106 protein-coding genes, 3 tRNA genes, 1 other RNA gene, 1 pseudogene and 1 riboswitch (2 of these 112 only partly in view) are annotated in these 115,343 nt (G+C 42.0%); of the genes and pseudogenes, 67 read left to right on the top strand and 44 right to left on the bottom strand.

Annotated features, from left to right (window positions below):
* The 8 genes from IHV77_RS05250 to priA form a co-directional block, all read right to left on the bottom strand.
* On the bottom strand, positions 1 to 436 hold the 5' portion of the coding sequence (locus tag IHV77_RS05250; protein ID WP_194813047.1) for a dialkylrecorsinol condensing enzyme. The gene continues 476 nt to the left of window position 1, outside the view; 436 of the gene's 912 nt are visible here — the first part of the coding sequence; it begins with the start codon at positions 434 to 436; the stop codon falls past the left edge of the window.
* Complete coding sequence (locus IHV77_RS05245) at positions 436 to 1,704, bottom strand: beta-ketoacyl-ACP synthase (RefSeq protein ID WP_194813046.1); 1,269 nt, start codon at positions 1,702 to 1,704, stop codon at positions 436 to 438. Before IHV77_RS05245 ends, IHV77_RS05250 begins: the two co-directional genes overlap by 1 nt.
* Before the next feature lie 86 nt (positions 1,705 to 1,790).
* On the bottom strand, positions 1,791 to 2,522 hold the full coding sequence (fabG, locus tag IHV77_RS05240) for a 3-oxoacyl-ACP reductase FabG (RefSeq protein ID WP_194813045.1): 732 nt from the start codon (positions 2,520 to 2,522) through the stop codon (positions 1,791 to 1,793).
* An 8-nt stretch (positions 2,523 to 2,530) separates the two neighbouring features.
* On the bottom strand, positions 2,531 to 2,989 hold the full coding sequence (locus IHV77_RS05235) for an ApeP family dehydratase (protein WP_194813231.1): 459 nt from the start codon (positions 2,987 to 2,989) through the stop codon (positions 2,531 to 2,533).
* Complete coding sequence (locus IHV77_RS05230) at positions 2,986 to 4,206, bottom strand: beta-ketoacyl-ACP synthase (RefSeq protein WP_194813044.1); 1,221 nt, start codon at positions 4,204 to 4,206, stop codon at positions 2,986 to 2,988. Before IHV77_RS05230 ends, IHV77_RS05235 begins: the two co-directional genes overlap by 4 nt.
* A 27-nt stretch (positions 4,207 to 4,233) precedes the next feature.
* Positions 4,234 to 4,662, bottom strand: coding sequence for a hypothetical protein (locus IHV77_RS05225; protein WP_194813043.1), 429 nt, complete (start codon positions 4,660 to 4,662; stop codon positions 4,234 to 4,236).
* A gap of 110 nt (positions 4,663 to 4,772) precedes the next feature.
* Entirely contained in the window at positions 4,773 to 5,552 is a 780-nt protein-coding gene (gene ftsN / locus IHV77_RS05220; protein WP_194813042.1) for a cell division protein FtsN, read from the bottom strand.
* A gap of 77 nt (positions 5,553 to 5,629) precedes the next feature.
* Positions 5,630 to 7,822: a primosomal protein N' gene (gene priA, locus IHV77_RS05215; protein WP_194813041.1), complete on the bottom strand. Its 2,193-nt coding sequence runs from the start codon at positions 7,820 to 7,822 to the stop codon at positions 5,630 to 5,632.
* Between the two features lie 97 nt (positions 7,823 to 7,919).
* On the opposite strand from priA, the gene trmB reads away from it, so the two are divergent.
* The 9 genes from trmB (at position 7,920) to IHV77_RS05170 (ending at position 15,720) form a co-directional block, all read left to right on the top strand.
* The gene (trmB, locus tag IHV77_RS05210) at positions 7,920 to 8,660 is read left to right on the top strand and encodes a tRNA (guanosine(46)-N7)-methyltransferase TrmB (protein WP_194813040.1); all 741 of its coding nucleotides are present in this window, start codon (positions 7,920 to 7,922) and stop codon (positions 8,658 to 8,660) included.
* Between the two features lie 281 nt (positions 8,661 to 8,941).
* Entirely contained in the window at positions 8,942 to 9,286 is a 345-nt protein-coding gene (locus tag IHV77_RS05205) for a YggL family protein (protein WP_194813039.1), read from the top strand.
* Between the two features lie 220 nt (positions 9,287 to 9,506).
* Positions 9,507 to 10,028: a ferredoxin-type protein NapF gene (gene napF / locus IHV77_RS05200; protein ID WP_194813038.1), complete on the top strand. Its 522-nt coding sequence runs from the start codon at positions 9,507 to 9,509 to the stop codon at positions 10,026 to 10,028.
* Between the two features lies 1 nt (position 10,029).
* On the top strand, positions 10,030 to 10,320 hold the full coding sequence (locus IHV77_RS05195; RefSeq protein WP_194813037.1) for a chaperone NapD: 291 nt from the start codon (positions 10,030 to 10,032) through the stop codon (positions 10,318 to 10,320).
* Between the two features lie 56 nt (positions 10,321 to 10,376).
* The gene (napA, locus tag IHV77_RS05190) at positions 10,377 to 12,860 is read left to right on the top strand and encodes a nitrate reductase catalytic subunit NapA (protein WP_194813036.1); all 2,484 of its coding nucleotides are present in this window, start codon (positions 10,377 to 10,379) and stop codon (positions 12,858 to 12,860) included.
* Between the two features lie 113 nt (positions 12,861 to 12,973).
* A complete protein-coding gene (napG, locus tag IHV77_RS05185; RefSeq protein ID WP_194813035.1) occupies positions 12,974 to 13,777 on the top strand; it encodes a ferredoxin-type protein NapG in 804 nt (267 codons plus the stop codon).
* Positions 13,777 to 14,640 carry a quinol dehydrogenase ferredoxin subunit NapH gene (napH, locus tag IHV77_RS05180; protein WP_194813034.1) on the top strand — a complete coding sequence of 288 codons (864 nt, stop codon included), beginning with the start codon at positions 13,777 to 13,779 and terminating at the stop codon, positions 14,638 to 14,640. The genes napG and napH overlap by 1 nt, the downstream gene beginning before the upstream one ends.
* A 5-nt stretch (positions 14,641 to 14,645) precedes the next feature.
* Entirely contained in the window at positions 14,646 to 15,089 is a 444-nt protein-coding gene (locus IHV77_RS05175; RefSeq protein ID WP_194813033.1) for a nitrate reductase cytochrome c-type subunit, read from the top strand.
* A gap of 13 nt (positions 15,090 to 15,102) precedes the next feature.
* Positions 15,103 to 15,720 carry a cytochrome c3 family protein gene (locus IHV77_RS05170; RefSeq protein WP_194813032.1) on the top strand — a complete coding sequence of 206 codons (618 nt, stop codon included), beginning with the start codon at positions 15,103 to 15,105 and terminating at the stop codon, positions 15,718 to 15,720.
* A 140-nt stretch (positions 15,721 to 15,860) separates the two neighbouring features.
* On the opposite strand, the gene IHV77_RS05165 is transcribed toward IHV77_RS05170, so the two are convergent.
* Complete coding sequence (locus IHV77_RS05165) at positions 15,861 to 16,289, bottom strand: Lrp/AsnC family transcriptional regulator (protein ID WP_194813031.1); 429 nt, start codon at positions 16,287 to 16,289, stop codon at positions 15,861 to 15,863.
* Between the two features lie 142 nt (positions 16,290 to 16,431).
* Between IHV77_RS05165 and IHV77_RS05160 the strand changes: the two genes are divergently transcribed.
* Entirely contained in the window at positions 16,432 to 17,490 is a 1,059-nt protein-coding gene (locus tag IHV77_RS05160; protein WP_194813030.1) for an ornithine cyclodeaminase, read from the top strand.
* Positions 17,491 to 17,609: 119 nt separating this feature from the next.
* The gene (gene nhaC / locus IHV77_RS05155) at positions 17,610 to 19,010 is read left to right on the top strand and encodes a Na+/H+ antiporter NhaC (protein WP_194813029.1); all 1,401 of its coding nucleotides are present in this window, start codon (positions 17,610 to 17,612) and stop codon (positions 19,008 to 19,010) included.
* A 138-nt stretch (positions 19,011 to 19,148) separates the two neighbouring features.
* On the opposite strand, the gene IHV77_RS05150 is transcribed toward nhaC, so the two are convergent.
* Complete coding sequence (locus IHV77_RS05150; protein ID WP_194813028.1) at positions 19,149 to 20,222, bottom strand: TrmH family RNA methyltransferase; 1,074 nt, start codon at positions 20,220 to 20,222, stop codon at positions 19,149 to 19,151.
* A gap of 140 nt (positions 20,223 to 20,362) precedes the next feature.
* Here IHV77_RS05150 and pssA point away from each other — a divergent pair, with 140 nt between their 5' ends.
* The 3 genes from pssA (at position 20,363) to tgt (ending at position 24,228) form a co-directional block, all read left to right on the top strand.
* Positions 20,363 to 21,730 carry a CDP-diacylglycerol--serine O-phosphatidyltransferase gene (gene pssA, locus IHV77_RS05145; protein WP_194813027.1) on the top strand — a complete coding sequence of 456 codons (1,368 nt, stop codon included), beginning with the start codon at positions 20,363 to 20,365 and terminating at the stop codon, positions 21,728 to 21,730.
* Between the two features lie 90 nt (positions 21,731 to 21,820).
* Complete coding sequence (gene queA, locus IHV77_RS05140) at positions 21,821 to 22,912, top strand: tRNA preQ1(34) S-adenosylmethionine ribosyltransferase-isomerase QueA (RefSeq protein ID WP_194813026.1); 1,092 nt, start codon at positions 21,821 to 21,823, stop codon at positions 22,910 to 22,912.
* A 149-nt stretch (positions 22,913 to 23,061) separates the two neighbouring features.
* On the top strand, positions 23,062 to 24,228 hold the full coding sequence (tgt, locus tag IHV77_RS05135) for a tRNA guanosine(34) transglycosylase Tgt (protein ID WP_194813025.1): 1,167 nt from the start codon (positions 23,062 to 23,064) through the stop codon (positions 24,226 to 24,228).
* 67 nt (positions 24,229 to 24,295) lie between these two features.
* On the opposite strand, the gene IHV77_RS05130 is transcribed toward tgt, so the two are convergent.
* Positions 24,296 to 25,771: an aldehyde dehydrogenase family protein gene (locus IHV77_RS05130; RefSeq protein ID WP_194813024.1), complete on the bottom strand. Its 1,476-nt coding sequence runs from the start codon at positions 25,769 to 25,771 to the stop codon at positions 24,296 to 24,298.
* Positions 25,772 to 25,963: 192 nt separating this feature from the next.
* Between IHV77_RS05130 and IHV77_RS05125 the strand changes: the two genes are divergently transcribed.
* The 8 genes from IHV77_RS05125 to acrB all read left to right on the top strand — a co-directional run bounded on the left by IHV77_RS05125 (position 25,964) and on the right by acrB (position 35,268).
* On the top strand, positions 25,964 to 26,476 hold the full coding sequence (locus tag IHV77_RS05125; RefSeq protein ID WP_194813023.1) for a hemerythrin domain-containing protein: 513 nt from the start codon (positions 25,964 to 25,966) through the stop codon (positions 26,474 to 26,476).
* A 10-nt stretch (positions 26,477 to 26,486) separates the two neighbouring features.
* Positions 26,487 to 26,702 carry a sulfurtransferase TusA family protein gene (locus tag IHV77_RS05120; protein WP_194813022.1) on the top strand — a complete coding sequence of 72 codons (216 nt, stop codon included), beginning with the start codon at positions 26,487 to 26,489 and terminating at the stop codon, positions 26,700 to 26,702.
* Between the two features lie 275 nt (positions 26,703 to 26,977).
* Positions 26,978 to 27,271 carry a preprotein translocase subunit YajC gene (gene yajC, locus IHV77_RS05115; protein WP_194813021.1) on the top strand — a complete coding sequence of 98 codons (294 nt, stop codon included), beginning with the start codon at positions 26,978 to 26,980 and terminating at the stop codon, positions 27,269 to 27,271.
* Positions 27,272 to 27,294: 23 nt separating this feature from the next.
* Positions 27,295 to 29,145 (top strand): protein translocase subunit SecD, encoded by a 1,851-nt coding sequence (gene secD / locus IHV77_RS05110; protein ID WP_194813020.1) that lies wholly within the window; start codon positions 27,295 to 27,297, stop codon positions 29,143 to 29,145.
* Positions 29,146 to 29,159: 14 nt separating this feature from the next.
* On the top strand, positions 29,160 to 30,134 hold the full coding sequence (gene secF / locus IHV77_RS05105) for a protein translocase subunit SecF (protein WP_194813019.1): 975 nt from the start codon (positions 29,160 to 29,162) through the stop codon (positions 30,132 to 30,134).
* A gap of 230 nt (positions 30,135 to 30,364) precedes the next feature.
* Complete coding sequence (acrR, locus tag IHV77_RS05100; protein WP_194813018.1) at positions 30,365 to 30,934, top strand: efflux transporter AcrAB transcriptional repressor AcrR; 570 nt, start codon at positions 30,365 to 30,367, stop codon at positions 30,932 to 30,934.
* Between the two features lie 34 nt (positions 30,935 to 30,968).
* Positions 30,969 to 32,165: a multidrug efflux RND transporter periplasmic adaptor subunit AcrA gene (gene acrA, locus IHV77_RS05095; protein WP_194813017.1), complete on the top strand. Its 1,197-nt coding sequence runs from the start codon at positions 30,969 to 30,971 to the stop codon at positions 32,163 to 32,165.
* A gap of 16 nt (positions 32,166 to 32,181) precedes the next feature.
* Positions 32,182 to 35,268: a multidrug efflux RND transporter permease subunit AcrB gene (gene acrB, locus IHV77_RS05090; protein WP_194813016.1), complete on the top strand. Its 3,087-nt coding sequence runs from the start codon at positions 32,182 to 32,184 to the stop codon at positions 35,266 to 35,268.
* 129 nt (positions 35,269 to 35,397) lie between these two features.
* Here the strand turns inward: acrB and IHV77_RS05085 are convergent, their stop codons facing one another.
* Positions 35,398 to 36,171 (bottom strand): M48 family metallopeptidase, encoded by a 774-nt coding sequence (locus IHV77_RS05085; protein WP_194813015.1) that lies wholly within the window; start codon positions 36,169 to 36,171, stop codon positions 35,398 to 35,400.
* A gap of 138 nt (positions 36,172 to 36,309) precedes the next feature.
* On the opposite strand from IHV77_RS05085, the gene mtr reads away from it, so the two are divergent.
* The 5 genes from mtr (at position 36,310) to tsf (ending at position 40,718) form a co-directional block, all read left to right on the top strand.
* Positions 36,310 to 37,566, top strand: coding sequence for a tryptophan permease (gene mtr, locus IHV77_RS05080; protein ID WP_194813014.1), 1,257 nt, complete (start codon positions 36,310 to 36,312; stop codon positions 37,564 to 37,566).
* Positions 37,567 to 37,653: 87 nt separating this feature from the next.
* Positions 37,654 to 38,424 (top strand): class I SAM-dependent DNA methyltransferase, encoded by a 771-nt coding sequence (locus IHV77_RS05075; RefSeq protein ID WP_194813013.1) that lies wholly within the window; start codon positions 37,654 to 37,656, stop codon positions 38,422 to 38,424.
* Complete coding sequence (locus tag IHV77_RS05070; protein ID WP_194813012.1) at positions 38,421 to 38,840, top strand: ACT domain-containing protein; 420 nt, start codon at positions 38,421 to 38,423, stop codon at positions 38,838 to 38,840. The genes IHV77_RS05075 and IHV77_RS05070 overlap by 4 nt, the downstream gene beginning before the upstream one ends.
* A 168-nt stretch (positions 38,841 to 39,008) precedes the next feature.
* The gene (rpsB, locus tag IHV77_RS05065) at positions 39,009 to 39,731 is read left to right on the top strand and encodes a 30S ribosomal protein S2 (protein WP_194813011.1); all 723 of its coding nucleotides are present in this window, start codon (positions 39,009 to 39,011) and stop codon (positions 39,729 to 39,731) included.
* A 135-nt stretch (positions 39,732 to 39,866) separates the two neighbouring features.
* A complete protein-coding gene (gene tsf, locus IHV77_RS05060) occupies positions 39,867 to 40,718 on the top strand; it encodes a translation elongation factor Ts (protein ID WP_194813010.1) in 852 nt (283 codons plus the stop codon).
* A 56-nt stretch (positions 40,719 to 40,774) separates the two neighbouring features.
* Here the strand turns inward: tsf and IHV77_RS05055 are convergent, their stop codons facing one another.
* Positions 40,775 to 42,337, bottom strand: coding sequence for a phosphoethanolamine transferase (locus tag IHV77_RS05055; RefSeq protein WP_194813009.1), 1,563 nt, complete (start codon positions 42,335 to 42,337; stop codon positions 40,775 to 40,777).
* Positions 42,338 to 42,469: 132 nt separating this feature from the next.
* On the opposite strand from IHV77_RS05055, the gene pyrH reads away from it, so the two are divergent.
* From pyrH to IHV77_RS04970, 17 genes are all read left to right on the top strand, one after another.
* Positions 42,470 to 43,183, top strand: coding sequence for a UMP kinase (pyrH, locus tag IHV77_RS05050; RefSeq protein ID WP_194813008.1), 714 nt, complete (start codon positions 42,470 to 42,472; stop codon positions 43,181 to 43,183).
* Positions 43,184 to 43,328: 145 nt separating this feature from the next.
* Positions 43,329 to 43,886: a ribosome recycling factor gene (gene frr, locus IHV77_RS05045; RefSeq protein ID WP_194813007.1), complete on the top strand. Its 558-nt coding sequence runs from the start codon at positions 43,329 to 43,331 to the stop codon at positions 43,884 to 43,886.
* Positions 43,887 to 44,072: 186 nt separating this feature from the next.
* A complete protein-coding gene (gene ispC / locus IHV77_RS05040) occupies positions 44,073 to 45,269 on the top strand; it encodes a 1-deoxy-D-xylulose-5-phosphate reductoisomerase (RefSeq protein ID WP_194813006.1) in 1,197 nt (398 codons plus the stop codon).
* Positions 45,270 to 45,296: 27 nt separating this feature from the next.
* The gene (gene uppS, locus IHV77_RS05035; protein WP_194813005.1) at positions 45,297 to 46,016 is read left to right on the top strand and encodes a polyprenyl diphosphate synthase; all 720 of its coding nucleotides are present in this window, start codon (positions 45,297 to 45,299) and stop codon (positions 46,014 to 46,016) included.
* A 12-nt stretch (positions 46,017 to 46,028) separates the two neighbouring features.
* Positions 46,029 to 46,895, top strand: coding sequence for a phosphatidate cytidylyltransferase (locus IHV77_RS05030; RefSeq protein ID WP_194813004.1), 867 nt, complete (start codon positions 46,029 to 46,031; stop codon positions 46,893 to 46,895).
* A gap of 9 nt (positions 46,896 to 46,904) precedes the next feature.
* The gene (rseP, locus tag IHV77_RS05025; RefSeq protein WP_194813003.1) at positions 46,905 to 48,233 is read left to right on the top strand and encodes a sigma E protease regulator RseP; all 1,329 of its coding nucleotides are present in this window, start codon (positions 46,905 to 46,907) and stop codon (positions 48,231 to 48,233) included.
* 30 nt (positions 48,234 to 48,263) lie between these two features.
* On the top strand, positions 48,264 to 50,657 hold the full coding sequence (bamA, locus tag IHV77_RS05020) for an outer membrane protein assembly factor BamA (protein ID WP_194813002.1): 2,394 nt from the start codon (positions 48,264 to 48,266) through the stop codon (positions 50,655 to 50,657).
* A 102-nt stretch (positions 50,658 to 50,759) separates the two neighbouring features.
* The gene (locus IHV77_RS05015) at positions 50,760 to 51,371 is read left to right on the top strand and encodes an OmpH family outer membrane protein (RefSeq protein ID WP_194813001.1); all 612 of its coding nucleotides are present in this window, start codon (positions 50,760 to 50,762) and stop codon (positions 51,369 to 51,371) included.
* A gap of 12 nt (positions 51,372 to 51,383) precedes the next feature.
* Complete coding sequence (gene lpxD / locus IHV77_RS05010; protein WP_194813000.1) at positions 51,384 to 52,409, top strand: UDP-3-O-(3-hydroxymyristoyl)glucosamine N-acyltransferase; 1,026 nt, start codon at positions 51,384 to 51,386, stop codon at positions 52,407 to 52,409.
* 140 nt (positions 52,410 to 52,549) lie between these two features.
* Positions 52,550 to 52,954, top strand: a complete 405-nt coding sequence (fabZ, locus tag IHV77_RS05005; protein WP_194813230.1) for a 3-hydroxyacyl-ACP dehydratase FabZ — start codon at positions 52,550 to 52,552, stop codon at positions 52,952 to 52,954.
* Positions 52,955 to 52,969: 15 nt separating this feature from the next.
* Entirely contained in the window at positions 52,970 to 53,758 is a 789-nt protein-coding gene (gene lpxA / locus IHV77_RS05000; RefSeq protein ID WP_194812999.1) for an acyl-ACP--UDP-N-acetylglucosamine O-acyltransferase, read from the top strand.
* 102 nt (positions 53,759 to 53,860) lie between these two features.
* Positions 53,861 to 55,033 carry a lipid-A-disaccharide synthase gene (gene lpxB / locus IHV77_RS04995; RefSeq protein WP_194812998.1) on the top strand — a complete coding sequence of 391 codons (1,173 nt, stop codon included), beginning with the start codon at positions 53,861 to 53,863 and terminating at the stop codon, positions 55,031 to 55,033.
* Positions 55,026 to 55,619 (top strand): ribonuclease HII, encoded by a 594-nt coding sequence (rnhB, locus tag IHV77_RS04990; RefSeq protein ID WP_194812997.1) that lies wholly within the window; start codon positions 55,026 to 55,028, stop codon positions 55,617 to 55,619. Before lpxB ends, rnhB begins: the two co-directional genes overlap by 8 nt.
* 9 nt (positions 55,620 to 55,628) lie before the next feature.
* Positions 55,629 to 57,485 carry an SLC13 family permease gene (locus IHV77_RS04985; RefSeq protein WP_194812996.1) on the top strand — a complete coding sequence of 619 codons (1,857 nt, stop codon included), beginning with the start codon at positions 55,629 to 55,631 and terminating at the stop codon, positions 57,483 to 57,485.
* A 13-nt stretch (positions 57,486 to 57,498) separates the two neighbouring features.
* Positions 57,499 to 58,095 carry a molybdopterin adenylyltransferase gene (gene mog, locus IHV77_RS04980; protein WP_194812995.1) on the top strand — a complete coding sequence of 199 codons (597 nt, stop codon included), beginning with the start codon at positions 57,499 to 57,501 and terminating at the stop codon, positions 58,093 to 58,095.
* A gap of 1 nt (position 58,096) precedes the next feature.
* Entirely contained in the window at positions 58,097 to 58,435 is a 339-nt protein-coding gene (glnB, locus tag IHV77_RS04975; RefSeq protein WP_194812994.1) for a nitrogen regulatory protein P-II, read from the top strand.
* Positions 58,435 to 59,478, top strand: a complete 1,044-nt coding sequence (locus IHV77_RS04970; protein ID WP_194812993.1) for an AI-2E family transporter — start codon at positions 58,435 to 58,437, stop codon at positions 59,476 to 59,478. The genes glnB and IHV77_RS04970 overlap by 1 nt, the downstream gene beginning before the upstream one ends.
* A 211-nt stretch (positions 59,479 to 59,689) precedes the next feature.
* Here IHV77_RS04970 and dsbB read toward each other — a convergent pair whose 3' ends face one another.
* Both dsbB and nhaB read right to left on the bottom strand, forming a co-directional pair.
* Positions 59,690 to 60,223: a disulfide bond formation protein DsbB gene (gene dsbB / locus IHV77_RS04965; protein ID WP_194812992.1), complete on the bottom strand. Its 534-nt coding sequence runs from the start codon at positions 60,221 to 60,223 to the stop codon at positions 59,690 to 59,692.
* Between the two features lie 9 nt (positions 60,224 to 60,232).
* Positions 60,233 to 61,771, bottom strand: coding sequence for a Na(+)/H(+) antiporter NhaB (gene nhaB / locus IHV77_RS04960; protein WP_194812991.1), 1,539 nt, complete (start codon positions 61,769 to 61,771; stop codon positions 60,233 to 60,235).
* Positions 61,772 to 61,906: 135 nt separating this feature from the next.
* Between nhaB and fadR the strand changes: the two genes are divergently transcribed.
* The 6 genes from fadR to ruvX all read left to right on the top strand — a co-directional run bounded on the left by fadR (position 61,907) and on the right by ruvX (position 66,342).
* Complete coding sequence (gene fadR / locus IHV77_RS04955; protein WP_194812990.1) at positions 61,907 to 62,632, top strand: fatty acid metabolism transcriptional regulator FadR; 726 nt, start codon at positions 61,907 to 61,909, stop codon at positions 62,630 to 62,632.
* A 58-nt stretch (positions 62,633 to 62,690) separates the two neighbouring features.
* A complete protein-coding gene (locus tag IHV77_RS04950) occupies positions 62,691 to 63,599 on the top strand; it encodes an ABC transporter ATP-binding protein (protein ID WP_194812989.1) in 909 nt (302 codons plus the stop codon).
* A 1-nt stretch (position 63,600) separates the two neighbouring features.
* Positions 63,601 to 64,362 (top strand): ABC transporter permease, encoded by a 762-nt coding sequence (locus IHV77_RS04945; protein ID WP_194812988.1) that lies wholly within the window; start codon positions 63,601 to 63,603, stop codon positions 64,360 to 64,362.
* 263 nt (positions 64,363 to 64,625) lie between these two features.
* Positions 64,626 to 65,363 (top strand): 16S rRNA (uracil(1498)-N(3))-methyltransferase, encoded by a 738-nt coding sequence (rsmE, locus tag IHV77_RS04940; protein WP_194812987.1) that lies wholly within the window; start codon positions 64,626 to 64,628, stop codon positions 65,361 to 65,363.
* Complete coding sequence (locus IHV77_RS04935) at positions 65,360 to 65,920, top strand: YqgE/AlgH family protein (protein ID WP_194813229.1); 561 nt, start codon at positions 65,360 to 65,362, stop codon at positions 65,918 to 65,920. The genes rsmE and IHV77_RS04935 overlap by 4 nt, the downstream gene beginning before the upstream one ends.
* A complete protein-coding gene (ruvX, locus tag IHV77_RS04930; RefSeq protein ID WP_194812986.1) occupies positions 65,920 to 66,342 on the top strand; it encodes a Holliday junction resolvase RuvX in 423 nt (140 codons plus the stop codon). The genes IHV77_RS04935 and ruvX overlap by 1 nt, the downstream gene beginning before the upstream one ends.
* Positions 66,343 to 66,561: 219 nt before the next feature.
* Here ruvX and pgeF read toward each other — a convergent pair whose 3' ends face one another.
* Together pgeF and rluD are read right to left on the bottom strand one after the other, a co-directional pair.
* On the bottom strand, positions 66,562 to 67,296 hold the full coding sequence (pgeF, locus tag IHV77_RS04925; RefSeq protein ID WP_194813228.1) for a peptidoglycan editing factor PgeF: 735 nt from the start codon (positions 67,294 to 67,296) through the stop codon (positions 66,562 to 66,564).
* A gap of 1 nt (position 67,297) precedes the next feature.
* Positions 67,298 to 68,272: a 23S rRNA pseudouridine(1911/1915/1917) synthase RluD gene (gene rluD, locus IHV77_RS04920; RefSeq protein WP_194812985.1), complete on the bottom strand. Its 975-nt coding sequence runs from the start codon at positions 68,270 to 68,272 to the stop codon at positions 67,298 to 67,300.
* A gap of 112 nt (positions 68,273 to 68,384) precedes the next feature.
* Between rluD and IHV77_RS04915 the strand changes: the two genes are divergently transcribed.
* Positions 68,385 to 69,176, top strand: a complete 792-nt coding sequence (locus IHV77_RS04915) for an outer membrane protein assembly factor BamD (RefSeq protein WP_194812984.1) — start codon at positions 68,385 to 68,387, stop codon at positions 69,174 to 69,176.
* 50 nt (positions 69,177 to 69,226) lie between these two features.
* On the opposite strand, the gene IHV77_RS04910 is transcribed toward IHV77_RS04915, so the two are convergent.
* The 5 genes from IHV77_RS04910 to pnp form a co-directional block, all read right to left on the bottom strand.
* Positions 69,227 to 69,376, bottom strand: a complete 150-nt coding sequence (locus IHV77_RS04910) for a hypothetical protein (protein WP_194812983.1) — start codon at positions 69,374 to 69,376, stop codon at positions 69,227 to 69,229.
* 12 nt (positions 69,377 to 69,388) lie between these two features.
* Entirely contained in the window at positions 69,389 to 70,810 is a 1,422-nt protein-coding gene (gene mltF / locus IHV77_RS04905; RefSeq protein WP_194812982.1) for a membrane-bound lytic murein transglycosylase MltF, read from the bottom strand.
* A gap of 113 nt (positions 70,811 to 70,923) precedes the next feature.
* Positions 70,924 to 72,741 carry a DEAD/DEAH box helicase gene (locus IHV77_RS04900; RefSeq protein WP_194812981.1) on the bottom strand — a complete coding sequence of 606 codons (1,818 nt, stop codon included), beginning with the start codon at positions 72,739 to 72,741 and terminating at the stop codon, positions 70,924 to 70,926.
* 151 nt (positions 72,742 to 72,892) lie between these two features.
* On the bottom strand, positions 72,893 to 73,837 hold the full coding sequence (gene nlpI / locus IHV77_RS04895; RefSeq protein ID WP_194812980.1) for a lipoprotein NlpI: 945 nt from the start codon (positions 73,835 to 73,837) through the stop codon (positions 72,893 to 72,895).
* An 84-nt stretch (positions 73,838 to 73,921) separates the two neighbouring features.
* Positions 73,922 to 76,051, bottom strand: a complete 2,130-nt coding sequence (pnp, locus tag IHV77_RS04890; protein ID WP_194812979.1) for a polyribonucleotide nucleotidyltransferase — start codon at positions 76,049 to 76,051, stop codon at positions 73,922 to 73,924.
* Between the two features lie 354 nt (positions 76,052 to 76,405).
* Here pnp and nanQ point away from each other — a divergent pair, with 354 nt between their 5' ends.
* Entirely contained in the window at positions 76,406 to 76,876 is a 471-nt protein-coding gene (nanQ, locus tag IHV77_RS04885; protein ID WP_194812978.1) for an N-acetylneuraminate anomerase, read from the top strand.
* Between the two features lie 66 nt (positions 76,877 to 76,942).
* Here nanQ and IHV77_RS04880 read toward each other — a convergent pair whose 3' ends face one another.
* On the bottom strand, positions 76,943 to 77,287 hold the full coding sequence (locus IHV77_RS04880; protein WP_194813227.1) for a helix-turn-helix domain-containing protein: 345 nt from the start codon (positions 77,285 to 77,287) through the stop codon (positions 76,943 to 76,945).
* Positions 77,288 to 77,403: 116 nt separating this feature from the next.
* Between IHV77_RS04880 and IHV77_RS04875 the strand changes: the two genes are divergently transcribed.
* Complete coding sequence (locus IHV77_RS04875) at positions 77,404 to 77,931, top strand: HNH endonuclease (RefSeq protein WP_194812977.1); 528 nt, start codon at positions 77,404 to 77,406, stop codon at positions 77,929 to 77,931.
* A gap of 47 nt (positions 77,932 to 77,978) precedes the next feature.
* Here the strand turns inward: IHV77_RS04875 and IHV77_RS04870 are convergent, their stop codons facing one another.
* The 4 genes from IHV77_RS04870 to asd all read right to left on the bottom strand — a co-directional run bounded on the left by IHV77_RS04870 (position 77,979) and on the right by asd (position 80,927).
* A complete protein-coding gene (locus tag IHV77_RS04870) occupies positions 77,979 to 78,200 on the bottom strand; it encodes a sulfurtransferase TusA family protein (RefSeq protein ID WP_194812976.1) in 222 nt (73 codons plus the stop codon).
* Between the two features lie 14 nt (positions 78,201 to 78,214).
* Positions 78,215 to 79,255, bottom strand: coding sequence for a YeeE/YedE family protein (locus IHV77_RS04865; protein WP_194812975.1), 1,041 nt, complete (start codon positions 79,253 to 79,255; stop codon positions 78,215 to 78,217).
* 152 nt (positions 79,256 to 79,407) lie between these two features.
* On the bottom strand, positions 79,408 to 80,031 hold the full coding sequence (locus tag IHV77_RS04860; protein ID WP_408635284.1) for an FKBP-type peptidyl-prolyl cis-trans isomerase: 624 nt from the start codon (positions 80,029 to 80,031) through the stop codon (positions 79,408 to 79,410).
* Between the two features lie 23 nt (positions 80,032 to 80,054).
* Entirely contained in the window at positions 80,055 to 80,927 is an 873-nt protein-coding gene (gene asd / locus IHV77_RS04855; protein WP_228550040.1) for an archaetidylserine decarboxylase, read from the bottom strand.
* Between the two features lie 293 nt (positions 80,928 to 81,220).
* On the opposite strand from asd, the gene tatA reads away from it, so the two are divergent.
* The 5 genes from tatA to gdhA all read left to right on the top strand — a co-directional run bounded on the left by tatA (position 81,221) and on the right by gdhA (position 85,440).
* On the top strand, positions 81,221 to 81,454 hold the full coding sequence (gene tatA, locus IHV77_RS04850; RefSeq protein ID WP_194812973.1) for a twin-arginine translocase TatA/TatE family subunit: 234 nt from the start codon (positions 81,221 to 81,223) through the stop codon (positions 81,452 to 81,454).
* A gap of 3 nt (positions 81,455 to 81,457) precedes the next feature.
* Complete coding sequence (gene tatB, locus IHV77_RS04845) at positions 81,458 to 82,015, top strand: Sec-independent protein translocase protein TatB (protein ID WP_194812972.1); 558 nt, start codon at positions 81,458 to 81,460, stop codon at positions 82,013 to 82,015.
* 10 nt (positions 82,016 to 82,025) lie between these two features.
* On the top strand, positions 82,026 to 82,790 hold the full coding sequence (tatC, locus tag IHV77_RS04840; RefSeq protein ID WP_194812971.1) for a twin-arginine translocase subunit TatC: 765 nt from the start codon (positions 82,026 to 82,028) through the stop codon (positions 82,788 to 82,790).
* Positions 82,791 to 82,852: 62 nt separating this feature from the next.
* Positions 82,853 to 83,875, top strand: a complete 1,023-nt coding sequence (gene hemB, locus IHV77_RS04835) for a porphobilinogen synthase (RefSeq protein WP_194812970.1) — start codon at positions 82,853 to 82,855, stop codon at positions 83,873 to 83,875.
* Between the two features lie 215 nt (positions 83,876 to 84,090).
* On the top strand, positions 84,091 to 85,440 hold the full coding sequence (gene gdhA / locus IHV77_RS04830; protein ID WP_194812969.1) for an NADP-specific glutamate dehydrogenase: 1,350 nt from the start codon (positions 84,091 to 84,093) through the stop codon (positions 85,438 to 85,440).
* A gap of 62 nt (positions 85,441 to 85,502) precedes the next feature.
* On the opposite strand, the gene IHV77_RS04825 is transcribed toward gdhA, so the two are convergent.
* The 5 genes from IHV77_RS04825 to ribB form a co-directional block, all read right to left on the bottom strand.
* Complete coding sequence (locus tag IHV77_RS04825) at positions 85,503 to 85,757, bottom strand: IS3 family transposase (protein WP_194811622.1); 255 nt, start codon at positions 85,755 to 85,757, stop codon at positions 85,503 to 85,505.
* Positions 85,747 to 86,331: a DDE-type integrase/transposase/recombinase gene (locus IHV77_RS04820; RefSeq protein ID WP_194812933.1), complete on the bottom strand. Its 585-nt coding sequence runs from the start codon at positions 86,329 to 86,331 to the stop codon at positions 85,747 to 85,749. Before IHV77_RS04820 ends, IHV77_RS04825 begins: the two co-directional genes overlap by 11 nt.
* Complete coding sequence (locus IHV77_RS04815; RefSeq protein WP_194812934.1) at positions 86,331 to 86,678, bottom strand: helix-turn-helix domain-containing protein; 348 nt, start codon at positions 86,676 to 86,678, stop codon at positions 86,331 to 86,333. The genes IHV77_RS04820 and IHV77_RS04815 overlap by 1 nt, the downstream gene beginning before the upstream one ends.
* Before the next feature lie 86 nt (positions 86,679 to 86,764).
* A complete protein-coding gene (locus IHV77_RS04810) occupies positions 86,765 to 87,502 on the bottom strand; it encodes a glycosyltransferase family 25 protein (protein WP_194813225.1) in 738 nt (245 codons plus the stop codon).
* 125 nt (positions 87,503 to 87,627) lie between these two features.
* Positions 87,628 to 88,275, bottom strand: a complete 648-nt coding sequence (gene ribB, locus IHV77_RS04805) for a 3,4-dihydroxy-2-butanone-4-phosphate synthase (protein ID WP_194812968.1) — start codon at positions 88,273 to 88,275, stop codon at positions 87,628 to 87,630.
* 88 nt (positions 88,276 to 88,363) lie between these two features.
* A riboswitch (FMN riboswitch) is annotated at positions 88,364 to 88,540 on the bottom strand.
* Between the two features lie 4 nt (positions 88,541 to 88,544).
* Here ribB and nadR point away from each other — a divergent pair.
* Positions 88,545 to 89,753, top strand: a pseudogene (gene nadR / locus IHV77_RS04800) (multifunctional transcriptional regulator/nicotinamide-nucleotide adenylyltransferase/ribosylnicotinamide kinase NadR); the annotation flags it as partial.
* 1 nt (position 89,754) lies between these two features.
* Positions 89,755 to 90,438, top strand: coding sequence for a metallophosphoesterase family protein (locus IHV77_RS04795; RefSeq protein WP_194812966.1), 684 nt, complete (start codon positions 89,755 to 89,757; stop codon positions 90,436 to 90,438).
* A gap of 60 nt (positions 90,439 to 90,498) precedes the next feature.
* Here the strand turns inward: IHV77_RS04795 and IHV77_RS04790 are convergent.
* From IHV77_RS04790 to IHV77_RS04780, 3 genes are all read right to left on the bottom strand, one after another.
* Positions 90,499 to 90,575, bottom strand: a tRNA-Arg gene (locus IHV77_RS04790).
* Between the two features lie 55 nt (positions 90,576 to 90,630).
* A tRNA-Arg gene (locus IHV77_RS04785) sits at positions 90,631 to 90,707 on the bottom strand.
* A gap of 20 nt (positions 90,708 to 90,727) precedes the next feature.
* Positions 90,728 to 90,821: transfer RNA gene (locus IHV77_RS04780), tRNA-Ser, on the bottom strand.
* A gap of 466 nt (positions 90,822 to 91,287) precedes the next feature.
* Here IHV77_RS04780 and IHV77_RS04775 point away from each other — a divergent pair.
* Genes IHV77_RS04775 through IHV77_RS11855 form a run of 3 tightly spaced genes read left to right on the top strand, consistent with a single transcriptional unit; the run spans position 91,288 to position 93,584 of the window.
* Positions 91,288 to 92,421, top strand: a complete 1,134-nt coding sequence (locus IHV77_RS04775; RefSeq protein WP_408635283.1) for an N-acetylneuraminate epimerase — start codon at positions 91,288 to 91,290, stop codon at positions 92,419 to 92,421.
* Between the two features lie 52 nt (positions 92,422 to 92,473).
* Positions 92,474 to 92,983, top strand: coding sequence for a porin (locus IHV77_RS11860; RefSeq protein WP_228550039.1), 510 nt, complete (start codon positions 92,474 to 92,476; stop codon positions 92,981 to 92,983).
* On the top strand, positions 92,961 to 93,584 hold the full coding sequence (locus tag IHV77_RS11855) for a porin family protein (protein ID WP_228550038.1): 624 nt from the start codon (positions 92,961 to 92,963) through the stop codon (positions 93,582 to 93,584). The genes IHV77_RS11860 and IHV77_RS11855 overlap by 23 nt, the downstream gene beginning before the upstream one ends.
* A gap of 414 nt (positions 93,585 to 93,998) precedes the next feature.
* Here the strand turns inward: IHV77_RS11855 and IHV77_RS04765 are convergent, their stop codons facing one another.
* The 5 genes from IHV77_RS04765 to waaA all read right to left on the bottom strand — a co-directional run bounded on the left by IHV77_RS04765 (position 93,999) and on the right by waaA (position 103,256).
* Positions 93,999 to 98,615 (bottom strand): exo-alpha-sialidase, encoded by a 4,617-nt coding sequence (locus IHV77_RS04765; RefSeq protein ID WP_194812964.1) that lies wholly within the window; start codon positions 98,613 to 98,615, stop codon positions 93,999 to 94,001.
* A gap of 413 nt (positions 98,616 to 99,028) precedes the next feature.
* A complete protein-coding gene (gene rep / locus IHV77_RS04760; protein ID WP_194812963.1) occupies positions 99,029 to 101,041 on the bottom strand; it encodes a DNA helicase Rep in 2,013 nt (670 codons plus the stop codon).
* 258 nt (positions 101,042 to 101,299) lie between these two features.
* Positions 101,300 to 101,509: a YceK/YidQ family lipoprotein gene (locus IHV77_RS04755; RefSeq protein WP_194812962.1), complete on the bottom strand. Its 210-nt coding sequence runs from the start codon at positions 101,507 to 101,509 to the stop codon at positions 101,300 to 101,302.
* Positions 101,506 to 101,976 carry a pantetheine-phosphate adenylyltransferase gene (coaD, locus tag IHV77_RS04750; RefSeq protein ID WP_194812961.1) on the bottom strand — a complete coding sequence of 157 codons (471 nt, stop codon included), beginning with the start codon at positions 101,974 to 101,976 and terminating at the stop codon, positions 101,506 to 101,508. Before coaD ends, IHV77_RS04755 begins: the two co-directional genes overlap by 4 nt.
* A complete protein-coding gene (waaA, locus tag IHV77_RS04745) occupies positions 101,973 to 103,256 on the bottom strand; it encodes a lipid IV(A) 3-deoxy-D-manno-octulosonic acid transferase (RefSeq protein WP_194812960.1) in 1,284 nt (427 codons plus the stop codon). Before waaA ends, coaD begins: the two co-directional genes overlap by 4 nt.
* 61 nt (positions 103,257 to 103,317) lie before the next feature.
* On the opposite strand from waaA, the gene IHV77_RS04740 reads away from it, so the two are divergent.
* Complete coding sequence (locus IHV77_RS04740) at positions 103,318 to 104,076, top strand: glycosyltransferase family 2 protein (protein WP_194812959.1); 759 nt, start codon at positions 103,318 to 103,320, stop codon at positions 104,074 to 104,076.
* Between the two features lie 188 nt (positions 104,077 to 104,264).
* Here the strand turns inward: IHV77_RS04740 and clpB are convergent, their stop codons facing one another.
* The 4 genes from clpB to IHV77_RS04720 form a co-directional block, all read right to left on the bottom strand.
* Complete coding sequence (clpB, locus tag IHV77_RS04735; RefSeq protein WP_194812958.1) at positions 104,265 to 106,835, bottom strand: ATP-dependent chaperone ClpB; 2,571 nt, start codon at positions 106,833 to 106,835, stop codon at positions 104,265 to 104,267.
* A 149-nt stretch (positions 106,836 to 106,984) separates the two neighbouring features.
* On the bottom strand, positions 106,985 to 107,548 hold the full coding sequence (locus tag IHV77_RS04730) for a 5-formyltetrahydrofolate cyclo-ligase (protein ID WP_194812957.1): 564 nt from the start codon (positions 107,546 to 107,548) through the stop codon (positions 106,985 to 106,987).
* 14 nt (positions 107,549 to 107,562) lie between these two features.
* Positions 107,563 to 107,769, bottom strand: a non-coding RNA gene (gene ssrS / locus IHV77_RS04725) — 6S RNA.
* A 78-nt stretch (positions 107,770 to 107,847) separates the two neighbouring features.
* On the bottom strand, positions 107,848 to 108,144 hold the full coding sequence (locus tag IHV77_RS04720; RefSeq protein WP_194812956.1) for a cell division protein ZapA: 297 nt from the start codon (positions 108,142 to 108,144) through the stop codon (positions 107,848 to 107,850).
* 268 nt (positions 108,145 to 108,412) lie between these two features.
* Between IHV77_RS04720 and polA the strand changes: the two genes are divergently transcribed.
* The 3 genes from polA to metH form a co-directional block, all read left to right on the top strand.
* Complete coding sequence (gene polA / locus IHV77_RS04715; RefSeq protein WP_194812955.1) at positions 108,413 to 111,205, top strand: DNA polymerase I; 2,793 nt, start codon at positions 108,413 to 108,415, stop codon at positions 111,203 to 111,205.
* 29 nt (positions 111,206 to 111,234) lie between these two features.
* Entirely contained in the window at positions 111,235 to 112,539 is a 1,305-nt protein-coding gene (locus tag IHV77_RS04710) for an L-cysteine desulfidase family protein (protein ID WP_194813224.1), read from the top strand.
* A 321-nt stretch (positions 112,540 to 112,860) separates the two neighbouring features.
* Positions 112,861 to 115,343: the 5' portion of a methionine synthase gene (gene metH / locus IHV77_RS04705; RefSeq protein ID WP_194812954.1), read on the top strand. 1,222 nt of this gene lie beyond the right edge of the window; 2,483 of the gene's 3,705 nt are visible here — the first part of the coding sequence; it begins with the start codon at positions 112,861 to 112,863; the stop codon falls past the right edge of the window.

The following is a 115,343-nucleotide window of genomic DNA, read 5'->3' as shown; positions in this document are numbered from 1 at the left end:
CAATTAAGTTCGCTCCACAATCGGCCAGCAATTTTTTCATTTTCTCTTGGGCTTGCAGCCACATATTCCGGCAACCAATAAGCGTGATAACCGGCGTGCCTTTGAGTACGGCTTTTGCCTGTGGCGATTGTAAGAAAGCGGTTATCGGCTGGCTTGGCGATAAAAACCATACCGTATAGGCAATAATGACCAAATCGTATTTTTTACTGCGTAATTCGGGCGTTTGAATAGGGCTTGGCTGCAAATGCACCGTTTCCGGAAAGGTGTTAAAAAACGACAGAAACCGCCACGGGAAAGCGTAGGCGGTTTGCGGTTGAAGTTGGCAATGCTCGACAGAAATATCCGTTTGCCCAAGCAATGGCTGAACGAAATGTTCAGCCAAGCGGGTGAGTTGCCCTGTTTGCGAATAACTGACTAACAGAATCTTTTTGGTCATTATTGCCGTTTCCCGTGCTTACTTCCTTGCCAACGTTTAAAAATCAGTGAAGTATTCACCCCACCAAAGGCAAAATTATTATTCATCACATAATCGGTTTGAATAAACTTGCCGTCACCTTGAATATAATCAAGTTCGCCACAGCGTTCGTCCACATTTTCAAGATTAAGCGTTGGCGCAAACCAACCGTCACGCATCATTTCAATGGAAAACCAACTTTCTAATGCACCGCAAGCACCGAGCGTATGCCCTAAATAACTTTTTTGTGAACTGATCGGCATTCTTGCACCAAATACAGCGGAAGTCGCTTGGGTTTCGGCGATGTCGCCTTTTTCTGTTGCGGTGCCGTGTCCGTTCACATAGCCGATTTGTTCAGGCAAAATCCCTGCATCTTTTAAGGCAATCTCCATACAGCATCGCATGGTGGATGCTTGAGGTTGGGTTACGTGGCTACCGTCACTGTTCGCCCCATAACCGACCACTTCGGCGATAATGTTTGCGCCACGGGCTAAGGCGTGCTCTAGCTCTTCCAACACGAAAATACCCGCTCCCTCACCGATCACTAAACCGTCTCGGTTTTTATCATAAGGGCGCGGTGTGCCTTTCGGGTTATCGTTATTACGGCTTGCCGCATAAAGGCTATCAAAAACATAGACTTCGGACGGGCAAAATTCTTCACCGCCACCTGCCAACATCATTGGAATCATGCCGTATTTGATCGCTTCATAAGCATAGCCAATCCCCTGTGAGCCGGATGAACAGGCACTGGAAGTCGGGATAATGCGCCCTTGCAAACCGAAGAAAATACCGATATTCGCTGCCGTAGTGTGTGGCATGGCACGCACATAGGTAGAAGCGTTGAAAGTATCCGATTTACCCGTCATCAGCAATTCCGCCATATCACGCACATCAGCAGTTGAACCGGTGCTTGAACCGCTCGCTACGCCCATATTGCCGTTTAGTACAAGCGGTGAAATTTCTCCCTTTTTTAGCAAATCGGCTTGAGTTAATGCTTGTTCCGCCGCATCTACACAGAGTTGGGACACTCTCCCCATGCTGCGAAGTTGTTTTCTTGTCCAATGGCTTGGCGGGGTATAATTTTTAATCGGTGCGCCAAGCTGAGCTTCTAACTCCGGATATTTATCCTGCCAACCCATATTTTGCACGGCATTTTCTTTTCGTTCAAAAGCGGCTTTCACTTCCGTCCAGCTGCGTCCGAAAGCTGTTACCGCACCAATGCCGGTGATAACTACTCGTTTTGTTTGCATAATTGCCTCTCTAATTCGATATGCAATTTATAAGACCAGCCCCAAATAATAGATTAACGGACAAATACGAATGCTTTTTTTATTATTTAACACAACCCACCATTCACCCCGATCACTTGCCGAGTGATGTAAGAGGCTTTTTCATCCATTAAAAAGTCCACCGCATGAGCCACTTCTTCAGGGTTGCCCATTCGCTCCATAGGAATCACTTTTAAAATTTGTTCAATCGGTAGGTTTTCATCCAAAATTTCTGTGTCGATTAAACCCGGGGCTACGCAGTTTACGGTAATCTTACGTTTAGCAAGCTCAACGGCTAAGGCTTTTGCTGCACCGATTAAACCGGCTTTCGATGCACTGTAATTCACTTGACCACGATTACCGATGATGCCGGACACCGAGGTAATACAGACGATACGCCCTGCTTTACGGCGGCGGATCATCGGCATCATAATCGGGTGTAGCACGTTGTAAAAACTATCCAAATTGGTACGTAATACCCTATCCCAATCTTCATCACTCAATGCCGGAAAAGCATTATCACGGGTTAAGCCTGCATTTAACACCACACCGTAATAGGCGCCGTTTGCTTCTACATCTGCCTCTAAAACCGCTTTAGCTTGCTCACGATTACTTACATCAAATTGCAACACGCGCGCATTTTTGCCTAAATTTCTGACCGCACTTGCCACTTCTTCCGCTTCTTCAATACGACTGCGACAATGCACCACAATGTCAAAGCCTGAATGAGCAAGTTTCAACGCAATTGCTTTGCCGATACCACGGCTTGAGCCGGTGATTAATACGGTTTTATCTGACATTTTTATTCCTATTTCTGAATCTTGCCATCTTTCGGGCTGAAAACATTTAATGCGCCGGCAAGTAAAACCTTATGGGTTGCTTTGTCAATCAACTGACAATCAAACACCCCGAAACCGGTTACATCTTGAATAGACATTTTTACATCAATTTTAATTTGTGTACCTATGGCGATTTCCGGTTGGTGTATATGTAATTTTCTGCTACCGAGTAAATAGCCCAATCGCACAGGTTCGTTACGCCGACGAGTTTGAATCCCTGCCCAAGCAGCAACGCCTTGTGCCATGATTTCAATGCCGGCGGAAGTTGAAAACTTTCCTTCTTTTAACAGGATATGATTTGGACGAATTTCTGCTTCTCCTGTCAGAAAATCTTCACCAAAGTCTGTAACACGATCGATTAACACCATCTCGCCACTTTGTGGTACCAATGGCGCAACATTTTCAATCGGCAGTGTAAAATCCATTATTCGCTTTCCCCTAAAATCAAGACGGCATTATTCCCTCCGAAAGCAAAAGAACTGCTTACGCCAATACGTCTGCCTTCTGCCCAGCGACTATGTTCATTAGTAATTAAAATTTCCGGCAAGTTTTCATCTCTCACACCATCCCAAAGTTGCGGCGGTAAAATGCCTTGCGGATTATATGTTCGGCTAATCACCGCCCATAAAATCGCCGCTTCTAATGCTCCGGCTGCGCCTAATGTATGCCCGGTGTAAGGTTTAGTTGTGGTACAAGCGGTCTGATTTCCAAAAACTTTTGCAACCGCAACGGTTTCCATTTGATCATTATGGATTGTTCCTGTGCCGTGTAAGTTAATCCAACCGATTTGGTTGGGCAAAAGAGCGATGCTTTTTAACGCATTTTCAAAAGCGGAAATTGCCCCTAAACCTTCAGGATGCGGACTGGACATATGATAAGCATCACTGCTTGTACCATAACCAAGTAACTCAATCTTGTGTTCATCAATAGCTTCTTTGGTCATAATAAATACAGCTGCGGCCTCACCAATGTTAATACCGTTACGATTTGCAGAAAGAGGATTGGTTCGTTGTTTCGAAAGCACTTCTAATGAACTAAAACCACTGATGGTTAATGGGGATAACGTATCTACACCACCGCAAATTACCGCATCGCAAAGATTGGCTTTCAATAAACGAGCTGCAGAAATCAACGCTCTCGCACCTGAAGTACAAGCAGTTGAGATACAATAGCTCGCATTTTGAACACCATATTGATAAGCAACAAAATCTGCCGGTGCGGAAAAATATTGCTGCTGCTGCCAAAATGGTTTACCCGACCAGTCATTATGTTCTGCCGCATATTGGAAAACCGGAATATTCTCATCTACACCGGTAGTTGAGGTTCCCATCACAACCGCAACACGTTGCTTACCAAAGCGATGAATAACTTGCTCAATTTGTGATTCAATTTGTGCAAGAGCGTGCCATAACAGTTGATTATTACGGCTACAATGTTCTGCCGGTAACTCGGTGGGAAACTCACGTAATGCTACTCGTACTTCTCCAAGCATGTTCTCTTGAGCAGAGATTCCGTGAGAAGCATAAGGACTGTCCGTTGCTGCAATAGGGGAAGATTTATTATTGAGCAACACATCCAAATGAATATTGAGCCCCTCCCCCAAGGCACTTATCATTGCTGGGCGAGATAAGAATAATTTCATCATACTTCTTCTTTTATTAGTGTTGAGTTATTATAGTTCATTCACTTTCCATTGCGAACCATCAGGAAGCGTAATACTAAAATGCATACCGTTTTTCTGAATCCGCCAGTTTTTATTTAACTCAAAAGGCGGATGATCAGGATTAAGCGCAACCGCAATAGCAGTAAAAAGCTGTTTAGCCTGCTGATTCGGCATGATAAACCCATCATTTTGCCAACCTTGCTCGGATAAAACTAATCGGGCCAACGGTGCGCCAAGCGGATCCGTTTGTACCCAACGCCATTGTGTTTCACTAAATTGTACCGAAAGCAAACTTGCTTGCCGTACTTGGTTTTGTTCATTAAGTTGCTCAATTTTGAATAAACGACTTTCAACAGACTGCGCCGGAAGCGATTTAACTACAAGGTTAGAACAGGCAGTAACGACAAATATGAGCAGAACGATAAGTGCTTTTTTCATAAAATTATTTCTACCGAAACCTTGGTTTAAAATAGTGGGTTGTAAGATTAGGCTTATGTGCCCACATAATATCGCTATTTTTTGACCGCACTTTTAGCTTATTACTCAATTTACATACCGATAATCACACAGCCGGCAACAGATTTCGCCTTATTTTGGATTTGTACTGCGCCATCACGGCTAGGGAATGGACCTACGCGCACGCGGTTCCATTCGCCGGCAACGACAACTTGCGCATTCACACCGGACATAACTAAACGTCCTTGTAAATTCTCCGCCTGTGAACGATTTTTAAACGCACCGCATTGCAAGCCAAAACGCTTACCGCCGGTTGCTGTTTCCGTAGGTTTTGTTTCACTCGGCTTCGTTTCTACTTTAAGCGCTTCGGGCTTTTGCAGAGGCTCTGTTTTTTTCACCGGTACAGACGGCTTTTTCACCTCTTGTTTTGTCGCTTCAGCTTTAGCTACTTCTGAAGGTTGTTGAGCTTTGACTGCCTCTTCGGACTTACGCTGTTCTGCCAATTTCCGAGCTTCTTCCACTGCTTTTTGTTCTTTTTCCATTTGAATCAAAACTTGGCGTTGTTCTTCCGTTAAACGCATATTTTTCTCAACGCTGGAAGGTTTGTCATCCACAGGTACCGTACGGGTTTCCAAGGCTTTAATATAGCTCCACACTTCTTCCAGACGATTCGGTAGCACACTTTTCGGCTGCGTTTTTTCCTGTTGCACCGCCACAGGAGTAGGTTCGGGCGTTTTGCTTTTTAAAAAATACAGCCCCACACCAAAGGCAAGCAACACTGCCAACGCAATACCGATTAACGCCGTCTTATTTGCATTTTTCTTTTTTTTCTTATTTGAACCGCTGCGTGCAGCAAAATCTCGATGAGCCACGATAGAATCCTAAACCTTAATGAGTTTCTAAAATTTTTGTAAAACTTGTCAATTCTACTGAAAAATACGGTGATTTTCTAGCTTAAATCCAGAGGGTCAACATCCAAAATTAACCGCACTTGGCTGTTTTTTTCTAAATTCGCTTGTTGATAATCTCGTAATACTTTTTGCAATACCTTTCGGGCCGGATGTTGTAAAAGTAATTGCCAGCGGAATTGCCCTGCTTTTTTACTAAACGGCGCAGGCATAGGGCCTAATATCTGCAATCCTTCGATGTTTTTTCTTTGAAAGAAATCGGCAATTTGTTCCAAACATTGTTCCGATAATTCAGAACGGCGTGCCTGCGCCTTAAATAAAGCTTGAAAACTAAAGGGAGGCAAGCCCATAGAATGGCGCAAACGTAAGTTTTCTTCGGCAAAAGCGGAATAGCCTTTCGCAAGCAAGGTATTCAATAACGGATGATCCGGATAATGCGTTTGCAACACCACTTCTCCTTGTTTTTCCGCCCGACCGGCTCGTCCCGCCACTTGTACATAAAGCTGTGCGAGCCGTTCTTCAGCACGAAAATCTAAGGAAAACAAGGCGCTATCCACATTCACTAATGCCACTAGCGTAACATTGGGGAAGTGATGCCCTTTCGCCAACATTTGCGTGCCGATAAGAATTCGGCTTTTCCCTTGTTGAATATCGTCCAAATAGCTTTCTAACTTGCCTTTGCAGGCAGTCGTGTCGCGATCAATGCGAGCGATAGAATAAGTTGGAAATTGTGCCTTTAAGGTTTCTTCTAATTGCTCCGTACCAAGTCCTGTCGTCACCAAATGGGTAGAACCGCAATCCCCACACTGACGAGGAATCGTTTTTTGAGATCCGCAATGATGGCAGCGCAAAGCCCGTTGGTGTTGATGATAAGTGTAAGGTTTTTCACACTTCGGACATTGCGCAATCCAACCGCACTCGTGGCACAGAAGCACCGGCGCAAAACCACGGCGATTTAAGAAAAGTAATACCTGATTACCTTTTTCAAGGTGATTTCTCATTCGTTCCAACAGCAGTTGCGATAAACCGTTTTGTACATATTGATTCTTCAAATCGATAACAAAATGACGAAGTGCGGTCGAATTTCCCGCTCTTTTTGATAAAACCAAATGCTTGTATTTACCGTTCTGCACATTATTAAGGCTTTCCAAACTGGGGGTTGCCGATCCCATTAACACAGGAATTGCTAATTTCTGTGCCAGTACAATCGCTAAATCTCTTGTATGATAACGCCAGCCGTCCTGTTGTTTGAACGAAATATCCTGTTCTTCATCCAAAATAATTGCACCCAAGTTTGAAAATGGCGTGAATAACGCCGAACGCGTGCCGATGACCACCGCACTTTGTCCTAACCGAGCACGATTCCACACATTCACCCGTTGTACATCCGTTAAATTGGAGTGATGCACATCAATTTCTACATTAAAACGCGCTTTAAAACGTTGTACCGTTTGCGGTGTCAACCCGATTTCCGGCACAAGCACCAAGACTTGCTTGCCTGATTTTAAGATCTCTTCAATATATTGAAGGTAAATTTCCGTCTTTCCGGAACCTGTTACGCCCTCCAACAACCACACATTAAAATCACGTTGAAACATCAGCTGACTAAACGCTAAAGCCTGTTGTTTATTTAATGTTAAACGATTATCCGAATTTACCATCGGTTTATCGCCCAAGATTTGTAACCAGCTTTGCGCCTCCGTTTGAACAAGCACTTCACTTACACATTCTTTGCTTTTTAAGGCAGACCAAATTGCCGCACTAAACCCGTTATTGCCTTTTTCGAGATCTTGTTCAAGCAAACATTGCAATGCTTCCGCTTGCTTCTTGGAACGCTTGAATTTACCCTGTGCCAAGGCATTTTTCCCTGCCTCATTGATTCGCCAAAAAGTGCGGTCGTTTTTCAGTGCGTTTTCACCATTACGCAATTTCACCGGTAAAGCTTGAAATAATACTTCTCCCAACGCAGCTTGATAATAATTTGCAGCCCAATGAAGCCAATCCCAATATATCGGCGTAAAAAGGGATTCCGTATCAAACGAAGTTATAATTTCTTTAAGCTTATCGGTTGGCATTTCCGCTTTTTCAGGCAATTCCGTCACAATCGCCACACGCTTTTGTGAAGCAAAAGGCACAAGAACACGACCGCCGACCACTAATGACATATCATCAGGGGCGAGGTAATCAAATAATCGGGGAAGCGGCACTGCGAGCGCCACGCGCACAATTTTCATAGAATTCCTTAGCAAAAATTTGGCTTATTATACGGGAAAAGTAAGGGATTTCGTGTATAATCGCCGCCAATTTTTCAGAACCGAACAAAACAAATTTATGACACAAACTTTTGCCGATCAAAAACGTAAAACCGTTGAAACCGCTGAATTTACCGAAGACGGACGTTATAAACGCAAAGTGCGTAGCTTTGTCTTACGCACCGGTCGCTTAAGCGAATTTCAAAAAAATATGATGAATGATCACTGGGACGAGCTTGGATTAGATTATCAAACCGAACCCTTTAGTTTTTCTCGGATTTACGGCAATGATAATCCTGTCGTGTTAGAAATCGGTTTCGGTATGGGAAAATCTTTAGTGGATATGGCGGCAACCAACCCTGATAAAAACTACCTCGGTATTGAAGTCCACACACCGGGTGTCGGTGCGTGTATTGCCTATGCGGTGGAAAAAGGCGTGAAAAACTTACGCGTGATTTGTCATGATGCCACGGAAATTCTCCGCGATAGTATCGCAGACGGCACCTTGGGCGGATTACAACTTTTCTTCCCCGATCCTTGGCATAAAGCAAAACATCACAAACGCCGCATTGTTCAACCGCACTTTGTAGAACAGGTAGTGCGAAAACTGGGGGAAAAGGGTTTTATTCATATGGCAACGGATTGGGAAAACTATGCGGAACAAATGTTGGAAGTGCTAAGTGCCAATACCGATCTAGAAAATACGGCGGAAAGCGGAAATTATATTCCCCGCCCTGATTTTCGCCCTCTTACGAAATTTGAGGCTCGCGGTCATCGCTTAGGACACGGCGTGTGGGATTTATATTTTGTTAAGAAATAGTTTTTGATTGTATTGTATATGATACAAAAGGGATTTTATTGTATTGACGGTGCGTTACGGCAAGCCTGACGCACCCTACACATTTAGGAATGTGAGGTGTAGGGTGGGCAACTTGTTGCCCACCATTCCAACCACAATATTTTCGGTGAGCAACAAGTTGCCAACCCTATCCCACTTCCCTAAAAGAAGAAAAGTAGGTCGCCCATCAGGCGAAACACGGTGCTAAAACAGCAAAATTAATATAGAATAGCCACCCAACTCAAACAACGGAGAAACCTAAAATGTCCAAATCCTACAACCAACGCCAACGTAAAAAACTCCACCTTGCGGAATTCCAAGAGCTTGGCTTTCTTGTAAACTTCCAGTTTGCAGAAGGCACTGCCATTGAAACCGTAGATGAAATCGTTGATCGTTTTATCAACGAAGTTATCCAACCGAACGGTTTAGCTTATGAAGGCAGCGGATACTTACATTGGGAAGGCTTAGTATGCTTAGAAAAAATCGGCAAATGTGACGAAAATCACCGTGAAATCGTGAAAAAATGGCTTGAAACAAACGGTTTACAACAAATTGAAATCAGTGAATTATTCGATATTTGGTGGGAATACCCGGTAAACAACGCATAATTTAGCACAATAAAAAACAGCGTGAGAAAGCGATTTTCCACGCTGTTTTTGTTTTTTTAAAACTCAATCAAAATCGACCGCACTTCATTTCCTTGATCTATCACAATAAAAGTTCAAATTTCTACCAATCTACCCATTTTAGGTAGTTTCTATCTCTTGCGGGCAACCGCATAATTCGTGCCTGAAAAGACATTAAAGATCAATTCCAAAGGCAAATTAAATGACTGTTGAAAACTTACCGCGCAGACAATTTTTACGAGGTAAATTTTTAGCATCATTGCATACAAAAAATGAGCAAATTCAAGGTTTTGAAGGTATTCGTCCCCCTTGGTCGGTAGCGGAGAACGAATTTGTCGAACAATGCACCCGTTGTCGGGATTGCATTGATATCTGTGAAACGCAGATTTTAATCGGGGGCGATGGCGGTTTTCCTGAAATACGGTTCGACAAAGGTGAATGCACCTTTTGCAGAAAATGCGTTGAGGTATGCCGGCAGCCGATTTTTCGCCCGTTAGAGGAGCAGCCTTGGACACACAAAATCAACATCGGTGCAAATTGCTTGGCACAGCAGCATATTGAATGTCGTTCTTGTCAGGATAATTGTTCAATGAACGCTATTCGTTTTCGCTTACAAATAGGCGGTGTTGCACAGCCTACCGTGAATCCGGAAAGTTGTAACGGCTGTGGCGCCTGCATCCAAAGTTGCCCGGTAAATGCAATAGAAATCAGTACGTTAAAATAGAATGAGTAAAGCGAGTTTAACAGCGGAAAACGCCCAAGATTGGCACCCAAATTGGTATGTGGCGGGGCTTATCGTGCAAGGGAATCCTGAAAAAATAGCGACAATTCGAACCGCACTTTTAGCGATCGAACATACCGAGATTCCAACTTTTGATGAAAAGATGGGCAAAATTGTCGTAGTGATGCAATCCAATAATCAACATATCCTGCTCGATAATATGGAGAGCGTGAAAGAAATTGACGGCGTGATTAATGTGTCATTGGTGTATCACGAACAGGATGAAAATAAATAGTTTTTTATAAAAATTCAATATATCTAAAAATCAGTGTTTAACGTGGGGGAAACGCGATGAAGGTAAGTCGCCGAGACTTTATGAAAGCCAATGCGGCAATGGCTGCTGCAACGGCTGCGGGATTAACCATCCCTGTCAAAAATGTGGTTGCGGCAGAATCCGAGATTAAATGGGATAAAGCAGTATGTCGTTTCTGTGGTACGGGCTGCGCCGTTTTAGTCGGTACGAAAGACGGGCGTGTTGTAGCATCTCAAGGGGATCCGGATGCGGAAGTCAATCGTGGTTTAAACTGTATTAAAGGTTACTTCTTACCGAAAATTATGTACGGTAAGGATCGACTCACTCAGCCGATGTTGCGTATGACGAACGGTAAATTCGACAAGAACGGAGATTTTGTACCTGTTTCTTGGGATGTCGCTTTCAAAACAATGGCGGAAAAATTCAAAGAAGCCTTTAAAAAGAACGGTCAAAATGCCGTGGGAATGTTTAGTTCCGGTCAATCCACTATTTGGGAGGGGTACGCGAAGAACAAGCTTTGGAAAGCCGGTTTCCGTTCTAACAACGTTGATCCGAATGCCCGCCACTGTATGGCGTCTGCCGCGGTTGCGTTTATGCGTACTTTCGGTATGGATGAGCCAATGGGCTGCTATGATGACATTGAGCAGGCAGAGGCCTTTGTGCTTTGGGGATCAAATATGGCGGAAATGCACCCGATTTTATGGTCGCGCATTACGGATCGCCGTATTTCTAATCCTGATGTAAAAGTTGCCGTACTTTCCACTTTTGAGCATCGTAGTTTTGAACTTGCCGACTACGGTTTAGTGTTTACACCGCAAACCGACTTAGCAATTATGAACTACATCATCAATTACCTCATTCAAAATGATGCGATAAATTGGGACTTCGTAAATAAACACACGAAATTCAAACGTGGTGAAACCAATATCGGTTACGGTTTACGTCCTGAAAATCCGTTGGAAAAAGAAACAAACCGTAAAACTGCGGGCAAAATGTATGATTCGACTTTTGAGGAATTAAAACAACTCGTCTCCGAATATACATTGGATAAAGCCCACGAATTATCGGGTGTGCCAAAAGCTCAACTGGAGCATTTAGCCAAACTTTATGCCGATCCGAAGAAAAAAGTGGTGTCATTTTGGACAATGGGCTTCAATCAACACAGCCGTGGCGTGTGGGCGAACCACCTGATCTATAACATTCACTTGCTAACCGGCAAAATTTCTATTCCGGGTTGCGGTCCGTTCTCATTAACCGGTCAGCCGTCTGCTTGCGGTACCGCACGTGAAGTCGGCTCTTTTCCGCATCGTTTACCGGCGGATTTAGTTGTTACCAACCCAAAACATCGTGAAACAGCGGAACGTATTTGGAAATTACCGGTCGGTACAATTTCCGAAAAAGTCGGCTTGGATACCATTGCTCAAGACCGGGCAATGCACGATGGCAAAATGAATGTGTTATGGCAGATGTGTAACAATAATATGCAGGCAGGTCCTAACATCAATGCCGACCGTTTACCGGGCTGGCGTAAAGAAGGTAACTTCGTCATCGTTTCTGATCCATATCCGACAGTTTCCGCATTGTCTGCCGATTTAATCTTGCCAACTGCAATGTGGGTAGAAAAAGAAGGGGCATACGGTAATGCAGAACGCCGCACACAATTTTGGCGTCAACAAGTGAAAGCACCGGGTGAGGCAAAATCCGATTTATGGCAATTGATGGAATTTGCAAAATACTTCACCACCGATGAAATGTGGCCGGAAGAATTACTTGCCCAAATGCCGGAATACCGTGGTAAAACTCTGTATGAGGTGTTATTCAAAAACGGACAAGTGGATAAGTTCCCGCTTAGCGAACTTGCCGAAGGTCAATTAAACGACGAATCGGAACACTTTGGTTACTACGTTCATAAAGGCTTATTTGAAGAATATGCCGCATTCGGTCGTGGTCATGGTCATGATTTGGCACCTTTTGAGATGTATCACAAAGCGCGTGGTTTACGTTGGCCGGTGGTAGATGGCAAAGAAACTTTATGGCGCTATCGCGAAGGCTTTGATCCTTATGTAAAAGAAGGCGAAGGAATGGCGTTCTACGGTTATCCTGACAAAAAAGCGATCATTCTTGCCGTGCCTTATGAGCCGGCAGCGGAATCACCGGATGCGGAATACGACCTATGGCTATCAACCGGTCGTGTACTTGAACACTGGCATACCGGCACAATGACTCGTCGTGTACCGGAATTGCACCGAGCATTCCCGAATAACCTGGTGTGGATGCACCCATTAGATGCCGAAGCCCGTGGTTTACGTCATGGTGATAAGATTAAGATTTCATCACGTCGTGGCGAAATGATTTCTTATCTTGATACACGTGGTCGTAATAAACCGCCTCGCGGTTTGGTTTATACCACTTTCTTTGATGCCGGTCAGCTTGCAAATACCTTAACCTTAGATGCAACCGATCCCATATCAAAAGAGACGGACTTTAAAAAATGTGCCGTGAAAGTGGAAAAAGCCGCGTAAAAACAACGTAAAAATCGATCGCACTTATTAATGAAGTGGAATAGAAAATAAATCATAGGTAAATTTTTCAACTCTCCGTCATCATAAAAGTGCGGTTAAAAATCAAAAAGAAAATGAAAAAGCCCATTCTTAATCCTGAGCGCAGACGCTTTTTAAAAGATACCTCCCGTACCGCGGGCGGTTTGGTCTGCGTGGGGATTTTGTTGGGATTACAGCAGAAACAAAGCCTTGCCCGCGAAGGTGTGCCGTTGCGACCGCCCTTTGCATTGCAAGATGCCAAAGCCTTTTCCGCCGCCTGTATTCGTTGCGGTCAGTGTGTACAAGCCTGCCCTTACGATATGTTGCATCTGGCTTCGCTATTATCGCCTGTGGAAGCGGGAACACCGTATTTTATTGCGCGTGATAAACCTTGTGAGATGTGTCCGGATATTCCGTGCGCTCATGCCTGTCCGAGTGGCGCATTGGATCGTAATGCAACCGACATCAATGAATCACGAATGGGATTATCGGTGCTATTGGATCACGAAACCTGCTTAAATTGGCAAGGATTACGTTGTGATGTATGTTATCGCGTTTGTCCGTTAATCGACAAAGCCATCACATTAGAAAAACAACATAATCCACGTTCGGACAAACACGCATTGTTTATACCAACGGTTCATTCCGATGCTTGTACCGGCTGTGGGAAATGTGAACAAGCCTGTGTATTGGAAGACGCAGCGATTAAAGTTCTGCCGATGGAACTGGCGAAAGGTATGCTGGGCAAACATTATCGTTTGGGTTGGGAGGAAAAAGCGAAAGCCGGTCATTCCCTTGCGCCGAGCGATATGATTTCGTTACCTACACGCACACCTGAAGCGGCAATAGCCGAACCGGCGGAACCGATTTTAGCACCGGTATTAGGAGGCGGAAAATAATGGCGAATGCACCTAAATATGCCGGGAAAGAATCCCGTGAAAAATGGGGTTGGTGGTACGCCAATCGCTTTTTATTTTGGCGTCGATTAAGCCAACTTAGCATTATCGCGATGTTCTTAAGCGGCCCCTACTTCGGCGTATGGATTTTAAAAGGTAATTATAGCGGTAGTCTGTTATTGGATACGATTCCGCTAAGTGATCCTTTAATCACCCTTGAAAGTCTTGCCACAGGACACCTGCCTGATACGCTCACCTTAATAGGTGCAGCCATTATCGTGCTTTGCTATGCATTCCTCGGTAGCAAAATATTTTGCGGCTGGGTTTGCCCGCTGAATATGGTGACCGATACGGCAGCGTGGTTACGCCGCAAACTGGGAATTCGCCAAACGGCAAAATTGTCACGCAACTTGCGTTACGGCATTCTGGTGATGATTTTAGCAGGTAGTGTGATAAGCGGTATGCTGTTATGGGAATGGATTAATCCCGTTGCGGCATTAGGTCGTGCCTTTGTATTCGGCTTAGGTGCAACGGCGTGGCTGGTATTGGTGATTTTTCTTTTTGATTTATTGATTGCGGAACACGGCTGGTGCGGGCATCTTTGCCCCATCGGTGCGGCTTACGGGCTAATTGGTGCGAAAAGTTTAATCCGAATCAAAGTGATTGATCGAGCCAAATGCGATAATTGTATGGATTGTTACAATGTCTGTCCTGAAGCCCAAGTTTTACGTTCACCTTTACACGGAAAAAAAGACGAAAGCCTCCTTGTGCTTTCCAAAGATTGTATTAGTTGCGGACGTTGCATTGACGTTTGCGCTGAAAAAGTTTTCAAATTTTCGACCAGATTCGATCATTCAGGGGAGTGATTAATATGACTAAACAGGTATCTAAAATTTTAACAGGATTAATGACCGCACTTTTTGCCGGTTCTTTAATGGCTGCTGATGTACAACCGATAGGAAAAGATTTAACCCAATCACCGGAAAATGTCGCACCGGCGTTTCACAATGCACCGCGTCAAAGTGAATTACCTGCATTAAACTATGTGAACCAACCGCCTATGGTGCCACATAGTGTAGCCAATTACCAAGTGACAAAAAATGTGAACCAATGTTTAAACTGTCACAGTCCGGAAAATGCCCGTTTAAGCGGAGCAACCCGAATTAGCCCGACACACTTTATGGATCGTGACGGTAATGTGGGTTCCAGTTCCTCACCTCGCCGCTATTTCTGTTTACAATGCCACGTTTCTCAATCAAATGTGGATCCTATCGTACCGAACGACTTCAAACCGATGAAAGGTTACGGCAACTAATTAAGGAAGGGTTATGTCAGAGAAAAAACCAAACTTTATCGTGCGTTTTTGGCATTGGTTTCGTAAGCCAAGTCGCTTAGCTGTCGGCACGATTATCAGCCTCGCATTTATTGGTGGCATTTTATCTTGGGTTGGGTTTAATTATGGTCTGGAACAAACCAACACAGAGCAATTTTGTGCAAGTTGCCATACGCAAGATGCTTATCCGGAATACTTACACAGCGTGCATTATCAAACCCGTACCGGCGTGGGTGCAAGTTGTCCAGATTGCCACGTACCACATGAATTTATTCCAAAGATGAAACGTAAAATCATTGCGGCAAAAGAGGTATACGCCTATTACACCGGCAAAGTGGATACGCTTGAAAAATTCAACCGACATCGTTTAGCCATGGCGGAAAATGAATGGGCACGAATGAAAGCTAACGATTCACAAGAATGTCGCAACTGTCATAAGGTTGATCGTATGAATTTTAATGATCAACGTTCCGTTGCAGCACGTATGCACCAAAAAATGAAAACGGAAGGCAAAACCTGTATTGATTGCCACAAAGGTATTGCCCACCAATTACCGGATATGAGCGGCGTGGAATCAGGTTTTAAAGACGATCAAAAAGAAGTGAAAAAATAAGTGATATTTTGACCGCACTTTGGAGTGTAGGGTGGGCAAATTTTTTGCCCACCGTTTCAATACGGATATTTCAGGTGGGCAACAAGTTGCCCACCCTACGTGTGATGACTACATCATATCGCTAAATAAAAGGTTTTGATTTATACATAACGTTTTAAATGGATATGAGTTTCTGAAGTATGGATTGCTTTAATCGAGCGAATTCGTTCAAGCGCTTGCCCAAGTTCCTCCAATGACGGCGCGATAAGTTCAACAAGAATATCCCAACGTCCATTTGTGTCGTAAATCGCATTGATACAAGGCTCACCACGTAGCATTTGGACAACCTCTGTCGTTGCTCCGCCATCGACAATAACCGTTGTCCAAGCCTTGATACCGTTATTATCCGCCGTAGAGTGAAGCTCCACCCGATAACCTAAAATAATTCCCGCTTTTTCAAGCCGTGCAATACGATTTGTTACGGTTGCCCGAGAGACTTTCAGTTTTTGAGCCAAAAATGCAATGGAATATCTCGCATTTTCCCGCAATAAACTCAATAACTCCTGATCCGTTTTATCTAAAATTGACATAATGTAAGCTACCCCTGACAAAATGACTAAAATCCAACCAAAACATTAGCACATTTTGCTATTTTAATTAACAGAAAAATCTTGCACACTAAGGAGGTTGCAACAATACTTTAACATTTCATTAACTCATCGGAGGAAAGTTATGTCATACCCGTCAACTATCACAGGAAGTTTGCCAACCATTATTATTAGTCCGCAAGATGTTGCGAATATCATTAAACGTCAAGGTATTGAAGAAACGCTGAAAGGAATGAGGGATTATATTTTAGAAGATTATCTTAACTGGGATTCCTTTGACAAAAGCCCTAGGATTTCCAATCATGTTCCCGATGGTGTATTAGAATTAATGCCTATTGCTAATCAACAGCAATACAGTTTTAAATATGTAAATTGTCACCCTAAAAACCCGAATGAAGGACTTTCAACCATCTTAGCCTTTGGCGCATTAATCAGTAATGATACGGGACAACCTGATGTTATCAGCGAATTCACCCTGAGCACCGCATTACGTACTGCCGCGACCTCCGTACTTGCGGCACAATATCTCGCCCGTCCAAATAGTAAACGAATGGCAATTATCGGTAATGGCTGTCAAAGTGAATTTCAAGCATTGGCATTCTATTACTTGTTGGGAATTGAGGAACTCGCTTTATTTGATATTGATCGGAAAGCCAGTGAAAAATTGGCTCGCAATTTAGCAAATACCTCGTTAAAAATTGAGATCTTCGATACCGTTGCACAAGCGGTCAAAAATGCGGACATTATTACTACCGTAACGGCTGAATATTCAAGAGCCAATATTATTACACCGGAAATGATTGAAGCTGGCATGCATATTAATGCGGTAGGGGGCGATAATGTCAATAAAACGGAGTTACATGTAGAAGTGGTTAAAAATGCGCGCGTGTTTGTGGAATTTGAACCTCAAACACGTATTGAGGGCGAACTGCAAAATATGCCTGCTGATTTTCCGGTTACGCCGTTATTTGAAGTTTTCCAAAAAGATCAATCCGCCCGTCAATCGAAAGAAGAAGTTACTTTATTTGATTCTGTAGGTTTTGCTATTGAAGATTTTTCAGCGATTCGCTATATGAATGATGCAGCGATCAAATTAGGTTTGGCTCGACCATTGTCACTTACCCCTGATTTAAAAGATCCGAAAGACTTATTTAGCTACCTTTCCGATTATGCAAATATTTAATCATTTTAAAATGTCAGTTAAATAATTAAGGATATGTGCAACGATGCATTAATCATATTTTTTCATCAAATACAGTGCGATTTTCTCTACAAAATCGCACTTCTCAGGAGGAGGACTGTATGCAAAATACAAAATCTCAAATATCAAACCAACAAATTAATATCCCTTTCCTGTACGCATTACTGCCCGTTCTCGTTATGGTTGCAACAATGGCGGTTTCTATCATTAAATTTGAAGCCTCACCTCATGTTCCGCTTATCATCGGCGCAATCACGGCAACACTGGTTGCGATGAAATTCGGCTATCGTTGGAATACCATTGAACAAGGTATTTACAGCGGCATTAAAATGGCGCTCCCCGCCATTGTTATCATCATTATGATCGGGCTGACTATCGGCGCTTGGTTAGGTGGCGGGATTGTCGCAACAATGATTTACTATGGTTTGAAGCTCATTTCACCTTCGCTATTTCTCTTTACGATTTGTATTATTTGCGGGTTGGTGACACTTTCCATCGGCAGTTCTTGGTCAACAATGGGAACAATTGGCGTAGCTGCAATCGGTATCGGTTTAAGTATAGGAATTCCCACTCCGATAGTTGCGGGTGCTGTGATTTCAGGGGCTTACTTTGGAGATAAAATGTCCCCTCTCTCAGATACCACCAATCTTGCCTCCGGCATCACCAATACCGATTTATTCGATCATATTAAACATATGCTCACCACAACCTTACCGGCTTATGTCATCGCATTAGCTTTTTATTTGTATATGGGAATGCAATTTGATTCCTCACATACAAACCTCTCTCACATACAAAGCGTAATGGAAAATATTTCCAAAAATTTTGTCATTAGCCCTTGGTTATTACTTGTACCTGTCATCGTCGTGTTACTCGTGATGAAAAAAGTCTCTGCGATCCCGGCATTAACCATTGGAATATTGCTCGGCTCACTCTGCCACGTTTTTGTACAAGGGAGCGATGTAGGTACAGCAGTTAAAACGTTACACGATGGCTTTAAAATTCAAAGTGGACACGAAATAATTGATACCTTGTTTAATCGTGGTGGAATTGAATCAATGATGTATACCATTTCTCTCACCATTGTCGCCATGAGCTTTGGAGGCATTGCGGAACAAACCGGAATGCTGAGATCTGTTGTATCAACCATTTTACATTTTGCCCGCAGTGCAAGTATGTTAATTATTGCCACCATTTTTTCCTCCGTAATTACAAATTGCACCACCTCGGAGCAATACATTTCCATTCTATTACCCGGCAGAATGTATGTAACCGCCTATAAAGAACGGAAATTGCACTCAAAAAATCTTTCCCGTGCTTTAGAAGACGGTGGAACGGTAACTTCCGTCCTTGTACCTTGGAACACTTGCGGTGTCTATGCTTATTCCATGCTTCAAGTCAGCGCGTTTGAATATGCACCTTATGCAGTTTTCAACTACGCAGTACCATTACTGGCAATAGTATTCGCCTTATTTAATATCAAAATCGAACGGATTGAATAAGGTTTCCTATGCACATCAAGGAATAATCGTTCCTTGATGTGTTTTTTCGACCTCATTTATTAACTTCCATAATAGAAAAAGCCGACAATCCTGTCGGCTCTAAAAACAATAGAAAAATCAACCGCACTTTAAGCAAGGTTATTTTGCAAAATACCACTTCGCCAACAAAATGCCGCCATTAACCGCAATATTTAAGCCGTTTTTTAATGGACTGCTCAAAGATAAACGCACGTTTAAATCCGGTTTCTCACACAAATCCGCCGTGCTGCCTTCGCTCAACAAAAACACGACTTTCTTGCCGAATTGAGCTTTATCCAATGTCACACCTTCTTTACCTTGTGCGATATGTACCACTTGATAACCCGCTTGGCGAAGTTGCTGCAACGCCGATTCAACATCTAAACATTCTAACAAACGGATATGCTCCGCACCGCCCTCCGCAACACGCATCGCTGCCGCAGAATAGAGATTATCGGCATTCGCCGTCACAATGTGTTTCACGCCATAAAATGCACAAGTACGCAACACGCCTCCTACATTTTGAGCATTATGCACATTATCAAACAACACGAGGGCATCTTCTTGATGCGGAATATCCAAGTAGCCTTGCAATGTAAAAGGGCGTTGTTTTTTGACAAGCATACAAATGCCGCCGTGGTGTTCCGAGCCGCTGACCAAAGTCAATTCCTCCGAACTTACAACGTGATACACTTTTTTATTCGCCGCCAAATAGCTGAACATCTCACCGATTTTATGTGACATTTGTACCGTTGCCCACACGCGAACGATACTTTCCGGACGTTGTGCAAAGCATTCTAAACAAGCATTCTCACCATATACCTTCATTTCTTCCGCACGATTTTTCTTAATTTTTTCAGGCGCACGTGGAGAAAGCGGACCGGTTTTCTTTTCCTTTTCTTTATAAACAACAGCGGTACTTTTCACCGTAACTTTAACCGCACCTTGTTCACCGTTCGCTTTATTTAAAGAAAACGCTGAAACTTTTGGTTCTCGAATTTCTTGTTGAAAACGGTGGTTTGCGTTGCGATCATTCGGTTTTTTATCAAAGTGCGGTCGATTTTGCGTGCGTTTTTCAGAAGATTGACGTTCCTTAAAACGGGGGGCTGAAGGTTCGGAAGTGCGTTTAGGGCTACGTTCCTGAAAAGATTTATCGGAATTGGTTTGAAAAGTCGGTTTACGTAAATTTGTCATAATAAAGCCCGGAAAATTGGATGATCATTTGCCAAAAAGCAAGAAACTTTGAGCATTATAGCGAAAAAAAACCTTTTTTCTATCAATCCGAGAGGGAAATATTGTAAACTACAGGTTCCTAGAAATTGCAGAGACAGATTATGTTAATCAATAAATTAAAAGGACCTGTGCAAAATCTCCAAAATTTGCCCTTTTTACCCTTAGAAAAAGCGCAAATTGAATTTTTGTTCAGCCCGACTGAATTTAAAACGCAGATTATTGAATTAATCAGAAATGCAAAAAAACGCATTTATGTGACCGCACTTTACTGGCAAAAAGATGAAGCAGGGCAAGAAATTCTTGATGAGATTTATCGCGTAAAGCAAGAGCACCCTGATTTAGACGTCAAAATTCTTGTGGATTGGCACCGTGGTCAACGCAATTTATTAGGCGCAGAAAAATCCGACACCAATGCCGATTGGTATTGTGAACAGCGTCAAACCTACCAACTCCCTGATGATCCCAATATGTTTTTCGGCGTGCCGATTAATACCCGTGAAGTCTTTGGTGTATTGCACATTAAAGGGTTTATTTTTGATGATACCGTGCTATACAGCGGCGCGAGCATCAACAATGTGTATTTACAACAAAATGACAAATATCGTTACGACCGCTATCAAAAAATCACCGATACTGAACTGGCAAATTCAATGGTGAATTTCATTAATGATCATTTATTGAATTTTGATGCCGTACATCCGCTAGATACGGTAAACCGTCCACGTACAAAAGAAATCCGAGCGGCAATTCGGGCTTATCGTAAAAACCTAGCCAATTACGCCGAATATCAGTTAGAAAGTGCGGTCGAATTTTCCGATGTTTTAAGCGTTTCACCTTTATTCGGCTTAGGCGCATCAGGCAATGAATTAAACCAAGTAATTGAAGATTTATTCTTACAAGTACAAAAAAATTTGGTGATTTGCACCCCATACTTTAACTTTCCCCGCACCCTGCAAAATAAGATCACCGGCTTATTACAAGAGGGTAAAAATGTGGAAATTATTGTCGGTGATAAAGTGGCGAACGATTTTTACATTCCGCCTGAGCAACCCTTTAAAATCGCGGGCGCATTGCCTTATTTATATGAAAGCAACCTTCGCCGTTTTTGTGAAAACTTTCAACAGGAAATCGAACAAGGGCGCTTGGTCGTACGCTTATGGAAAGACGGCGACAACACCTATCACTTAAAAGGCGTTTGGGTAGATGAAAGTTATATTTTGCTCACCGGCAATAATTTGAACCCGCGTGCGTGGCGTTTGGATGCGGAAAACGGCTTATTAATTCACGATCCAAAGCAAGAGCTGCGTGATCAAGTGGAAAAAGAACTGGCACATATTCGCCGACACACCAACGTATTAAAACATTATTCCGAATTGGAAGAACTCTCACAATATCCTGAACCGGTGCAAAAATTACTGAAAAAATTTGCCCGAATTAAGGCGGATAAATTAGTGAAAATGATTCTTTAATATTGAAAGGGGAAATGAAAACATTTCCCCTTGTACTTCTAATAAATTCACACTAGACTACCCCCTTTCTTTTATTAACCGAATACCATTATGCGCGTTTCAGATTTCTATTTTGATTTACCCGATGAACTTATCGCCCGCTATCCCAAAGAGGATCGTTCTTCCTGCCGTTTACTGCAATTAAACGGTGAAAACGGGGAAATTTCTCACCGCACTTTTACCGATGTATTGAATTTAATCGATGAAGGCGACTTGCTGATTTTCAACAATACAAGAGTAATTCCGGCACGAATGTTCGGGCGAAAGGCAAGCGGGGGCAAAATTGAAGTGCTGGTGGAACGTATGTTAGATGAACATCGTTTCTTAGCCCATATTCGCTCTTCCAAATCACCAAAAGACGGGGCGGAATTATTTCTTGGCGAAGACAAACTTGGCGAAAATAACGGCATTAAAGCGGTGATGACGGCACGCCATAACACCTTATTTGAAGTGGAATTAACGGATAAATCAACCGCACTTTTAAACGTGTTACAGGAAATCGGACATATGCCATTGCCGCCTTATATCGATCGTCCCGATGAAGAAGCGGATCAAGAATGTTATCAAACGGTTTACAGTAAAGTACCGGGTGCGGTGGCTGCACCTACCGCCGGTTTGCATTTTGATGACGAATTGTTAGCCAAACTCCGAGCCAAAGGGGTCAATTTTGAATTTGTTACCCTACACGTAGGGGCAGGCACATTCCAACCGGTTCGGGTAGAAAATATTGAAGAACACGTAATGCACGCCGAATATGTGGAGCTTTCACAAGAAGTATGCAATGCGATTATCGACACCAAAAAAGCGGGAAAACGTGTGATTGCGGTTGGCACAACCTCCGTGCGTTCCATTGAAACCGCCGCCCTATCGGCAGAGGAAAATGGCAACCCTGATCTTATCGAACCTTATTTTTCCGATACCTCCATTTTTATTTACCCTGGCAAACCTTTCCGTGTGGTTGATGGGTTAATCACCAACTTCCACCTGCCGGAAAGCACCTTAATTATGTTGGTCTCCGCTTTCGCCGGCTATCAAAATACGATGTCAGCCTATAAAAGTGCGGTCGAAAATCGCTATCGTTTTTTCAGTTATGGGGATGCGATGTTTATTACAAAAAATCCGCACGTGAAAGGGTTAGAATAAGGCATTTGACTTAAAAGAGGCTAATGCCTACAATGAAAAACAAGAGATGGCAATAATAGACTTTGTGCCATCAACAACGAATAGCCTGTCAATTCAACAGGCTTTTTTATTAATCCAACCCCTCGAACTGTTTCTTCGTCGGAGTAAAAATGAAATATGAATTAGATAAAACAAGCGGCAATGCACGCCGTGGGCGTTTAGTGTTTGAGCGTCCGCAAGGTACGTTTAAAGTGGAAACCCCGGCTTTTATGCCGGTGGGGACTTACGGTACGGTGAAGGGAATGACACCGGAGGAAGTGCGTGCCACCGGTGCGGAAATTTTGCTTGGTAATACCTTCCATTTATGGTTGCGTCCGGGGCAAGAGGTGATGCGTAAACACGGTGACTTGCACGATTTTATGCAATGGCATCGCCCTATTTTGACAGACAGCGGCGGCTTCCAAGTGTTTAGCCTCGGTAAACTGCGGAAAATCACGGAAGACGGGGTGAAATTCCAAAACCCGATTAATGGTGAACGCGTTTTTCTTTCCCCTGAAAAATCCATGGAAATTCAATACGATCTCGGTTCCGATATCGTGATGATTTTTGATGAATGCACGCCTTATCCGGCGACCTTCGATTACGCTAAAAAATCCATGGAAATGTCCCTACGTTGGGCAAAACGCAGCCGTGATCGTTTCGATGAATTAGGCAACAAAAACGCCCTGTTCGGCATAATTCAAGGCGGTGTGTTTGAAGAGTTACGTAAAGTTTCTTTGGACGGTTTGGTGAATATCGGTTTTGACGGTTATGCGGTGGGCGGTCTTGCCGTTGGCGAACCTAAAGAGGATATGCACCGTATTTTGGAATATATCTGCCCGCAAATTCCGGCAGACAAGCCGCGTTATTTAATGGGCGTGGGCAAACCGGAAGATTTGGTGGAAGGCGTACGCCGTGGGATTGATATGTTCGATTGCGTGATGCCGACCCGCAACGCACGTAACGGGCATTTATTCGTCACCGATGGCATTGTGAAAATTCGTAACGCTAAATATCGTGATGACACCGACCCGCTTGATCCTCATTGCGATTGCTACACTTGTAAAAACTACACCAAAGCCTATTTGTATCATTTAGATAAATGCGGCGAAATTTTGGGAGCACGTTTGAATACTATTCACAACCTGCGTTATTACCAACGCTTAATGGCGGAAATTCGCCAAGCTATTGAAGATGATCGTTTTGATGATTTTGTGGTGGAATTTTATGCCCGTATAGGCAAACCCGTTCCACCATTGCAGTTAGAGTCAATGGAGTCATCAGCAAACAACGCCTAAACTACAAACAAAATAAACCACAGAGAAATTGCTTCCCTGTGGTTTATTAAATCTAAATGAAAGTAACTTAGTACAGCCCTTCTGGTTCTTCTCGGGTGCTAATATAGATATTTTTAACTTGCGTGTAGGCACTCAGCATCATTTTGTGGGTTTCACGCCCAATGCCCGAAGTTTTATACCCCCCAAACGGCGCGCCTGCCGGTAATCGATTGTAACAATTTACCCAAACCCGTCCTGTTTCAATGGCTCGAGCAACCCGTAAGGCTCGATTGATATTCATTGTCCATACACCACCGCCTAAGCCATATTCGGAATCGTTAGCGTAAGCGATCACTTCATCTTCGGTTTTGAATTTAATCACGGTGGCAACAGGTCCAAAAATTTCTTCTTGAGCTAAACGTGAGCGGTTATCCGCTTCAATCAAGGTTGGTTCAACAAATTCACCTTGAGCGAGTTCCCCCTCTAATTTACGTCCACCGGTAATAATACGACAGCCCTCTTGTTCTCCAATGTTGATGTATTCAAGAATGGTTTTAAGTTGACCGGCATTAACTTGTGAACCCATTTGGGTATCGTCTTCCCAAGGCAGCCCTACTTTGACTTTTTTAAATTCTTCCGCTAATGCGGTAACAAATTTGTCATAAATGCCCTCTTGTACAAAAATACGGGAGCCGGCACAACAAACTTGTCCTTGATTGAATAAAATCCCTTTTACAGCGCCTTCTAAGGCTTTATCAAAAGGCATATCATCAAAGAAAATATTGGCGGATTTTCCACCCAACTCAAGCGTGGCAGGAATCAGCATTTCAGCGGCACAAACACCGACGTGGCGACCAATCTCGGTAGAACCCGTAAAGGCTAATTTATTAAAACCTTTGTGATGTAACATATATTCACCTGATTTTGAGCCACGCCCAGTGATGATATTTAATACTCCTTTTGGAAGCAGATGGTTTATTTTTTGAGCAAATGACAGCAAGCTTAGTGAAGTTGTGCTAGAAGGGTGAATAACAATGGTGCAACCTGCAGCTAGAGCCGGTGCTATTTTCCAAGCTGCCATTAAAAATGGGAAATTCCACGGAATAATTTGTCCCACAACGCCAATGGGTTCACGCAAAACAATAGATAAGTCTTCTTCATCAAGTTGATTTGCCGAGCCTTCCTCCCCCCGAATGATGCTGGCAAAATAGCGAAAATGATCAGCCGCTAAAGGAATATCGGCGGCACGTGTCTCTCTAATCGGTTTACCATTATCTAAAGTTTCTTGCAAAGCAAATAACGCTTGATGTTGTTCAATAACTTCTGCAATCTGATTAAGAATTAACGCTCGCTCCGTTGCCGTGGTTTTTTGCCAGCTTTTGAAAGCTTGTTGAGCGGCTTGCACGGCATTATCTACATCCAAATCCGTTGCATCAACAAATGTCGCCAATTTTTCCCCATTTGCAGGGTTATAAGAAGTTAAAGTATCATTGCCTGAACCGTTGGTCCATTCACCATTAATTAATAAACCATAGTGTTGATCAAAAACATTAAGATTTTTCATTATTTGCTCCTTGTTGTGGGTTAATCAAATTGCTAAATTAAAAGGTGTGATTTAACAAAATTTAACCAATTCGGAGCATACGATAGAGGTAAAAAAATCGCAAGATGTTACGAAATTGTTAATTCAATTTTGTGAATAAGATCACAAATATTTAAAAAATATCTAACTGCACTTTGTACATAAGGAAAAATAATGCAAATTCTAGAACCTCAACAATTCGCTACGTGGAATGAGCCGATTGAAATGCTTTATGCCTGCCATAGTAAGGTGAAACGTTTTTGTCACCAGCTCAATATTTTACCCGGTTACTTAGAAAAAAACGGAGTGAATCAAGCCGTGCTGAACGATGTAAAAATTATTTTGCAATATTTCAATCAAGCAGCACCGCTTCATCACGATGATGAAGAAAAAGATTTTTTCCCCGCTCTTCTTGCCAAAGTGCCGCAAGCAAAGACCGACATTGAAGAATTAGAACGCCAACATACCGATTTACATCAAAATTGGCATTTACTTTCCGAACAGTTAAGCGCCCTCATCGCTCAAGAACGTCATCAAGTGGATGCGGAATTAATTCAGCGTTTTACCTTAGGTTACGATAAACATATCGCCATTGAAGAACCGCTTTTTGAATTAGGTAAGCAACATTTATCCGAAGCGGAATTGAACCGAATCGGCAAAATAATGTCGGATCGACGTCATTCTTGAGGTTGAAATAGTGGATTATCAGCTTGATATTCGCGCTTATCGCTGCCCATTGCCGCTACTTATGGTGAAAAAAGTATTAGCGACCCTCAAGGAAAATGACGAATTATCGGTGTTCATTTCAACGGAAAATAACATTTCGGATATTATGCAACTTTGTGAAACCTTAAATTTCACTTGCCGGCGAAATGGAGCGGAAAAATTAACCATAAAAAAATCAGCAAATTGAATATAAAAAAGTAGGGTGGGCAACTTGTTGCCCACCGTTTTAATTGGGATATTTCAGGTGGGCAAAAAATTTGCCGACCCTACGCAATCGCTATTTAACAATATTTGTATAACAACGACATAAAGAAAAGTCAGCTTGAAACGACCGCACTTTGTAAGCGTAAAAGTGCGGTCTTTTTTCACTTGATTTTCAATATAGTTTTCACATTTTAAGCGATTTATGGTATTTTATCGCCCAATTTTCAACTTAAATTTAACTCAATAAGGAAACATTCAATGGAAGCACAAAGTCCAATGTCCACGCTATTTATCTTTGTTATTTTCGGTTTAATTTTTTACTTTATGATTTATCGCCCGCAAGCGAAGCGTAATAAAGAGCATAAAAAATTAATGGCTGAATTAGCCAAAGGCACCGAAGTGTTAACCGCAGGCGGTGTGATGGGCAAAATCACAAAGGTAATTGAAGACAATAACAGCGTTGTGATCGCACTGAATGACACCACAGAAGTCACAATTAACCGTAATTACATTGTCACTATCTTGCCAAAAGGCTCTGTAAAAACTCTTTAATCCTCTATTCCTAAGGGAAAACTATGTTAAATCGTTACCCATTATGGAAGAATCTAATGGTGATCCTTGTGGTCGCCATTGGTGTTTTATACTCTCTTCCAAATATTTACGGTGAAGATCCGGCAGTACAAATTTCCGGTACGCGCGGACAACAAGCCAACACCTCAACATTAGGACTGGTTCAAGAGGTGCTAAAAACCAATAACCTTCCGACAAAATCCCTCGTTCTTGAACAAGGCTCCATTTTAGCCCGTTTCAATAATACGGATGATCAGCTTTTAGCAAAAGATAAGATTGCCGAAAAACTCGGAAATAACTACACCACCGCATTAAATCTTGCACCGGCAACGCCTGCTTGGTTAAGCAGCATTGGGGCAAACCCGATGAAATGGGGATTAGACTTGCGCGGCGGTGTACGTTTCTTAATGGAAGTGGATATGAATTCCGCCTTGGCAAAACGTCAAGAACAATTACAAGACACTTTGCGCAGCGAACTCCGCAAAGAAAAAATTCAATATACAGGCATTAAAAACGCTGATAATTTCGGCACGACGGTTACGCTTGCAAATCCTGATCAACTTTCAAAGGCGGCACGCATTATTCGTCAAAGCCATCCGACTTTAAACGTAGCGGATACTTCAAACGATATGCTAAATTTGTCTTTTTCTACGACCGCACTTAACGAAGCCCGTGATTTAGCCATTGAGCAAAACCTCACGATTTTACGTAAACGTGTTTCAGAATTGGGGGTAGCGGAAGCCGTTATTCAACGCCAAGGCGCAGAACGTATCGTTATTGAATTGCCGGGTGTGCAAGACACCGCACGCGCAAAAGAAATCCTTGGCGCGACCGCAACCCTTGAGTTTCGAATGGTTAATCCAACGGTAAATGCCGAAGCGGCGGTGCGTGGTATCTTACCTGCCGATTCGGAAGTGAAATATGATCGCCAAGGCAATCCGGTTGTATTGTTAAAACGTCCTTCTTTAGGTGGTGAGCACATTATTAATTCCAGTGCGGCATTAGATCAACAATCAGGTACACCACAAGTAAGTGTAACGTTAGATAGTGAAGGTGGGGATCAGATGTCTCAACTCACCAAAAAATACTACAAAAAACCGATGGCAACCCTTTATGTCGAATATAAAGACAACGGTAAAAAAGACGAAAATGGCAAAACCATCCTTGAGAAAAGCGAAGAAGTTATCAATGTAGCGACAATCCAAGCCCGCTTTGGGGCAAATTTCCAAATTACCGGTGTCGGTAGTATGGCTGAAGCCAATAATCTTTCCACTTTATTGAAATCAGGTGCATTAATCGCACCGGTACAGATTGTGGAAGAACGTACTATCGGTCCATCATTGGGGGCACAAAACGTTGAACAAGGAATGAATGCCAGTTTCTGGGGGCTCATCGCCATCATCGTATTTATGCTGTTCTACTATAAACTTTTCGGCATTATCGCAAGTCTTGCGATGGTGATTAATATTGTCTTGCTCGTGGGATTAATGTCGATTCTTCCGGGAGCGACGCTATCTATGCCGGGTATCGCCGGTATCGTATTAACCCTCGGTATGTCGGTGGATGCCAACGTATTGATTTTTGAGCGGATCAAAGAAGAAATCCGCAACGGTCGTCCGGTTCAGCAAGCGATTAATGAAGGTTATAATGGCGCGTTTACCTCCATTTTCGATGCCAACCTAACCACCATCTTAACGGCAATCATTCTCTATGCCGTAGGGACAGGCCCGATTCAAGGGTTCGCAATCACTCTTTCCTTAGGGGTGGCGATTTCTATGTTTACCGCAATCACCGGAACCCGAGCATTGGTTAATGCGATCTACGGTGGAAAACGCGTTGAAAAACTTTCTATTTAATTGAGGTGACGACTATGGCACTTTTTGCAAGAGATAAAAACGGACATCTCATCAAAGAAATTAACGGGATTAAACTCCCGTTCCCGTTAGCTGAATTTATGAAAATTCGTAAATGGGGCTATATTGTTTCAGTGCTTTTAATGGCAATTTCAATGTTTTTCATTGTCACAAAAGGATTTAACTGGGGTTTGGATTTTACCGGTGGCGTGGTGTTTGATACGCACTTTTCACAATCGGCAAATCTTGAACAGATTCGTGATAAATTAAAACAAAACGGCATTGAAAGCCCTATTGTGCAAACCACCGGTTCCGTTCAAGACGTAATGATTCGCTTACCGGCGGCAGACAATGATTCTACGATTGGTGATCGTGTGAAAGCAATGTTGGTAGAACTTGATCCGTCCATTCATATTAAAAGTATTGAATTTGTAGGCCCTAACGTTGGTGAGGAATTAGCACAAGGTGCGGTTTATGCCACACTCGCTACCCTTGCAATGATGCTAATCTACATTGGTTCACGTTTTGAATGGCGTTTAGGCTTAGGGGGGATTGCCTCCCTCGCCCACGATGTAGTCATCACACTTGGTGTCTTTTCCGCTTTACAAGTTGAAATGGATTTGACCTTTGTTGCGGCTATTCTTTCCGTTGTGGGGTATTCCATTAACGATAGTATTGTTGTGTTTGACCGTGTGCGTGAAAATTTCCGTAAAATTCGCCGTCTAGATACGATTGATATTATTGACGTTTCCCTCACTCAAACCTTATCAAGAACCATTATGACCTCTGCGACAACCTTAATCGTTGTTATTGCCTTGTTCTTCTTCGGTGGTCCTTCTATTCATAACTTCTCATTGGCATTATTGGTCGGGATTGGTTTCGGTACTTATTCCTCCATTTTTATCGCTATTGCCATTGCCTATGATGTAGGTTTAAGACGTGAACATATGATCCCACCGAAAGTGGATAAAGAAGTGGATGATTTACCTTAATTGATCCGACCCAAAAAGCTGGATAAGTCGAAAAACGGTTTGAGCTCGATGTTGTATCGGACTCAAGCCGTTTAATTTAATGGCATTCGTTCCTCGTTATCATATCTAAATTACACCGAAAAATGACCGCACTTTTTTCTTGCGAAAAAATAAAATTTCTCTAAAATGAACGCCCGTTCATTCTTGTGGTTAATCTTGATCTCTTTCTTTCATTCAACTTAAGGTTTTTTATGCGACATTCTAAAACGGATTTAGCCGAGCAGATTTTTATGGCGACAGATCGCTTAATGGCAAAGGAGGGCTTAAACCAGCTTTCTATGCATAAACTGGCGAAAGAAGCCAATGTGGCGGCCGGTACGATTTATCTTTATTTTAAGAATAAAGATGAATTATTAGAGCAATTTGCAAGGCGTTTATTCGCTATGTTTATGGCGGCACTTGAGAAAAATTTTGATGAATCACAATCTTTCTTCGAACAGTATCGACAAATGTGGTGGAACATTTGGGAATTTTTACAAGATAATCCCACGGTGTTATCAAACTTAAGTCAATATGAGCTTTTACCCGCTTTCTCCGAGATTTGTAGGGCGGTTGATAATAATAGTCGTTGGGAACGCTTTTGTTGGAATGCAAAGGCTGCAGGGGAGCTGGTAATGGAATTACCGAATAAAATTCTCTTTCAGCTTAGTTTAGAAAGCGCGATGAATATTGCATCGGGAAGCAAATTTCTAAAGGTGGAATTGACCACCGAAATTTTAGAAGCTGTGATTGAGCGCACTTGGCGATCAATTCAGAAGTAACAGTAGTCTTTAAATATTAACGGAGCTTTAAAAAATGAGTCAAACTCAAACGAATAGACCGAAACGCTCACATATTTTCTTTATGAAAATTATTTTGGTAGTGTTCGTCTTAATTTTTGCCGGCGTAATCGGCTTTAATGTATTTCGTAGCATTATGATTGGTAAAGCATTAGCCAATATGCCGGAAGCATCAAGTCCGGTTACCGCCCTTGAGGTGAAAGCGAGTGAGTGGACGCCTGTGATTAATACGACGGGACTTGTTCGTCCGAATCAAGGTGCAATGTTGAGCGCACAAAGTACCGGCACGGTTTCTAACGTGTTGGTGAACAACGGACAAAGAGTGAAAAAAGGGGATTTATTAGTTGAGCTTGATAGTTCTGTTGAGCGAGCAAGCCTTCAAGCCACACAAGCTCAATTACCAGCCTTACGCCAAACTTATCTACGTTATGCTTCTTTAGTAAAAAGCAATTCGGTTTCCCGCCAAGAGCTGGAAAATGCGAAATCGGCTTATGATGCTCAAGTGGCGAATATCGAATCTTTAAAAGCGACAATTGAACGTCGTCAAATCGTTGCGCCTTTTGATGGACAAGCGGGTATCGTGAAAGTCAACGTAGGGCAATATGTCAATGTCGGTACTGAGATTGTTCGGGTAGAAGATACCAGTTCAATGAAAATTGATTTTTCTATTTCACAAAATGAGCTGGATAAATTAACTCTCGGTCAACGGGTAACGTCAACAACGGATGCACGTCAAGGGGAAACCTTTTCTGCCCGTATTACAGCCATTGAGCCTGCAATTAATTCTTCAACCGGTTTGGTGGATGTGCAAGCCACCTTTGATCCGGAAGATGGTCGTAAATTGCTTTCCGGTATGTTCTCCCGTTTGCGTGTTGCGCTTCCTACGGAAATCAACCAAATTGTCGTTCCGCAAGTCGCGATAAGCTACAATATGTATGGTGAAATCGCCTATTTGTTAGAACCGCTTTCTGACGAGGATAAAACAAAATTTGCCGATAACCCTAAATTAGATTCTCTTTATCGTGCTAAACAAATCACTGTATTTACAAAAGATCGTCAAGGTATTTATTCTCAATTACAAGGTGATGAAGTAAAAGTCGGTGACAAAATTATTACCGGTGGGCAACAAGGCATTGGTAACGGCAGCCTTGTTGAGTTGATTAAAAAAGATATCGTTGGTGGCACTGAGCCTGCGCAGAAAACCAATTTGTAATACTTAGGAAAAACGAATGAAATTTACAGATATATTTATTCGTCGCCCTGTTTTAGCGGTTTCGATCAGCTTGCTTATCATTATTTTAGGATTACAAGCTATTTCGAAATTGGCGGTGCGTGAATATCCTAAAATGACAACAACGGTGATTACCGTTACGACAGCTTATCCGGGGGCGGATGCGAACTTGATTCAGGCATTCGTTACCTCAAAATTAGAAGAATCTATCGCGCAAGCGGATAATATCGACTATATGTCCTCTTCAAGTGCGCCAAGTTCTTCGACAATTACGGTCAAAATGAAACTAAATACGGATCCTGCAGGGGCATTGGCGGATGTACTGGCGAAAGTGAATGCGGTACGTTCTGAGCTTCCAAGCGGGATTGAAGATCCGACTGTTGCCTCCTCATCGGGTGGTACGGGCATTATGTATATTAGTTTCCGCTCCAAGAAATTGGATTCAAGTCAAGTTACGGACTATATTAACCGCGTAGTAAAACCTCAGTTCTTTACCATTGAAGGTGTGGCTGAAGTTCAAATTTTCGGTGCGGCGGAATATGCATTACGTATTTGGCTTGATCCGCAAAAGATGGCCGGTCAGAACCTATCGGCTTCGCAGGTGATGGCATCGCTTTCTGCCAATAATATTCAGACGGCGGCGGGGAGCGATAACGGTTATTATGTGACTTACCGCAATAAAGTCGAAACAACGACAAAATCCGTTGAACAGTTAGGTAACCTAATTGTTGCCTCTAATGGAAATAGCTTGGTTCGCTTGCGTGATATTGCCACCATTGAACTTAATAAAGAGAGCGATAATTCGCGTGCAACGGCAAATGGTGCGGATTCCGTTGTACTGGGGATCAATCCGACTTCTTCTGCAAATCCGTTAACCGTAGCTAAAAATATTCTTCCGTTATACGAAAGCATCAAAAAACAGCTTCCGGATAGTATGGAAAGCGATATTCTTTATGACCGCACTATTGCGATTAACAGCTCGATTAACGAGGTAGTGAAAACCATCATTGAAGCGACGGTTATCGTATTGGTGGTTATTTTAATGTTTATCGGTTCATTCCGTGCGATTTTGATTCCGGTACTCACGATTCCGATTTCTTTAATCGGGGTACTAATGATGTTACAAAGTTTGGATTTCTCCATTAACTTGATGACATTGCTGGCATTGATTCTCGCCATCGGTTTGGTGGTGGACGATGCTATTGTTGTGCTTGAAAATGTTGACCGCCATATCAAAGAAGGCGAAACGCCATTCCGTGCTGCGATCATCGGTACGCGGGAAATTGCCTTACCGGTTATTTCTATGACAATCTCTTTGATTGCCGTGTATTCTCCAATGGCATTGATGGGCGGGATTACGGGAACTCTCTTTAAAGAGTTTGCGTTAACGCTCGCCGGTGCAGTATTTATCTCCGGTATTGTCGCATTGACACTTTCTCCGATGATGTCGAGTAAGTTATTGAAATCCAACTCAGAACCTTCGTGGTTGGAGCGGAAAGTAGAACATACGCTTTCCAAAGTAAATAATGTGTATAACTATATGCTTGATATCGTGATGCAGAATCGAAAATCTATGGTGGTGTTTGCCGTAGCGATTTTTGCGACATTGCCGTTCCTGTTTAATTCACTCTCCAGTGAATTGACACCAAATGAAGATAAAGGGGCATTTATTGCTATCGGTTCCGCGCCATCCAGTGTAAATGTAGATTACATTCAAGCTGCGATGAAACCTTATATGAAAACGGTGATGGATACGCCTGAAGTTTCTTTTGGTATGAGCATTGCGGGGGCTCCAAGTTCTAACCAATCATTGAATATTGTGACATTAGAAGATTGGAAAAATCGTTCGCGTAAACAACCGGAAATAATGAATGAGTTAAATGCAAAGGCAAAAGAATTGCCTGAAGTATCCGTATCTGCGTTTAATTTCCCTGAAATTGACACGGGGGAGCAAGGGCCGCCGGTTGCTATCGTTTTAAAAACGGCACAGGATTATAATGCCCTAGCTAATACGGCAGAGAAATTTTTGGCAGCGATGCGTGCATCGGGCAAGTTTGTTTATACGGATCTTGACTTGAAATACGATACGGCTCAAATGACGATTTCCGTAGATAAAGAAAAAGCCGGAACCTATGGTATTACAATGCAGCAAATTAGTAGTACGTTAGGTAGTTTCCTTTCCGGTGCAACCATCACCCGTGTCGATATTGACGGGCGTGCGTATAAAGTCATTTCACAGGTAAAACGGGATGATCGTTTATCACCGGAAAGTTTCAAAAATTACTACTTAAATGCAAGCAACGGTGAATCCGTACCACTAAGCAGTTTAGTGACAATGAAACTTGAAACGCAACCGACATCCTTACCACGTTTCAGTCAGTTAAACTCAGCAACGATTCAAGCCGTACCGATGCCGGGAACATCAACGGGTGATGCAGTAGCTTGGTTACAACAACACGCGGATACCACGTTACCACAGGGCTATACCTACGATTTCCGTTCGGAATCCCGTCAGTTGGTTCAAGAGGGGAATGCACTTGCGGTGACCTTTGCACTCGCGGTGGTGATCATCTTCTTGGTATTGGCGATTCAGTTTGAATCTGTTCGTGACCCAATGGTGATTATGATTTCCGTACCATTGGCGGTGAGTGGTGCGTTATTAACGCTTAACTTCTTATCCTTCTTCGGTATTTCAGGTACAACCTTGAATATTTATTCCCAAGTCGGTTTAATTACCTTGGTGGGCTTGATTACAAAACACGGTATCTTGATGTGTGAAGTGGCGAAAGAGGAACAATTGCTACACGGTAAATCGCGTATTGATGCTATTACGACCGCTGCTAAAGTGCGTTTGCGTCCTATTTTAATGACGACCGGTGCGATGGTGGCAGGTTTGATTCCATTACTTTATGCGACAGGTGCTGGGGCGGTATCACGTTTTAGTATCGGTATCGTTATCGTGGCGGGCTTATCAATCGGTACAATCTTTACTTTGTTTGTATTACCGGTGGTTTATAGCTATGTTGCGACAGAGCACAAGCCGTTACCGGTGTTTGAAGAAAGCGAAACCAAATCTGTTCATTAATAAAACACCTTAAAATTTAACCGCACTTTGGGAAATCCTTGTTTAGAGAACCAACGTGCGGTTTTGTTTTATTAAAACGAGGCGATAAAAAACCGCACATTAAAGTGCGGTTGATTCAGACTGATTTTTTTATTTTTTCGAAGCTGTATAAAGTTCCATCGCTTCAGGCAGTAAACGTCGTAGATTTTCTTGGCGATTTTCATCTGTCGGGTGGGTGGAAGCAAGAGCGTCCAGTATGCCTTTTGAACCGCCTGAGGCTTTTTTCATTTTATCCCATAACCCCGGTGCTGCTTGCGGATTAAAACCTGATTTTGCCATCAACATTAAACCCACTTCATCCGCTTCGGTTTCTGCGCTACGTGAATAAGGTTTATCTAATGCAAAATCCTTAGTCAAACTGATAGCGACCCCGCTTAAATCAGAGCCTACCACGGTAGAAAGTGCAATATGCCCTAACTGCGCGGCAATTCCCGTTGCCATACCGAAGTTCGCTTTTGCTTTACCGTGTTCTTTTAAAGCGTGTGCCATTTCATGCCCCATTACGGTGGCGATTTCATCATCATTCAGTCTTAATGTCTCCACTAATCCCGTATAAAACGCCATTTTACCGCCCGGCATTGCCCAAGCATTTAATTCTTTCGATTTAATTACGGTAATTTGCCAGTTGAAAGGTTGCCCTGTTTGATTTTCTTTATTGGCATAAGGCACCATTTTATTGAAAATACGATGAACACGTTTTGCGGTTTGAGAAGACGTATCAACCGCACCTTGGCTACGGATTCTCCCCATTTCCTGCGTATAGCTTGAAGCCGCTTGTTGATTGATAGAAGCTGAGTCGGCACAAGCATTTAAAACAAAAGCCGCCGCTGCTGCAAAAGCAAAAGATTTAATGTGTTTTTTCATTTTGGGCTCCTATGTGAGTGTAAATATTAAAAGCTGTCAAATTATAAGTAAACGGCACTTTATTTGTCTAATAAAAAATAATTGAGTTTTTCTTTTGCACTATTATAATAGTGCAAATTTTAATTAAGAGACTCATCTATGGAACAACAAAAATCTCCTTCTCTACTTGGTGGTGCGATGATTATCGCAGGCACGGCAATTGGTGCCGGTATGTTGGCTAACCCTACTTCTACCGCCGGTGTATGGTTTATCGGCTCTGTTCTTGCATTGATTTATACTTGGTTTTGTATGACCACATCAGGCTTAATGATCTTAGAGGCAAATTTACATTATCCGACCGGCTCAAGTTTCGATACGATCGTAAAAGATTTACTTGGCAAAGGTTGGAACGTAGTGAACGGTTTATCGGTGGCATTCGTGCTTTATATTTTGACTTATGCCTACATCACATCGGGCGGTGGCATTACGCAGAATTTATTGAACCAAGTTCTTGGTTCTTTGGAAAGTGCGGTCGATATTGGGCGAACTTTAGGTTCTCTCGTTTTTTGTCTTGTGTTAGCCGCTTTTGTGTGGCTTTCTACGAAAGCGGTGGATCGCTTTACCACGGTGCTTATCGGCGGAATGGTGATCGCTTTTTTCTTTTCTACCGCAGGGTTATTAGGATCGATAAAAAGCGAAGTGTTATTCAATACCATTGCACAAGGCGAGCAACAATATTTACCCTATTTATTGACCGCACTTCCCGTGTGTTTGGTTTCTTTCGGTTTCCACGGTAATGTGCCTAGTCTGGTGAAATATTATAACCGCGATGGTAAACGCGTGATGAGAGCGATCTTTATCGGCACAGGGCTGGCGTTAGTGATTTATATTTTATGGCAGCTCGCCATTCAAGGAAATTTACCGCGTAGCGAATTTGCGCCGGTGATTGAAAAAGGCGGGGACGTCTCCGCATTGCTTGAAGCCTTACACAAATATATTGAAACGGATTATATTGCCGTTATTCTGAGCTTTTTTGCTTATATGGCGATTGCCAGCTCTTTTTTAGGGGTAACGCTAGGGCTGTTTGATTATATCGCGGATTTATTTAAATTTGACGACAGCTTAATGGGCAGAACTAAGACGACTTTAATCACATTTTTACCGCCATTATTGTTAAGCCTTCAATTTCCTTATGGTTTTGTGATTGCCATTGGTTATGCCGGATTGGCTGCAACCATTTGGGCGGCTATTGTGCCGGCATTACTTGCTCGCGCTTGTCGCCAAAAATTTCCGAATGCGACTTATAAAGTATATGGCGGAAGTTTTATGATCGGTTTTATCATTCTTTTCGGCGTGCTGAACATTATGGCGCAGGTAGGTGCAAACTTAGGATGGTTTGCAAGTTTTAGCGGATAAATTTATCTGTTAGGATGTAAGGGCGTATTGTGTGCGCCCTTTTGATTTTTTAGCTACAGAAATGCAATATTTTCGCAGGAAGAAACAATGAATAATCAAATCAGTGTTTATGATAGAGAAAATTTCTTTGAGCTTTATCGAAAACTCCGCGCAAACCCGATTAGCCTAAACGAAATTGTGGAAAAGCCCACAATGCTTTCGCTTTTACCTGATCTTCAAGGCAAAAAATTGCTCGATCTTGGTTGTGGCACAGGGGCACATTTGCAGCTTTATTTAGAACGAGGTGCAAAAACTGTCGTCGGCGTGGATTTATCCGCCAATATGTTGGAACAGGCACAATCGGATTTAGAAAAGTGCGGTCAATTTCAAGGACGTTTTTCATTGTATCAGTTGGCAATGGAAAAACTCGAAGATCTGCCGGATAGCAATTTTGATATTATTACCGGTTCTTTCGCTTTTCATTATGTACAAGATTTCCCTGCATTGTTATCCGCAATTTTCGATAAACTCGCAGCGAACGGCACATTGATTTTTTCCCAAGAACATCCTATTACTACTTGTCATAAAGAGGGGGAACGTTGGGAGAAGGATGAAAATAAACAACAAGTGGCGTATCGCTTGAATTATTATCGGGATGAGGGCGAGCGCAATAGAAATTGGTTTAAGCAACCTTTTAAAACCTATCACCGCACAACGGCGACAATTATTAATAACCTGATCTCAGCGGGTTTTAACATTGAACGAATCGCAGAACCTATGCTTGCCGAACAACCGCAATGGCATTCGGAATTTAAAGATTTACAGCATCGCCCGGTCTTGTTATTCGTGAAAGCCACAAAGAACAAGGAGAAAAAATGACAAATCCAATTAACGATCTTGACGTGTTATTAGCCTCAATGGAACCTTATCTCAATGAGGGCGTTTACTATTTTGCCACACTGAAACCGGAACAACATTTACCGCTTTCCGCTTTAATTGCGACCATTCGCGAGAAAGAGGGTCTGTCCGTAGTGGTAACGGAAGAAACGGCAAAAAGTTATCACCTTGATGCACAATTTAAAGCGGCTTGGATCACCCTAACCATTCATTCCGATCTTGCCGCTGTAGGGCTAACTGCCGCCTTTGCAAAAGCTTTAGGCAAGGCTAAAATCAGCTGTAATGTGGTGGCGGGAAATTTTCATGATCATATTTTTGTCCCTTATGAACAGGCGGAGCTTGCCATGGCGACATTACGTGAATTACAACGGGTATCGGCAGAGAATCAACAAAAATAAACTGGCATTCCACCGCACTTTATGGTATAAATCACGCCGCTCTTTTTCCTGTTAAAAAGAGTAAACTTAACTGAAATAACACACACATATCACTAAGGCTTCATCGGGGTGCCAAACGGTCGATGAGCTGGTATGTGGAGGCTCAACCCCAATTAAAAGGAAAATATTATGGCACAAGTTTCAATGCGCGACATGATCAACGCGGGCGTACACTTCGGACACCAAACACGTTACTGGAATCCACAAATGAAACCTTTCATTTTCGGTGCCCGTAATGGTGTTCACATCATCAATCTTGAAAAAACCTTACCTTTATTCAATGAAGCGCTGGCTGAATTAACTCGTATTGCGAGCAACAACGGTAAAGTTTTATTTGTTGGTACAAAACGCGCAGCATCCGAGGCAGTTCAAGCTGCGGCATTAGACTGTCAACAATATTATGTAAATCACCGTTGGTTAGGTGGTATGTTGACTAACTGGAAAACGGTTCGTCAATCAATTAAACGTTTAAAAGATTTAGAAGCTCAATCTCAAGACGGTACTTTCGATAAATTAACCAAAAAAGAAGCGTTAATGCGTACCCGTGAGATGGAAAAACTTGAATTAAGCCTTGGCGGTATCAAAGATATGGGTGGTTTACCGGATGCATTATTCGTTATCGGTGCGGACCACGAACACATCGCAGTAAAAGAAGCAAACAACCTAGGTATTCCGGTATTTGCTATTGTTGATACCAACTCAACTCCGGCAGGCGTGGATTTTGTTATTCCGGGTAACGATGACGCAACCCGTGCAATCCAGCTTTATGTAACTGCAGCGGCAGCGGCAGTGAAAGAAGGTCGTGGTAACGAAGCTCAAGTAGCTGAAGAATTAGCGGCAGACGCTGAATAATTCAAGTTATCGAAATAAGGCATAGCCCTTATTAATCAAAACGATTAATTGGCACAGGGGCTATATTTAGTCCCTGTTATTTTATCTAAAAAGTCGGTGAAAAATGACCGCACTTTAAGACTGAGGATTTTTAAAATGGCTGAAATCACAGCATCATTAGTAAAAGAACTTCGCGAACGTACCGGCGCGGGTATGATGGAATGTAAAAAAGCATTAGTTGAAGCTAACGGCGATATCGAGTTAGCAATCGACAATATGCGTAAATCCGGTCAAGCAAAAGCAGCGAAAAAAGCTGGTCGCGTAGCGGCTGAAGGTGTGATCCTTGCTCGTGTCGGCGCAGGTTTCGGCGTGTTAGTGGAAATGAACTGTGAAACCGACTTCGTAGCAAAAGATGCGGGATTCTTAGGTTTAGCAAATGAAGTGGCTGATTTTGCAGCTGCAAATAAAGGCACAACCATCGAACAATTACAAGCTCAATTTGAAGAAAAACGCGCGGCATTGGTTGCAAAAATCGGTGAAAATATGACTATTCGCCGTGTTGCTTACTTAGAAGGACAAGTTCTTGCACAATACTTACACGGTGCGAAAATCGGTGTATTAGTAGCGGGTGAAGGTTCTGAAGAAGAATTACGTAAAGTCGCAATGCACGTTGCAGCATCTAAACCGGAATTTGTAAATCCGGAAGATGTTTCTGCTGAAGTTGTCGAACACGAACGTCAAATTCAAATCGACATTGCAATCAACTCCGGTAAACCAAAAGAAATCGCAGAGAAAATGGTTGAAGGTCGTATGAAGAAATTCACCGGTGAGGTGTCTTTAACCGGTCAAGCATTCGTTATGGATCCTTCCGTACCCGTTGGTGATTACTTAAAATCGGTAAATACCAAAGTAACGAACTTCATCCGTTTAGAAGTGGGTGAAGGTATTGAGAAAGTGGAAGAAGATTTTGCCGCAGAAGTGGCGAAAATCACCGGCGGTAACGCTTAATTTTCTTATTTCTTAGATATGAAAAAGCCGATATGTTTTTATCGGCTTTTATTTTTTTATTTATGTTTCGGGCGAATATCTATTGCCGGATCATCATCTTTGCGATATTTTTCATCAATTTTTTGCTGTAAACCGAAATCATCGTTATCCGCTTCATTAGAGAATAAATTCTTTTCTTGTGTGAGTTTGGGATTTTTTATCCCGATCCAATTTGCAATGCCTTCCAAGAAATTTAGGCCGGATTTAAATACGTTGTATTCGTAGCGTTGTGTGTCATCAGAAGAAATCTTAAATAAAGGAATATCGTGGTGTTGACGACTGAAACAATTTTGATTGAACAATAGTACATTGTGTTTTTCATCTTGCTGATGACATAAACCGTGATCGGAAAGATAAATCATCGAAAAAGTGCGGTGTGTTTTTTGTCCGTTTTCTTGCAGTTGTTCATATACCTGCTTTAAAAAGTCATCGGTTTTTTTAATAGAAGAAATATAGCAGTTTAAATAATTGAATTTCGGATCAATCTCTTCATCTTTAAAGATTTTCGGATAATCTTCCAGACGATCGCAAGCCAACGGATGAGAACCGTAAATATGTAACAAGATAAAGCGTTTGCCTTGTGCCGGTGACTCCAACACTTGGGCAAATTTCGGCAATAAGTCAAAATCGCTATAATTGGTGGAGTTAAAACTGCCGCCTTTTTTCAAGAAGATCGTTTCATCTGATTTTGAGGCAAGAGAAGAAACCGGTGTATCAAATTCACCTAAAAAACCTTGGTTAGATAACCAATAGGTTTTAATACCTGCCGATTTGATTAAGTCCACTAAACTTAGCTCATAGTTCGGTTCCCATTTTTCTTTGTCGGGAAGTGTGAACATTAGGCGTAGCGAGGCAACGGTGTTTGTCCCCGGCGAACGTAATCCGTCAATTAATGTGCCCTTGGTATTCGATATAAACGGAGTATTTTCAATAGGATAGCCATAAGCATGATGATAATCTTTGCGGGCACTTTCACCCAATACAATCACATAATCATCATATCGGCTGTTTTCTAAAGCGGATTTTCCCCAATTATCCGATTGCGACATCCGTTTTAATTTATTCATTTCATCATAAATTTTTACCGTGGAACTGATGGCTTCCTTTAAGGGGTCGGCAAGAGGAAGGAAATAGGCGAAAAGTAATGCCGAAAGAGCGATAAATGTTTTGTTTCGATAAAATTTAATACCGAATTTGACCGCACTTTTATACTGTATCAATACCAAAGTGGGAATGGCAAAAGCGATTAAGTAGCTGCTCATCGGAATTTGCAACAAAAATTCTTTGGTTTCCAGCATATCTGTGGCGAAAACCGAGGCGATATATTGATAACTCGGTGCGCCGAAATTTAATCCTGTGGGAGTATAAATTGCGTAGAGGCAGGCAAGCGGAAACATAACAAAGTAGAACGTTTTTTTGCTGTTACTTAGTAAAAGAATAAGGGAGGTGGTGAGTAAAATGAGCCAAATATTAGGCTGAGGGAACATACCTGAGCCGATTAACATAAAATAACCGGCAGCTATGGCACAGACAAAAATAAAAAGTGCGGTCAAAATCAATGGTGTTTTTTGTGTTTTCATATTATCTTTTCTTTGAAGCAAACTCGCCTATTATCCATTTTCTAAATGGAATTTCCACATTTAACTTCTTCACTCTTAGTCGGTTATTTTATAGAATAGGGCGATTTTTTTAAGCCAAAAAAGGAAAAGACAATGAGCCAACCGATTTATAAACGTATTTTATTGAAATTAAGTGGTGAAGCATTACAAGGTGATGAAGGATTTGGTATCGATCCTTCTATTCTTGATCGTATGGCATTGGAGATTAAAGAGCTTGTCGAAATGGGCGTGGAAGTCGGCGTAGTACTTGGTGGCGGTAACTTATTCCGTGGCGCAAAACTTGCCAAAGCAGGAATGAATCGTGTGGTGGGCGATCATATGGGAATGCTTGCAACCGTAATGAACGGTTTGGCGATGCGCGATGCGCTTCATCGTGCGGATGTTAATGCGAAATTAATGTCCGCTTTCCAATTAAACGGCATTTGCGACACTTATAACTGGTCTGAGGCGATCAAAATGTTGCGCGAAAAACGTGTTGTGATCTTCTCAGCCGGTACCGGTAGTCCGTTCTTTACTACTGATTCCGCCGCTTGCTTGCGTGGCATTGAAATTGAAGCGGACGTGGTATTAAAAGCAACGAAAGTGGATGGCGTGTATGATTGTGATCCGGCGAAAAATGCCGAGGCAAAACTTTATAAATCCCTCACTTATGCAGAAGTGATTGATAAGGAATTACAAGTAATGGATTTAGCCGCCTTCACATTGGCCCGTGATCATGGTATGCCGATTCGGGTGTTTAATATGGGAAGAGCTGGGGCGTTACGCAATGTTGTTCTAGGCACTGAGGAAGGCACAACGATTTGTTAGTCGGGTAAAACGGTGGAATGAGATTCTGCCGTTTTTCATTTAAGCGAGATTCGTTTTATCGCCGATGATAAAACAATTCAAAAATAGCAAAAAATCCAGTAAAATCACCCCGTTTTATTTTTAGCTGAATATAAAGGACAATTCTATGATTAATGAAATTAGACAAGATGCCGAACAGCGTATGGAAAAAAGCCTTGAAGCATTGAAAGGGCATATCGCTAAAATCCGTACCGGTCGTGCGCAACCGAGTTTATTAGATGCGATCCAAGTGGAATATTATGGTGCGGCAACGCCTCTTCGTCAATTGGCAAACGTGGTGGCTGAAGATGCCCGTACTTTGGCGGTAACCGTGTTTGATCGTTCATTAATCAGTGCGGTAGAGAAGGCGATTTTAACGTCAGATTTAGGCTTAAATCCTTCTTCTGCCGGCACAACTATCCGTGTACCGCTTCCTCCGTTAACGGAAGAACGCCGCCGCGATTTGATTAAAATCGTAAAAGGTGAGGGAGAGCAAGGCAAAGTGGCGATTCGTAACGTGCGCCGTGATGCGAATGATAAAATCAAAGCCTTATTGAAAGATAAAGAAATCAGTGAAAATGATCAGCATAAAGGCGAAGAGGTAATCCAAAAATTAACTGACCAATACATCAAAAAAGTCGATGAAATTTTGGCGGATAAAGAAAAAGAATTAATGGATTTCTAATTTTCTGAACTGATTATTGGGGCAGACCTAGTGTCTGCCCTTGTTCTATTCTCTTATTTTTATCGTGAATTAAATTTAAAAATGTTTACTGCATTGCTGTGTCTCACTGTACTGCTTGTACTGTAGGCTTGCGGTTTTATCTCCATGTTAATTTAATTCACTGCCAACTACGGTACGGTTAATTTTATGCAAAAACAAAATATCGTGATTCTGGGGGCAACAGGATCCATTGGGCAAAACACCTTATCGGTGATTGAACATAATCCTGAGAAATACCATGCTTTTGCGCTTGTCGGAGGCAAAAATGTGGAAGCTATGTTTGAAAAATGTGTGAAATTTCAACCGCACTTTGCTGCACTTGATGATGTAAAGGCAGCCGATATATTAAGAGAAAAGCTCAAAAAACAAGGTATTGCAACCGAAGTATTTGCAGGTCAGCAAGCGATCTGTGAATTAGCGGCACATCCTGATGCGGATCAGGTGATGGCTGCGATTGTGGGGGCAGCAGGGCTACTTCCTACCTTGTCTGCGGTAAAAGCCGGTAAACGCGTTTTATTGGCAAATAAAGAAGCATTGGTGACTTGCGGGCAGATTTTTATTGATGCGGTAAAGGAATCAGGCGCAACCTTGCTGCCGGTAGATAGCGAACATAACGCGATTTTTCAGTCCTTGCCGCCGGAAGCACAGCAAAAAATAGGTTTTTGCCCATTGAATGAATTAGGTATCAGTAAAATTGTGTTGACCGGTTCCGGCGGGCCTTTCCGTTATATGCCGTTAAATGAGTTCGTCAATATCACACCGGAGCAAGCCGTAGCGCATCCGAATTGGTCAATGGGGAAGAAAATTTCAGTGGATTCCGCCACGATGATGAATAAAGGCTTGGAGTATATAGAAGCGCGTTGGTTGTTTAATGCGGCTGCCGATGAAATGGAAGTGATTATTCACCCGCAATCCATTATTCATTCTATGGTGCGTTATGTGGACGGTTCGGTGATTGCACAAATGGGAAATCCCGATATGCGAACGCCGATAGCGGAAACCATGGCATATCCGCAGCGCACTTTTGCCGGAGTTGAACCTTTAGATTTCTTTAAAATCAAAGAACTGACGTTTATTGAGCCGGATTTTAACCGTTACCCTAATTTAAAATTCGCAATGGATGCCTTTGCGGAAGGTCAGTATGCGACAACCGCAATGAATGCGGCAAATGAAGTGGCGGTACAAGCCTTTTTGGAACATCGAATTTCCTTTACGGATATTGCCCGTATTAACCGTGAATCCGTAGCGAAAATGCCGTATACAACCATTGCAACGATTGATGATGTATTGGCGGTGGATACTCAAGCGCGTATCATCGCACAGCAACTTATTGCCAGTCATTAAAAGTGCGGTCGTAAATAATTTCATTTTATGATAGAACTCGATAAGAATAATATTCCTGAGCACGTCGCCATTATTATGGATGGCAACGGACGTTGGGCAAAACAACGAAATAAACTGCGTATATTCGGGCATACCAATGGTGTTGCCGCGGTACGCCGAGCCGTAACTTATGCGCGCCAAACGGGTGTAAAAGTGCTCACTTTGTATGCTTTTAGCAGTGAAAACTGGAGTCGTCCGGAACAAGAAGTCAGCGCATTAATGATGCTTTTTATGCAAGCCCTTGATCGAGAAGTGAAGAAATTGCATAAAAACGATATTCGTCTCAAAATTATTGGTGATACTTCGCGTTTTAGTGAAAAACTGCAAGAAAAAATCGCTAATGCTGAAAATTTAACGAAGAAAAATACCGCACTTACTTTAAATATTGCGGCGAATTACGGCGGTTGCTGGGATATTGTCCAAGCAGCCCAACAGATTGCATTAAAAGTGAAAAATAACGAAATGTTGGTGGAAAATATTACCGAGCAAACTTTCCAACAACATTTAATCACACAAAATCAACCTCAAGTGGATTTATTAATTCGTACCAGTGGAGAGCAGCGAATTAGCAACTTTTTGCTTTGGCAAATTGCTTATGCGGAGCTCTGTTTTTTAGATGTATTGTGGCCTGATTTTGGTGAAAAAGAATTTAATCAAGCGATTGCCTGTTACCAACAACGTCATCGCCGTTTCGGTGGGACTGAATAAAGCGGAGATTTTATGCTTAAAGAACGAGTTTTGTCGGCTATTGTACTTATTGCACTGGTGCTATGCGCCTTGTTCTTATTTACCCCTTTTTATTTTGCATTAGCCTTAGGGGGCGTTGCCACACTAGGAATATGGGAATGGACACAATTTGCACGTTTTAAACAACCCTTAGTGCGTTTTTGTATTGCAGTCTTTCTTGGGGCATTTATTTTTTTATGGATTTTTACTGAAGGCAATTATCTTGATGCTGGGCGGGTATTCGAACGTTATTTATCACTTTTATTAATTAATTCCGTAGCTTGGTGGGTGCTAGCCTTATTGTTAGTTATTACCTACCCGTCTTCGGCAAAGTATTGGAGCAAAAATAAACCGCTTCAATTACTCTTTGCTTTTTCTACCTTAATCCCTTTTATTGCCGCCGTATTACGCTTGCGTTTGGATAATTACGCGCAAGATTCTTATCATGGCTTATTTTTACTTCTTTATGTGTTTGTCTTGGTTTGGGCGGCAGATTCCGGGGCTTATTTTGCAGGCCGTGCTTTTGGTAAACATAAGCTTGCACCGAAAGTTTCACCGGGAAAAACTTGGGAAGGCGTATTGGGCGGTTTAATCACCGCGGCAATTCTTGCTTTTGTATTTATTCATTTTTCAGGTGAACGTTTACTGGGAAATCGGGCAATGTTCGGTTTTGTCATACTTTCCGTTATCACCGTTGCCATTTCTGTTTTGGGTGATTTAACGGAAAGTATGTTCAAGCGGGAATCCGGAATCAAAGATAGCAGCCAACTCATTCCGGGGCATGGCGGTGTGTTGGATCGTATTGACAGCTTAACGGCTGCCGTCCCATTTTTTTCTTATTTCTATTTCTTTGTGTTGTAAGGGGGGGGGATGTCATTTTTATGGTCGCTTAGTGCTTTTCTTATTGCGATTTCCGTATTGGTGGCGGTGCACGAATTCGGACATTTTTGGGCTGCGCGAAAGTGCGGTGTGAAAGTACATCGTTTTTCCATCGGTTTCGGAAAAGTGATTTGGCGGCGAACGGATAAACAGGGAACGGAATTTGCACTTTCCCTGATACCTCTCGGCGGCTATGTGAAAATGCTTGATGGACGGGCGGAAAACGTGCCGGAGGAATTGCAGTCGCAAGCTTTCGATCAAAAATCGGTATTACAACGTGCGTTTATTATTGCGGCAGGTCCATTAGCGAATTTTATTTTTGCTATTTTAGCGTATTGGCTAATTTATTCCGTCGGCATTCCGAGTGTGAAACCCGTGATTGAAAACGTTTCACCTCATTCTATTGCGGCACAAGCGAAGATTGAACCGAACTCTCAGATTATGGCGATTGACGGTGAAGTCGCAGAGGATTGGGAAACCATCAATATGTTACTGGCGGCAAAATTGGGAAATTCCCAAGTGAATATTACGCTTTCACCTTTTGATTCGAATGCCACCTATGAAAAACAACTGAATTTATCCGATTGGACGTTCGATCCGGAAAAACAAAGTGCTTTTGAGTCTTTGGGAATGAATCCGGTTCGTGCGAAGATCGAAATGACATTATCAAAAGTGGTGGAAAATTCTCCGGCACAAAAAGCAGGTTTACAGATCGGGGACAAAATTTTAAGTGAAAATCTGACCGCACTTAAATGGCAAGATTTTGTAAAACTGGTAGAACAAGGTAAACCTTTCCCCGTTAAGATTGAACGGAACGGACAAATTTTTGACAAAATCTTGCAGCCGGAACAAAAAGAAAAGCGTTGGTTTGTCGGTGTAAGTCCAACCTTTTTAAATATAGGGGAGCAGTATCGAACCGAATTAAAATATGATATTCTTGATGCCCTGTTTAAAGCGGGAGAAAAAACAACCCGGTTATCTTGGTTAACGATTAAAGTTATCGGTAAATTATTTACCGGTGATCTTTCTCTTAATAATTTAAGCGGTCCGATTTCAATTGCTAAAGGTGCAGGCGTATCTTCAAGTATCGGGTTTGTTTATTTTTTGAGTTTTATGGCACTTATTAGTGTTAATTTGGGCATTATGAATTTATTTCCGTTGCCGGTGTTAGACGGTGGTCATTTGGTTTTCTTGGCAGCGGAAGGCATTAGAAGAAAACCTGTTTCGGAACGGGTTCAGAATTTAAGTTATCGCATCGGTGCGGCATTGCTATTAACCTTAATGGCTTTTGCACTTTTCAATGATTTCTTACGTTTATAAATATTATTTTTTATTAATAGGATAAAGTCGATGAAAAAACTTCTGATCGCAAGTTTATTATTCGGTACGACAACAAGCGTATTTGCTGCACCTTTTGTAGCAAAAGATATTCGCGTGGATGGCGTTCAAGGAGAGTTAGAGCAACAAATTCTTGCAAGTTTGCCGGTTCGCTCAGGTCAACGTGTTACGGACAATGATGTCGCTCATATTGTTCGTACGTTATTCGTAAGTGGTCGATTTGACGATGTAAAAGCTTATCAAGATGGTGATGCCTTGGTGGTTAGTGTGCTGGCAAAACCTATCATTTCGGAAGTACATATTAAAGGCAATTCTTTAATTCCGACGGAAGCATTAAAACAAAACTTAGAGGCGAACGGATTTAAATCCGGTGATGTGCTTAATCGTGCCAAGTTAGATGAATTTGTAAAAGGTGTGAAAGAACATTATCAGAGCGTAGGTCGTTATAATGCGAAAGTCGAGGCGATTGTGAATACGCTACCAAATAATCGCGCTGAAATTACGCTTCAAATTAATGAAGATGATACGGCGAAATTGGCATCCGTTACCTTTAATGGTAATCAAGCGGTTTCAAGTGATACTCTGCAAGAGCAAATGGAATTGCAACCGGATGCATGGTGGAAACTTTGGGGCAACAAATTTGATGGTAGCCAATTTGAGAAAGATTTACAGTCCATTCAAGAATACTACCAAAATAACGGTTATGCGAAAGCACGTATCACTCACACGGACGTTCAATTAAATGAGGCTCAAACGAAAGCCACGGTTGTCATTGATATTAATGAAGGTGAGAAATACGATTTAAGCAGTGCGCGCATTGTCGGGAATGTCGGCGGTATGGCGGACGAATTACAACCTTTGTTAAATCGTCTTCATTTGAATGATACCTTTAGCCGTGCCGATGTCATAGACATTGAAAATGTGATTAAGGCAAAATTAGGTGAACGCGGTTACGGTAGTGCCACAGTGAATACCACACCGACATTTGATGAAGCAAATAAAACCGTGGCGTTAACTTTTGTCGTTGATGCCGGTCGCCGCTTATCCGTTCGTCAGGTTCAGTTTGAAGGTAACACCGTTTCGGCGGATAGCACATTACGCCAAGAAATGCGTCAACAAGAAGGCGCTTGGTATAATTCCCAATTAGTTGAATTAGGTAAAATCCGTTTGGACAGAACCGGTTTTTTTGAAACGGTAGAGAGTCGTATTGCTCCCGTTGAAGGAACAAACGATGAAGTTAATGTCGTTTATAAAGTAAGAGAGCGTAATACCGGTAGTATTAACTTTGGGGTAGGTTATGGTACGGAAAGCGGTATCAGTTACCAAGCCAGCGTAAAACAAGATAACTTTTTGGGAACCGGTGCGGCAGTGAGCTTGGCGGGTTCTCGTAATGACTACGGTACAACGATTAATCTGGGTTATACCGAACCCTACTTCACAAAAGATGGTGTGAGTTTAGGCGGAAACGTATTCTATGAAACCTATGATAACTCTGGCAGCGATACGTCATCAAATTATAAACGTACAACATACGGTGGGAATGTTACGCTCGGTTTCCCTGTGAATGAAAACAACTCCTACTATGTCGGGTTAGGTTATACTTACAACAAAATCAGTAACTTTGCCCGAGAATACAATCGTGATTTATATTTACTCTCAATGAATTTAGATCCGACAAAAAATTCATTGTCGGTTAAGTCTCACGATTTTGATTTCTCATTCGGTTGGAACTATAACAGCTTAAATCGTGGTTATTTCCCTACAAAAGGGATTAAGGCAACGATTGGCGGCCGGGTAACGATTCCGGGGTCCGATAACAAATACTATAAATTGAATGCCGATATTCAAGGTTATTATCCGCTTGATCGGGATCATCGTTGGGTGGTTTCCGGTAAAGCAGGGGTTGGCTATGCAAATGGTTTCGGCGGTAAACGTTTACCGTTCTATCAAAACTATACGGCCGGCGGCATCGGTAGTTTACGTGGTTTCGCATATGGCGCGGTCGGCCCTAATGCGATTTATTGGACAAAAGATAGAGCCGGTAATGAAGGATATAACACCAACGGAAGTAGTGATATTGTCGGTGGTAACGCGATTGCTACGGCAAGTGCCGAATTAATTGTTCCAACCCCGTTTGTGGCGGATAAAAACCAAAATTCCGTAAGAACTTCACTCTTTATTGATGCGGCAAGTGTATGGAATACTAAATGGACCGAACAGGATAAAGCCACATTCCGGAATTTACCGGATTATAGTGATCCGAGCCGCATTCGAGCTTCTGCCGGTGTCGGTTTCCAATGGCAATCGCCTATCGGTCCATTGGTATTCTCTTATGCGAAGCCAATCAAAAAATATGAAAATGACGATATAGAGCAATTCCAATTTAGTATTGGTGGTTCTTTCTAGTCGAACTTTGTTTTAATTATCCGGTCAAAGCCGGCATCTTGCACAGCATATAATGATGTGGTGCAAGTATAACCAACAACCCAAAACAATAAGGAAATCTCAATGAAAAATGTTTTAAAAGTAACCGCACTTTCACTCGGTCTTGCCCTTGCATCCGGTTTTGCAGCAGCAGATGAAAATATCGCCTTTATCAATGCCGGTTATTTATTCCAAAATCATCCGGATCGTCAAGCTATCGCTGATAAATTAGATGCCGAATTTAAACCGACAGCGGATAAATTAGCGGCAAGCAAAAAGGAAATTGATGAAAAAATTGAGGCGTCACGTAAAAAAGTAGAAGCGAAAGTGGCGGCATTACAAAAGGATGCTCCTCGTTTACGTCAAGCCGAAATCCAAAAACGTGAAGCTGAAATTAACAAATTTGGCGCAGGCGAAGAAGCGGCGATTACCAAGTTGATGCAAGAACAAGACAAAAAAGTGGCTGAGTTTCAAGAACAAAATGAGAAACGTCAAGCTGAAGCTCGTGCTCAATTATTAGAAAGCATCCAGCTTGCGACAAACAAAATCGCAAAAGAAAAAGGTTATACCTATGTGCTTGATGCAAATTCCGTGGTATTTGCAGTGGACGGCAAAGATATTACCGAAGACGTATTGAAATCTATTCCTGCGACAGAAAAATCCGCAGCACCTGCTAAAGCAGAAGAGAAAAAATAATAGGTTCTCATTATGCAAAAATCCTATTCTTTACAAGAATTGGCAAACCAAATCGGCGCTACCGTTCGCGGTAACGCCGATGTTGTTGTAGTAAACATTGCTCCTCTTGATAAAGCCCAAGCAAATCAACTCACGTTTATTTCTAACGCCAAGTTTCGCCCATTATTAAAAGATTCCGATGCCGGTATTTTAGTCGTATCTGAAGCGGATGTAGAATTTTGTGCGCCTGAAAGTAATTTGCTGATTGTAAAAGATCCTTATGTCGCTTATGCGATTTTGGCGCAATATATGGATACGACACCTAAAGCAGCCCATGGCATAGCACCAAGTGCGGTCATTTTTGACGGTGTTTTTTTAGGCGAAAATGTTTCAATCGGTGCAAATGCCGTGATTGAAGAAGGGGTCATACTCGGTGATAACGTGATTATCGGCGCAAACTGTTTTGTGGGAAAAAACACAAAAATCGGTGCAGGTACTCAGCTTTGGGCGAATGTAACCCTTTATCATGACGTAGAAATCGGTTCAAACTGCTTAATTCAGTCCGGTGCGGTGATTGGAAGTGATGGTTTTGGTTATGCCAATGATCGTGGTCGCTGGATTAAGATTCCGCAAGTGGGTCGGGTGATTATCGGTAATAATGTTGAAATCGGCGCTTGTACCTGTATTGACCGTGGTGCGCTGGATGCAACGGTAATTGAAGATAACGTGATTATCGACAATCTCTGCCAAATTGCCCATAACGTGCATATCGGTACCGGTACGGCGGTTGCTGGTGGTGTGATTATGGCGGGTAGTCTAACGGTAGGGCGTTATTGCTTGATTGGCGGCGCGAGTGTTATCAATGGCCATATGGAAATTTGTGATAAAGTGACGGTAACCGGTATGGGAATGGTGATGAGACCTATCACCGAACCGGGTGTGTATTCTTCCGGCATTCCGCTACAAACAAATAAGGAATGGCGAAAAACCGCCACACTCACGTTAGGCATTGATGGTATGAATAAGCGTTTAAAAGCGCTCGAAAAGAAAATCGGCTAATTCTCTTTGAAAACGCACCGCACCTTTGTGGTGCGTTTTGTTTTTAAACGTAAATATCGTATAATTCGGCATTATTTTTATTTGTGAAAGGTATCAGCGTGTCAGAACAACAATCAAAAGTGATCGAAGCAAAAGAAATTATGACTTTATTACCACATCGTTATCCATTTTTATTAGTGGATCGTGTGATTGATTATAAAGAAGGTGAATGGCTAAAAGCGATTAAAAACATTAGTGTGAATGAGCCTTGTTTCACAGGTCACTTTCCCGGTGAACCTATTTTACCCGGTGTATTAATTTTAGAGGCTTTAGCGCAGTCAATGGGAATACTTGCCTTTAAAACACACGAATTAAAAGGGGGCGAATTATTCTATTTTGCCGGAGTTGATGAAGCGCGTTTTAAACGTCCCGTATTACCGGGCGATCAAATGGAATTGTATGTTCAAGTGATTAAAGAACGCCGTGGAATTACTGCGTTCAGCGGTGTCGCAAGTGTAAACGGTGAAGTCGCTTGTGAAGCAAAATTAATGTGTGCTCGTCGTTAATCAAAGAGGATAAATATGATCCACCCAAGTGCAAAAATCCACCCAACGGCTATCGTTGAGGAAGGCGCCGTTATCGGCGAAGAGGTTTTCATTGGGCCTTTCTGCATTGTTGAAGGTTCTGTTGAGATTAAAGCGCGTACAGTGTTGAAATCACACGTTGTTGTGCGTGGCGATACCGTTATTGGCGAAGATAACGAAATTTATCAATTTGCCACCATCGGTGAAGTGAACCAAGATTTAAAATACAAAGGTGAAGCGACAAAAACTATTATTGGTAATGCCAATAGAATCCGTGAACACGTAACGATTCATCGTGGCACGATTCAAGGTGGCGATGTAACCCGCATCGGCAATAATAACCTGTTAATGATTAACGTTCATATCGCCCATGACTGCCAAATTAAAAATAACTGTATTTTGGCGAATAATGCAACACTTGCCGGCCACGTCGAATTGGATGATTTTGTGATTGTGGGCGGTATGTCGGCGATTCATCAGTTTGTTGTTGTCGGGGCGCACGTAATGCTTGGCGGCGGTTCAATGGTAAGCCAAGATGTTCCTCCTTATGTGATGGCGCAAGGCAACCATGCCCGCCCATTCGGCGTAAACTTAGAAGGTTTAAAACGTCGAGGTTTTGATAAACCGACAATGCACGCAATCCGTAACGTATATAAAATGATTTACCGTAGCGGCAAAACCCTTGAAGAAGTGATGCCTGAAATAGAACAAATCGCAGAAACCGATTCCGCTATTAGTTTCTTTATTGATTTCTTTAAACGTTCAACCCGCGGGATCATTCGTTAAAATAGATTTTCTCTTAAATAAAGGGGAAATGGTTTATGAAAACAATTAACAAATCAACCGCACTTTTTTTCCAAAGTGCGGTTATTTTTTAGGATAAATTTAATGAACAAAGAAAATCCTACCATTGCCCTTGTTGCCGGTGAAGTATCGGGCGACATTCTCGGCGCAGGATTGATTCGCCAGCTTAAAGCGCATTATCCAAACGGACGTTTTATCGGCATTGCAGGGCCACGTATGATCGCTGAAGGCTGTGAAACGTTAGTGGATATGGAAGAACTTTCGGTAATGGGATTGGCTGAAATTCTGAAACATTTACCCCGTTTACTTAAAATCCGTAAAAAAGTGATTCAGACTATGTTGCAAGAAAAACCGGATGTTTATATCGGTATTGATGCACCGGATTTTAACTTGGATGTGGAATTAAAACTAAAAGCAAAGGGCATTAAAACGGTTCATTACGTAAGCCCGTCCGTGTGGGCATGGCGTCAAAAACGCATTCATAAAATTGCCAAAGCGACCAATCAGGTATTGGCTTTTCTGCCTTTTGAAAAAGCCTTTTACGATAAATTTAACGTGCCTTGCCGTTTTATCGGACACACGATGGCGGATGCCATTCCGCTCAAACCCGATCGTTTAGAGGCTTGCCAGTTTCTTAATATCGATCCGGCGCAACGTTACTTAGCTATTCTTGTTGGAAGCCGTGGGTCAGAAGTGGAATTTTTAACCGAGCCTTTCCTAAAAACGGCGTTATTGTTGAAAGCACAATTTCCCGATCTGCAATTTCTTGTGCCGTTAGTGAATGAAAAACGTCGTCAGCAATTTGAGGCGATCAAAGCACGTATCGCCCCGGATTTAGATATGCATCTTATTGATGGTCAGGCTCGCCAAGTATTGATCGCAGCTGATGCCACTTTGTTGGCTTCCGGCACTGCCGCCTTAGAAGCAATGCTTTGCAAATCGCCAATGGTTGTGGGCTATAAAATGAAACCGCTCACGTATTTTTTAGCCAAACGTTTGGTGAAAACCCCGTATATTTCCCTGCCTAATTTATTGGCGAATGAAATGTTAGTGCCGGAAATGATTCAAGAAGAATGCGAACCCGAACGGTTGACGGAAAAACTTGCCGTGTATCTTTCAACTGAAGAAAGTGCGGTTAAAAATCGCCATATTTTAATTCAGCGTTTTACTGACTTACACCAACAAATTCAATGTGACGCGGACAAACAGGCGGCACAGGCCGTCATCGATTTATTGGAGGTAACGGGAAATGTTTGAGTATCCTCAAGGCTATAGGTTGATAGCCGGTGTTGATGAAGTAGGGCGTGGTCCTTTAGTGGGAGCGGTGGTTACCGCAGCGGTAATTTTAGATCCGAATAAGCCGATTGAAGGTTTGGCGGATTCTAAAAAATTGACGGAAAAGAAACGCATTACGCTAGCAGAAGAAATCAAGGAAAAGGCACTCGCGTGGGCATTGGGACGTGCAGAAGCAGAAGAAATTGATGAAATTAATATTTTACAGGCTTCTTTATTAGCGATGACGCGCGCGGTAAAATCCTTAAAAATTCAACCGCACTTTGTTTTGATAGATGGGAATAAAATTCCTAAAGATCTTGATATTCCCGCACAATCTGTCGTGAAAGGCGATAGCCTGGTGGCCGAAATCAGTGCCGCTTCTATTTTAGCAAAAGTGGCGCGTGATCAAGAAATGGCAGAATTGGATCGCCAATATCCGGATTATGCTTTTGCGCAACATAAAGGTTATCCCACGAAATTGCATTTAGAAAAATTAGCAGAATTCGGTGCATTGCCTCAACATCGCCGTAGTTTTGCACCGGTCAAAAAAGTCTTGGAAAATCGTTAGGAGACACTGATGAATACTATCTTCACCAATGCGCTTTGGGTGAGCCCGTTATTTTGGACGCTTGCTTTACTTGCCGTTGCCGTATTGCTTTTTGTGCGCAATAAAGTGCGAATGGATGCCGCGGCACTTTTGGTGATGTTGGCGTTTTATTTAAGTGGTATTTTAACGACGGATGAAATTTTTGCGGGATTTAGTGATCCGAATATTATCTTAATTGCGTTACTTTTTATTGTGGGTGAGGGATTGGTACGTACCGGCATTGCTTATCAAGTAAGTGATGGGATTTTAAAACTTGCAGGCAATAGTGAAACCAAAGTATTGGTTTTACTGATGTTGGCGGTTGCCGGATTGGGCGCTTTTATGAGTTCTACCGGTGTCGTGGCGATTTTTATCCCTGTCGTCTTGATGATTTGTCGTCAAATGAACCTTCCACCTAAACGTTTAATGATGCCGCTTAGTGTCGCCGGATTGATTAGCGGAATGATGACCTTGATTGCCACCGCGCCAAATTTGGTGGTAAATGCGGAATTGATTAAAGACACAGGATCTCGTTTGCGATTTTTTGATTTCACGCCTATCGGTTTGGTGATCTTATTACTTGGCATCGGTTATATGCTACTGATACGTCGCTGGCTTGGTACAAATATCGGCACGGAACAGCAAAATAATAATCAACGCTCTATGGCGGAACTGATTGACGAATACGGTTTACGTGATCGTACTAAACGTTTTGTCGTGCGTCCCGGTTCACCTTTTATCGGTAAAAACTTGAATGAGCTGAATTTACGTTCCAATTATGGTTTGAATGTTCTGGCGATTGAGCGTTGGAAACGTTTTCGCCCCGTTTATACGATGCCGCTGAGTAGTTCCGAAATTCATGAGAAGGATATTTTGATGATTGACATTGGTCAGCAAAATTTTGATTTAGCGGAATTTTGTCAAAATCATAATTTAGAGCCGGCGGAAATTAAACCTCAATCTTTTAATGAACAAGCGAAATCTATCGGTATGGCGGAATTGACCTTAGTGCCCGGCTCAAGCATCATCGATAAAACAACGGCAGAAGTTGAGTTTCGTTCAAGATACGGTTTAAACGTGGTAGGCATCAAACGTGAGGGTGAATTGATTTCAGATAGTTTCACCGGTACGCCTTACAAACTTGGCGATCTCATTTTAGTGATTGGGGATTGGAAGTTTATTCAACAAATGCGCAGTCGTACGAATGATTTTGTGGTGTTGAGTTATCCGAAAGAAATGGATCGCGTTGCTCCCGCTCAAAGCCAAGCGCCGCAGGCATTGATTTCTGTGTTGGTGATGGTGGCATTAATGGTGTCGGGTATTGTGCCTAATGTTATCGCAGCTTTAATCGCTTGTTTAATGCTGGGTTATTTCCGCTGTGTGGATGCAAAAAGTGCTTATGATTCAATTCATTGGCCAAGTTTGATTTTAATTATCGGTATGATGCCGTTTGCCGCCGCATTACAGAAAACAGGTGGAATTAACCTTGCGGTAGAAGCGATGTTAGGCTTGGTCGGTAATTGGGGAATGCATTTAGTGCTTATGATGTTATTTATCTTTTGTGCCGTGGTGGGACTATTTATTTCCAACACCGCAACAGCAATTTTAGTTGCACCTATTGCCATTTCATTAGCACAACAACTCAATGTTTCACCGATCCCGTTTGCAATGATTGTTGCTATTGCTGCTTCCGCCGCCTTTATGACCCCGGTATCATCACCGGTGAATACGATGGTGTTAGGCCCCGGTGGTTATAAGTTTAGTGATTTTTTAAAAATAGGCGTACCCTTCACTTTACTTGTGATGTTAGTAAGCGTATTCCTTATTCCACTTTTATTTCCATTCTAAAACAAGGAAAAATATGACCGCACTTTTAAAAATTGGTTTAGTTTCTATCTCGGATCGAGCCTCAACAGGCGTATATCAAGATCAGGGTATTCCTGAATTACAGGCTTGGTTAGCACAAGCATTAATTGATCCTTTTGAAGTTGAAGCCCGATTGATTCCCGATGAACAATCGATTATTGAACAAACGCTCAAAGAATTAGTGGATCAGCAAGGTTGTCATCTCGTGCTTACCACAGGCGGCACGGGGCCTGCGAAAAGGGACGTTACACCGGATGCAACCCTTGCAGTAGCTGATCGTGAGATGCCCGGTTTTGGAGAACAAATGCGTCAAATCAGCCTACATTTTGTTCCGACGGCGATTTTATCCCGTCAAGTCGGCGTTATTCGGAAGGAAAGTTTGATTCTGAATTTACCGGGGCAACCTAAAGCAATCAAAGAAACCTTAGAAGGGGTAAAAGATAAATCGGGTAATGTGCTGGTGAAAGGGATCTTTAGTGCCATTCCTTATTGCTTACAATTGATTAACGGCTTATATGTCGATACTCACCCTGAAATTATTGAAAGTTTTCGCCCGAAATCGGCGAGACGTGAACATAATACGGAGAAATAAGATGAAAAAAATCGAAGCGATGATTAAACCTTTTAAATTGGATGATGTACGGGAAAATCTTTCTGATATCGGCATTAGCGGTATGACGGTTACCGAAGTGCGGGGTTTTGGTCGCCAAAAAGGGCATACGGAACTGTATCGCGGTGCCGAGTATATGGTGGATTTTTTGCCAAAAGTTAAAATGGAAATTGTCGTGCCGGATGAGCTGTTGGAACAATGTATTGAAACTATCGTAGAAACCTGCCAAACCGGTAAAATCGGTGACGGTAAAATTTTTGTCTATGATGTTGAGCGTGCGATTCGTATCCGTACCGGCGAAGAAAATGAGGAAGCCGTTTAGTGAAAAACAGTCTCAATTTACACCGCACTTTAATGAGTATGGCGGCATTGGTGATAATTCTCGCCGGTATAAAATTGGCGGCAGAGATTGTTGTGCCGTTTTTGCTTGCGCTTTTCATTGCGATTATTTGTTCTCCGATAATCAAATCAATGACGACACGCCGCGTGCCTCATTGGCTTGCTATGGTACTGTTGTTTGTCTTGATCACTCTCATTTTTTTCTTTTTAGTCGGGTTAATTAATAGTAGCGCACGTGAGTTTACTCAATCTATTCCGCAATATAAGACATTGCTTTCCGAGCGAGTAAATGATGTGATGACACTGGCGCAACGCTTCAATTTACCTATTCATTTCTCACGTGAGACGATTCAAGATTATTTTGATCCCAGTATCATTATGAATTTTGTAAGTCGTTTGTTGCTTAATTTTTCCGGTGTGGTGAGTAATGTCTTTGTCTTGGTGCTTGTGGTGATTTTTATGCTTGCCGAAGCACCAACGATAAAACATAAATTCGCTATCGTGATGAGTGCTAATTCTACGGATATAGCCAAGGAAGAACATCATATTGATCGGGTTTTACAAGGGGTGATTGGCTACCTTGGGATTAAAACCATCACCAGTTTGCTCACGGGAATTTGCGTTTTTATTTTGCTCGAAATTTGCGGTGTGCAATATGTGATTTTATGGGCAACTTTGAGTTTTTTGCTTAATTACATACCAAATATCGGTTCCGTTATCGCCGCTATTCCGATTATTGTTCAAGCTTTGTTATTAAACGGTTTCGGTATCGGTTTTGGTGTCGCGATCGGGGTAATTGCCGTTAATATGATCATTGGTAATATCCTTGAGCCGAAAATGATGGGAAAACGCTTAGGGCTTTCTACGCTGGAGGTTTTTCTTTCCCTCTTATTTTGGGGCTGGCTACTCGGTACGGTTGGGATGCTCCTTTCCGTTCCGCTGACAATGGCGTTAAAAATCGCTTTAGAATCCGATCCAAGTACGATTAAATATGCCGCATTATTGGGGGATGTGGAAAGCAAATGATCTTTTCCTTAAAAAAGCGCTATTATGTAGTGCTTATACAAATCTTTGTAGGGGGCGTTAGGCGAAGTCGTAAACGCACCATTAACAAAGTTTAATGATGAAATGGGGCGTTACGCAAAGCTAACGCCCTCTACCCCGGATAAATATTGAACTCAAACCCTTTGCCAAACTGTCTAACTTTTGGGGTCAGATCATTTTAACCGCACTTTTTTTAACTAAACAATCTTCTCCGATTTCTACTTTTTTTCAGTTGAGCAATGAGCATCACTCCCAGCACAATCACATATACGGCGAAAATAAACACTAACCACTGTACCATTGTAATTCCGAATAACGACCACTGACTGTTATCGCAACTGCCGGTCGGGTTAAAGAGGCTGGGAAGCCATTGGTGTAGAGGGAGGGTTTCAGGAAAATTCGGAAGAAATTCACATTGTTTCCAAGGTTTGGGGTTCATTTGTAGATCAAGATGTCGAATGGAAATCATCAATCCCTTTATGCTACTAAATAAACCTAGTGCGATTGCGATTAAGCGAAGGATAAGTGTTCTAGGTGCAAGAAACCCGATAATGCCCGCAATAAATAAACCGACTATCGCCAAACGTTCATACACGCAAAGTACGCAAGGTTGTAACCCCATTCCGTATTGAAAGTAAAGTGCGGTCAATTCCAGCAATAAACTTGAAATGACAAGTAATAGCCAGGCAGAACGTTTTTCTGAGAATCCTTTGAATAATGCGAGCATTTTCCCTCCTTAAATCGGCATAATTAAGCCTAAATTTGCAAGCCAAATGGTAGCTGCGGGTAGAATATATTCAATAGCAAATAAGCCTACCAAGGATAACACGATAGTGTAAGGTAGTGCCATATAAACCATTCTACCATAAGAAAGGCGAATTAATGGTGCAAGGGAGGAGGTGAGTAAGAATAAGAATGCGGCTTGACCGTTTGGTGTCGCGACAGAAGGTAGATTCGTACCGGTATTGATCGCCACGGAAAGCAATTCAAATTGATGTGGAGCAATGACCCCGTTTGTAAGAGCGGCTTTGGCTTCATTAATATAAACCGTTGCCACGAACACATTATCCGAAATAGCGGAGAGCAAACCGTTAAATACATAGAATAAAACCAGTTGAGTGCTTTCTGCTGCGGATAAAACATAGTGAATGATTGGGGCAAATAATTTCTGATCGATAATCACCGCAACGACAGTGAAAAAGACGACAAGTAATGCGGTGAAAGGGAGTGATTCTTGGAATGCCCGACCAATCGCGTGTTCATCGGTTATTCCCGAAAATGCCGTTGCGAGAATGATGACGCTTAAACCGATTAAGCCGACGGCAGCCAAATGAAATGCTAAGGCTAAAACCAACCAGAGGGCGATTAATGCTTGTACGCCTAATTTAAGTTTGTCCTGCTTAGACATTTTTTGGGAATTGTTACGATCCAGAGAGGCTAAGGTATACCATACTTTTTGTGGTAATTTTTCGCCGTAGCCGAAAAGTTTGAATTTCTCTATGATATAGCAGGTTATCAGCCCGAAAATGAATACAGGGAGCGTAACCGGCGCCATACGGAAGAAAAATTCGACAAAATCCCACTTCGCTTGTTCTGCGATAATTAAGTTTTGGGGCTCTCCTACCATTGTCATTACGCCGCCTAATGCGGTACCCACCCCGGCGTGCATCATTAGGCTACGTAAAAAAGCACGAAATTTTTCTAAGGTTTCACGATTTTTAACTTTTTCATCATCTGAAATATCGACCGCATCTTGCAATGTTTTGCCAGAGGCGACTTTGTGATATACGCCATAAAACCCCATCGCTACGCTAATGATGACAGCGACAACAGTAAGGGCATCTAAGAAAGCGGACAGAAATGCGGCACTGAAACAGAAGGCGAGGGAAAGTGTAATTTTAGAACGAATGTTCACCAATAATTTTGTGAATACAAACAGCAGCAGTTGTTTCATAAAGAAAATCCCGGCCACCATAAACATTAAAAGCAAAATGACTTCAAAATTTGCCATAATTTCTGCTTTGACATGGGTTGGATTTGTCATACCGATCACGATGGCTTCAATGGCAAGTAACCCACCGGGTTGCAGCGGATAGCATTTTAATGCCATAGCAAGGGTGAAAATAAACTCCGCTACAAGAATCCAGCCTGCAAAAAAGGGGCTGACTAAAAAGAAAATAATGGGGTTAATAATGAGAAAAATGATAATGGCGAGTTTGTACCAGTTCGGACTTGAGCCAAGAAAATTTTTCATAAAGGCTTGTGTGTAAGTCATAAATTACTCCTGCTTTTTTGTAGGGCTGTCATTGTAATATAGAGTGCTTTAAAGGATAATACCGAAAACAAAGATTCGCCTATATAAATCACATTTTTTTGATCTTGTTAGGTCTTTTTCTAACACGCATTTATTATGAATACAGAAAGTATGCTTTTAAAAGCACAAAGCCCTGCCGCACTTGCAGAAGAATATCTTGTAAAAAGTATCTGGAATGATGTGTTCCCTGCCGGTTCAAATTTGCCCTCGGAACGTGATCTTGCGGATAAAATAGGGGTAACACGCACGACTTTACGTGAAGTACTACAGCGTTTGGCACGCGATGGTTGGCTTACTATTCAGCATGGTAAGCCCACTAAAGTAAATAATATTTGGGATACGGCAAATCCAAGTGTCATTGAAACGCTAATCACATTAGATCAACGTTCAGCACCTTTGATTATTGATAATATGTTGTCATTACGCAGTAAAATGTCTGAATCCTACATTTACGAAGCGGTTAAAAATTCACCGCAACAATCGGCAGCGTTATTTGATGAATTAAAAACGTTAAAAAATACGGCGGAAGATTATACGGAATTTGATTATCGTGTTTTTCGTCAATTTACCGTAGTTGCCAATAAACCCTTTTATCGTCTCATTTTTAATAGCTTGAAAGGCGTTTATCGAAAAATCGGTTTATTGTTTTTTAGCGATGCGAAACATCGCGAAGTGACTAAGAAATTTTATTTGGAAATGCAACAAATTTGCCAAGAAGGTAATGCAGAGGCTGTGGTGGATTGTATACGTAAACATAATGTGCATTCAGCTACTTATTGGCGTGCTATTTTGGAGTGCTTACCACAGAATCTTTCGGATTAGTTTTTATTGTTATAAATAGCCAACGTGAATGTCCTTTTAATAAATGGAATTCAACTCTATGTACGCTTTAGAAATTCGCAACCTCATCAAAACTTATTCTACCGGTGTTCAAGCGATAAAAGGTATTAATCTCATGGTTGAACAAGGCGATTTTTATGCATTGCTTGGACATAATGGTGCCGGTAAATCGACCACTATTGGAATTATCAGCTCGCTTGTCAATAAAACCGATGGCGTAGTTAAAGTATTCGGTTATGATTTAGATACACAAAAAATGCTGGTTAAACAACAAATCGGGCTTGTGCCTCAAGAGTTTAACTTCAACCAATTTGAAAAAGTGATAGATATACTTGTTCAGCAAGCAGGGTTCTATGGCATTCCATTGAAAGAAGCACGGTATCAAGCGGAAAGTTGGTTGGAAAAACTCAGTTTACGGGAAAAACATACACATCTTATCCGCGAATTATCCGGAGGAATGAAACGCCGTGTGATGATTGCCCGCGCATTAATGCATAATCCCAAACTACTTATTTTAGATGAGCCGACCGCCGGTGTTGATATTGAACTTCGCCGTTCGCTTTGGGATTTTTTACGTGAATTAAATAACCAGGGAACAACGATTATTCTTACCACCCATTATCTAGAAGAAGCAGAAAATCTTTGTCGCAATATCGGGATTATTCAGCAAGGTAGATTGATTGAAAATACCTCTATGAAATCACTTTTGGCAAAGTTGGAAACGGAAGTCTTTGTGCTTGATTTACAAAATGTAAGGCAAAATTCATCGCTTGTGATCGAGCATTATCCCTATCAATGGCTTGATGAAAATACACTTGAGGTTGAAGTGCAACGCTCGCAAGGATTAACCAATTTGTTCGTTCAACTGACATCTCAAAATGTAGAAGTGCTAAGTATGCGCAATAAATCGAATCGTTTAGAAGAACTTTTCCTTAAAATGGCTAATTAGTATGAATGTAATCGGATTTTTTACCCTCGCAATGAGAGAATCCAAACGTGTTATTCGCATTTGGAAACAAACCCTTGTACCGCCGGTGATTACTACAACGCTTTATTTTCTTATTTTCGGACAATTAATCGGTGGCCGTATCGGTAATATGCAGGGCGTGAGCTATATGCAATTTATTGCCCCCGGACTTGTGATGATGACGGCGATTACCGCATCCTATGTAAATACGGCCTCATCTTTCTTCTTAAGCAAATTTAATAAAACCTATGAAGAATTGCTTGTCTCACCTCTCTCCACCCATAATATTATTTGGGGATATGTTATCGGAAGTATGGTGCGGGGTGTGTTAGCGGGTATTTTAGTGATGATGGTGGCGTTGTTATTTATCACCTTTAATATTCATTCTTGGCTAATGATTTTTTGTACCTTGTTACTTACCACGATCAGTTTTGCTCTTGGTGGGTTGATCAACGCAATTTTTGCTAAAACCTTTGATGATGTGGGTGTGATTCCAACCTTTGTTTTAACACCGCTTACCTATTTAGGCGGCGTATTTTATTCTATCTCACTTTTACCCGATTTTTGGCAGATCGTGTCGAAGTTTAATCCGATAGTCTATATGATTAACGGCTTTCGTTATGGTTTTTTAGGCATTAGCGATGTGCCTGTATTTTATACATTCTTAGTTTTAGGCTTACTTGTGGTCGTATTATACTGCCTTGCCTACTCATTGCTCGAGAAAGGTGTCGGGCTGCGTTCTTAACTTGGAAGGGCATAATTAAGGCTCTTTTTATGTGGTCGCAAAAGTACGGTATTATGTATCAGTTGCACAAATCATCGTAGGGCGTGTTAGGTGAAGCCGTACCGCACCAAGAGTTTAATGATGAAATAGCGCGTTACGCAAACCTTAACGCACTATACCCTCGATAAATATTGGAAATAAAGTTCTCTTTGTGCAAATGCTACATAATAATGCAAAAGTAAGTAAAAAACCGACCGCACTTTTTATCAATATATATAAACATTATGCGTATACCTCGAATTTATCACCCGAAATCTCTTGAAAATCAAACCCAATGCCAACTTTCTGATGAGGCGGCTAATCACGTTGGGCGTGTGTTGCGAATGACGGAAGGCGAACACATCGAATTGTTTGACGGCAGTAATCATATTTACCCCGCCCGTATTATTGAGGCGGGTAAAAAAGCGGTGAAAGTTGAAATTTTAAATCGTGAGTTTGCAGATAAAGAATCGAATCTTAATATTCATTTAGGGCAAGTGATTTCCCGTGGCGATCGTATGGAATTTACTATTCAAAAATCCGTCGAGCTGGGGGTGACTGTCATCACCCCGCTTTGGTCTGAACGTTGTGGTGTAAAATTGGATGGCGAACGTATGGATAAGAAGATTCAACAATGGCAAAAAATTGCGATTGCCGCCTGTGAACAATGCGGACGTAACATCGTACCGGAAATTCGCCCCTTGATGAAATTACAAGATTGGTGTGCGGAAAATGATGGCGCATTGAAATTGAATTTGCATCCGCGCGCCCAATATTCCATTAAAACACTGCCGAATATTCCGAAGGAAGGGGTGCGTTTACTGATTGGTTCTGAAGGCGGTTTGTCGCCTCAGGAAATTGCAAAAACGGAACAGCAAGGATTTACTGAAATTTTATTAGGAAAGCGTGTATTGCGTACGGAAACCGCCTCATTGGCTGCCATCAGCGCATTACAAATCTGTTTTGGAGATTTAGGCGAATAATGGATTTACAAGGACAATTTTTAATCGCAATGCCACATTTAGAGGATTATTTCCATCGTACCGTGGTATTTGTATGTGAACATAATGAACAAGGTTCTATGGGCTTAGTGATTAATCAACCGACCGATTTAAGCATTGCGGAACTTTATTCTAAACTCAATTTTATGATGAAAAATGACCGTACTTTTGACGATACGATGGTTATTGCCGGAGGGCCTGTTCATACCGAACGGGGTTTTATCGTTCATAGAAAAACAGCAAACGATTTTCAGCATAGTTACAAAATAACGGGTGATCTTTCCCTTACCACATCAGCCGATGTGGTGGATACCTTTGGATCTTTACAGGCGCCGGAAAAATACTTGGTGGCATTGGGCTGTGCAAGTTGGTCTGCGGGGCAATTGGAGCAAGAAATTGCAGATAATGCGTGGTTAGTTGTCCCTTCTGATGAAAGGATTTTATTTGATACGCCTTATGAAGAACGTTATTTTGCCGCAAATCAATTGTTAGGCATTCATCCGTATAACTTTGCGATAGCGCAAGTGGGGCGTGCTTGATGAGTTTTACCGCACTTGCCTTTGATTTTGGTACGAAAAGCATTGGTTGTGCCGTAGGACAAAGTATCACCGGCACAGCCCAGGCCTTACCCGCTTTTAAAGCGCAAGATGGCATCCCGAATTGGGAGGCCATTGAAAAATGCTTAAAAGAATGGAAACCCGAGGTAGTGGTGGTGGGGCTACCCTTGAATATGGATGGCTCGGAACAAGATCTCACATTGCGCGCACGAAAATTTGCAAACCGCTTAAACGGACGTTTTGGGGTAAGAGTCGAATTCCAAGATGAACGTTTAACGACAACGGAAGCAAGGAGTGAAATTTTTGAACGTGGCGGCTTTCGAGCCTTAAAAAAAGGCAAAGTCGATGGTATTTCGGCGTGCTTGATTTTAGAAAGTTGGTTTGAGCATTATGGCACTCAGTGATCGGAAAGTGCGGTCAAAAATTTAATTATTTTGATATCGGCAAAACCGCACCAAAATGTTATTTGGGGTTTTGGAATATGCAATGTTCGTAAAATCGGTATTTAGGTTATTTTACCCCATCAGAACGCTATGTTCTGCGTCCATAACCTCTTTCCTTCGCAAGAAAAAGACAAAAGAAAAGCGACCTGATTAAGTCGCATTTTTCATCAACGAAGCGCATTAATCAAACCAGATGACACTTGCCATTCGGCCTGTTTTTCCTTCTCTTCGATAAGAAAAAAATAAGTCCTCTTCGTTGAACGTACAATGGTTACCGCCGGAAATATGAACAATGCCAAGTTTATTTAGACGTTGGGTCGCAATTTGGTAAAGATTGCCGAGATATTTTCCTGTTTGGTTTGGATCTGCTTTAAAAGCGGTTTCGGCGATAGGATCAAACGCCATAAATTGTTCAATCACTTCTTTTCCTACTTGAAAGGCGGCAGGGCCGATGGCAGGACCAAGCCATACGACAATATCTTGCGGTTCGACTTGAAAACATTTTACGGTTTCTTCCAGTACGCCATCGCATAATCCACGCCAACCGGCATGCGCAGCGGCAACTTCATTGCCTTGGTTGGTGGTGAAAAGTACCGGTAAACAATCTGCAGTCATCACCGCACATACTTGATTCGGTTGATTCGTGTAAACTGCGTCCGCTTCAATATTGTTGTCGCGATAAGGTAACCGAATAACGCGCGTACTATGGGTTTGGGCTAAGAATAAAGGAGACTGAGGAAGATTGAATTTTTCCACCAACAAAGTGCGGTTAGTTTTGACCGTACTTTTTTCATCTCCCACATGATCACCCAAATTGAAACTATCAAAGGGAGCGATACTTACGCCGCCTGTGCGTGTTGTGGTAAAGGCGTGAATATTTGCGGCCACCTGCCAGTTGGGATAAATAGCCTTCATACTAGTAATCCAATTCATCTTTGTGTTCGAGATAGTCCGCTTTTAAGGCTTCAAGCAGGGCTATGAAATCATCCGGTAAAGGGGCATACCATTCCATCATTTCCCCTGTGATCGGATGAGCCAAACGTAACATCACTGCGTGCAACGCTTGGCGTTTAAAATTACGCAGTACTTCCATAAAATGTTCGCTTGCGTTTTTAGGCGGGCGAGGGCGGCCTCCATAGGTTTGATCCCCTAACAAGGGATGAGCGATATGCGCCATATGAACCCGAATTTGGTGAGTTCTGCCGGTTTCTAAGCGTAAGCGTAAGCGGGTATAGTTACGGTAGTTTTCCATAATGCGATAATGCGTGACAGCGGGTTTTCCCATAGGATGTACCGCCATAAGCATACGTTTTGTGGCGTGGCGTGCCATCGGTTGATCCACCGTTCCGCCTTTCGTCATAATACCGGAAGCAACGGCTTCATATTCGCGCGTGATTTTGCGTTTTTGTAAATCGCGCACAAGTTTCGTTTGTGCCGGAATAGTTTTGGCGACCACCATTAAACCTGTCGTATCTTTATCAAGGCGATGGACAATGCCGGCACGGGGTACTTCCGCAATCGGCGGATAATGATAAAGCAGTGCATTGAGTACCGTGCCGTTCGGATTGCCCGCACCGGGGTGAACGACAAGATCTTTCGGTTTATTTATCACGAGAATATGCTCATCTTCATAGACGATATTGAGCGGAATATTTTCCGCTTCAAAGCGGGTTTCATCTTCTACTTCTACGATAATTTCAATTTGTTCTCCGCCCAGTACTTTTTCACGCGGTACATTGGCAATACGATCGTTCATTTTTACTCGATCCGCTTCAATCCATACTTTTAGACGTGAACGGGAATATTCTGGGAACAACTCGGCAAGGGTTTGGTCTAAACGCTGCCCCATTTGTTCGGGCTGAACCTCAGCCGAAAGGGTAATTTGCGGCATAAAAATCTATCTCACAAGAGGTTTAAAAAGTTGGCTTATTTAACAATGTTCTATACAATGTCGGTCAATTGTATCTTATTTATTGGTTTTCGTAAAAATTAAGGAAAAAACGATGCGTAAAATGAAACTATTAATGTTGCTTACGATGACTGCATTTGCAGTGGTCGGTTGTTCTAGTGGTAATAAAGAAGTGGAACAAGCCTCAGTTGATGAGCTTTATAATAAGGGAGCGGCTTCATTGCAAGAAGGGGGCTATGCCGATGCAATCCGTTATTTAAGTGCAACAACGGCACGTTTCCCCGGCAGTACTTATCAAGAGCAGGCAATGCTGGATTTAATTTATGCCTATTATAAATCTCAGGATTACACGGCGGTATTGGTTAATGTAGATAGTTTTTTAAATCAATTCCCACAAAGTCCGAATCGTGATTATGCCGTATATATGGCAGGTTTAACAAATTCTGCAACCGCAGATAATGCCATTCAGGATTTTTTCGGGATTGATCGTGCGACCCGTGAAACAACATCATTGAAAACCGCATTCTCAAATTTCCAAAGTTTAGTACGTGCATTCCCGAATAGTCCTTATTCACAAGATGCTTTGGCACGTATGGCGTATATCAAAGATTCTTTAGCCCGCCACGAATTAGATATTGTGAAATTCTATGCTAAGCGCAATGCGGATGTGGCGGTTGCAAACCGTGTTGTGGGAATGTTGCAATTATACCCGGATACGCAACCGACCTATGAAGCCTTATTCTTTATGCGTGATGCTTATCAAAAAATGGGATTGGAAACCTTAGCCAATCAAACCCAGCAAGTGATTGATGCAAATAAAGATAAGCAATTCACCAAAGTGGAAAAACCGAAAGATTCGGAATTAGTCGTACCGACAGCCAAATAAAAGGCAAAGAAAATCCCGATGGTATATCGGGGTTTTCTTCATTCAGTAAACTAACCGCAAATCTCTTGCACAACAAATTGCAGAGCCTGGCGTTTAAATTGTTTTTGTTTACGATGTTTTAGTCGTCTTAAACGTAAGTTTCGCGAGGAAGAAATATCCCGAGACTTCACTTTTTTCAAGAAGGTTTTTCGTTTTAACATTGCTACTTTCTCCTATTCTTGTTTATTTTTGACCGCACTTTCAAATTCATTATTGCTTTGATTTTCCTGAACCCGATGGTAGTTCACAATACTATTCATATATCGGCGAATATTTTCGACATATTGATAGGCTTCATAACCGCGTGCATAGCCGTATTTTAAGCTACTATAATGGCGTTTTTCCGCCAATAACGGCAAGTTATTTTTTACATCAAGCCAATTATCGGGATTTCCGCCCAAGTTTTTGGTTAAACGGCGTACGTCCACTACGTGCCCTAATCCCATATTATATGCCGCCAGTGCATACCAAATACGATCTTCTTGCGGAATGCTGTCAGGCATTTGTGAAATTAGCCAATGTAGATACTCTGAGCCTGCTTTAATGCTTTGTTCCGGATCGGTGCGGTTATTAATTTTCATTCGTTCCGCCGTGTCTTTTGTCAGCATCATCATACCACGCACGCCGGTAGGCGAAGTGGCATAAGGATTCCAATGAGATTCTTGATATGCCACAGCAGCTAATAAACGCCAATCCAAATCACCTTTATATTTCTCAAAGAGCGGTTGATATTGCGGTAGAATTTTTTCAATGGCTTCTAAATAAGCGCGACTATCCACATAATCAAATTGTGCGATATGGCGGAAATATTTTTCTTCAATACGATCAATCAAACCGGTATCGAGCGCATTATTCATAAAATCCAACAGTCCGGCTTGTAACTCGCTATAAGAATTATTGGCCAAATACCAATGGACGCTTGCTTCATCCGTTAAATCAAAAGCAATGGCAAGATTGGGGCGAGTTTGTTGGGCTGCAGCCACATCAATGGAATTAGCAATGGTATAAGGTATTTTCCCTTCCGCCACTTGTATCAATAGTTCTTCCTGTGTGAGTTGTTTGTTATTTTTCCATTTTAGCGTTGGGAATTTTTTCTGAAATTGAACTAATAATTCATCTAACTCTTCACCGCCGGCAAGTACAATTTCTCGTTGGATTTGGCTTAAATCTTTCGGGCGAGTTTCTCCTTTTTGATAAACCAGCTGCCAAGAGGCGGAGGTATAAGCCGGTCCTATTTGAAATTGTTCGGCTCGTTTAGGGTGAAAGAATAAATTTGCCGCCGCCAAATCAATTTGATTGCTTTCAAGCGCCTGAAAAAGCGCATCCGTATTTTCTAAGGTCCTAATTTCAAGCTTTACTCCCAGATAATCAGCAAAACTTCTCGCCAATTCATATTCCAAACCGGACTCACCTTTAGCATCGATGAAATAATAAATCGGGTTATTAATGGTACCGACAATCAAACTGCCGCGAGATCGAATGGCTGAATAGTGATTTTCTTCCGACAGCATAATTTTTTGCCATGGGAATACCATATCAATCGCCCAAAGTAACAAAGCAAAAGCGGCAATAATGCGTAAAAATAAACCTTTCAAATACCTTAATCCTATTGTGTAAATTGTGGGGGATTGTAACGGGAATTTTGTGTATAGACAATAAAAAGCCCCTTCAGATTGTTTAAGGGGCTTAGGATTAGTGTTTAGCGATTTTAGCCTCGGCGTACTTTGCGTGGTTTGTCGCTAAAAGAGCGGTTGGATTTTTCGTTAAATTTACGTCCTCCACGCTCGTTACGACTCCGCTCACGACCAAAGTCATTGCCACGCCCTGCGCGGCGTTTACCGTTGAAATCATCACCGCCGCGGTTACCGTCAGATTTTACCGCACCAAGAAATGACATTTGCATTTGTTTATTCAACACGCGGGTTTTCCCAAATTGTTGAAGTAATTCTTTCGGCATTCCTTGTGGTAATTCTACGGTAGAATGTTCATCATAGAGTTTGATATGACCAATGTAGCGGCTATCAATATCGCCCTCATTTGCAATCGCGCCCACAATATGACGAACCTCCACACCATCGACTCTACCCACTTCAATGCGATATAAATCCATTGGTTGCGGATTGCCGTAGCCTTTGCGTTCACCGCGACGTTCCGCAGAACGAGGATTTTCACGGCGATCACGATCGTTGCGGCGGCGTTTTTCCATTGGTGGATCAGGAGGAAGGATAAGTTTTTGTTTACCTTGAAGTAACATTAACATTGCTGCTGCAATATCTTCCTGATCTTGATCGGCGGTAAATAAATCTTCCAGCAAGCTACGATATTGTTCCAGGTCGTGATGCTCAAGCTGTTTGGTGATTTTCGCCACGAATTTCTTTCGGCGGCATTCTTGCAACACGAAATGATTTGGCAATTCCACTTCATTGATCGGTTTTTTCATTAACTGTTCGATATTGCGAAGTAAGCGGCGTTCACGTGGTTCGACAAACAGTAGTGCACGGCCGGAACGACCGGCACGACCGGTACGGCCGATACGGTGAATATAAGATTCCGCGTCAAGGGTAATATCGTAGTTTACAACAAGGCTGATACGTTCAATGTCGATACCACGGGCTGCAACATCGGTTGCCACAACAATATCAAGGCTGCCGTTACGCAAACGATCGAGGGTTTGTTCACGCAATTGTTGTGTCATATCGCCATTAAGGGCGGCTGAACGGAAGCCGTTTTTTTCAAGCAGCTCGGTAATATCCAGTGTTGCCGTTTTGGTACGGGCGAAAATGATTGCCGCATCAAAATCTTCTACTTCTAAAAAGCGAAGAAGCGCTTCGTTTTTACGTACCCCATGTACATACCAGCAACTTTGCTCAATGTCCGGTGCATTTTCGTTATTGACTTTGATCTTCACTTCTTTCGGATCGTTCATAAAACGCTTGGTTATGCGGCGAATAGGTTCCGGCATCGTTGCGGAGAAGAGGGCGGTTTGATGATTTTCCGGCAATTCCGCCATCACGGTTTCTACATCATCAATAAAGCCCATTCGTAACATTTCATCGGCTTCATCAAGCACGATAAAACGGAGCTCGGAGAGGTCTAAAGTACCGCGGCGAATGTGATCGAGAATACGCCCCGGTGTACCGACAATCACCTGCGCTCCCTGTTTTAAAGCGCGAAGTTGAATGTCATAGCGTTGGCCGCCGTAAAGGGTAACAATGCGTGTACCATGCGCATATTTCACAAATTGTTCACAAGCATCCGCTACTTGGATAGCAAGTTCTCGGGTTGGTGCCATCACTAACATTTGCGGGTGTTTTGCCGCCGTATCGATTTGTGCTAAAAGCGGTAAAGCAAATGCGGCGGTTTTACCGCTACCGGTTTGTGCCATACCCAGCACATCATTGCCATTGAGCAAGTGCGGAATACAAGTTTGTTGAATTGGGGAAGGGGTTTCAAAACCTAAGTCTGAAACAGCTTTTAAGATGAACTCAGGTAAGCCTAAGTCATTAAAAGTGATTTTGTCAGTCATTAAAATTCTCAAATTATAAATTAAGGAAAACTCAATAGGCTTTCGGTGGCTAATTTCGGTTTATAGGACGTTTTATGCACGTATTATTAACGTATGTATGAATGGTCAGCCATTCATATCCTATATAAGTGCGGTCGATTTTACGCAATTTTTATAAAACAATTGCTTTTGTGATCGCATTTTTCTCTTCTTTTTCGTTGTCTGTTTGAGCCGGTTTTAATTTCATTAGCTCAAACGAAGCAAAACGATACTCAACAAAGTTATAAACCTGATTTGCCATTGCCAGTTTAAATAAAGCCGCCGCTTCATCTACCAGCCCTACATTGAGTTTTTGTTTTGCTAGATAAAAATAGGTTTCTGTTAGAATTTCTGCATATTGCTGAGAATTTTTCGCAAATTCATCGGCTCGTTGTTGCAATTGTTCTAAAGAAATATGTCCTAAGTAGTATTGAACGATATTTGTACCCCAGAAATCCTCTGATAGCCCTTTTGCTCGTTCGACAAGGTTTGCGTGGGCTTCTTGTGGTTTTAATTTTTGTTCGTTCAAGTACAGCCATAAGACACGGTAAGGATCTTTTGTATCAGCTTGGTAGAACTGTAAGAAATCTTGTTCGGCAAGATTGTAACGTCCTACATAGTAAAAATTTAAACCACGATTAAGGTGGGTGTAATCATAGCTTGCATCTAATTCAAACACCGCATTAAAGGTTTCTAATGCGTCGTCATAATCTTCTTCAAGCAATAAATAAAGCCCTAAATAGTTATACACGGAAGCCATTTTAGGCTGCAATGCAAGGGCTTGAGTAAAATCGTAACGCGCCAATCCCCATAAACCGAGGGAATCATATAAAACCCCACGTTCAAAGTGCAGCGAAGCACGTTCTTCATTACTCATTTTTCCAACTAATAATACTTGGCTGATTCGCACAATCATCACTTCCTGTTGAAAGTGTGAATTTGGGTTTTGTTCAGCAAGCATTACCCTATTTTTAGATACAAAAACGTTTCCTGACTGAATACAGCCTGTAAGAAATAACACCGCAAATAAGCTAAATAAATAGATTAAAAAACGGTGAGAGAGTCGAAAACATCGCATTTGCTTTCTTTTGCATCAATAAATTGTTGGAAAGAACAAAACTTGATGGCATTTGCCATCAAGTTTTGATTTTATCGACCAAGATTATTCTTGTTCTTCCGTAGAATCTTCTTGGTTAATTTCGGTTTCTTGTTTTGGTGCCAAGTCTTTCATCGTTAAGCGGATACGACCCTGACGATCGATTTCCACCACTTTCACATTGACTTCTTGACCCAATTGAAGGTAATCACTCACTTTTTCTACGCGTTCTTCTGCGATTTGCGAAATGTGAACTAAACCTTCTTTGTTACCAACGATTGCAACAAATGCACCGAAGTCCGCTAAGCGGGTTACTTTACCTTTGTAAATTGCTCCCGCTTCCACTTCTGCTACGATTTCTTCAATGCGCGCCATCACGTTTTTCGCCGCATTGCTATCTACCGCTGCAATTTTCACGGTGCCGTCATCATCAATATCAATAGAAGTGCCGGTTTCTTCTGTCAGCGCACGAATTGTTGCGCCGCCTTTACCGATAACATCTTTGATTTTCTTCGGATCAATCTTCATTGTGTGAATGCGCGGTGCGTAGTCGGAAATATCGGCACGCGGTTCAGGAATCGCTTGTTCCATTACGCCGAGAATATGCATACGCGCACTTTTCGCTTGATTTAAGGCGATTTGCATAATTTCAGGTGTAATCCCTTCAATTTTGATGTCCATTTGAAGTGCGGTTACCCCTTCGCGTGTACCGGCAACTTTAAAGTCCATATCACCCAAATGGTCTTCATCGCCAAGAATATCGGAAAGCACCACGAATTTCTCTTCTTCTTTGACTAAGCCCATTGCGATACCGGCAACAGCAGCTTTAATCGGCACACCGGCATCCATTAATGCAAGAGAAGCGCCACATACCGATGCCATTGAAGAAGAACCGTTTGATTCGGTGATTTCAGAGACCACACGCACTACATAAGGAAATTCGGCAAGACTTGGCATTACTGCCGCTACACCGCGTTTGGCTAAACGACCGTGACCGATTTCACGACGTTTCGGTGAACCGATCATTCCTGTTTCTCCCACAGAATACGGCGGGAAGTTATAGTGGAATAAGAAGTGATCGGAACGCTCACCGGTTAATTCATCAATAATTTGCGCATCACGCTCAGTACCTAACGTAGCCACCGCCAATGCTTGGGTTTCGCCACGAGTAAAAATGGCAGAACCGTGGGTTCGAGGTAATACACCGGTGCAAATATCTAACGCACGCACGGTGTCCACGGTACGTCCGTCAATGCGTGGCTCACCGGCGATGATACGGCCGCGCACGATTTGGCTTTCAAGTGTGGTGAAAATATCAACGATTTTACCTTCGCTGATTTCTTCATCTTCCGCAGTGATTTGAGCGATCACATCCGCCTTAATCGCATCAATTTGCGCATAACGGGTTTGTTTTTCCGTGATACGGTAGGCATCGCCTAAGCGGGCTTCTGCAATAGCTTTCACTTTGTTGATTAAATCAATATTCGGCTCAGGTGCTACCCAATCCCAACGAGGTTTACCGGCTTCTGCAACAAATTCTTTAATCGCTTCAATGACGACTTGTTGTTGTTGATGACCGAATACAACGGCGGATAGCATTTGCTCTTCCGTTAAAATATCCGCCTCGGATTCAACCATTAATACGGCTTTATCGGTACCGGCAACCACTAAATCCAAACGGCTTTGTTTTTGTTCCGCCATGGTTGGGTTTAATACGAACTGATTATTGATGAAACCGACACGCGCCGCACCGATAGGACCGTTAAACGGCACACCGGATAACGAGAGAGCAGCGGAAGCGCCGATCATCGCCACTAAATCAGGGCTAATTTGCGGGTTAACGGAAACGACCGTTGCGACCACTTGAATTTCATTAAAGAAACCTTCAGGGAATAACGGGCGGATTGGTCGGTCAATTAAACGCGCGATCAATGTCTCACCTTCGGACGGACGACCTTCACGTTTGAAGAAACCGCCCGGGATACGGCCGGCTGCGTAAGTTCGTTCTTGATAGTTAACGGTTAAAGGGAAGAAATCTTGACCTTCTTTTACATCTTTTTTAGCAACCACGGTAACGAACACGCTGGTATCGTCCATGCTCGCCATCACAGCTGCCGTTGCTTGACGCGCAATCGCACCGGTTTCTAAGGTTACGGTGTGTTGACCGTATTTAAATTGTTTAACAATTGGATTCACAATGTTTTTCCTTCTTATATTTTAAAACAAGGCTTTATTTTCCAGATTGCGACTAACAAAAGAAATCTTCAAAAAATCGACCGCACATTGTAGGGGGGCAACAAATTGTCCACCTAAAATATCGTACTTGAAACGGTGGGCAAAAATTTGCCCACCCTACATAGCTTGGTGCGTTACGGCAAGCCTAAAGCACCATCAACACAATAAAAATCTCTTTTGATAGCCGCACGCTAATACAGAAAATAAAGCCTACGCATTATACAGATGTTTTGATGTGATTGGTAACTTTATTTCGCCCCGCCGACTTGCTATTATGAGGTAGTTTTTATTCACATATTCGCATAAGGAGAAAATATGATTATCGGTAGTTTAACCAACCCGAATTTTAAAGTGGGTTTACCAAAAGTGATTGCGGAAGTCTGTGACTATTTAACCGCATTGGATTTAAGCACGTTAGAGAACGGTCGTCACGACATTAATGATCAAATTTATATGAACGTGATGGAACCGGAAACCGCCGAATCAAGCAGTAAAAAAGCGGAACTACATCATGATTATTTAGATGTGCAAGTGTTGATTTGTGGCACGGAAAATATTGAAGTCGGCGCAACTTATCCGGATTTGGCTAAATACGAAGACTATAATGAAGCCGATGATTATCAGCTCACGTCTGAAGACATTGAAAATAAATTTACCGTAACATTAACACCCCAAATGTTTGCCGTGTTTTATCCTTACGAACCGCACAAACCTTGTTGTGTCGTAAACGGTAAGCCGGAAAAAATAAAAAAATTAGTCGTAAAAGTGCCGATTAAATTGATCTAATTTTATATTCTTAGTAAGAAAAGTGCGGTCAAAAAACACGAAGATTTTTGACCGCAGTTACTTATGTTATTTCCTTATAGAATCAAGAAAGGAAATAAATCTTTCCTTTTGTTCATTGTTTAAAGTATCCCATTGTAGATCAAAATTATTTTTAGGGAGTTGTTCTGAAGTAAGTTCTTCTGGTAAGCAGTCTTGGAAAAACCAGTTAATTGGAGTTCTTAAAAATATTGCAATATCAATTAGATGAGCAATATTAATTTTGCTTGCCCCACGTTCATAGCGTGATATTTGTTGTTGCGAAAGATTTACAAATTCAGAAAGCTTTTCTGCTGAAAGTCCTTGCTCTCTTCTTTTCTGCTGTATTCTTGCCCCGATCAATTTATCTGTGTTTGTAGATATTAATTGTGCCATTATCAATAAAGTTTTACTCATTTTTAGATATTTTGTCGGTTTTTAATGTTGAATGAAGTGCTATTAATAAGTAAAATGAAATAAAATTACTCATTAAATAACTAAGGATTTCATATATGGAATATAAATATTGTAAAGATTGTGGTGAATATTTGCCTGTAGATAGAGAACACTTTGGACAATATAAAAATAAAAGAAGTGATGGTTCAATTAAGGTAGCATACCGAAATTCTTGTAGAAAATGCATGGCAGCTAATACAGCCAAGTATCATAGAGAAAACCCTTTAGCTATGGCTGCTCGTATCAAAAGAAGATCCCAGCATATGGAGATTGCAGGTGGTAGCTACACAGAACAAGAAATAAGCATATTAAGAAATAAATTAAATGATATGTGTAGGTTTTGTGGGAAATCCTTGAATGGGGGAGGTGATATTGAGCATCTAACCCCTATTTCAAGAGGTGGTTCCAATAATATTAACAATTTGACCTTAAGTTGTCATAAATGTAATAAAGAAAAAACCAATAAAACACTATTTGAATATCTAGAATGGAGACAAGAACGAAAACTCCATATTAGAGATATTGAATATATAGAATTTCCTGATAATCCCTTATCTCCTAGAGGAAGACGTAGTTATAAGTAACAAAGCAGCGGTCAAAAATCTTCGTGTTTTTTGACCGCACTTTGTGTTTATTTCACAACCGTGATCGTCCACTTGGCATTACCAATTTGTTCAAAATCGGTTACATCATAGCCTTCTTCCGCAGCCCAAGCGGGGATTGCTTCCGTGGCTTGCGTACAATCAAATTCAATTTCTAAGCCGTCGCCTTTATTGAGTTTTGCCATTACTTCTTTGGCTTCAACAAGGGGGAAAGGGCAAACTAACCCAAGGGCAGGTAATTTAACAATCATTTTTTCTCCTTATATTAAGATGTTGCTGATTTTAGTCGTTGTGGGCGGATAATCGTGAAATAGGCTGCCACCCAAGTGCCAAGTACCATCAAGGGAAGGGATACCCAGCCTTGCCACGAGAAATAAGCGGTAGCGACCAATGCATTACCTATTGAGCAACCTCCGGCAAGGCTTGCGCCAATACCCATCAGTGTGCCGCCGAATGCACTTCGTACCATAGTTTGAACATCCGGCAAGCGAAGGCGAAATTCGTTACTGCCTTTTGCTGCGATAAATGAACCGATGAAGATCCCTAATACTAAGAACACACCCCAGTTAATAAATTTCGTATCATTGGTGATTAAGTATTGCATAATGTTTGCCGATGGCGTGGTAATACCTAATCCACCAATGCGCCCGGTTGCGACACTTAATGGCCAAGCGGCAAAAGCGATCAAACCGATTAAGATGGCGGAAACGAAGGGATGCCAACGTTTTTCAAAGAGTATATGTGCAATGCCGGTTTTTTTCGGTTTAAGCGAGGCGATTTTGGCTTGTGGTTTAGCGAGATGTTTATAGACATAATAGCCTGTAACAAAGGTTAATAAAGCAACGAACCACCAAGCTGAAATACCGACCGTTTCATAAATATTACGTTCGTCCACTTTTACGCTACGCATGGCACGGTTAGTGTCACCAAGCGGACCGGTACGCATTATCGCACTCAATAATATATACATAAATAATGCGACCCAACTCCCGATGAGTCCTTCCGCCACACGGTACCATGTCCCCGTGGCACAACCTCCGGCATAAATAATACCGATACCGAATAAGAAAGAACCGCTAATCACTGCCAGATATTCAAAATTTTTAGCGGGTTCGATATTCAACCAACCTATTTCTTTTAAAATAAAGAAACCGATAGATTGTACGGTGATTGCAATGAGCAAAGCGACAAACATTTTATTGCTTTTCGTCACATATAAATCGCGAAAAGCACCCGTAATACAAAAACGCCCGCGCTGCATGACAAATCCAAGCAAAACGCCGCAAAGTAATCCTGTTAAAAGCATTGATCCCTCCCAAAATAAACCGGAAAAAACGTAGGATTATTTTTAATTGGAGAGGGGAGAATATGCCAATAATTTTTGGTTAATTGATATGTGATTTTGGAATAAAAAGTGCGGTTAAAAATCTTGGGGAATTTTGACCGCGCTTTTTTCGATTAAAGAATATCGAGTAATTCCACTTCAAACACTAATGGAGAGAATGGTGGGATAGAGGCGCCGGCGCCACGTTCTCCGTAGGCCAATTCGTGTGGAATGGCTAATTTCCATTTTGATCCTACAGGCATCATTTGTAACGCTTCTACCCAGCCGCGAATAACGCCGTTTACCGGAAATTCAGCCGGTTGACCGCGTGCCACAGAGCTATCGAACACCGTTCCGTTTGGTAAAGTACCGATATAGTGAACACGAACTTTGTCGGTTGCGTTTGGTTTTGTGCCTTTGCCTTCGGTAATGATCTCGTATTGAAGACCGCTGTCGGTAATATTTACACCGTCTTTTTTGGCATTTTCGGCTAAAAACGCTTTGCCTTCTTCTTCAATCACTTTAAATTGAGCCTGCTGTGCCTCCGCCGCTTGTTGTTGAAGTTGTTGCACGGAAGTCATTAAGTCATTTATATCTAATGCCGGTTGATTGTGATTTAAGGCATCAAAAATACCCTTTGCCACCGCTTCAACCTTGATGTCCATTTGACTGTCAAGTAATTGCTGGCCGATTTGTAAACCGATCCCATAACTGCCTTTTTCAGAGATACTCTCTAATTTCACGTTGTTAAAACTCATTGTCATTTTCCTTTGTTAAAAAATTAGTTTTTATATGCCAAGATTTCGCCCATACGCACCGGCTCGCTCACCGTTAAATGATCGGCTAAGCGTACTTGGTTTTCTTGGAAGAGGTTAATTACGGTAGAACCGAGTTGGAACCAGCCCATTTCTTGACCTTTCGTTAATTTCACCGCATTTTCGCCCTCGTAAGTCCAAGTTTTCACGGTATCGTGACGTGGTGGATTAATTACGCCCGCCCAAGTCGTACCGATGCTGGCGGTGATGGTCGCGCCGACTAAAATTTGTACCATTGTGCCAAATTCCGTATCAAACACACAAATAACACGTTCGTTACGGGCGAATAAGTTCGGTATATGTTGGGCCAAAAACGGATTGACGGAAAATAACTCGCCCGGCACGTAAATCATTTTGCGTAATGTGCCGTCACAAGGCATATGAACGCGATGATAATCACGCGGAGAGAGGTAAGTGGTGACAAACTCTCCGTTTTTAAAGGTTTCCACCAAGGTTTCATCTTCCGCCAATAATTCTTCTAAACGGAAAAAATGCCCTTTGGCTTGTAGTAATCGGTTGTCATCAATATGACCGCATTCGCTGATCCGACCGTCTGCCGGCAAGCAAAGTGCGCTTGGGTTTTGATTAATCGGGCGGGCATTTTCTTTTAAAGGGCGAATAAAAAATTCGTTAAAACTGGCGTATTCGTTAAATTGTTCCTTTTGTGCAATACTCATATCAATATGATATTTCTTCGCAAAGACTTGAATGGCAAGATGAGTAATTTTTCCCCATTTTTGTTTGGCAAACCAACCTGCAAAACGGGTTAGATAAAATTGCGGCATCACGTATTGAAAGGCAATTTTTAGGCGTTGCCAATAAGAAATCCTGTTCATCATTGTTTTTCCTCCATAAAAATTAGGCGCTGATTATAGCAATTTTTGTCGTTCTTCCAACTTTTAAATTCTCTGCAAAACTTGACCGCACTTTTGTTGTAGTGAATTAAAATGGATACAGAGCAGTAAGCCGAAGACAATACAAGTAGTACGGCAAGACACAGCAATGCAGTAGCCATTTTTAAATTTAATTCACTATGAAGGGGGCAAAATAATCCCGCTTAGCTATTGTTCAATGAGGGTAAAAAGAGTATATTCAGCCCGAATTTTTTATTTTAGAAAACGGAGTTTTTATTATGTTCGGTTTATCCCCAGCGCAAATGATCATCTTGCTAGTGGTGATTTTATTGGTTTTTGGTACGAAGAAATTAAGAAATGCGGGTTCTGATCTTGGCGCGGCAGTGAAAGGATTTAAAAAAGCGATGCAAGATGATGAGCCGAAATCGAAAGATGCGGAATTTAAGTCAATTCAAGATGAATCGGCAAATACGACAAAATCTGAAAGCGTAAAAGATAAAGAACAGGCATAACCCGTGTTTGATATTGGTTTTTCCGAACTTGTTTTATTAATGATAGTGGGCTTAGTGGTGCTAGGTCCTAAACGTTTGCCCGTGGCAATCCGAACCGTGATGGGCTGGGTAAAAACAATTCGTGGATTAGCGGCGAATGTTCAAAATGAATTAAAACAGGAACTGAAACTGCAAGAGTTGCAAGATAGCATTAAAAAAGCGGAATCGTTGAATTTGCGAACGCTCTCTCCTGAATTGGGCAAAACCGTTGAAGAATTAAAAATCCAAGCGAATAAAATGCGTGCGGAGTTAGAAGCGAAAGCTGCAGAAGCCGGCACTACGGTGGAAGAGCAGATTAAAGAAATCAAAAGTGTGGCTGGAAATGCGGATAAATTTACCGAACCTTCGGTTTCCGAAGAAATCCTAACTTTAAATGAAAGAGGGGAAATGACCGAAGAAAAAACCGCTTCGGATTTGACCGCACTTGAAGCCCACGAACAAGCGGAACTGACCGAACGTTTATCCGATTATTATCCGCCGGATGATATAGAAGTTACTCCGGCACAAAAGTCCCAATCATAGCGAGCTTTTTATGAGTAGCGTGGATGAATCTCAACCTCTTATCAGCCATCTTGTCGAATTAAGAAACCGACTACTGCGTTGTGTGATTTGCATCTTGGTTGTTTTTATCGCCTTGGTGTATTTTTCCAATGATATTTACCATTTCGTTGCTGCCCCCTTAACAGCGGTTATGCCAAAAGGGGCAACGATGATAGCAACCAACATTCAAACCCCTTTTTTCACACCGATTAAATTAACGGCAATTGTCGCTGTATTTATTTCCGTCCCTTATTTACTTTATCAAGTTTGGGCGTTTGTTGCGCCGGCATTGTATCAGCATGAAAAGCGAATGATTTATCCGCTGTTGATTTCCAGCACGGTTTTATTTTATTGCGGTGTCGCATTTGCCTATTACGTGGTGTTTCCTTTTGTATTCGGTTTTTTCACCCAAACCGCACCGGAAGGCGTTGCTATTGCAACGGATATTAGTAGCTATCTTGATTTTGCGTTAGCGTTATTTCTTGCTTTCGGCGTATGTTTTGAGGTACCGATTGCGATTATTTTGCTTTGTTGGACCGGCGTTACTACGGTAAAAGCCCTTTCTGAAAAACGCCCTTATATTATTGTTGCCGCATTTTTTATCGGTATGATCTTAACGCCGCCGGATGTTTTCTCGCAAACCTTACTTGCCGTACCTATGTGCTTGTTATTTGAGATCGGTTTGCTAATCGCACGTTTCTATCAGCCAAAAGAAGATGAAAGTGCGGTTGAAAATTCGGAAGAATTGAAAAAATAGCATAAGCAAAACGGGAGGCTTCCCCCTTTCTCGTTATAAGTAGTCAATAAAAGGATGATAAGATGACCCAACAAATTTTTACCGGATTCCCAACCCGCCGTTTACGCCGTTTACGCAAACATAATTTTAGCCGCCGTTTGGTTGCGGAAAACAAGCTGACGGCAGATGATTTAATTTATCCCGTATTTATTTTAGAAGGAGAGAATTATCGGGAAGCCGTGCCTTCTATGCCGGGCGTGGAACGTTTAACTCTCGATCAATTACTTATTGAAGCCGAATTATTGGTGAAATATGGGGTGCCTGTGATCGCCCTGTTTCCTGTTATTGAGCAGGATAAAAAATCTTTGATGGCAGACGAAGCTTACAATCCGAAAGGTTTGGTTCAACGCGCAGTACGCGCTTTAAAAGCCGCTTATCCGGAGTTGGGCGTGTTGACCGATGTAGCGCTCGATCCTTATACCATTCACGGTCAAGACGGTATTATTGATGAAAACGGCTATGTATTGAATGACATCACGACTGATGTTCTTATTAAACAGGCTCTTTCCCACGCAGAAGCGGGAGCGGATATTGTCGCGCCGAGCGATATGATGGACGGACGCATTGGACGTATTCGTCAGGCTTTGGAAGAAAAAGGTTCCATTAATACGCAAATTATGGCGTATTCTGCGAAGTATGCCTCTAACTATTACGGACCCTTCCGCGATGCGGTGGGCTCATCGGGTAATCTAAAAGGCGGCGATAAGAAAACCTATCAATTGGATCCGGCAAACGGTGATGAAGGCTTACAAGAAGTGGCATTAGATTTGCAAGAGGGGGCGGATATGGTGATGGTTAAACCGGGAATGCCGTATTTGGATATGGTCTATCGGGTGAAAAAACATTTCGGCGTGCCGACTTTTGCTTATCAAGTTTCAGGTGAATATGCAATGCATATGGCGGCAATTCAAAACGGTTGGTTGAAAGAAAAAGAATGTATTATGGAATCCTTGCTTTGTTTTAAACGGGCTGGGGCGGATGGCATCTTAACTTATTTCGCAAAACAGGTGGCGGAATGGTTGTATTTGGAAAACAAAAATAAATAGCGATTTGTCACTTTTACTAGTGAAATTAAATTCAATCTAATAAAATCGAGATTTTTTTAGAAAAAATCTCGATTTTTCTTTTTTCTTCATTTTTTCTATAAAAAAATCGTTGCAATACTGGTTTAGTCATTGCATATTGTTTTTGAGCCGTTCCCAACGGTTATTAAAGAAAAAAAGCAAACACACAACATCAATAATTAAGAAGGAAACATAATATGTCAACAGTTGCATCCTTAGACGCATTCTTAGCAAAAGTCGCTCAACGTGATGGTCACCAACCTGAATTTTTACAAGCAGTTCGAGAGGTTTTCACTTCTATCTGGCCATTTTTGGAAGCAAACCCTAAATATCGTTCAGAAGCGTTATTAGAACGTTTAGTTGAGCCTGAGCGAGCATTCCAGTTTCGTGTCGCATGGACTGATGACAAAGGACAAGTTCAAGTAAACCGTGCATTCCGCGTTCAATACAATAGTGCGATTGGCCCATATAAAGGCGGTATGCGTTTTCATCCGTCCGTCAACTTATCTATCTTAAAATTTTTAGGATTCGAACAAATTTTCAAAAATGCGTTAACCACATTGCCGATGGGCGGTGGTAAAGGCGGCTCGGATTTTGATCCTAAAGGCAAATCTGATGGCGAAGTGATGCGTTTCTGTCAAGCACTGATGGCGGAATTATATCGCCATGTCGGTTCTGATACGGACGTTCCTGCGGGAGATATCGGTGTAGGTGGTCGCGAAGTAGGTTATCTTGCCGGTTATATGAAAAAATTATCCAATCAAGCCGCCTGTGTATTCACCGGTCGCGGTTTGTCTTTCGGCGGGAGCTTGATTCGCCCGGAAGCAACCGGTTACGGTTTGGTTTATTTCGCACAAGCCATGTTGGCAGAAAAAGGCGATAGCTTCAAAGATAAAGTCGTTTCTGTTTCAGGTTCCGGCAATGTGGCACAATATGCTATTGAAAAAGCCTTGGCATTGGGGGCGAAAGTGATAACTTGCTCGGATTCTTCAGGTTATGTTTATGATCCGGAAGGCTTCACTTCTGAAAAATTAGCCGCACTTTTAGAGATTAAAAATGTAAAACGTGGTCGTGTGAAAGATTACGCAGAACAATTTGGTTTACAGTATGTTGAAGGCAAACGCCCTTGGGAAGTGAAAGTCGATATTGCACTGCCTTGTGCGACTCAAAATGAACTTGAAATTGAGGACGCCAAAGTCTTGATCGCAAATGGCGTAAAATTAGTTGCAGAAGGGGCGAATATGCCGACTTCCATTGAAGCAACCGATGCATTCTTAGAGGCTAATGTGTTATTCGGACCGGGTAAGGCAGCGAATGCCGGCGGGGTGGCAACCTCCGGTTTGGAGATGGCGCAAAGTTCACAACGGTTATACTGGACTTCAGAAGAAGTGGATGAAAAATTGCACCGCATTATGCTTGATATTCACGCAAACTGTAAAAAATACGGTACTGTTGCAGGTCAGGAAAATATCAATTACGTCGTTGGTGCAAACGTAGCCGGTTTTGTGAAAGTAGCGGACGCAATGTTGGCACAAGGCGTATATTAATCATAAAAAACGCTTAGAAATGACCGCACTTTGATCTGCACCCCAAAATCTGGACAGATAATTTAACTTAAATATTGAGTCCTGTAATCCACAGGGCTCAAATTTTTTAAACCTAATTTAATCCGTTTCTCATTGTAATAACGAATATAACGGTGAAGCGCCTGCTCCAACTCATCAATATGACTAAATTGTTTAGGGTAAAAAGCTTCTGATTTCAATAAACTAAAGAAACTTTCCATTACCGCATTATCATAGCAATTACCCCGACGACTCATACTCTGAATCGCATAAGGCGTGCCATCTTCTCTAAGAAGCAATTCCCGCCAACGTTTCAGCCCATAAAGCGTGCCTTTCACTATGGATTATCGGTAAATCTTCCCGGCTTAATTGTGCCAAGGTTTTCTTGAGCATACCGCTCACCAAGGCAAAGGAAGGTCGTCTCCCTATTTGATAGGCGATAATTTCTCTATTCGCCAAATCCATCATCGGTGATAAATACAACTTTTCTTTCCCCACCCGAAACTCGGTGACATCCGTCACGAATTTCTGCTTCAGTTTCTTCGCACTAAAATTGCCGGCCAGAAGATTCGGGGCAACGTAGCTTGTTTTCCCGCCTTTCCTACAACGTTTCACTTTGACACAAGAGCGAATATTCAGGGCTTGCATATGTGAAAGCACGGTTTTACCGCTTAGAAAAAGCCCTTCCTTACGTAACTTCACCCGTAACATCCGATAGCCGTCCCTCCCTTCATTATCTTGATGAAGCTGTAAAATTCGCTGTCGAATCCGGGTATTATCCTGCGCAGTCGTTTTATAGTAATAAGTTGAACGGGATAAGGACAGAATTTGCAATAACAGGGGCAAGCGATGCCTATGTCTTAAGGCATTCACTATGACCCTTTTTTCCTTTTGACTTTCTGCTCCCGCAAGGCTTTTAACTTTTTTAGCACATCATTTTCCGCTTCAAGGTATTCTATTCGTTTTAAAAGCGCATTTCTATCCGTCAGGTCTTTGACCGTCTCCGAACCATCATATTTTTTCATTTTTTGTGAATATCCCTTATTAGGTTGGCGAATAAGCCCGTTCATACCTTGTTTTTGGAAACGTTGCAACCAATTTACGATAGAGGCATGGCTTGAGATATGGTAGCGTTCTGCCGCTTCTCGGATACCTAATTGGTCGTTTCCTATCATTTTAACGATGTTTAATTTAAAGTCTGTTGAATAATGTTTGCCCATAAAAGAATCTGCTCCTTAATTTGTTGGTTTGAATGTCCAACTTTTGGGGAGCAGATCAAAGTGCGGTCAATTTTGATCGCTCTTTATCATTTAAAAGGTACCTGTTTCATAAATAGTTTTCGTTTTACTCTTATAAATTCATTTCTGATTTTTTCTAATAATGAGGCTTTCTTTTGGTTACCGGAAACCGCTGCACGACCTTTCTTCAAACTACTTTCAAAGGGGACGCTATTGATAATAAAATCTTGAACACAAATTGCTGGTGAAAGTTGCATAATCTTATAATCTTTTAAGTTCAAAAAATCTTCAAAAATTAGTGAATCAATCGCAAGTTCAAGTGGTTTATTTTTCACCTGCTCAAGTAAATATTTCGCCCCTTTATGCGTAACGGTATAACCTGCCGTACCTGATTGTTTAAAGGTCAGAGGATAAATATTTCGTCCACACTTTATCACTGTCGGCTTTTTAAAAATCATTTTGCCATTGGCTTCTAATTTCAGCACATCAACATCCAGAGGAAGATAATCGACCTCTAATAATGCCTTGACATTTTCACCCAAATGAATGTCATCCTCAAAGATATTAATATAATCCAGATCATTTTCTAGTGCGAAATTCCATAGGGCGATATGGCTTAATGCACAAGCAATCTCGCCGTCCGACAATTTTGCCTTGGAAGAGCGATCAAGGGTGATGCTAAATTGTTTAGCGATTTCTTCAATGCGTTCAGGTGTAATCGCATCAAAGAATACAAAAGGAATATTTTGCTTACCAAATTCTTGTTCAATATGTTTTCGGCGTTTTGTCTCTGTGGTTAGGCTAATAACGTAATTGTGTTGTTTTGTATTGTATTGTGCATAAAATCATCCTAAATATAAAAACACACCAGCATATTATCGAAAAATGCGGTTAAAAATCACGTTGAATTTTAACCGCACTTTGACTGAAATTAAATATTGTGTGCTAAACGATATTCCACTAAATCTTCAATCGTTAAGACCACATAGCCAAATTTTTGGGCAAATGCAATGATTTCGGGGGCGCGTGCCATCGAGCCGTCATCATTAGTGATTTCACAAATCACCCCGGCAGGTTTAAAGCCGGCAAGTCGAGCAAGATCTACGGAAGCCTCGGTATGTCCACGGCGTGCCAATACTCCGCCATTTGTAGCGCGAAGTGGAAAAACGTGCCCCGGTCGATGTAAGTCTTGCGGTTTTGCGCCGTCTGCGATCGCAGCTTGAATCGTGGTTACGCGATCGGCTGCGGACACACCGGTAGAAACTCCTTTAGCGGCTTCAATCGTCACAGTAAACGCCGTTTTATTAACACTGCTGTTATTCTCTACCATCGGCGGTAAATCAAGCTGCTGGCATAATTCTTCAGTGATACATAAACATACAATACCGCTACCGTAACGAATTAATTTTGCCATTTGTTCTGATGTGATGGTTTCGGCTGGAAAGATTAAATCACCTTCATTTTCGCGATCTTCATCGTCCAATACCAATACACCGTTGCCATTCTTGAATGCGTTGATAGCATTCAGTACACGTGCTTCAGCGGTTGCGCCGAATGGGGATAAAATTGACTGATTCATCGTAATTTCCTTTATTTCTTAGATTAAAATTAACCAGAATCAGGGCTGAGAAATACAAATAAAAAGAACGGGTTGGGAATCCAATCCGTTTTATTCTCTTTCATCCAGACTTTACTGTCGGCTTTGGAATTTCACCAAATCTGCTAACCTTAAAAGTAAAAGCGGAACAATTTCACAAGAAAATTTAACTAAAAATTGACCGCACTTTTAAGCGCTCGTGGGCTTTACCACCGGTAGGGAATTTCACCCTGCCCTGAGAATGCGGGACTAAGTATAACGTAAAATGCGGAGGTGCAAAATCAGAACGTGAAAAATATTTTCATTTCGCCTACAATAGCGACACTCAATTTTGTGCAATAAAAAAGTGAACTATGTCTGCAGCGAAAGAGAAAAAAGTCGGTGTTATCTTTGGAAAATTTTATCCTGTCCATACCGGTCATATTAATATGATTTATGAAGCATTCAGTAAAGTTGACGAATTACACGTGATTGTGTGCAGCGATACCGAACGTGATTTAAAACTGTTTTATGACAGTAAAATGAAGCGAATGCCGACAGTGCAAGATCGACTGCGCTGGATGCAGCAAATTTTCAAATATCAGAAAAATCAGATTTTTATTCATCATTTAATTGAAGACGGTATCCCAAGCTATCCGAACGGTTGGCAATCTTGGAGTGATGCGGTAAAAGTTTTATTTAAAGAAAAAGGATTTGAACCTTCCGTTGTATTCAGTAGCGAACCGCAAGATAAATCCCCTTATGAAAAATATTTGGGTTTGGAGGTTTCTTTAGTGGATCCTGACCGCACTTTCTTTAATGTATCTGCGACGAAAATCCGCACAACCCCTTTTCAATATTGGAAATTTATTCCGAAGGAAGTACGCCCGTTCTTTGCGAAAACCGTTGCTATTTTAGGCGGTGAAAGCAGTGGAAAAACCGTGTTAGTCAATAAGCTCGCTGCCGTTTTTAATACGACTTCCGCCTGGGAATACGGGCGTGAATTTGTGTTTGAAAAACTGGGCGGTGATGAGCAGGCGATGCAATATTCCGACTATCCGCAAATGGCACTTGGACATCAACGTTATATTGACTATGCCGTTCGCCATGCACACAAAATTGCTTTTATTGATACGGATTTCATTACCACGCAGGCATTTTGTATTCAATATGAGGGTAAAGCTCACCCTTTCTTAGATTCAATGATTAAAGAATATCCGTTTGATATCACTATTTTGTTGAAAAACAATACTGAATGGGTGGATGATGGCTTACGCAGTTTAGGGTCGAAAAAACAGCGTCAGCAGTTTCAGCAGCTTCTCAAGAAATTGTTGGATAAATATAAAGTTCCTTACATTGAAATTAACTCGCCAAGTTATTTCGAGCGTTATAACCAAGTGAAATCAGTCATTGAAAAAGTGTTAAACGAGGAAGAATTGGACGATTTACAAAACGGTCCGACAGTTTTAAAGAGTAAATGATATGATTCTATTCGCCGGCGACCCTCATGGCAGTTATGAGCATCTCTATCCTTTCGTTAAAGCAAATGACGATGTTGCCCTGATTATTCTGGGTGACTTACAGCTTTCTTCGCCTGACGAATTAGAAAAATTGGCACGATATTGTGATATTTGGTTCATTCATGGCAATCATGACAGTAATACCGTTGCCGCTTTCGATGCAATTTGGGGGAGTGAATGGAAAACACGGAATTTACACAACCGTGTAGAGAATGTTCAAGGCGTGCGCATTGCAGGTCTCGGCGGCGTATTCCGTGGGCAAATTTGGATGCCGCCAAATCGCCCGATGTTTTTTGATCCCATTCATTATTGTCAATACAGTTCACAAGAAAAAATCTGGCGTGGCGGCGTACCATTACGCCATCGCACCTCGATTTTCCCTTCCGATATTGAAGTACTTGAGAATAAACAAGCCGATATTTTAATTTGTCACGAAGCACCAAAACCGCATCCTATGGGATTTCAGGTGATCAATGATTTAGCCGAAAAAATGGGAATAAAACATATTTTCCACGGCCATCATCACGATAATGTGATTTATCAAACAAAATATGCTTACAAAATCACAAATGTCGGATTCCGTAGTTTAGCGGACGTCAACGGGCAATATTTGCTAAAAACGATTGATAACAGAGAAGGCAGATAAAATACCGAATAATGAGACATCAAAAAAAATGAGAGAATTAAGATAATATAAAAATAGAAATGGCGCACCCGAAAGGATTCGAACCTTTGACCGCTCGGTTCGTAGCCGAGTACTCTATCCAGCTGAGCTACGGGTGCGTAGTCGTCTTTTAATTATTCATCACCATTCTAAGAAGATAGAGCCGTTTTAAAATGGCGCACCCGAGAGGATTCGAACCTCTGACCGCTCGGTTCGTAGCCGAGTACTCTATCCAGCTGAGCTACGGGTGCAGAATAAATAAAAGCACAAATGGCGGTGAGAGAGGGATTCGAACCCTCGATGGAGTTTTTGACCCCATACTCCCTTAGCAGGGGAGCGCCTTCAGCCTACTCGGCCATCTCACCACAATCGGTGTGTGGGCGGTATAATACGTTTTTTTAAAAAGATGTCAAACCCTTTTTTGAAAAAGATAATTCAGTTGAATATTTTATCTTCATATTGTGTAAATAAAGTGCGGTTATTTAAAACATTGTTTTTTCTAACCGCACTTTTATTGTTTAAGAATTATTCTTATTTTATAAAAAGTATGTTGTAAATTTGTGATCAATCTCTCATTTCTGAAAATTCACTTCAAATTATTGTTGAATATTAATTTTTCACTCCGTAATATAGCCTCATCTTATTAAACGCCTTAGTGCTGATCTTCTCTGTTTTGGAGTTCATTGCAATTCATACCAAATTTATTAATGCTGTAATAAAAGAAAAGGGATTTCGTGCGATTCACAGTATTGATTTCTCTTTCAATTTAAAAGCGCCCTTCAATGTTGTTTTAAAGATAGGCAAATTATTAATCTCTCAATGAGGTGCTATATGAAAAAATCAACTTTATCTGCTGCAGTATTAGCTGCGATCTCATTTGCTGCATTTTCAGCGGCACAGGCTGCCCAATACCCGGATTTACCAATCGGAATCAAAAGCGGTGCAGGCGCTTTAATCAATGATACGGTTTATGTAGGGTTAGGCACGGGTGGTAACAAATTCTTCTCATTAAACTTGAAAGAAAAGGATGCGCAATGGCAAGAAATTGCAGCATTCCCCGGTGGCGATCGTAACCAACCTGTCGCGGCCGCAATTGATGGCAAATTATACGTGTTCGGTGGTTTACAAAAAAATGAAAAAGGCGAATTACAGTTAGTAAATGATGCCTATAGTTATAACCCGGCAGATAACACTTGGACAAAACTTCCGACACATTCACCACGTGGTATTGTGGGCGCAAGTGCGGTGAGTTCTCAAGATAAAATTTATTTAATCGGTGGCGTAAACGAAGCTATTTTTAACGGTTATTTCCAAGATTACACAGCTGCAGGTGATGATAAAGCAAAACAAAAAGCGGTGATGGATCCGTATTTTGATCAACGTCCTCAAGACTATTTCTTCACTCCGGAATTATTCAGCTATCAACCGGCAACTAATAAATGGTACAACGAGGGCGTATTCCCATTCCCACCACGTGCCGGTGCAGCATTTGCTATTAAAGGCAATGATCTTCTCGTTATAAATGGTGAAATCAAACCGGGATTGCGTACTGCCGCAACAGAGCAAGGAACAATTACTAAAAAAGGCGTGAAATGGAAAGCCTTGGGTGATTTACCGGCACCAAAAGGTCAGACACAAGATGGGTTAGCCGGTGCAATGGGCGGATATACCAACGGTTATTATGTGGTAACCGGCGGAGCGAACTTCCCTGGCTCAACTAAACAGTTCAAAGAGGGGAAATTATTTGCTCATCAGGGATTGAAAAAAGCATGGCATAAAGAAGTGTATGCACTCAACAATAACAAATGGAAAATTATTGGTGAGTTACCGGCAGGTATCGGCTATGGAGTGAGCATCGGCTATGACAATAAAGTGTTGCTGATCGGTGGTGAAACCGACGGGGGTAAGGCATTAACAACGGTGCAAACCTTAAGTTATGACGGCAAAACATTAACCATTGAATAATCACTCTTTCTTTATTACGTAGTTAATTTCAATCAACCATGAGGAAATCATTATGAAAAAAACAATTATTGCTTTGGCTGTTGCTGCAATGGCTGCAAGTTCTGCCGCAAATGCTGTTGTCGTTTATGAAAATAAAGATCTTGGCACGAAAATTGACATTGATGGCCGTGCCAGCTTAGAACTTCGCAATGAAAAAAATAAACGTACGGATCTGTACGATGAAGGCTCTCGCTTTCGCGTTCGCGCCTTCCAAGAGATTGGTCAAGGATTTTCAGCATTAGCTGCCGTTGAAATGCGTTTTTCAAGTGGTGGTAATTTCGCCAATGATTTACATGCTAAACGTGTATTCGGGGGATTTACTCATCCTGAAATCGGTACGCTCACCTTTGGTCGTCAATTAACCTTAGGGGATCACATTCCAAAAGCAAATTATACTTACGAATGGGGTGGTAACGTATTCTTAGATCAACATAAAAAAGCGGTACACTTTATGTCTGCTAAGTTTGCCGGTGTTCGTTTTGCGGCGGATTATTATATCGGTGTTCGAGATCAAAGAAGTTAAAGTAAAAGATGCAAATGGAGTAGAAAAAACCGTGCGGAAATCAAGCGGTAACTCCGTTTGGGATGAAGGTCAAGGCTATGGTGTCGGTTTATTCTATGATGGAAAATGGGACGATATTGCGGTTCGTTTCGGTTCCGGCTATACCAAAGTGAAACAATCTGATACAGGTTTTAAAACTGACGAATATGATTTAGTTCGTGCCGGTGTAGGTTTTGATGTCACTTATAAATTGGTTAGCGTCGGTTTAGATTGGGCTTATGGTAAAGCGAATAAAGACCACGATTCAAAAAATATCGGCTTCCAAAAAATCGCTAATGCGGGCGGGCCTTTCAACAAAAATAATCGCTTCCAATTGGGCTTAAAAGTACAGGTTACACCAAAAAATGCGGTTTATTCCGAATACTATTTTGCTCAAGCACAGAAAGCAAATGTTGCTGAGAAATACAAAATGCGCGGTTGGATGATTGGTGCTGACCATAAATTTAATAAATTTGTTTCTGTTTACCTTGAAGGCGGTTCCGGACAGGTGAAACACTCTGCTTTAGCTGATGGTAAATTTAAAAATCATCGTTTAGTGTTAGGTACACGTATTAAATTCTAATAAAAATAATTGCTGCTAGTAAATTTCGGCTAATCATTCTCTATTGTGATTAGCCGCTTTTTTATGTATTGAGGTATAGTAAAAATTAAAAAAAAATAGTTTCAATTTTTACCGAGTTAATCAAGAGATAGAAATTATTTCACAACTTAGAAAAGCCAAATTAAAGATAGGGAAATAAAGAAAATATATTGATAAAAATATTGAAGTAAATCCATAAAATAATCTCTATAGGCATAATTTAACTCAATTTAGGAAAATTAATCTATTTATGAAAAATTTAATGATCTTGTTTATAAAAATCCTTTAAATAAAATCATTCTCTACTATTTAATAAAACAACATCTTTATCTACTATACATAAAATTAAACCACCCTAATCAGGGTGGTTTTGTTTTAGTGAGCGATAAGGGGGAATCAGAATCGATATTCCAATTTTCCTAAAACATTGGTTTGTTTTAGCTTAGCTTGGGATAACGCTTGGCGATAACTGACTTGTAAGCCAAAGGTTAAATTTGATGTAACATTCACTGTTGCCGCCACCTTATAAAGCATAGCATTTCCCAATTTACTTATCGCAAAGGTTTCACTTTGATTGACTGTTGGGGCAATAATTAATTTCGGATTATTGCTATGGTTATATTCATAGAATACCCCTGCTTTTAAGGCTAATTTTTCCCCTTTCCAATTCAAATATGTCCCCAGTTGCTGGGTAAATACACGGTAGTTTTGACTATCAATTTTCCAACCGTTTTCTCTATCTTTCACATTATTATGCAGATATTGATAACTCAAAGCTGTTGTTGGGGTGAAGCTGAATTTTCCAAATGGAATATCATAACCCAATTGTCCGAATAACTGGAATTGATATGCTTTAACGGAGCTTATCTCTTTTTGTTGGGCAGTAGAAATATCCCCACGGTGATGATGATAGCCTGCTCCAACTTTAAATAACCAATTATCCCAACGATTATTTAAAGCAGCTAATGCAGAAACCGTTTTATATTTGGCTTTGCTGTATCCGTCCGCCGCTTGCGGTTCAACATTTTGCTTGCTAAAGGCAAGTGCGGAATGCAGTTCGCTATGCTCGTCGAGAGAAACATAACCGCCTAATAACGTGGTATTTTGGGAAGACTTATAATGATATCCATAATTTGTAAAGCCGAGATCATTGTGATAACGGTGTTTGGTATGGGATTGAATAACATAAAGCCCGTGCTTGTGTTTTAAATCAAGATTATCTTGGAACATTCCCTGAATGAGATTACCTTGATGATAAAGTGCAGTGTTAGACACAATATAAGAAGGGACTTGGGCTAACACGGCAGGTCGGCTTGGTTTTGTTGAAGAAGGTTCCTGTTCAATAGGCTCAACAGGTTTTTCCACCACTGGTGGTGTTGCTTCAGCCGATTGAATAGGTTTCTCTACCACAGGTGGGGTTGGCTCAACAGGTTTAGGTTTTCTAATCACGGGCTCTAACGGTTGACCAGTTTCATCAATCATCATATTTTGTAAGCGGAAATCGGTAAAATCAGAATTAGCCGTTTCACTCATTTGGTTATCTGCGGCCGCTGACATGCCTGCTTCAACACTAACAAGCGTCAACGGGTGTAAACCCGCACTCCGTTCTAGGCTAAGAACCCGACGTAATGCCAATTTTTGTAACCCGTTAGGATCTTTAACTTGGATAAGCGAAATACCCTCATCGGCATCATAACGCCCGTTATTGTTACTATCGGAATTACCTAAGTGGGTATTTAATAATTGAATATCCACAGGAATAGGTTGATCGCTTTCTAACTTACCTTTAATTAATACTTGATCGTGCCGCCAATTCTTAATTTGTTCACTATCATTATTCACCGTCAATATAAAGCTCCCCCCTTGGTTATTCAAATGATTAAGCGTTAATCGATTACCATTAAATTCTTGTGGGCTCGCAACGTACAGGGTCGGTTGAACACGACTACCTTGTGATAACGTTAATGTTCCGCCTATCCCACCCTGCCCTGTTAGAACAGAATTACCTGAAAAACTGACCGCACTTTGGTGAATATTGCCATTTAACTCAAAAATACCGCCGGTAACTTGCGTTTTTCCTGTGTGGTTTAATTCACCGCTGACTTTGGCATAACCATTACCCGTTTTAATCAAATGCCCTTCACCTTCCGTATTCGTATTGAGTTGTACCATTTGATCCGATTCAATAGAAAGTATTGCATTTTCCGCTAAGGAAATTTTTTGCGTATTTAATACGGCATTATTTTGTAAACTCACTTGGCTGTCAGAGGCTAAATGGATCTGTTTCGCCTGATGTTGATGATCGGCATAAACTAAGCGACCTTTTTTCACTTCAATTTGATTAAGTCGGCTATTTCCTTCCAAGATTAACGTACTTTGAGCTTCTGTCGGTTGATAATTTAAATTAAGCTCCCCCTGATTATTCCCCACTTTTCCTACAATACGGTGTTCACCATTAAGCTTATAAGTAAAGGTTGCAGCGGTTGCAGCCTGATTAACAATATTTCCCGTAATAATCGGTGAACGTAATCCTTGCTCTTCAGTATTTGCCTGTGGGGCAACGGTAAGATCACGGCCGTATAAATCGAGAGTTCCTTTTTCAAGATTGATTTTGCTAAGATCAAGTTGCTCGTTATCTGCTAACCGTAAAGTACCGTTTTCTTTCACCAAGACGGAAGCATAAGCCTGTTTTTCACCGGCCGCATTGGCTTGTTGATTGAGTGTGGCAATGCCTTCACGAACCTCTAAATGAGCGGGATTGATCCCCTCCCCCACTTTAACCATTTCACCATCACCAATTTTGTAATAAGTTTCTTCCTCAATACTGTTGAGTGAAACATTTGGGTTTGAGGTATTGCGGCTGTCTCGGTAAATCATATTACTTTTCCAAAACAGTTCTTGAAGGTTAAATCGGACAAATTTTGCGTTTTCACCTTGAACCTGTTCATATAACAAACCGATATCGCCATTTGGTAATTCAGTTAAACTATTATAAGCATAAGTACCTTCATCAATCGTGGTATGATATTTCCATTCAATCGAACCGTCCGGCTGAACTTCACCCAACCAAGCCCGCCCGTTTCTACGTGTACTTGCGTGTGGGTTTGCAAATACCAAATACTCTTTACCATCAATAAGTTTGGAATAATGGATAACGGACATTTGCGAATAAGGATCAAGCAAAGCAGCCTCTCTTAAACGAGCACTTTTATCCCAAGTCATCCCCCCGTCATGACTGGTAGAAATAATCACAGCGCCTGTACGGTTACGAGAGAACATCTTAATATCACCGTTGTTCATTTCAACAACTTGCGATTCGGTGATCTCTTGTTGGTTACTATCAATATAGCGAGATCCACCCATTTCATCAAAGTAAGCATCATTAGGAGATTCGCCACGTTGCCAGGTTTTACCGCCATCGGAACTGATAATCACGGCTGCGGATTGTTTGTTCTGACGGTTAGTATAATAAACAGGAATCATAAGATTACCATTTTTCAGTTGAATCCCCGTTCCCGGCCCTGTTCCAAGAAAACGCATCCAATCTGCTTTAACTTGGGTTGTAATATCAACAGGATTCGCCCAAGTTTTACCGTTATCATCGCTATAAGTCATCCATAAATAACTGGTGTAGTGAGCGTTGAACGGACCACTATCGTTACCCGTTCGTTTGGAACGTAGAAAAATATTACCCTGCCGTTCATTGGTACTGATTTTAATAATATCACCGAGATCTTTAAATGAACGTGTAGCATCACCTTCCACTACGACGCGATAATCTAAGGCTTCTCCGGCTGCGTTATGAATGATACCGCCTTCACGCACAGTATATCTTGCTCCATTGACATCGGTTAGCATTCGATACCATTTACCATTGACTTTAATATGCCCGGTACCTTCAGATTCATAACTTGCTTGCGAATTATTAAACATTCCAAATAAAGCTTTTGATTCCGGGAACATATCAAACATCATAAAAATTCGACCGCTCTTTTTATCTTGAGTCATCACTCCGTCAATGACTAAAGCGGAGTCAGCCTCACCGAGCGGAGTATAAGGCTGGGTCGCCAAATCCATTACAACTTGATCTTCTTGCCAAGTTATACCGCCATCTAAACTACGGCGAATAGCTAAATCAATATTTCCCCAGTCACTGGCGTGTTGGTTCCGTTTATCAATCGCTGCGATGACCACGCCATCTTTAGTGGTAAATAAACCGGGAATACGATAACTTCTTGCTCCGCCTTGCCCGGGTTTAAATAATTCTTCTTTTTCACTCATAAACGCTCCCATATTGGTTCGTTTTTCATGTAAAAAAGCGAGTTTTTCTGCATTTTTCTGAATATCAACTCTTTGACGCTCGACAATATCCGAATGCAAGCGAGCCACCGCTTCATCGGATAATACATCATCGGTTGCTCCCGCATGATAAATCGAGCCTGAGAAATTATTGGCAGGATAGCTTGCACGCGTCAGTGAGCCTAATGTTGCCGTTGTTAAACCTGAAATATCTTCAAAAAATTTGGATTGATTGGTACTTTTTTGTAATTGACCATCGACATAAATTTTGATGGTTTGATTGACTTTATCAAAAGCGTAGGTAACAGTTCTGAATTCATTGGTAATCGGCAATTCCGGTGTAACCAATTCATTATTTGGAATTAAGCGTGTATTGGTATCGGTTCGTAATTCCACCCCATATTGTACTTTATTGCCTTTGGTATTCACATAAAAAGAGGCATAACGTACATTAGATGTCGGATCGCTGACCCCTAATAAATTATTAAAGCCGCCATTAGGTTTTACGCGAAATGTCACCGTACCGGATCCTAAACCAAACACTCCTTTGTCTCTAAATTGCTGAGTTACATCAATAGGTCTATCAAAATTTTCCAAACTCGAGAAATCTAAAATACCGGTTGAATGTACCGCCTCGACAGGATTTACGGTAAAAATCGCAGAAGAAATTAGAAGAGATAATGCGGTTTTTTTGAAAAATGTTGACTTTTTCATAGAGTTGCTCCTTACGTAACATAAAATGGTTAAAAAGAAACCAAAATTATTATCGGCTGAATGTTGCAATACTCCAAAAAGAAAACAATAATGAAGTTTTAATTTTGTGATAGATCTCTCAAAATTATTTTGAATGAATTGATATCTTTGCCGTGATAAAAAATGAAATAAAATCAGTAAGTATAGTAAACAATAACAAGACGTTAATGCTTGGTGTCGTTCTACATTTATCTGAATATTTACCGGACTTTGGATAGATAGTCGTTATTTATTGGGAACGGGAGAACATCAACCGAAAGGAAGTAGCTTGCATTAAAAAATCGGAGAAATGATGAATTGTCCGGTTCGGTTTGCCATATAGTCACGCATAATATCAAAAAGTGCGGTCATTTTTGACCGCACTTTTAACGCTTCTACCCCTTTAAAATATCACGTAAACGATCTAACTGACTTTGGGTTTGTTGCTGCTTCTGTACGGTGGTGAGTTTCGGTTTATCACGTTCCCACAACACATCATCATTCGGCAGTTCTGCCAAGAAACGGCTTGGTTCCGGACGAATTAATTCGCCATACTGACGGCGTTCACGACACAATGAAAAGGTCAGTTCTTTTTGCGCACGGGTAATCCCCACATAAGCTAAACGCCGCTCCTCTTCGACATTATCTTCGTCAATACTTGTTTGATGCGGCAAAATACCCTCTTCCATACCGATAAGATACACATAGGGAAATTCTAACCCTTTAGAAGCGTGTAAGGTCATTAATTGAACCTGATCTGTACTTTCTTCATCTTCGCCTCGCTCAAGCATATCCCGCAGTGTCAATCTTGCCACCACTTGGCTTAAGGTCATCGGCTCGTCCGTTTCGTTCCCTTTCAACATATCCGCCACCCAATCAAACAATGTCGCCACATTTTTACTTTGCATTTCAGCCGCTTTCGGAGTGGTGGCGTATTCATATAAATATTCTTCATAGTGAATTGCCGCCAACATAGCACGCACGGCACGTTCCGGAGCAGAGCGTTGTACTTCATCATTCAATTCCACAATCCATCGTCCGAATTTTTGCAATGCGTCATAGGCTTTTGGGGTGATACGCTGAATGAGTTCAAATTCAAAAATAGCATCAAACAAACTAATATGTTTTTCTTGCGCCAATTCACCAAGTTTTTGTAAGGTTGCCATTCCGATTTCCCGTTTTGGCGTGTTTACAATACGTAAAAATGCCGCATCATCATCTTGATTTACCACCAAACGCAAATACGCCATCATATCCTTGATTTCAGTTCGGGAGAAAAAAGACGTGCCGCCGGAAATTTTATATGGAATGCGATTTTGCATTAACACTTTTTCCAACAAACGGGATTGGTGATTTCCACGGTATAAAATGGCGTAATCTTTATATTTGGTTTTTCGGCTAAAACGGTGTGCAACAAGTTCCGCAACAATACGTTCCGCTTCGTGTTCTTCATTTTTCGCCTCGATCACGAGCAATTTTTCTCCTTCGCCGATAGTAGAGAAAAGTTTTTTATCAAATACGTGCTCATTATTGTCGATAAGAATATTGGCACAATGCAAAATCCGTTGAGTGGAGCGGTAATTTTGCTCCAATTTAATAACTTGTAAGCGTGGGAAATCATCACGTAAACGCACCATATTTTCCGGGCGCGCGCCACGCCACGAATAAATGGATTGATCATCATCACCCACCACGGTAAAACAAACACGCTCCCCCACCAACAATTTAATCAATTCATATTGACTGGTGTTGGTGTCTTGATATTCATCAACCAGCAGATAACGAATTTTCGCTTGCCATTTTGACCGCACTTCTTCATTTTGCTTAAACAATAAAGTCGGCAGCATAATCAAATCGTCAAAATCTAACGCATTATAGGCTCGAATTTGCACGGCATAACGCTCGTAACATTGAGCGAAAGTTTGATACTTTGCATCACGTGCTAAGACAAAGGCTTGCTGTGGTGAAATGAGATCATTTTTCCAGTTGGAGATTGCAGAAATCAGTTCACGCAGTAAATCTTTATCTTCTTTCAACACATCTGCGGTGAGCTCCTTTAATAAAGCAAGCTGATCATGTTCATCAAACAAGGTCATATTCGCTTTAAAGCCAAGGGCTTTATATTCTCGTTTGATAATATCAAAACCAAGAGTATGGAAAGTGGATACCATCAATCCTTTGGATTGTTCTTTGCCGATAGAATGTGCCACACGTTCTTTCATTTCTCGGGCTGCTTTGTTGGTGAAGGTAACGGCGGCAATTTGTCGTGGAGAATAACCGCGCTTTGCGATCAAATATGCGATTTTATTAATAATCACACGTGTTTTGCCGGAACCTGCCCCTGCCAGTACAAGGCAAGGGCCGGTCACATATTCCACGGCTTGTTGTTGTTGAGAATTAAGTTTCATAATAATAAGTGAACGTTTTTACGGTATTTGTAGGATATCGTTAGGCAAAGCGGTAACGCACCAACAACAAGATTTAATGATAAAACGGTGCGTTACGGCTTTGCCTAACGACACCCTACTCCAAGAAATATTGGAGACGGCTAAATAATACCGTTTTTTATTGTAATAACTGTTAAAACATAGGATATAAAACGCAGCTTTACACACAAAAGGGCAAGATGTGCGAATGATAAATGATTCCGCTATCGAAATAACACATTACTGCGCCCATGCATAGGGCAACAAAACCGTATCCAACAGAAAAGATAAGGGTAAATCCAAAATCGGCAAGCCCCATTGCTGCGCCATTTCTAAATCGTAAGCAGCGCCGGCATAAGCGGTGTACTTTTCTGAAGGAGAGAGCAATTTCACCACCGTGCCACAGCCGGATAAGGCAAAAAGTGCGGTCAAAAAAATTAATGTTTTCATTTCGCTTGCAAAGCTTGAAAAACGGGTTCAGGCACAAGTTCCGCCACATCCCCGCCGTGTAAATAAATTTCCCGCACAATAGTGGATGAGACAAACGCCCACTTTTCAGCCGGAGGAAAAAATAAACTTTCTACGCCATTTGTTAATAAACGATTGAGTGCGGCAAGCTGAAGTTCATATTCAAAATCCGTCGTTGTGCGCACACCACGAATTATGGCGGAAATCTGACGCTCCGTAATCACTTTTGCCAATAAATCAGAAAACCCGAACACTTCCACATTCGACAGCGGATAAACGGATTGACGCACAAGTTCTACGCGTTCTTCCAAAGAAAACAATGGGCTCTTACTTGGGCTATTTGCCACGGCGACCAAAACTTTTGGAAAAATGACCGCACTTCGTTTGATGATGTCTAAATGTCCGTTCGTTATAGGATCAAAAGTACCGGGATAAATCACTGTTGTCATACATTGCGCTCCAAATAAGGCTTTAATAAATTTAATAAACGTTGCAACGCCCCACGATTTTCAATTAAGACTTCATAACCGGCATTACCGAAACGTTTACGCCCTTCCGGCGAATTAAGTAATGCTTCGACCGCGCGTTCCAAACCGCCTGCCGTAGAACTCACCTCAAGCACTCCCTGCACTTCTAACAACATTCTAAACACTTCAGGAAAATTAAAAGTATGTTTACCGGTGATAACAGGGATTTTAAATGCTAAAGGTTCAAGAGGATTATGTCCCCCTTGTTTAACAAGACTTCCGCCCACAAAGGCAATATCGGAAATACCATATAGCAACATCAGCTCCCCCATTGAATCACCTAAAATTACCTGCGTATCGGCAATCGGCAGCTCTCCGGAAGTACGGCGGATAAATTGAAATTTTTCTTTTTCAATTAAATCGGCAACGGAATTAAAACGCTCCGGATGACGCGGAACAAGTAACAAAAGCAAATCGGGATATTTCTTTAAAAGTTGCCGATGCGCCTGCAAAATAATTTCTTCTTCACCTTCATGCGTGCTGGCGGCAATCCAAATGTGACGTTGTTGAACCCATTGCTCATGCAAAACCCGAATTTGCTCAAGCAACTCCGCATTAATGGTTAAATCGTATTTAATATTACCGGTAAGTTTAAGCTTTGACTCAGGATAGCCCAGTGTTAAAAAACGTTTTCCGCTAATTTGATCTTGTGGCGCAATCAAACTGATTTGCGACCACATTGTTTGTAAACTCGACCGCACTTTTCCGTACCTTTTTGCCGAACGCGCCGACAAACGTGCATTTGCTACGATAAACGGCACATTACGGCGATGAAGTTGATGAATCAAATTCGGCCAAAGCTCCGTTTCAATCACAATGCAAAGTTTGGGCTGAATAAAATCAATAAAACGATTAATTGCATCAGGGAGATCATAAGGCAAATAACAATGGGTCACGCTATCACCGAAAGCGGCTTTCACACGATCTGATCCGGTTGGCGTTACCGTAGTGAAGGTTATCGATAAATGAGGATAATTTTGTTGAATACGGCGTACTAACGGTGTGGCAGCGATCACCTCCCCCACCGAAGCGGCGTGAACCACAATTCCATAAGGAGAAGGACGAGTTAAATCCTTATAGTAGCCATAACGCTCGCCCAGTCTTTTACGATAATTCGGAGCTTTAAATCCACGTATCCACATAAAAAACAGTACCAATGGCTGAATCAGGTACATCAAGCCGGTATAAAAAAAACGCCACATAAATGAAATTCGGTTATACTCAGAAAAATTTCGGCTAGTATATCAAAAAAGGGATAAAAAGATGCCAACAATTAGCGTTGCAATGATTGTAAAAGACGAAGGAAAAGATTTGTCAAAATGTCTTGAAACCGTAAAAGACTGGGTGGATGAAATCGTGATTTTAGATTCCGGCAGCACGGATAACACGAAAACAATTGCGTTAAGCTATGGTGCAAAATTTTACGAAAATACAGATTGGCCGGGATTCGGTAAACAACGCCAACTTGCCCAACAATACGTAACAAGCGATTATGTGCTTTGGCTTGATGCCGATGAACGAATTACTCCCGAATTACGTGAATCCATTCAGCTGGCAATACAAAAAAACACCGAAAATACCGTGTATGAACTACCACGCGTTAGCGAAGTATTCGGACGGAAAATCCGCCACTCCGGTTGGTATCCTGATTATGTCGTGCGTTTATATCGCACGGCTTATGCCGGCTATAATGATGCCTTGGTTCATGAAAAAGTCTGTTATCCGAAGGATACGAAAGTCGAGCGATTAAAAGGCGATTTAGAACATTTCACTTATAAAAGCATTCACCATTATTTGGTGAAATCGGCAGGTTATGCGAAAGCCTGGGCGGATCAACGCCAAGCGAAAGGTAAAAAAGCCACTCTACTTCAGGGAATTACCCACGCTATTAGCTGTTTTGTAAAAATGTACATTATTAAGGCCGGATTTCTAGATGGCAAACAAGGCTTTTTACTCGCCGTGCTTTCCGCCCATTCCACATTCGTAAAATATGCGGATCTGTGGGAACGGGAGCAACATTAACAAAGGTGTAATGGACAAAAAGTGCGGTCGAAATTGACCGCACTTTTGCATTAAGCGGTATTATGTATCAGTTGCACAAAGAGAATTTTATCTCCGAGATTTCTTAGGGTAGAGTGTCGTTAGGCGAAGCCGTAACGCACCTTACAATGTTTTGTGCAAATGCTACAACAATACCACATTAAGAGAACTTATTGTCTCGCCACAACGTTTCCATCGGCATAATCCACCGTCACAATGCGGCTTGGGAGTAGTTTCCCTGAAAGAATTTGTTGCGCCAACGGATTTTCGATTTCTTGCTGAATCGCACGTTTTAACGGGCGTGCGCCGTAAATCGGGTCGTATCCCACTTCGCCGATAAAATCAATCAAAGTTTCGCTGAACACGATTTCATAACCACGCGTTTCCATACGTTTTGCCAAACGTTCCAATTGAATGCCTGCAATCGCCCGAATGTTTTCTTTCGCAAGCGGATGAAACACCACGGTTTCATCAATACGATTGATAAATTCCGGACGGAAATGTCCGCTAACAACCGACATCACCATTTCTTTCATTTCATCATAACTTCCGTTTTGATGTTCTTGAATTAAATGCGAGCCTAAGTTAGATGTCATAATTACAACGGTATTGCGAAAATCCACGGTTCTTCCTTGCCCATCAGTCAAACGACCATCATCCAACACTTGCAATAGAATATTAAACACATCGGCGTGCGCTTTTTCTACTTCATCAAGCAAGATGACGGAATACGGACGGCGGCGAACCGCTTCGGTTAAATAACCGCCTTCTTCATAGCCTACATAACCCGGAGGCGCACCGACAAGGCGAGAAACGCTGTGTTTTTCCATAAACTCCGACATATCAATACGCACCATCGCATCTTCGCTGTCAAATAAGAATTTCGCCAAGGTTTTACATAATTCCGTTTTTCCCACGCCTGTTGGTCCTAAGAATAAGAAAGAACCAATCGGGCGATTCGGATCAGAAAGCCCCGCACGGCTACGACGAATCGCATTCGCCACCGCATCCACGGCCTCATTCTGACCGATGACCCGTTTATGCAATTCTTCTTCCATACGTAAGAGTTTTTCTTTCTCACCTTCCATCATTTTGGAGACCGGAATACCCGTAGCTTTAGAAAGCACTTCTGCAATCTCTTCATCGGTAACACGGTAGCGTAACAAGCTCATTTCTTTACCTTCACCGGTTTCGGCTTGAGCAAGTTGTTTTTCCAATTCAGGAATCCGACCGTATTGCAATTCGGACATTTTACTTAAATCACCGGCGCGGCGTGCCTGCTCCATTTCGGTTTTTGCCGCATCCAACTCCTGTTTAATGTGTTGCGAACCGGAAAGTGCGGCTTTTTCGGATTTCCATACTTCTTCTAATTCTGCGTACTCACGTTCTTTGTCAGAAAGTTCTTTTTCTAACATTTCCAAACGTTTACGGCTTGCCTCATCTTCTTCTTTTTTGAGTGCCTGTTGCTCTAATTTTAATTGAATAATACGGCGTTCCAAGCGATCGAGCGGTTCCGGTTTGGAATCAATTTCCATACGAATACCGGATGCCGCTTCATCAATCAAGTCAATTGCTTTATCCGGTAATTGACGATCCGAGATATAACGATGGGAAAGGGTTGCCGCCGCTACAATCGCCGGGTCGGTAATATCTACGTGATGGTGGATTTCATAACGTTCTTTCAAACCGCGCAAAATTGCAATGGTGTCTTCTACGCTTGGTTCATCAACAAACACTTTTTGGAAACGGCGTTCAAGTGCCGCATCTTTTTCAATATATTGACGATATTCATCAAGGGTCGTTGCGCCTACACAGTGTAATTCACCACGCGCCAAGCTCGGTTTTAATAGGTTACCGGCATCCATTGCACCATCGGTTTTGCCTGCACCGACCATTGTGTGAATTTCATCAATGAATAAAATCACACGCCCTTCTTCTTTCGCAAGCTCGTTCAATACGGCTTTCAAACGTTCTTCAAATTCACCGCGATATTTTGCTCCCGCAATCAATGCGCCCATATCCAAAGAAAGAACACGTTTATTTTTCAATCCTTCCGGCACTTCTCCGTTCACAATACGCTGCGCCAACCCTTCTACAATGGCGGTTTTGCCCACTCCCGGCTCACCGATTAAGACCGGATTATTTTTTGTACGGCGTTGTAAAACCTGAATCGCACGGCGAATTTCTTCGTCACGCCCAATCACCGGATCAAGTTTTCCGCTTTCTGCACGTGCGGTTAAATCAATCGTATATTTCTCAAGGGCTTGTCTGCTTTCTTCTGCATTTTGATCGTTCACCTTTTGTCCTCCGCGAATATGTTGAATCGCCTGTGAAACTCGCTCTTTTTTCGCACCGCATTTCGTTAAAATATCCCTTAACGAACCACGCTCCTCTAATGCGGCAAGCAGAAATAATTCACTTGAAATAAATTTATCTTGGTTTTGTTGTGCGAGTTTATCGCATAAATTTAATAAATTAAGTAATTGACGAGAAAGTTGTACATCACCTCCATTGCCGGAAACTTGCGGTAACCTATTAAGCTCATTGCTTAATTCATTACGCAATAAGGCAACATTTACGCCACTTGCCGTTAAAATAGGTGCAATAGAACCCTCTTGTTGATTTAAAAGTGCGGTCAATAAATGCACCGGTTCAATAAACTGATTATCTTTGCCAAGCGCAAGAGACTGTGCTTCACTCAAGGCCTGTTGAAATTTTGTGGTAAATTTTTCGATATTCATACGCTGTCCTTATTTCCAGATTCCTTATTCTAGATTCATAATGGCTTTCGCCTTTCGCACAAAATAAGTAAGAGCATTTGAGGGGATTTCAAGAGAAAACACGAAATATTTTTTAGTTTTACCTATCAATTAAATTGAGATGATAGATTTTACCCAACCAAAATATCAAAAAGCGGCACATCCCAAGATTCAACAGGTAAGGATTCGAGTTGCTGACAGCTATGCGCCAATCCCACAGGGATAAAGGATTTTTTCTGCCAATGTTGCAACGTACGATCATAAAAGCCACCGCCCATTCCAAGTCGATTGCCCTGTTTATCGAAAGCCACTAAGGGTGTGAATAAAATATCCAGCTCATTTAGCGGCAGCACATATTGTACATTGAGTTTTGGTTCCCAAATCCCAAATTGATTTTGCACCAAAGGAGTATCCGGTAAATAACGTAAAAACAGTAAATGATGTTTGGCAAAAGGGTGTAAAACCGGCAAAAACACACTCTTATTTTGCTCCCAAAGTTTTTTTATTAAGGCGTGGGTAGAAATTTCACCATCAAAAGAAAGATATAGGGCAATGTTGTGCGCTTGACGCCGCTGAATTAAATCAAGCGCTTGATGTGTAACGGTTTGTTCCGCCCGTTGCTGCTGAAGTGCGGTCAAATTTGCACGAGTTTTACGAATTTGACGACGAATTTGACTGCGTTGTTGAGTAATCATGGAAATGAAAGAAGAGGGAACCCAGAGTGCCGTTGCGGGCGGTAGTCCTTGAACCCGACGGTTCAAGGAAATCGATAAGGTCATCTTCAGGTTTCTTAATTCCTTTATTTTTCAGGAGAAGAATAAAGGCAAAGCCTACACACCAATGACGGGAAACCGATTTATAAGATTTTAAGTATCGGCTCAGGGACATAACCCACTGACGAACACTCCAGGAAATCTTTTATGGGCTTTATACTAGCCGAAACGTTGTTTTTTTACCAGTAGTAATTTTTAAAATTTGTGATCTTGCGCACAAATTATTCTCTTGTTGAACGAACACTCTCCAACGAATGATCCAACTGCTGAATCCGTGTTTTCAGCACATCTTCAATTTGCGCATTTTTATTTTTTTCTTGGGTCAATTCAAAACTTAAATTCAACGCCACAATAGAAAGCACGCGATCAAGTTGAATCAATCCTGTTTTTTCTTTCATTTCGGAAACCAAGGCATCTAAATGGTATGCGGCTTGACGCAAAGCTTCCTCTTGCTCATGAGGCACATTTAAACGTAATACTTGCCCTAACACGACAATTTCAACCGATTTTAATGACATTGTATTTCCCTTTACTTCCATTCTGAATGGGTGGCATTATGCCATAGTCAACATTTTTCGTCATATACTTTGCGGTCAATCGGCGAGCTTTTATCCATTCGCACTTTTCAGAATTTAGAGTGAATTAAATTTAAAAACGGATACAAAGCCGCAAGCCGAAGACAGTACAAACGAGTGTGGTTAAGCGCAGCAATAATCGTCGAGATTTTTAAATTTAATTCACTATACGTTATAATGCGTTCATTTCAGAGTTTCAAACGGAATTTATATGGCACAGATCGCAGCAAATCCGCTGGTATTAGTGGATGGTTCTTCTTATTTATATCGTGCATTTCACGCATTTCCTCCTTTAACCAATTCGGCAGGTGAACCTACCGGTGCAATGTATGGTGTGCTGAATATGCTCAAAAGCCTGATTTCACAGGTACAACCCAGCCATATTGCCGTGGTATTTGATGCCAAAGGGAAAACATTTCGTGATGAAATATTTGAGCAATATAAATCTCACCGTCCGCCGATGCCCGATGATCTGCGTAAACAAATACAACCTTTACACGATATTATCCGCGCACTCGGCATTCCGCTTTTGGTGGTAGAAGGCGTAGAAGCGGACGATGTTATCGGCACGCTTGCCGTGCAAGCCTCACAAGCCGGCAAAAAAGTGCTGATTAGTACCGGCGATAAAGATATGGCACAGCTGGTTGATGATAACATTATGCTTATCAATACGATGAATAACAGCCTGCTCGATCGTGAAGCGGTAATCGAAAAATACGGCATTCCACCGGAACTCATTATTGATTACCTTGCACTGATGGGCGATAGCGCCGATAACATTCCGGGGGTTGCAGGTGTAGGTGAAAAAACCGCATTGGGGCTTTTACAAGGTATCGGCAATATGGCGGAAATTTATGCCAGTCTTGAAAAAGTGGCGGATTTACCCATCCGCGGCGCAAAAAAATTAGGCGAAAAATTGTTTGCCCAAAAAACAATGGCGGACTTGTCTTATACCCTTGCCACCATTAAAACTGATGTGGAACTCAACATTACACCGGAAGAATTACTGCTCGGTGAAAGTCAAAATGATCAACTCACCGAATATTTCGCCCGCTATGAATTTAAACGTTGGTTGAACGAAGTGATGAATGGCGCCGGTTCCATTACAAAAATTTCAGAACAACCGATAAAAATAAATACATATCAAGTGACTCCGGCAAATACAAGTGCGGTTGAAAATTCGCCTGAAATTCAAATTGATCGCAGCCGATATGAAACCCTCCTCACCGAAGCGGATCTTCACCACTGGGTTGAAAAACTTTCGCAAACCCGCCTTTTTGCGCTGGATACGGAAACCGACAGTCTGGATTATATGTCGGCAAACTTAGTCGGACTTTCTTTTGCGTTAGAAAATGGCGAAGCCGCTTATTTACCGCTGCGATTAGATTATCTCGGCGCACCGAAAACGTTAGAAAAAACGACCGCACTTTCAGCCCTCAAACCGATATTGGAAAATGCCGAGATTAAAAAGACGGGGCAAAATATCAAATACGATCTCACTATTTTGGCGCGCAACGGCATTAACGTGCAAGGCGTAGCATTTGATACGATGCTTGAATCTTACGTGCTAAATAGCACAGGTCGCCACAATATGGATGACCTTTCTAAACGCTATCTGGGACATCAAACCATTCATTTTGAAGACATCGCAGGAAAAGGGAAAAATCAGCTCACGTTTAATCAAATTCCATTGGAGCAAGCCGCCGAATATGCCGCAGAAGATGCGGATGTTACGATGAAATTACAACAGATTTTATGGACAAAATTACAAGAAGAACCAAGCCTTGTAACGCTCTTTGAAGAAATGGAATTGCCATTATTAAGCGTGCTTTCCCGTATGGAACGCACCGGCGTATTAATTGATAGCGATGCGCTTTTTATGCAATCCAACGAAATTGCAGCCAGATTGACCGCACTTGAAGGACAAGCTTACGAACTGGCAGGACAAAAATTCAATCTTGCCTCTCCCAAACAGTTACAAGAAATTTTGTTTGATAAACTCGGCTTACCGGTATTGCAAAAAACTCCTAAAGGTGCGCCCTCAACCAATGAAGACGTATTAGAAGAGCTCGCTTACAGCCACGAATTACCCAAAGTGCTGGTAGAACATCGAGGCTTGAGTAAGTTAAAATCCACCTACACCGATAAACTTCCGCAAATGGTAAATGCGCAAACCGGGCGTGTGCATACTTCGTATCATCAGGCGGTAACCGCAACGGGGCGATTGTCTTCCAGTGATCCTAACTTGCAGAATATTCCGATTCGTAATGAAGAAGGTCGCCGCATTCGCCAAGCCTTTATCGCGCGTGAAGGATATTCCGTTATGGCGGCGGACTACTCCCAAATCGAATTGCGCATTATGGCGCATTTGTCGAACGACCAAGGGTTGATTCAAGCATTTGCTCAAGGCAAAGACATTCACCGCGCGACCGCCGCAGAAATTTTTGGTGTACCGCAAGACGAAGTAACAAGTGAACAACGTCGCAATGCAAAAGCCATTAACTTCGGTTTGATTTACGGAATGTCCGCATTCGGACTTTCTCGCCAACTTGGTATTCCGCGAGCTGATGCACAAAAATATATGGATTTATACTTCCAACGCTACCCGGGCGTGCAACACTTTATGAATGACATCCGCGAAAAAGCCAAAGCACAGGGATATGTGGAAACCTTATTCGGTCGCCGTTTGTACTTACCGGAGATTAATTCCAATAACAGTATGCGCCGTAAAGGTGCGGAACGCGTGGCAATCAATGCGCCAATGCAGGGAACCGCTGCGGATATTATCAAACGGGCGATGATTAAATTAGACGAATTTATACGCAATGATCCCGATATCGAAATGATTATGCAAGTGCATGATGAACTGGTGTTTGAAGTGCGGTCGGAAAAAGTCGAGTTTTATCGCCCGCTAATTAAACAATATATGGAAACGGCCGCCAATCTTGTGGTTCCATTAATTGTGGAAGTCGGCGTAGGCAAAAATTGGGATGAAGCCCATTAATCGGTTAAACAAAACTCAAAAAAATGATGATGAACCAAGAAAGACTAAAAGAAATCGAAGCACCGTTACTCCACATTGTCGAGCGTGATGTTGTGCCGGCATTGGGTTGTACAGAACCTATCTCCCTTGCATTGGCTTCTGCTACGGCAGCTAAATATTTAGGTAAAACACCGACAAAAATTGAAGCGAAAGTATCACCCAACTTAATGAAAAACGGTTTAGGTGTCGCCGTGCCGGGAACGGGTATGGTCGGCTTGCCGATCGCTGCGGCGGTTGGGGCGTTGGGTGGCGATCCCGATGGTGGCTTGCAAGTATTAAAACATATTACACCGCAGCAAGTCTCAAATGCGAAAGCAATGCTGGAGCAAAAATGCGTTTCAGTAGATATTCACCCGACCGACCATATTTTATATTCCGAAGCGGTATTGTTTGCGGATAGTGAGCGGGTAAAAGTCGTCATTCAAGATCAACACACCAACATTATTTTTATTGAAAAAAATGGCGAAGTGCTATTTGAGAAAACGGCAGATGAACGTACCGATTGCGATCCCTATGATATTTTCAAGCGGATTAACGCACGAGAAATTTTTGATTTTTCCTGCCAAGTGGCATTAGATAAAATTCGCTTTATCGGACAAGCGGATAAACTCAACCGCGCCCTTTCTAACGAAGGTTTACGTGAAAATTATGGCTTACACATCGGCAGAACCTTGCGTAAACAAGTCGGCAGCGGCTTAATTTCCGATGATTTACTCAGCAAAATTATGATCGAAACCACCGCCGCCTCAGATGCCAGAATGGGCGGTGCTACCCTACCCGCAATGAGTAATTCCGGTTCGGGTAACCAAGGAATTGCCGCAACAATGCCGGTTGTGGTGGTATCGGATTATTTAAAGGTTGATGAAGAAAAACGCCTTCGTGCTTTATTTTTATCCCATTTAATGGCGATTTATATTCACAGTAAATTGCCAAAATTATCCGCACTTTGTGCCGTAACCACCGCTTCTATGGGGAGTTGTGCAGGCATTGCTTATTTGCTAACGGGTAAATTTGAAACCGCCGGTATGGGCATTTGCAGTATGATTGGCGACATCAGCGGTATCATCTGTGATGGCGCGGCAAATAGTTGCGCAATGAAAGTTTCCACCAGTGTCGCTTCCGGTTATAAATCCGTCCTGATGGCAATGGACGAAACCTGTGTAACAGGTAATGAAGGCATTGTTGAACACGATCTCGATCGCACCATTGATAATCTATGCGCCATCGCCTCCAAAAGTATGCAACATATCGATCGTCAAGTGATTGAAATTATGGTAAACAAACCCTGCCCATAAATTATTTTTTTCTCTAAAAAGTGCGGTCAAAAATACCGAAAAACGCTGGTATTATGTAGCAAATGCACAAATATTGTTAAACAACGATTGCGTAGGGTGGGCAAATTTTTTGCCCACCGATTCAAAGAGATAATTTCAATGGTGGGCAACTTGTTGCCCACCCTACTTTTCACATTGTGTGACTGCTACATAATACTGGAAAAACGCTCGTTTTTTGACCGCTCTTTTTCCCTCTATCTTTATCCTGAGTTATTTGCCCAAATCCTTTAAGCAAGGTAAACTCTTGCTTATTTTTCGACTCTTCATTAAGCAGGAATTTTTATGTCTCAAATCGCAGTGGCTACGCCAGCACGCACCACCCTTTTAGAAACCGCTCTTACCCAACGCATCTTAATTTTAGACGGGGCAATGGGGACAATGATTCAGCAATATAAACTGACCGAAGCGGATTTCCGTGGCGAGCGGTTTAAACAAAGTGCGGTGGATTTGCGGGGCAATAATGATCTGTTAAGCCTTACCCAACCCCTGTTGATTTCCGCCATTCACGAAAAATATTTGGCGGCGGGGGCGGACATCATTGAAACCAATACCTTTAGTGCCACCACTATCGCCCAAGCAGATTATGATTTGCAAGCGGTCGCTTATGAACTAAATTTTGCAGGTGCAAAATTGGCACGGTTGGCGGCGGATAAATATAGCACGCCTGAAAAACCTCGCTTTGTGGCGGGGATTTTAGGTCCAACTAACCGTACCGCCTCGATTTCCCCCGATGTGAATGATCCCGGTTTTCGTAATATTACCTTTATGCAACTGGTGGAAGCCTATGCTGAAGCCGCCCGTGGTTTGATTGAAGGCGGAGCGGATATTTTGATGATCGAAACTATTTTCGACACCCTGAACGCTAAAGCTGCCGCTTTCGCTATTGATCAAGTGTTTGAGGAATTGGGCGTGCGGTTGCCGATTATGATTTCCGGCACTATTACCGATGCTTCAGGGCGAACGCTGTCGGGACAAACCACCGAGGCATTCTACAATTCTCTCCGCCACGCTAAGCCGCTCAGTTTTGGTTTGAACTGTGCATTAGGACCGAAAGAGTTGCGACCTTATGTGGAAGTGATGTCGAAAATCTGCGAAACCTATGTGTCCGTTCATCCAAATGCCGGTTTGCCGAATGCCTTTGGTGGCTATGATTTAAGTGAGGTCGATATGGCGGCACATTTAAAAGAGTGGGCGGAAAGCGGTTTTGTCAATATTATTGGCGGTTGTTGCGGTACCACCCCAGAACATATCCAAGCCTTTGCGGAAGCCGTTGAAAACGTTACGCCACGCAAATTACCGCAAATTAAAACTGCAATGCGATTATCGGGGCTTGAGCCGCTCAATATTGATGATAATAGCCTGTTTGTGAACGTGGGCGAACGCAATAACGTAACGGGTTCGGCAAAATTCAAGCGGCTAATTAAAGAAGAAAAATACGCCGAAGCAATGGAAATCGCCATTGACCAAGTAGAAAATGGGGCACAGGTAATTGATGTGAATATGGACGAGGCATTGCTCGATTCACAACAATGTATGACTCGTTTCCTCAATATTATGGCGACCGAACCCGATGCAGCGAAAGTGCCGGTGATGATCGATTCCTCAAAATGGGAAGTGATTGAGGCAGGGCTGCAAGCCATTCAAGGCAAAGGGATTGTCAATTCTATTTCCTTAAAAGAGGGCGAGGAAAAATTTATCCAACAGGCGAAACTGGTTCGCCGTTATGGTGCGGCAGTGGTCGTGATGGCGTTTGACGAAGTAGGGCAAGCGGACACAGAAGATCGCAAGGTGGAAATCTGTACCCGAGCGTATCGCATTTTGGTGGATCAGGTGGGCTTTCCGCCGGAAGATATTATTTTCGACCCGAATATTTTTGCCATTGGCACGGGCATTGAAGAACACAATAACTATGGCGTGGATTTTATCAATGCCACAGGACGAATTAAACAAACTCTACCCCACGCCAAGATTTCGGGCGGTGTGTCGAATGTGTCCTTCTCTTTCCGGGGCAACAATGTGATGCGTGAAGCCATACACGCCGTGTTCTTGTATCACGCCATTAAACAGGGGATGGATATGGGGATTGTGAACGCCGGACAGCTTGCCATTTATGACGATCTTGATCCCGAACTGCGTGAAATCGTGGAAGATGCGGTACTCAATCGCCACTCTGATGCCACCGAGCGTTTGCTCGATCTGGCAGAAAAATACCGAAATTCCACCGCTAGCACAGAGGATAACACCATTGCTGAATGGCGAACGTGGAGCGTAGAAGAACGCTTGAGACACGCCCTAGTCAAAGGCATTACCACGCATATTATTGAAGACACGGAAGAAGCCCGTCAGCAATTTAGTTCGCCGTTGGAGGTTATTGAAGGACCGTTAATGGCGGGAATGGACGTGGTGGGTGATTTGTTCGGCGATGGTAAAATGTTCTTGCCGCAAGTGGTGAAATCCGCACGGGTAATGAAGCAATCCGTTGCTTATTTAGAACCCTTTATCAACGCTACCAAGCAGAAAGGCTCAAGCAACGGCAAGGTAGTGATTGCCACCGTGAAAGGCGACGTGCACGACATCGGCAAAAATATCGTTAGCGTAGTGTTGCAATGTAATAATTTTGAAGTGATCGACTTAGGTGTAATGGTGCCGGCGGAGAAAATCATTCAAACGGCGATTGACGAAAAAGCGGATATTATCGGCTTGAGCGGCTTGATTACCCCGTCTTTAGACGAAATGGAGTATTTTTTAGGCGAAATGAACCGCTT

It is taken from the genome of Rodentibacter haemolyticus, assembly GCF_015356115.1.
Taxonomy (GTDB): Bacteria; Pseudomonadota; Gammaproteobacteria; order Enterobacterales; family Pasteurellaceae; genus Rodentibacter; species Rodentibacter haemolyticus.
The sequence above is the reverse complement of the archived record's forward strand: the minus strand, read 5'-3'. Positions and strand labels throughout refer to the sequence as shown.

Coding starts and splice junctions, on each gene's coding strand:
- IHV77_RS05245 (WP_194813046.1), bottom strand. CDS start 1,704: ATGCAAACAAAACGAGTAGTTATCACCGGCATTGGTGCGGTAACAGCT.
- fabG (WP_194813045.1), bottom strand. CDS start 2,522: ATGTCAGATAAAACCGTATTAATCACCGGCTCAAGCCGTGGTATCGGC.
- IHV77_RS05230 (WP_194813044.1), bottom strand. CDS start 4,206: ATGATGAAATTATTCTTATCTCGCCCAGCAATGATAAGTGCCTTGGGG.
- IHV77_RS05225 (WP_194813043.1), bottom strand. CDS start 4,662: ATGAAAAAAGCACTTATCGTTCTGCTCATATTTGTCGTTACTGCCTGT.
- priA (WP_194813041.1), bottom strand. CDS start 7,822: ATGAAAATTGTGCGCGTGGCGCTCGCAGTGCCGCTTCCCCGATTATTT.
- trmB (WP_194813040.1), top strand. CDS start 7,920: ATGACACAAACTTTTGCCGATCAAAAACGTAAAACCGTTGAAACCGCT.
- IHV77_RS05205 (WP_194813039.1), top strand. CDS start 8,942: ATGTCCAAATCCTACAACCAACGCCAACGTAAAAAACTCCACCTTGCG.
- napF (WP_194813038.1), top strand. CDS start 9,507: ATGACTGTTGAAAACTTACCGCGCAGACAATTTTTACGAGGTAAATTT.
- IHV77_RS05195 (WP_194813037.1), top strand. CDS start 10,030: ATGAGTAAAGCGAGTTTAACAGCGGAAAACGCCCAAGATTGGCACCCA.
- napA (WP_194813036.1), top strand. CDS start 10,377: ATGAAGGTAAGTCGCCGAGACTTTATGAAAGCCAATGCGGCAATGGCT.
- napG (WP_194813035.1), top strand. CDS start 12,974: ATGAAAAAGCCCATTCTTAATCCTGAGCGCAGACGCTTTTTAAAAGAT.
- napH (WP_194813034.1), top strand. CDS start 13,777: ATGGCGAATGCACCTAAATATGCCGGGAAAGAATCCCGTGAAAAATGG.
- IHV77_RS05175 (WP_194813033.1), top strand. CDS start 14,646: ATGACTAAACAGGTATCTAAAATTTTAACAGGATTAATGACCGCACTT.
- IHV77_RS05170 (WP_194813032.1), top strand. CDS start 15,103: ATGTCAGAGAAAAAACCAAACTTTATCGTGCGTTTTTGGCATTGGTTT.
- IHV77_RS05165 (WP_194813031.1), bottom strand. CDS start 16,289: ATGTCAATTTTAGATAAAACGGATCAGGAGTTATTGAGTTTATTGCGG.
- IHV77_RS05160 (WP_194813030.1), top strand. CDS start 16,432: ATGTCATACCCGTCAACTATCACAGGAAGTTTGCCAACCATTATTATT.
- nhaC (WP_194813029.1), top strand. CDS start 17,610: ATGCAAAATACAAAATCTCAAATATCAAACCAACAAATTAATATCCCT.
- IHV77_RS05150 (WP_194813028.1), bottom strand. CDS start 20,222: ATGACAAATTTACGTAAACCGACTTTTCAAACCAATTCCGATAAATCT.
- pssA (WP_194813027.1), top strand. CDS start 20,363: ATGTTAATCAATAAATTAAAAGGACCTGTGCAAAATCTCCAAAATTTG.
- queA (WP_194813026.1), top strand. CDS start 21,821: ATGCGCGTTTCAGATTTCTATTTTGATTTACCCGATGAACTTATCGCC.
- tgt (WP_194813025.1), top strand. CDS start 23,062: ATGAAATATGAATTAGATAAAACAAGCGGCAATGCACGCCGTGGGCGT.
- IHV77_RS05130 (WP_194813024.1), bottom strand. CDS start 25,771: ATGAAAAATCTTAATGTTTTTGATCAACACTATGGTTTATTAATTAAT.
- IHV77_RS05125 (WP_194813023.1), top strand. CDS start 25,964: ATGCAAATTCTAGAACCTCAACAATTCGCTACGTGGAATGAGCCGATT.
- yajC (WP_194813021.1), top strand. CDS start 26,978: ATGGAAGCACAAAGTCCAATGTCCACGCTATTTATCTTTGTTATTTTC.
- secD (WP_194813020.1), top strand. CDS start 27,295: ATGTTAAATCGTTACCCATTATGGAAGAATCTAATGGTGATCCTTGTG.
- secF (WP_194813019.1), top strand. CDS start 29,160: ATGGCACTTTTTGCAAGAGATAAAAACGGACATCTCATCAAAGAAATT.
- acrR (WP_194813018.1), top strand. CDS start 30,365: ATGCGACATTCTAAAACGGATTTAGCCGAGCAGATTTTTATGGCGACA.
- acrA (WP_194813017.1), top strand. CDS start 30,969: ATGAGTCAAACTCAAACGAATAGACCGAAACGCTCACATATTTTCTTT.
- acrB (WP_194813016.1), top strand. CDS start 32,182: ATGAAATTTACAGATATATTTATTCGTCGCCCTGTTTTAGCGGTTTCG.
- IHV77_RS05085 (WP_194813015.1), bottom strand. CDS start 36,171: ATGAAAAAACACATTAAATCTTTTGCTTTTGCAGCAGCGGCGGCTTTT.
- mtr (WP_194813014.1), top strand. CDS start 36,310: ATGGAACAACAAAAATCTCCTTCTCTACTTGGTGGTGCGATGATTATC.
- IHV77_RS05075 (WP_194813013.1), top strand. CDS start 37,654: ATGAATAATCAAATCAGTGTTTATGATAGAGAAAATTTCTTTGAGCTT.
- IHV77_RS05070 (WP_194813012.1), top strand. CDS start 38,421: ATGACAAATCCAATTAACGATCTTGACGTGTTATTAGCCTCAATGGAA.
- rpsB (WP_194813011.1), top strand. CDS start 39,009: ATGGCACAAGTTTCAATGCGCGACATGATCAACGCGGGCGTACACTTC.
- tsf (WP_194813010.1), top strand. CDS start 39,867: ATGGCTGAAATCACAGCATCATTAGTAAAAGAACTTCGCGAACGTACC.
- IHV77_RS05055 (WP_194813009.1), bottom strand. CDS start 42,337: ATGAAAACACAAAAAACACCATTGATTTTGACCGCACTTTTTATTTTT.
- pyrH (WP_194813008.1), top strand. CDS start 42,470: ATGAGCCAACCGATTTATAAACGTATTTTATTGAAATTAAGTGGTGAA.
- frr (WP_194813007.1), top strand. CDS start 43,329: ATGATTAATGAAATTAGACAAGATGCCGAACAGCGTATGGAAAAAAGC.
- ispC (WP_194813006.1), top strand. CDS start 44,073: ATGCAAAAACAAAATATCGTGATTCTGGGGGCAACAGGATCCATTGGG.
- uppS (WP_194813005.1), top strand. CDS start 45,297: ATGATAGAACTCGATAAGAATAATATTCCTGAGCACGTCGCCATTATT.
- IHV77_RS05030 (WP_194813004.1), top strand. CDS start 46,029: ATGCTTAAAGAACGAGTTTTGTCGGCTATTGTACTTATTGCACTGGTG.
- rseP (WP_194813003.1), top strand. CDS start 46,905: ATGTCATTTTTATGGTCGCTTAGTGCTTTTCTTATTGCGATTTCCGTA.
- bamA (WP_194813002.1), top strand. CDS start 48,264: ATGAAAAAACTTCTGATCGCAAGTTTATTATTCGGTACGACAACAAGC.
- IHV77_RS05015 (WP_194813001.1), top strand. CDS start 50,760: ATGAAAAATGTTTTAAAAGTAACCGCACTTTCACTCGGTCTTGCCCTT.
- lpxD (WP_194813000.1), top strand. CDS start 51,384: ATGCAAAAATCCTATTCTTTACAAGAATTGGCAAACCAAATCGGCGCT.
- fabZ (WP_194813230.1), top strand. CDS start 52,550: ATGACTTTATTACCACATCGTTATCCATTTTTATTAGTGGATCGTGTG.
- lpxA (WP_194812999.1), top strand. CDS start 52,970: ATGATCCACCCAAGTGCAAAAATCCACCCAACGGCTATCGTTGAGGAA.
- lpxB (WP_194812998.1), top strand. CDS start 53,861: ATGAACAAAGAAAATCCTACCATTGCCCTTGTTGCCGGTGAAGTATCG.
- rnhB (WP_194812997.1), top strand. CDS start 55,026: ATGTTTGAGTATCCTCAAGGCTATAGGTTGATAGCCGGTGTTGATGAA.
- IHV77_RS04985 (WP_194812996.1), top strand. CDS start 55,629: ATGAATACTATCTTCACCAATGCGCTTTGGGTGAGCCCGTTATTTTGG.
- mog (WP_194812995.1), top strand. CDS start 57,499: ATGACCGCACTTTTAAAAATTGGTTTAGTTTCTATCTCGGATCGAGCC.
- glnB (WP_194812994.1), top strand. CDS start 58,097: ATGAAAAAAATCGAAGCGATGATTAAACCTTTTAAATTGGATGATGTA.
- dsbB (WP_194812992.1), bottom strand. CDS start 60,223: ATGCTCGCATTATTCAAAGGATTCTCAGAAAAACGTTCTGCCTGGCTA.
- nhaB (WP_194812991.1), bottom strand. CDS start 61,771: ATGACTTACACACAAGCCTTTATGAAAAATTTTCTTGGCTCAAGTCCG.
- fadR (WP_194812990.1), top strand. CDS start 61,907: ATGAATACAGAAAGTATGCTTTTAAAAGCACAAAGCCCTGCCGCACTT.
- IHV77_RS04950 (WP_194812989.1), top strand. CDS start 62,691: ATGTACGCTTTAGAAATTCGCAACCTCATCAAAACTTATTCTACCGGT.
- IHV77_RS04945 (WP_194812988.1), top strand. CDS start 63,601: ATGAATGTAATCGGATTTTTTACCCTCGCAATGAGAGAATCCAAACGT.
- rsmE (WP_194812987.1), top strand. CDS start 64,626: ATGCGTATACCTCGAATTTATCACCCGAAATCTCTTGAAAATCAAACC.
- ruvX (WP_194812986.1), top strand. CDS start 65,920: ATGAGTTTTACCGCACTTGCCTTTGATTTTGGTACGAAAAGCATTGGT.
- pgeF (WP_194813228.1), bottom strand. CDS start 67,296: ATGAAGGCTATTTATCCCAACTGGCAGGTGGCCGCAAATATTCACGCC.
- rluD (WP_194812985.1), bottom strand. CDS start 68,272: ATGCCGCAAATTACCCTTTCGGCTGAGGTTCAGCCCGAACAAATGGGG.
- IHV77_RS04915 (WP_194812984.1), top strand. CDS start 68,385: ATGCGTAAAATGAAACTATTAATGTTGCTTACGATGACTGCATTTGCA.
- IHV77_RS04910 (WP_194812983.1), bottom strand. CDS start 69,376: ATGTTAAAACGAAAAACCTTCTTGAAAAAAGTGAAGTCTCGGGATATT.
- IHV77_RS04900 (WP_194812981.1), bottom strand. CDS start 72,741: ATGACTGACAAAATCACTTTTAATGACTTAGGCTTACCTGAGTTCATC.
- nlpI (WP_194812980.1), bottom strand. CDS start 73,837: ATGCGATGTTTTCGACTCTCTCACCGTTTTTTAATCTATTTATTTAGC.
- nanQ (WP_194812978.1), top strand. CDS start 76,406: ATGATTATCGGTAGTTTAACCAACCCGAATTTTAAAGTGGGTTTACCA.
- IHV77_RS04880 (WP_194813227.1), bottom strand. CDS start 77,287: ATGGCACAATTAATATCTACAAACACAGATAAATTGATCGGGGCAAGA.
- IHV77_RS04875 (WP_194812977.1), top strand. CDS start 77,404: ATGGAATATAAATATTGTAAAGATTGTGGTGAATATTTGCCTGTAGAT.
- IHV77_RS04870 (WP_194812976.1), bottom strand. CDS start 78,200: ATGATTGTTAAATTACCTGCCCTTGGGTTAGTTTGCCCTTTCCCCCTT.
- IHV77_RS04865 (WP_194812975.1), bottom strand. CDS start 79,255: ATGCTTTTAACAGGATTACTTTGCGGCGTTTTGCTTGGATTTGTCATG.
- IHV77_RS04860 (WP_408635284.1), bottom strand. CDS start 80,031: ATGAGTTTTAACAACGTGAAATTAGAGAGTATCTCTGAAAAAGGCAGT.
- asd (WP_228550040.1), bottom strand. CDS start 80,927: ATGATGAACAGGATTTCTTATTGGCAACGCCTAAAAATTGCCTTTCAA.
- tatA (WP_194812973.1), top strand. CDS start 81,221: ATGTTCGGTTTATCCCCAGCGCAAATGATCATCTTGCTAGTGGTGATT.
- tatC (WP_194812971.1), top strand. CDS start 82,026: ATGAGTAGCGTGGATGAATCTCAACCTCTTATCAGCCATCTTGTCGAA.
- hemB (WP_194812970.1), top strand. CDS start 82,853: ATGACCCAACAAATTTTTACCGGATTCCCAACCCGCCGTTTACGCCGT.
- gdhA (WP_194812969.1), top strand. CDS start 84,091: ATGTCAACAGTTGCATCCTTAGACGCATTCTTAGCAAAAGTCGCTCAA.
- IHV77_RS04815 (WP_194812934.1), bottom strand. CDS start 86,678: ATGGGCAAACATTATTCAACAGACTTTAAATTAAACATCGTTAAAATG.
- ribB (WP_194812968.1), bottom strand. CDS start 88,275: ATGAATCAGTCAATTTTATCCCCATTCGGCGCAACCGCTGAAGCACGT.
- IHV77_RS04795 (WP_194812966.1), top strand. CDS start 89,755: ATGATTCTATTCGCCGGCGACCCTCATGGCAGTTATGAGCATCTCTAT.
- IHV77_RS04775 (WP_408635283.1), top strand. CDS start 91,288: ATGAAAAAATCAACTTTATCTGCTGCAGTATTAGCTGCGATCTCATTT.
- IHV77_RS11860 (WP_228550039.1), top strand. CDS start 92,474: ATGAAAAAAACAATTATTGCTTTGGCTGTTGCTGCAATGGCTGCAAGT.
- IHV77_RS04765 (WP_194812964.1), bottom strand. CDS start 98,615: ATGAAAAAGTCAACATTTTTCAAAAAAACCGCATTATCTCTTCTAATT.
- rep (WP_194812963.1), bottom strand. CDS start 101,041: ATGAAACTTAATTCTCAACAACAACAAGCCGTGGAATATGTGACCGGC.
- IHV77_RS04755 (WP_194812962.1), bottom strand. CDS start 101,509: ATGAAAACATTAATTTTTTTGACCGCACTTTTTGCCTTATCCGGCTGT.
- coaD (WP_194812961.1), bottom strand. CDS start 101,976: ATGACAACAGTGATTTATCCCGGTACTTTTGATCCTATAACGAACGGA.
- waaA (WP_194812960.1), bottom strand. CDS start 103,256: ATGTGGCGTTTTTTTTATACCGGCTTGATGTACCTGATTCAGCCATTG.
- IHV77_RS04740 (WP_194812959.1), top strand. CDS start 103,318: ATGCCAACAATTAGCGTTGCAATGATTGTAAAAGACGAAGGAAAAGAT.
- clpB (WP_194812958.1), bottom strand. CDS start 106,835: ATGAATATCGAAAAATTTACCACAAAATTTCAACAGGCCTTGAGTGAA.
- IHV77_RS04730 (WP_194812957.1), bottom strand. CDS start 107,548: ATGATTACTCAACAACGCAGTCAAATTCGTCGTCAAATTCGTAAAACT.
- IHV77_RS04720 (WP_194812956.1), bottom strand. CDS start 108,144: ATGTCATTAAAATCGGTTGAAATTGTCGTGTTAGGGCAAGTATTACGT.
- polA (WP_194812955.1), top strand. CDS start 108,413: ATGGCACAGATCGCAGCAAATCCGCTGGTATTAGTGGATGGTTCTTCT.
- IHV77_RS04710 (WP_194813224.1), top strand. CDS start 111,235: ATGAACCAAGAAAGACTAAAAGAAATCGAAGCACCGTTACTCCACATT.